Source organism: Bradyrhizobium sp. Gha, from assembly GCF_900113735.1.
In the GTDB taxonomy this organism is placed as follows: Bacteria; Pseudomonadota; Alphaproteobacteria; order Rhizobiales; family Xanthobacteraceae; genus Bradyrhizobium.
Window position 1 is genome coordinate 56,393 of sequence record NZ_FOQM01000021.1, and the last position, 83,672, is coordinate 140,064.

Here is an 83,672-nt window from a genome sequence, read left to right on the forward strand (position 1 = left end):
GCGGCTCGCCAAGACCGACGCCATGCTGCTGTTCTGCGTGACCGCAGCCATGGGCGCCATGGCGCGGGCCTATCTGTCCTGGCAGCGCGCCGAGGACGAGACGCATCCGCCCTGGAGCTGGCCCGCGATCTTCTGGACCGCGCTCGCTGCCGGCATCCTGATCAAGGGCCCGCTGATCCTGATGTTCGCAGGTCTGACCATCATCGCGCTCGCGATCCAGGACCGCGATTCCTCCTGGCTGTGGCGCTTGCGCCCCGTCTGGGGCTTGATGTGGATGCTGGTGCTGGTGCTGCCCTGGTTCATCGCGATCTTCTGGCGCGCCGGCGATGCCTTCTTCGCTGATTCCGTCGGCGGCGACATGCTGAGCAAGCTCAGTGCGCAGGAATCCCATGGCGCGCCGCCCGGGCTTTATCTGGCGCTGTTCTGGATCACCTTCTGGCCGGGTGCGCCGCTCGCGGCGATGGCGGCGCCTGCGGTGTGGCGGGCGCGACGCGAGCCCGGCGCGCAATTTCTGTTGGCCTGGCTGATCCCGTCCTGGATCGTGTTCGAAGCGGTTCTGACCAAGCTGCCGCATTACGTTCTGCCGCTCTATCCCGCGATTGCGATCCTCACGGCCGGCGCGCTGGAGCGGAACGTGCTGTCGCGCTCGTGGCTCGCGCGCGGCTCGGCCTGGTGGTTCGTGATTCCGGCAGGCGGCTCGATCATTGCGGTGGTCGGCGCGGTGATGCTGACGCGGCAGCCGGCGTTCGTCGCCTGGCCGTTCATCGCGGCTTCGCTGATCTTCGGCCTGTTCGCCTGGTGGCTGTTCGACACCAACCGCGCCGAGCGTTCGCTGCTCAACGCGCTGGTCGCGGCGCTGATGCTCGCCGTCGCGGTCTACGGCATCGTGCTGCCATCGCTGACGCCGCTGTTTCCGAGCATCGAGATCGCACGCGCGCTGCGCAACGTCACCTGCGTGGGGCCAAGGGCGGCCTCCGCCGGCTACGCCGAACCGAGCCTCGTGTTCCTGACCGGCACCCAGACGCTGTTGACGGACGGGTCGGGCGCTGCCGATTTCCTCAGACAGGGAAGCTGTCGCTTCGCGCTGATCGAGCAGCGCTCGGAGCGCAGCTTCGTGCAGCGCGCCGAGGCGATCGGGCTGCGTTACAAGGTCGGGGCGCGCATCGAAGGCTACAATTTCTCGCAGGGACGCGCGATCTCGATCGCGATTTTCCGCTCCGAAGGCACCGAATAGGATGGCCGGCTCGACCACCCTCGCGCCGCGCGCGAGCTATCCCGCGCAGCTGGTTGCGGTCGCGGGGCACGCGCTGGCGCAGCTTGCGCGCTCACCCTCGCATTCGCGCCGCGCTGCGGCTGCGCGAACTCTGGCGCGGCATTCGCTGTGGCTCGGCGCAGCGGGCGCAACGCTCGTCATCGTGCTGATGCTCGCTTTCGACCGGACCGAAATCCAGCTGATGCCGGCGCGTGGCACGCCGGCGCTCTGGCCGATCCGGATCCTCACCGATTTCGGCAAGGATGTGAATGTGCTCACGGCGCTGGGCGTCGCACTGGTGATCGTCGCGCTTGTCGCTGCCGGAACGCACGGCACGCGCCGCGCGCTCCTGCTCGGCTTCGGCACCCGGCTGCAATATCTGTTTCTGTCTGTAGCCCTGTCGGTGTTCGTGGCCGAAATCCTGAAATATCTCATCGGCCGCGGACGTCCGTTCGTCGGCGGCAAGGCCGATCCCTTCAACTTCATGCCGCTTGATGGCTCGGGGGCTTATTCCAGCCTGCCGTCGGGACATGCGGTGACCGCGTTTGCGCTGGCATTTGCCGTCGCGGCGCTCTGGCCGCGCCTGCGCGTGGTGATGTTCACTTACGCGATCGTGATCGTGCTGACCCGCCTGGTGCTGCTGGCGCATCACCCGAGCGACGTCACGGCCGGTGCTCTGGTCGGCATGGTCGGCGCCATGGCGGTCCGTTACTGGTTTGCGGCGCGCCGGCTGGCCTTTGCCATCCGCGCCGACGGCACCATCGTGCCGCTTCCGGGACCGCTTCCCGGTCGGCTCAAAAGGGTTGCCCGCGGGGCATCTGCCCCATAAAAGCGGCTGCTTCCCGGGAAGCGGGTTCCCAGGACGCCGGCCAATTCCAACCACGAGCTTTCGATTTGTCGTCCCAGCCCTCGGTTTCCATCGTCGTCCCGGTGCGCAATGAAGCCGACAACATTGTGCCCCTGATCGAGGAGATCACGGCTGTGCTCGATGGCCGCTGGGCCTATGAAATCATCTATGTCAACGACGGCTCAACCGATGCGACCGGCGAGCGGCTCGCAGCGATGATGGCGCAGCGGGACAATCTGCGGCAGTTGCGTCATGCCAGATCGGCCGGCCAATCGGCGGCGGTTCGCAGCGGCGTGCGGGCGGCGCGGGGCGCGATCGTGGCGACGCTCGATGGCGACGGCCAGAACAATCCCGTCTTCCTGCCGGACCTGATCGCGGCCGTCGAGAAGGGGGCCAATATCGGCCTCGCCGCGGGACAACGCGTCGGGCGCAAGGACACCGGCTTCAAGAAACTCCAGTCGCGGGTGGCCAACAAGGTCCGCAACGCGATCCTGCAGGACGGCACGCGCGACACCGGCTGCGGACTGAAGGCGTTCCGGCGCGAGGTCTTCCTGTCGATGCCCTATTTCGACGGGCTGCATCGTTTCCTGCCGGCGCTGGTCCGCCGCGAAGGCTTTGACATTGCCTATGTCGACGTGATCGACCGGCCACGCCATTCCGGCGTGTCCAATTACGGCTTCTTCGACCGGCTGTGGATCGGGATCATGGATCTCGCCGGCGTGTGGTGGCTGATCCGCCGCAAGAAGCCCACTCCAGACGTGACTGAGGTGAAGGCATGATCATTCAATTCGGTCAGGCATTGCACAATTATTTCTACGAGGTCTTCGTCGCCAAGTTCGATTTCTGGCTCGCCTTCGGGCTGGTCGCGCAATTGTTCTTCACCGCGCGTTTCCTGGTGCAGTGGATCGCGAGCGAGCGCGCCGGCAACAGCGTGGTGCCGATGGCGTTCTGGTTCTGCTCGATGGGCGGCGGCCTGATGACACTGGTTTACGGCGTCGTGAAGCGCGAGCCCATCATCATCCTCGGACAGGCGCTCGCGACGATCATCTATGTCCGAAACATCATGCTGATCGTCAAGAACCGCGGCCGGACGTCGAAGACCCTGGATCGCTGAGTCGGAGATCGCACGGACATGCAAATCTCCGGATCGACATGCGCAAGCTTCCGATAGTTCTGTTCTTCTCGCTTTTTTTGGCCGGCCTGACCTTGCTCGGGCTCGGCGTTCTCGATCTGGGCCGCACGATCGCATTTCTCGCCGGAGCCGAGCAGACCGAGGCGCGCTTTGCCGGCGCGATCGCACGAGGTGGTGGAAATCACGGCGGGACGTTTTTCTACCCGACCTTTCAGTTCGCAACACGCGACGGCCGCGCGATGACGTTCACGTCTCCTTCGGGGTCGACCGCGCAGCCTTATGTCGATGGTGAGCGAATCAGGATCGCCTACGATCCGCAGCGCCCCGAAGATGCGCGCCTGTTGTCGTTCCTGACACTGTGGATCGCTCCGACGCTGCTTTGCGCAGCGGGGCTGCTGCTGTCGGGAGGGGCGGTTCTGGTTCGCGCCGCGCTAACGCGGCAGCGCCGTCGCGCCTGAGGCGGGCAGGGCGGCCGTCTCGGCCTCGGTCCGGCGATAGGGCTCGCCTGCCGCATCCAGCACGGGATAGGCGACCGAGCAGATATGCGAGTGGATACGCCTGAGATCGCGCAGCACGTCCAGATGCAGCGAGGTGGTCTCGATCGTCTCCGGGCGGCCTTCGCGCAGGCGGTCGAGATGACGTTCGACGGCAGCGAGCTCGGTGTTCTTCAGCGCGGTCTTTTCCACCAGCAGCTTGCGGGCCTCGTTGGCATCGCCGGACATGAACACGCCGAAGGCGATCCGCAACGAGTCCATCGTGCGCTTGTGGAAAGCGGCCAGTTCCTCGGCGCCCTCGGCCGAGAACTGGAAGCGCCGCTTGATCTTCTTGGTGGCGAGCTCGCTCAAATTCTTGTCGACGATGTCGCCGATATGCTCGAGATTGATGGCGAAGGAGATGATCTCCATCGCACGCCGGCCCTCGCTCTCGTCGAGACTGCCGCGGGTCAGCTTGGTGAGATAGAGCTTGATGGCCTCGTCGAGGCTGTCGACGATGTTGTCGGTCTTCGAGACCTGGTCGACCAGGGAGCGATCGCCGGTCATCATCGCGGCCATCACCTTGCGCAGCATGGTCTCCACGAGGTCACCCATGCGCAGCGTCTCGCGTGCGGCATCGGCCAGCGCGAGCGACGGGGTCTCCAGCGCGCCGTCATCGAGGTAGCGCGGCCGGGCCGGGTCGGTTTCCTCCACGCGATCGGGCAAGAGCCGGGTCAGCAGGCGCGACATGACGTCGAGCAGCCCGACGAAGAGGATGGCGGTGCCGACGTTGAAGGCGACGTGGAAGGCGGCCGTCATCCGGGCGAGATCCGGCTGCCAGGCATGCATGAGCTGCGCGATCGTGCCCAGGAACGGCAAGACCAGCGCAATGCCGACCACGCGGTTGACGAGATTGCCGATCGGCAGGCGATAGCTCGCGGGATCGTCGCGCCTTGCGCCTTCGAATACCGGGTTGATGGCGCTGCCGAGATTGGCCCCGAGCACCAGAGCGAGCGCCGCGGATGGCGTGATGAACTGCGAATAGGCCAGCGACATGATCAGCAGCACGCTGGCGACGCTCGAATGCACCGCCCAGGTCAGGAGTGCGGCGACGAGGATGCACAGAATGGGGTCGCCGGTCATGGCCGACATCACGACGCGTACGCCGGGCGCGTTCTCCGCCGGCGCCAGCGTGTCGAGCAGGATGTGCAGCGACAGCAGCATCAGGCCGAGACCGATGCAGACGCGGCCGATATCCTTGATGCGCGAGCGAGGGCCGGCGCGGAAGGCGACGAGGCCGAGCACGAACAGCACGGGCGCAACGGCTGCGATGTTGAACGACAGCGCCTGCACGATCAGCGTCGTGCCGACATTGGCGCCCAGCATGATGGCGAGCGCAGCGACGAGGCTGAGCAGGCCCTCGGCGGCAAAGGAGGTGGTGAGCAGCGCGGTCGCCGTGCTGCTCTGGAGCAGCGCGGTGAGACCGAGGCCCGCGGCAAACGCGCTGAAGCGGTTGCCGAGTGCTTTGCCAAGCACGCGTCGCAAGTCGGGACCAAAGGCGCGCAGGATGCCGCTTTGGACCATATGCAGGCCCCACAGCAGCAGCGCTACGCCGCCCATCAGATCGAGCAGAACCAACGTTCCCATGCTCCGTGTCCGGACGAGAGTCGATTGGTGAGGCTAACGCCAAATGATCGGGGATCAAACCCTTTGTTGGCACGTCGGCGTTAACGTCTCCGCGGAGTGCTCTTTCCCGCCGCGGCGCGGCTTGGCGCGTCCGCAGGCGCATTGCCTCGTAGCAGGCTCACATTGCCGCTTTGAGGGCAGCAAAGCCGCGATCGAGATCGGCCTTGAGATCGTCGACGCTCTCGAGTCCGATGTGAAGTCGCAGCGTCGGGCCGCCCGGCGCCCACTTGGTCGCGGTGCGATAGGTATCGCAATCGAAGGGAATCGCCAGGCTCTCGAACCCGCCCCATGAGAAGCCCATGCCGAACAGCTTGAGCGTGTTGAGCATTGTGTCGACGGCGCTCTGCGGCGACGGCTTCAGCACGATGCTGAACAGGCCGGAGGCGCCGGTGAAATCGCGCTTCCAGATCGCGTGGCCCGGATCGGTCTCGAGCCCCGGATGCAGGACGCGCGCGACTTCGGGACGCGCCGCAAGCCAGCGCGCCATGTCGAGGCCGGAGCGATGGTGCTGCGCGAGCCGCACCGACAGCGTGCGGAGGCCGCGGAGCGCCAGGAAGACGTCATCGGGGCCGGCGCAGACGCCGAGCAGGCGGATGCCTTCGGCAATTTGCGGCCAGGTCTTGGCGTTGGCCGAGATGGTGCCGAACATGATGTCGGAATGGCCGCCGATATATTTCGTGGCGGCCTGCATGCTGATGTCGACACCCTGCTCGAGCGAGCGGTGATACAGCGGCGTCGCCCAGGTGTTGTCGTCGATGACGAGCGCGTCACGCGCATGCGCCACTTCGGCGATGGCGCGGATATCAGGCATCTCGAACGATTGCGAGCCCGGCGCCTCGACCAGCACGGCACGGGTGTTGGGCTTGAACAATTTTTCGATGCCGGCGCCGATCAGCGGATCAAAGTAAGTGGTCTCGACCCCGTAGCGGGCGAGCATGCCGTTGCAGAAATTGCGCGAGGGCCGATAGATGTTGTCAACGACCAGCAGATGGTCGCCGGCCTTCAGCACCGAGAGCAGAGTGGTGGAGATCGCCGACAGGCCCGACGGTACGATGCCGACGCCGGCGCATTGCGGTCCCTCCAGTGCCATCAGCGTGTCCTGGAACGCACGCGTGGTCGGGGTGCCGTGGCGGCCATAGGTGAACTCGCCCCGATGGGCGTGCAGGTCCTCGGCGGTCGGGTAGAGCACGGTGGAGCCGTGGAACACCGGCGGATTGACGAACCCCTTCTGCGCCTTGGTGTCGCGGCCGGAGGTGACCAGCCGGGTATCGGCATGCTGCTGTGCGGGGTGCGAGGAATCCATGCGTCTGCTTTCAAAACGGCGTTTCCGCCGGGCGCGGATCGCACGGCCGGGGGCGGCTTGGAGGCCGCGGGCGTTAATAACAGAACACAGAAGAGTCCCGTCAACCCCTTGACCCGGCTCGCCAGTCGTTCTGTGATGCGCAGGTGCTATTCAGTCGCCGCATGTTGAGGGGCCTGCCGCGACCTTCGATCCATCGTTTGACCGAACCTTGCGTCACAGCCACAACGGCGGGCGCCTTCGGCGGGGATTAAGGTATGGCCTCCCAGGATCGGCGAGTGTTCGGCAAGGTTTTCCAGCATGACTCTTGCAAGGCAGATCCTAAGCAGGATTGCCCTGGCGGAGACGATCCTGAGACAACGTTCCTGACCTTGAGACGACCTTGAAAGGCCTGAAACCATGAAACGCGTCACCCTGGCTCTCTCTCTTGCTCTCGCCGCCGGCCTCTCTGGCCAGGCCGCCAACGCGCAAACGCTCAAGACCGTCAAGGATCGGGGCATGCTGTCCTGCGGCGTCAGCCAGGGCTTGCCGGGCTTCTCGTCGCCTGATGACAAGGGCAACTGGACCGGGCTCGACGTCGACGTCTGCCGCGCCGTGGCCGCCGCGATCTTCAACGACCCGACGAAAGTGAAGTTCGTGCCGACCTCGGCCAAGGACCGCTTCACCGCACTGCAATCCGGCGAGATCGACCTGCTCTCGCGCAACACCACTTGGACCCTCTCGCGCGACACCTCGCTCGGCGCGAATTTCACCGGGGTGACCTATTATGACGGGCAGGGCTTCATGGTGAAGAAGTCGCTCAAGGTGAATTCCGCGCTGGAGCTCAACAGCGCATCCGTTTGCGTGCAAACCGGCACCACCACCGAGCAGAACCTGGCCGACTACTTCAAGGCCAACAACATGAAGTACGAGGTGATCGCGTTCGGCACCAACGACGAAACCGTCAAGGCCTATGAAGCCGGTCGCTGCGACGTCTTCACCACCGACCAGTCCGGCCTCTACGCCAACCGTCTGAAGCTCGCCAATCCCAACGATCATATGGTTCTCCCGGAAATCATCTCGAAGGAGCCGCTCGGACCGATGGTGCGCCACGGCGACGACCAGTGGTTCGATCTCGTGAAATGGACGCTATTCGCCATGGTGACCGCCGAGGAACTTGGCATCACCTCGAAGAATGTCGACGAGAAAGCCAAGATGGAGAATCCGGAGCTGAAACGTGTCCTCGGCACCGACGGCAATTTCGGCGAGCAGCTCGGCGTGACCAATGATTGGGTGATCCGTATCGTGAAGGCCGTCGGCAATTACGGCGAGATGTTCGATCGCAATGTCGGCTCCGGTTCGCCCCTCGCCATCAACCGGGGTCTGAACAATCTCTGGAACAAGGGTGGTCTTCAGTACGCGCCCCCGATCCGCTGATCCCGCTCGATCAGCCGGCAAACGGCAATGAGCACCGAGGCTCGTAAACCGCCGCTCCAGATCGCCCTGAAGATCAGGCGCCTTCTGGGTGGCAAGGCAGGCTGGAACGGCGTTGCCGTCCAGTTCGCCTTTGCGGCGGTGTTGGGTTGGGTCGCCTACGAGATCATCTCGAATGCGCGAGCCAACCTCGAAAAACAGCACATTGCAGCCGGCTTCGGCTTCCTTGCCAACAATGCCGGTTTCGACGTCAACCAGACCCTGATTTCCTACACCGGCTCCGACACGTTCCTGCGCGTGTTCGTGGTCGGGCTTCTGAATACGCTCGTGGTCTCGGTGGTGGGCATCGTGTTCTCCACCTTGATCGGCTTCGTCGTCGCGCTGTGCCGGCTGTCGCCGAACTGGCTGGTGTCGCGCGTCGGCGAGATCTACGTCGAGATCATCCGCAATTTGCCGCTGCTGTTCCAGATCCTGTTCTGGTACCTGGCGGTGCTCGCGGCGCTGCCCAATCCCAGGCAGAGCATTTCGTTGCTGGGCATCGCCTTCATCAGCAATCGTGGCCTCGTCATTCCTCAGCCGATTGGCCAGGCCGGGCTGGAGCCGTTCGTGGCGGCCCTGGTGTTCGGCATCGTCGCGGCGCTGAGCTTGCGCATCTACGCGCGGCGGGCGCTGTTCCTGCGCGGGCAGTTGATCCGCATCTGGCCTTACGTGCTGGGCCTGTTGATCGGCTTGCCGCTCGTCACGATGGCGGTGTTCGGTCTGCCCTTCACGGTCGAGCTGCCGCAGCTCAAGGGTTTTAATTTCGCCGGCGGCGCGCGCATCATTCCGGAATTCGTCGCGCTGACGCTGGCGCTGTCGACCTACACGGCTGCCTTCGTCGCGGAGATCGTGCGCGCCGGTATCCTGTCCGTCCACACTGGGCAAATGGAGGCGGGAGCCTCGCTCGGCCTTTCCCGCGGCAACACGCTGCGGCTGATCGTGGTGCCGCAGGCCATGCGCGTGATCGTGCCGCCGTTGACCAATCAGTACCTCAATCTGACCAAGAATTCCTCACTCGCGGTCGCGATCGGCTATCCCGACCTGGTATCGGTATGGGCGGGCACGTCACTGAGCCAGACCGGGCAGGCGATCGAGATCATCGCCATGACAATGGGTGTCTATCTCCTGATTTCCCTCTTCACCAGCGCCCTGATGAGCATCTATGGCTGGCGACTTAGCCGGAGTCTCGGCGCATGAGCGACATCACCGCCTCGTCCTTCGTCCGTCAGGACCTGGTCAGCGAGCGCCCCGCGCCGATCAAGACATCAGGGCTTGTCGGCCTGCTGCGCACCCGCCTGTTGAACTCGCCGACCAATATTCTGCTCACCATCGTCGGCCTCCTGCTGCTCTGGTTCACGATCATTCCGTCCGTCAGATTCCTTGTCGTCGATGCGGTCTGGACCGGCAGCGACCGCGGCGCCTGCCTGACCGAGAACGCCGGTTTCGCGGTCGGCGCCTGCTGGCCCTACATCCAGGCCAAGCTGCCGCAGTTGATCTACGGCTTCTATCCCGAGGCCGAGCGCTGGCGGGTCGATCTTGCGCTGATCCTGGCGGCAGCCCTGCTGCTGCCGCTGCTGATTCCGCGGCTGCCGGCCAAAGGCCTCAACGCCGGCCTGTTCTTCCTGGCGTTTCCTGCCGTGGCGTTCTTCCTGCTCCATGGCGGCGGCATCACCGGCTTCGGCCTGAGCTGGACGGCCGGCCTGCTTGAATTGTTCGACGACAGCATCGTCAGCGCCGGGCAGGTCGTGCTCGGCCTGAGTGGGACATCGGCCATCGCGCCGCTCTTGTGGCTCATTGGTCATCTCATCACGCTGCTCGGCGTCGCGATTCATTGGCTGATCTTCCCGCTGACCTGGCTGCGCGACCAGATCCAGCAAACAGGCCAGCCGGTCTGGGTCGACCTCGTCCTCACGGCCGCGTTCGTCTCGCTGACCGGCTTTGTCCTCGGTGGCGGCATGCGCGGCGGCGGGCGCGCGCTCGGGTCCAGCATCGCCACCTTTGTCGCCGTCGCGATCATCATCAAGCTGATGGGCCTCGACCACGGCGGGCTGCCGATCGTCGCCACCAATCTCTGGGGCGGCCTGCTGGTGACGCTGGTGGTCTCGGTCACCGGCATCGTCACCTCGCTGCCGATCGGCATCGCGCTGGCGCTCGGCCGGCGCGCTTCCATCCCCCTGATCCGGATCTTCTCGATTGCCTTCATCGAGTTCTGGCGCGGCGTGCCGCTGATCACCGTGCTGTTCTTCGCGACCTACATGCTGCCGCTATTCCTGCCGGGCAATTTCTCCGTCGACGGTCTGGTGCGCGCGCTGATCGGCATCGCATTGTTCACCGGCGCCTACCAGGCCGAGAACGTTCGCGGCGGGCTCGCCGCGATCCCGCGCGGGCAGAGCGAGGCGGCGGCGGCGCTCGGGCTGTCGTGGTGGAAGACGACCGCGCTGATCGTGCTGCCGCAGGCCCTGCGTCACGTCATTCCGAACCTCGTCAACAGCTTCATCTCGCTGTTCAAGGACACCTCGCTGGTCTCGATCGTGGCGCTGTTTGACCTGTTGGGCTCGCTCCGGGCCTCGTTCTCGGATCCGAAATGGGCGACGCCGTCGACGGCGTTCACCGGCTTTGCCTTCGCCGGCATCATCTATTTCCTGTTCTGCTTCGGAATGTCGCGCTATTCACTTTTCGTCGAGCGCCGTCTCAACGCCCACCGCCGCAACTGATCGAGGCCGTCATGCCTGCTGACCCCATCGTCAACATTTCCGGTCTCAACAAGTGGTACGGCGAATTTCACGTGCTGCGTGACATCGACCTCGAGGTCGTCAAGGGTGAGCGCATCGTGATCTGCGGCCCGTCAGGCTCGGGCAAGTCGACCCTGATCCGCTGCATCAACGCGCTGGAGGAATTTCAGGAGGGCCAGATCGTCGTTGACGGCATCGAGCTCGGCCCGAACTTGAAGCATGTCGATGCCGTGCGGCGCGAGGTCGGCATGGTGTTCCAGAGCTTCAATCTGTTCCCGCACCTGACCGTGCTGGACAATTGCACGCTGGCGCCGATCTGGGTGCGCAACATCCCCAAGAAGGACGCCGAGGAAACCGCGATGAAATTCCTGGAGCGGGTGAAGATCCCGCACCAGGCCAACAAGTTTCCCGGCCAGATGTCCGGGGGCCAACAGCAACGCGTCGCCATCGCGCGCGCCCTGACCATGAATCCGAAGGTGATGCTGTTCGACGAGCCGACCTCGGCGCTCGATCCTGAAATGGTCAAGGAGGTCCTCGACACCATGGTCGATCTTGCCGGGGAGGGCATGACCATGCTGGTCGTCACCCACGAGATGGGCTTTGCCAAGGAAGTCGCCAACCGCGTCGTGTTCATGGACGCCGGCCAGATCATCGAGGCCAACACGCCGAACGAATTCTTCGCCACCCCGCAGCACGCCCGCACGAAGCTGTTCTTGAGCCAGATCCTGCGCTGATCTCGCTGACTAGACGAACGGCAATTTGATGTTGCTGCGCTTCTCCAGCCATTCCGGCACGGGAAGGTTCTTGGCGCGCATGAAATCGGCGTTGAACAGTTTTGACTGATAGCGGCTGCCGGAATCGCAGAGAATGGTGACGATGGTCTTGCCCGGCCCGAGCTGCTTGGCGAGGCGCATCGCGCCCACAATGTTGATGCCAGTCGATCCGCCGAGGCACAGGCCTTCGTGCTGGAGCAGCTCGTAGATCACCGTAACAGCTTCGGCATCGGGAATGAGGAAGGCATCATCGACCTTCGCACTCTCGACGATTGCGGTCGCGCGACCGAGGCCAATGCCTTCCGTGATGGAGTCGCCGGGGCTCGCCTTGGCGGTGCCGGTCCTGAAATATTCGAACATGCCGGCGCCGTGCGGATCGGCGCAGGCAATCCGGACGTCCCTGTTCTTCTCTTTCAGATAGCGGCTGGTGCCGGCGAGCGTGCCGCCGCTGCCGACCGAGCAGACGAAGCCGTCGACCTTGCCGCCGGTCTGTTGCCAGATTTCGGGACCGGTCGACTCATAATGAGCCTTGGCGTTGTCGAGGTTGTTCCACTGGTCGGCGAACAGGACGCCGTTCGGCTCGGTCTTGCGCAGCTCGTCGGCAAGACGGCGGCCGACATGCTGGTAATTGTTCGGGTTGGAGTAGGGCAGCGCTGGCGATTCCAGCAGCTGGGCGCCGCACAGCTTCAGAAAATCCTTCTTCTCCTGGCTCTGCGTCTCCGGGATCACGATCAGCGTGCGATAGCCGCGCGCGCTCGCCACCACCGCAAGGCCGATGCCGGTGTTGCCGGCGGTCGCTTCCACCACCAGGCCGCCCGGCTTCAGCTCGCCGCGCTTCTCGGCTTCCTGAATCATCCATTTGCCGGCGCGATCCTTGACCGATTGGCCGGGATTCATGAACTCGGCCTTGCCGAGGATCGTGCAGCCGGTCAATTCGGAGGCGCGCTTGAGCTTGATGAGCGGAGTGTTGCCGATGGCGTCGACAACGTCGTTTTTGATGGTCATGTCAGGCAACACCGGCTGGTTTCGCGATTGGACGCGACCCTAAAGTAGGGTCGCAGGACACACAAGGCGAGGGCGCACACTCTCATTGCTGAATTGCGAAGGTGGCCTGCCCACGGATCGGCTTTGCCCCGACGGATCGAAGGCGACGATCGAAAGCCAACAATCGCAGGATAGCGAAGCTGGCGCGAACGATGTGGCTGCAATACCACATGAAATCTTCGTAAGCTTGATTGTGTTTCTGAAGTCTGTTGGAAGCTGAAAAAAGACTGCAAGACAGGCACTTCTTACATTTCGAGAGCCCCTGCGCCGGCGCGTTCGGTTGTGCGTTTCGCAGGTGCGGGACTGTCCCGCGGTTCCGCGCCCGGCTAGTATTGCTTCCAGGTCTGCAGAAAGCATCACGCCGTGAACGAGTTGGATCAACGCCTCCCGCCGTCTGCCCGCGAATCGGCCAATCCGGCCGCGCGGGGGCGGCATGATCTGTCCGGCGGGGGGTGGATGTGACACAGCGGGTTCCGGCCGTTGCCACCAGGCGCTTCCTCGATCCTGCGCTCCGCACGCTGCGAGCGGTCGCAGTCGTGTGCCTGGCGTCGAGTTCGGGCGCCTGCGTGCTGACCCAGGACCTTCCCGATCCCGCGCTCGATGTGCCCGCGCAATACAAATATGCCGGCAAGACGGATGCGCCGCCGACTCTGGATTGGTGGCGCGGCTTCCGCTCGGCGGAGCTGACACAGCTGATGGAGGAGGCGCAGACCGTCAACCTCGATATCGCAGCCGCGGTCTCGCGCATCGTCGAGGCCGACGCCCAGGCGCGGCAGGCCGGCGCGGCGCTGCTGCCGAGTTTGTCAGGGAGCGGGCAGGAAACCTATTCGCGCACCTCGGGCTCGAGCTCGTCGGGCCTGACCAACGGCGGCCGCGAGGTCGTCAATTACTCCGCGTCGCTCAGCGCCAGCTACCAGCTCGATTTCTGGGGCCAGAACCGCGACGCGCTCCAAACGGCGGAGGAGACCGCCAAGGCCAACCGCTTCGACCGCGACACCGTCGCGCTGACGACGCTCGCAGCGGTCGCCAATGCCTATTTCCAGGTGCTGTCGTCGCAGGACCGCCTGCGCACCGCCCAGCGCAACATCGCCAGCGCCCAGCGTATCCTCGATGCCATCCGCGAGCGCCGCAAGGCCGGCACGGGTACCGACCTCGACGTCGCCCAGCAGGAGAGCGTGCTGGCCAATCAGAAGGCGCTGGTGCCGCCGCTGCGCCAGACCCTCGACCAGAACACCAATGCACTCGCCGTGCTGGTGTCGCGTCCGCCCGAGAGCGTGCGCCTTGCGGGTGGCTCGCTGGACAGGATCGCCATCCCGCGCGTGACGCCCGGCCTGCCGTCGGAGCTCCTCACGCAGCGGCCGGACATCCGTCGGCAGGAGGCGCAGCTGGCCTCCGCCACCGCCAATATCGGCAACGCGCGCGCGCAGTTCTTCCCGACCATCCAACTCACCGGGAATGGCGGCTACCAGAGCTCGGCACTGGTCTCACTGTTCCAGCCGCACGCAGCGTTCTTCCAGCTTGTCGGCAGCGCGACACAGCCGATCTTCGACGGCGGCAAGATCCTCGGCAATTTCGAATATGCCAAGGCGCGGCAGGAGGAATTGCTGCAAACCTACCGCAAGACCATCGTCCAGGCCTTCACCGACGTCGACAACGCACTATTTTCAATAAGGCAGACCACGATCAAGCTGCAATTGCAGCGCGATGTCGTCAACGCTTCGCGGCGCGCCTTCGATCTTGCCGAGCAACAGCTGCGCGCCGGCACGGCCGACATCGTGACCGTGCTCAACACCCAGCTGACGCTGTTCCAGGCCGAAGACACGCTGTCGCAAGCGCAGCTCGCACGCCTTCTCGCCATCGTCAGCCTGTATCAGGCGCTCGGCGGCGGCTGGGAGCCGCGAATGGAGAAACCGGTCAATGCTCTTTAAGCCGGACATGAAGGACAACGTGAAAGACGGGACGGCGAAGAAGTCGCGCGGCCGCGGCTTCGTCATGACGCTGATCACGCTCGCGATCCTCGGCGGGCTCGGTTATCTCGGCTGGTCCGTGATGCATCAGCAGCCGCAGCAGCAGGCGAACGGACGCGGCCAGCAGCGCCCCGATCTGCCGGTGCCGGTGCTGGCGGCGACGCCCAAGGTCCAGGACGTGCCCGTCTATCTCGACGGCGTCGGCGCGATCCGCGCGCTCAACACCGTCACCGTGCGCTCGCAGGTCGACGGCAAGCTGATCGTGGTGAATTTCACCGAAGGCCAGGACGTCAAGAAGGGCGACGTGCTGGCTGAGATCGACCCCGCGCTCTACCAGGCGACCTACGACCAGGCGGTCGCCAAGAAGGCCCAGGACCAGGCCCAGCTCGCCAACCAGCGCATCGACCTCACGCGCTACGAGCAGCTCGCGGCGTCCAATGCCGGCTCGAAGCAGCAGGCCGATACCCAGCGCGCGGCGGTCGCGCAGACCGAGGCGCTGGTCAAGGCCGATCAGGCCGCGATCGACAATGCGGCCGCGACGCTGAGCTATACCAAGATCGTGGCGCCGCTGTCGGGCCGCGTCGGCCTTCGTCAGGTCGATCAGGGCAACATCATCCACGCTTCCGACACCATCGGCCTCGTCGTCATCACGCAATTGCAGCCGATCGCGGTGTGGTTCAGCCTGCCGCAGCAACAGATCATGCGGGTCAATGCCGCCGCCGCGAAGGGCGCGCTGTCGGTCGACGTGTTCGGCAATGACGGCGTCACCGTGATCGACACCGGCAAGCTCACCGGCATCGACAACCAGGTCGACCAGACCACCGGCACGCTCAAGCTCAAGGCGGAATTCCCCAACGCCAACTACCAACTCTGGCCCGGCCAGTTCGTCAATGTCCGCCTCAAAGTCGAAACGCTGAACCAGGCGCTGGTGGTGCCGACGTCTGCCGTGCAGCGCGGACCGATCGGCACGTTCAGCTATGTCATCGGCGAGGACAACGTGGTGACGGCCAAGCCCGTGACGGTGACGCAGCAGAACGAGCATGATGCGGTCATTGCGAGCGGCCTGACGGCGAACGACAAGGTGGTCACCACGGGCTTTGCCAATCTATCCGATGGCTCCAAGGTCATCATCGGCCGCGACGAGCAGACGCCGTCGGCCGACCTCGCCCCGCGCAAGCGCACGCGCGCTCCGCAAGCCGACGGGAAGGGCGGTCAGGCCAAAGATGGCCAGAAGGACGGACAAGGCAGGGACGGTGAATTCCGCGCCAAGCGGAAGAGCAGCGAGGGCGATCAGAAGGGCCAGACCGGGCCTGCGCCGGGGCCGGGGGCTCAACCATCGGGGGCTCAACCATCCGGATCTGGAGCCAAGCAGCCATGATCCCGGCAACAGCCGCCTGAGCGGCAGGCGCATCACATGGGTGTCTCCGAACCCTTCATCCGCCGTCCGATCGCGACCTCGCTGCTTGGCATTGCGCTGCTGATTGGCGGGCTGCTGGGTTATTTCGCGCTGCCGGTCTCGGCGCTGCCGCAGGTCGACTTTCCGACCGTGCAGGTGTCGACGCAGCTGCCCGGCGCGAGCCCCGACGTGATCGCCTCGCTGATCACGGCGCCGCTGGAGCGGCAGCTCGGCCAGATCCCGTCGCTGACGGCGATGAACTCGACGAGCTCGTTCGGCGTCAGCCAGATCTCGCTCCAGTTCGATCTCAACCGCGACATCGACGGCGCCACCCAGGACGTGCAGGCCGCGATCAACGCCGCAGCCGGCGTCTTGCCCAAGACGCTGCCCTATCCGCCGACTTACGCCAAGGTGAATCCGGCGGATGCGCCGGTCATGACGCTGGCTCTGCGCTCGGACACGATCTCGCTGCGGGCGATGAGCGACATCGCCGACACGCTGCTGGCGCAACGGCTCAGCCAGATCTCCGGGGTGGGGCGCGTCTCGGTGCTTGGCGGGCTGAAGCCGGCCGTGCGCATCCAGGCCGATCTGGCGCGCCTTGCCGCCTACGGCATCGCGATGGAGGACTTACGCGCCGCGATCGCCAACGCCAACGTCTCGGGGCCAAAAGGCTCGCTCGACGGCGCCCAGCAATCCTACATCATCGCGGCCAACGACCAGATCGCCGCCGCCGATGCTTACAGGCCGATCATCATCGCCTACCGCAACGGCTCGCCTGTGACGATCGGCGACGTCGCGCAGATCGTCGACGGGCTCGAGAACGATCGCACCGGCGGCTGGTACCAGGGCACGCCGGCCGTCATCATCGACATCCAGCGCCAGCCCGGCGCCAACGTCATCGACGTCGTCAAACAGATCCGTGCCGAGATCCCGAAGATGCAACGGGCGATTCCGGCCGGCGTGAAGCTCACCATCGTCTCCGATCGCACCGTCACCATCCGTGCCTCCGTCCACGACGTGCAGTTCACGCTGATCCTCAGCGTGGTGTTGGTGACGCTGGTAGTGCTGCTGTTCCTGCGCTCGCTGCGGGCCACGCTGATCGCGGGCGTAGCGCTGCCGCTGTCGCTGATCACGAGCTTCGGGATCATGTATTTTGCCGGCTTCAGCCTCGACAATCTGTCGCTGATGGCGCTGACGATCGGCACCGGTTTCGTCGTCGACGACGCCATCGTGATGATCGAGAACATCGTGCGTCACATGGAGGACGGCGACAATGCGATGACGGCCTCGCTCAAGGGCGCCAGCGAAATCGGCTTCACCGTGATCTCGCTGACGGTGTCGCTGATCGCGGTGTTCATCCCGCTTTTGTTCATGTCGGGCCTGGTCGGCCGCATGTTCCGCGAATTCGCGCTGACGCTGACCATCGCGGTCGTGACCTCGGCGGTGGTGTCGCTGACGCTGACGCCGATGATGTGCTCGCGGCTGCTCAAGCACGCCCATGAGGAACTGGCGGTGCCGGGCCTTGCCGCCATCAGCCGCTTCATCGACCGCACCGTCGAATTCTATCACCGCACGCTGCTCGTGGTGTTGCGGCACCAGCGAACCACGCTGGTCGTGACCTTTGCGACCTTAGCCGCAACCCTCGTCCTCTATGTCGTCGCGCCCAAAGGTTTCCTGCCGCTGCAAGACACGGCCTCGATCACGGCGGTGACGGAGGCGGGGCCCGATGTCTCCTTTGCCGAGATGCAGAAGCGGCAGGCCGATGCCGCCGACGCGATCAAGGCTGATCCCGACGTGACGGGTGTGGTCTCCGTGATCGGCGCGGGGTCGGTCAACCCGACGACCAATGTCGGCCGCCTCGTCATGACTTTGAAGCCGCGCGGCGAGCGCCGCGACGATGTCGGCATTGTCATTGCGAGGTTGAAGGACAAGGTCTCCGGCATTCCCGGCATGACGGTTTATTTCCAGCCGGTGCAGGACGTGCAGATTTCGACCCAGTCGAGCCGCTCGCAGTACCAGTATACGCTGACAGGTACCGACGCGACGCTGGTGTCGGAATGGGCCCGCAAGCTCGTCGGCGAGATGCGGCGCGATCCCCTGTTCCGCGACGTCTCCTCGGAAGCCCAGGAAGGCGGCCTGCGCGCGCAGCTGGAGGTCGACCGCACCCGCGCCGGCCAGCTCGGCGTCAGCCTGCAAGCCATCACCGACACGCTCAATGATGCCTTCGCGCAGCGCCAGATCTCCACGATCTATGGTCAGGCCAACCAGTATCGCGTGGTGCTGGAGGCGTTGCCGATGTACCAGCGCGATCCCTCGATTCTGTCGAAACTGTACTTGCCGGGCGGCGCCAGCTCCGCGGTGGCCGGTGCGCCCAATGCCCAGGTGCCGCTCGACGCGGTGGCGACGTTGAAGCGCACCACGGCGCCGCTGGCGATCTCGCACCAGGCCCAGTTCCCGGCGATCTCGCTCAGCTTCAACCTCGCCCCGGGTGCGGCGCTCGGCGACGCGGTCGATGAGGTGAAGTCGATCGAAACCCGCATCGGCATGCCCAACAGCATCGTCGGCGTCTATGCGGGCGATGCCGCCGAGTTCGCCAAGGCGCTGGCCGGCCAACCCTGGCTGCTGCTCGCCGCCGTGATCACGATCTACATCGTGCTGGGCGTGCTCTATGAGAGTTACATCCACCCGATCACGATCCTCTCGACGCTGCCGTCGGCCGGCGTCGGCGCCATCCTGGCGCTGATCCTGTGCGGGCAGGATCTCTCGGTGATCGGCCTGATCGGCATCATTCTCTTGATGGGCATCGTCAAGAAGAACGCGATCATGATGATCGACTTCGCACTGGAAGCCGAGCGCGGTCAGGGCATGCCGGCCCACGAAGCCATCGTGCAGGCCTGCCTGTTGCGCTTCCGCCCGATCATGATGACGACGCTGGCCGCGCTGTTCGGCGCGCTGCCGCTCGCGATCGAGAGCGGCACGGGCGCCGAGCTGCGATTCCCGCTCGGCATCTCCATCATCGGCGGCCTGCTCCTGAGCCAGCTCCTGACGCTCTACACCACGCCCGTGATCTATCTCGCGCTCGACCGCATCAACCGCCGCCTCGAGCAGGCGCTGCCGCCGCCCGAGCCCGAGGCGCCGACGGCCGGCGCGACTGAGGGGATGCAGTGATGGCATCGATCTCGGAGCCCTTCATCCGCCGCCCCGTTGCGACCACTCTGCTGTCGATCGGACTGTTTCTGCTGGGGGGCGTCGCCTACGAGTTCCTCCCCGTCGCCTCGGTCCCGAATGTCGATTTCCCCGCCATCTTCGTCTCGGCCAGCCGGCCCGGCGCCGACCCGTCTGTGATGGCCGCGACCGTCGCGGCGCCGCTGGAACGGCGGCTCGGCGAAATCGCAGGGATCAACCAGATCACGTCGACGAGTTCGCTCGGCACCGCGAACATCCAGCTCCAGTTCGACATCGGCCGCAACATCGACAAGGCGGCGCGTGACGTGCAGGCCGCCATCAACGCCGCGCTGGTCGATCTCCCCAGCGATCTTCCGACGCTGCCTAAATTCCGGAAAGCGAACACGGCCGGCGCGCCCGTCTTCGTGCTGGCGCTGACCTCCAAGACACTGTCCGCCAGCGCCATCTACGACGTCGCCGACACCGTGCTGGCGCAGCGTATCTCGCAGGTACCTGGTGTTGGCGACGTGACGGTGTCGGGCGCCGACCAGCCGGCCGTGCGGATCCAGCTCAACCCGGTGGCGCTGTCGAATGCGGGAATCGCCACCGACGACGTACGGACCGCGATCATCAACGCCAACCCGCTTGGTCCGGTCGGCATCTTCAACGGCGAGCGCCAGAGCGAGACGCTGTCGCTGAACAGGCAGATGCGCACGGCGCAGGAATTCCGCGACATCGTCATCAAGAGCTCGGGCGGCAATTTCGTCAAGCTCTCCGACGTCGCCGAGATCGAGGACAGCGTGCGCAACGCGCGCTCGATCGCCTGGTTCAACAAGCAGCCGGCGGTGCTGATCCAGATCACCAAGCAGGGCGACGCCAACGTCATCGATACCGTGGACAGGGTCAAAGCGCTGATCCCCGAGCTGAAGCAGTGGATTCCGGCCGGCGTCGACGTTTCCACGCTGGTCGACCGCACCTCGACGATCCGCGCCAGCGTCATGGACATGCAGTGGACGCTGCTGGCGACCGCAGTTCTCGTCATGGTCGTGGTGTTCGTGTTCCTGCGTCGCGTGACGCCGACCATCGCCGCCGGCATTTCGGTGCCGCTGGCGCTGGCCGGAACCTGCGCGGGGATGTGGGTCGCCGGCTTCTCGATCGACAATCTGTCGCTGATGGCGCTGGCGATCTCGGTCGGATTCGTGGTCGACGACGCCATCGTCATGATCGAGAACATGTTCCGCAATCTCGAGCACGGCATGCGGCCGATGCAGGCCGCGCTGGAGGGCGCCAGGCAGATCGGCTTCACGGTGGTCTCGATCAGCCTGTCGCTGATCGCGGCCTTCACGCCGCTGATCTTCATGGACGGCATCGTGGGCCGCCTGTTGCGCGAATTCTCGCTGACGCTGACCTTCGCGATTCTGGTCTCGACCCTGGTGTCGCTGACGGTCACGCCGATGATCTGCGCCCATTATATCAGGCAGACCACGTCGGGCTCCGCCACACTGTTCGACCGCCTGATCGAAGGCTCGCTGTCGCGTGTCGTCGCGTTCTACACCCGGACCTTGCGCGCCGTGCTCGAGTTTCCGCTGCTGACGCTGCTGGTGTTCTTCGCCACCATCGCCCTGACGGTGGTGCTCTACATCAAGGTGCCCAAGGGCTATTTCCCGACGGATGATTCCGGCTTCGTGATCGGCGCGACGCGGGCCTCGGCCGACATCTCGTTCCAGTCGATGCTGACGCTGCAGCAGCGCCTCGCCGACATCGTGATGCAGGATCCGGCCGTGGCCAGTATTGGCTCGAGTGTCGGCAGCGGCGGTGGGCCGGGCGGCGCGACCTCGAACCGCGGCATCATGTACATCACTCTGAAGCCGCCGGAGGAGCGCGATCACATCTCGACGCAGGTCGTGATCGATCGGCTGCGGAAGGCACTGTTTCCCGTGCCCGGCATTCGTCTCTTCATGTTCGCCGCCCAGGACGTGCGCGCCGGCGGCCGGCAGAGCGATTCCAACTATCAATACACGCTCTCGAGCACCGACCTCGACCTGCTGCAGAAATGGGCGCCGATCGTGGCCAAGCGCATGGAGACGGTCGAGGGCATCACCGATATTTCCAGCGACCGCGATCCCGGCGGACTTCAGCTGACATTGAACATCGATCGCCAGAAGGCCGCAGCCCTCGGCGTCAAGGTCCAGGACATCGACAATGCCCTGAACAACGCCTTTTCGCAGCGGCAGATCTCGATCATCTACACCCAACGCAACCAGTACATGACCGTGCTGGAGATCGACCCGAAATTCCAGGTCGATCCCTCCAACCTGGAACGCATTTACGTCGCCGGCGCGGGTGACGTGCAGGTGCCGCTGTCCGCCGTGGTACATGCGAGCCGCGGGCTCGCTGCGCTCGCGGTCTATCATTCGCAGTCGGTGCCCTCGACCACGGTGTCGTTCAACACCTTGCCTGACGTGGAGCTTCAGGCGGCGACCCAGAACATCCAGCGTGCTGTCGACGAATTGCACATGCCCGAAGGCATCCGCGGCAGCTTCGACGGCAATGCCGGCGATTTCGCCAAGACCAGCGGCCGGCAGCCGCTGCTCATCCTCGGCGCGCTGGTGGCGATGTATATCGTGCTCGGGGTGCTCTATGAGAGTCTCGCTCATCCGCTCACGATCATCTCGACGCTGCCCTCGGCCGGTTTGGGGGCGTTGCTCGCGCTGCAGATCACCAATACGCCGCTGACGGTGATCGCGTTCGTCGGCATCATCCTCTTGATCGGCATCGTCAAGAAGAACGGCATCATGATGGTCGACTTCGCGCTCGATGCCGAGCGCCAGCGCGGCCTGTCCTCGGCGGAAGCCATCTTCGAGGCCTGCCAGGCGCGCTTCCGCCCGATCCTGATGACGACCATGGCGGCACTGTTCGCCGGCATTCCGCTCGTGGTGGCGACAGGGCCAGGCACCGAGCTGCGGCGTCCACTGGGCATCACCATCATCGGCGGCCTGTTCGTCTCGCAGGTCCTGACGCTCTACACCACGCCCGTGATCTACCTTCTGATTGACCGCCTACGTCTGCTGATCGACCGCCTGCGCGGACGGTCTGAACCGCGAGGACGGGCGGCACCGGCGGAATAGGCGGGTTGTTGAACCGGCGCACGAAGCGTATAGCGGCGACGATGTCGAACCCAGCTGAAACTGCGGCCATAGTGGCCGAGCCTGTCCCCGAGTGCCCGCACTGCCAGAAGCCGATGCCGCTCTGCATCTGCGACAGTGTCACGCCGATCGAAAGCAAGCTCTCGCTCCTGATCCTGCAGCATCCGCAGGAGCAGGACAGGGCGCTCGGCACCGCGCGGCTGCTGGCGAAGCATTTTGAGGACGCCACCGTGCGGGTCGGCCTGTCCTGGCCGAGCCTGTCCAAGGCGCTCGGGCATCCGATCGAGAACGCCTCGCACTGGGCCGTGCTCTATCTCGGCTCGGCCCGCGCGGCCGACCTTGATGTCGATGGCGAGATCATCGCGCTCAACCGCAAGGGCGAGGTCGCGGACAACCAGCGCGCCATCCTGGGAAAGCTCGAAGGCGTGGTGCTGCTCGACGGCACCTGGAGCCAGGCCAAGGCGCTGTGGTGGCGCAATCCATGGATGCTGAAATGCCAGCGCGTGATCCTCAATCCGGCGCACCCGTCGCGCTACGGTCGCCTGCGTCGCGAGCCACGCAAGGACGGATTGTCGACCATCGAGGCGGCGGCGACGTTGCTGGCCGGGCTCGAGCGACGCCCCGATATCGCCGCGACGCTGAACGCGAGCTTCGAGCGGCTGTTGACACGCTACCGCGAGGTTCAGGCCGAGATGCCGGAACTGGCGCCGAAGCCCGCGCCGAAAGGCCGTCGGCGCGATTTCCGCCGCAGCAAGAAGGCTTGAGCCCCCGCCGGCGCGGGGTAAACCCGGTGGCAGGACCCGCGCGGCAGAGTTCCGCCGGCGCCGCAACGGTTGACTTTATGACGGGATATCAGGGAGTTGTGATGGAGGCCACGACCAGAATTGAACTGGTGTACACGGTTTTGCAGACCGTTGCGTAACCACTCCGCCACGTGGCCTCAACGAGGGCGGAGCAATATAGGGGATCAGCGGTTTAGGCAACCCCGCGGGCCGTCGCGCTTGACGGTAGGCCTCAGCGGGCGGCGTACCAGCCTTCCGGAAAGGGCAGCAAAGGCCAGGCGCCCTCATTGTCGTTCGCGGCTTTGAGAGTTTTCTTGAGCATCGCGTCGAAGCTCCACGAACGGGGCACCAAGTCCTCCTCCGGCGCGGGCGCAAAATCTTCATGAATCATGGCGTCGCGCACTGCATCCAGCATCAAGTTGAATTCGGCTTCGCTCATCACACCCTCCGGAACGCGGATGGCGCACTGTCGCAAAGCCGGCTTGTGTCCCGATTGAGCCGATCGTTCGCATTTTAACGAACAGACCATCAGGCCCGTTTTGGTTAGCGATTTCTGAAAGATCCCCAAGAAACGCGCGAGTCCCACGGGAACTCTAGGGGCCTCCAGGTAGCGGCGAGTGTGAAAGAGATCACATCGCCCGCAATTTGTTCCTACTACCTCTGCCATACCGGCCAACGCGGGCCCGGCGGTCAGGACACACGGGAGACTGGTCATGAAGGCGAGGTTTTTGCGGTCTGCAGGTGTGAGAAGCCGGGCGCGTCGTGCCTCGACCGTTGGGCTGTTCCTGACACTGTTTGCCAGCACCGCCCAGGCACAGCAGGGCACGCCGGAGCAGCGGCGGGCTTGCACCCCCGACGTCTACCGGCTCTGCGCCGGCGAAATCCCGAACGTGCGTGCCATCACGGCCTGTCTGCGGCGCAACCGCTCGAGCTTAAGCGAAGCTTGCCGCGCCGTGTTCGACCAGGCCGGCGGTTGAGCAGTCCCTGTGGATTTGTGCGCAGCAAGTGCTTTGCATCGTCAGCGCAAATTCATCCGAACGCGGCTGTGGATATGCTGCGGACAAGCTGTTGAGCGGCGGGTACCGGGCGCAGATCGGACAAATCAGCTGATCATATCTGCCGGATTCACGGCGTGCATCGTCTTGCGGCGAAACCAGCTTTGTTCGGCAGAGCTGCGGCGTCGTGGTTTCGGCCGACCGTCTAGCGCTTGCCGAACCACTCCTCGTAGATCCGCTGGTAGATGTCGCGCTCGCGCAGCCCCAGAAGTGCTTCGTTGACCTGCTTGCGCAACGGACTGCCGGTCGGAAAGACGATGCCGTAATCTTCCCTGTGAAACACCTCGCCTACGATCCGTGCCGAACTCTGGCCGTCGTGGGTCGTGTAGTAGAGCAGGGCGGGTGCATCGAACACGACCGCGTCGACCTGTTGCTTCAACAGGGCATTATAGAGGTCGTCGACTTTCTCGAACTCGACCATGTGAGCACTGACCTCGTTCAGATAGGCTGTCGCCGTGCTTCCTCGGGTCGTGCCGACGGTCTTGCCGACGAGATCCTGCGGACCGTTGATCGGGCCCCTGATCTGCTGGACCGTGAGTGAAGCGGTCAGCTGCGCCGTATAGAAGGCGACGAAGACCACGCCGGTGAACATCCACAGCACGGCGACTATCCGCGCCATCCAGTGCCGGGGCATCTGGTCGGCCTGAGTGGCCAACGTGCCCGCAGCCCAAAACATCGCATGGAAGATTCCCGGGAAATATTTCCGGGTTGGAATGATTCCGCTGTGATGCGTTCGCTCGACCAGGAACATCAGATGAGCCGGCACGAGGATCAGCAGAAGCGCAATGCCGAGCCACACCAGCAGGGTCCGTGAGACGAACAGTTGCATCAACTCGCGCAACGGATTGGCTTCGACATTGACGGCCGTGCCACGCACCAGAATTTGCAAACCCGAGTTCATGATCGGCAGAGAGAAGTCGAATTTGTCCTCCCGCTCCGACGTGATCGAGATGGCCGCGATGGCGAGATCGGCCCGTCCACTTCCCACGGCGTCAAGCAATTCGCTCACATCGGGCAACACGAGGTATTCGGTCTCGCGGTTCAGTCGTTGGCCGATGCTGTTCCAGAGCTCGATACTGAAGCCGCTCAGCGTGCCGTTCTTCTCGACGACCATGGGCGGCACTATTCGGGTCGCCACCCGGAGCTTGGCAGTCTCGGCTTGAGCCGCGGACCAGGTCAGGCAGAACAGCAGTGCCAACGCCAGCCCTCGGGCGGCCTCGGCCGCGATCGCCCAAGGCGGTCGAGCGGCTCGAGCGCGAGAGCTGGTCGCCGGTTGCGGACGAGTCATCGATGGTTTCCGGTCTCGGACCACCCCGTCGGGGACAGTCCCGTCAGGATTGATGGCCCAGTCCAATATAAAACACCATCCCTTGCGCTGCCTGACGCACGAAACACCCAATCCGCGGATCAATCGTAGCGCGAAAATATACCGATTTACCGAATTTGCGATTTATAGCAGGAGAACTCCCCACCTCGTCCTGAATCTGGAACATTCGCGCCGAGTAGCCCGCCCCCGACGTAGGCCCGAGGAGGGCCCGGTAGGTCCTTCCTCGATGCTTTGCGAGTGATCACGAATTCGTCCTTTGCAAGCGCAACCGGCTTTGTTATACGCAGCCGCGCGCGAACGAACGGTTCGCCTTTTCCTCGGTAGCTCAGCGGTAGAGCATCCGACTGTTAATCGGATGGTCGCTGGTTCGAATCCAGCCCGGGGAGCCAAATTCCGCTTCATATTCAAGAGGTTGCGATCGCCGCTGGTGCTGCGCGGAATGTTGCTCGATCGTTCTCTCAACGTTCTCGCGCGGGAAGCCAGCACAGAATCGTCGAGCGGATGTGTGCGGCGGCAGCACGATCGCCGCGTGGGCAGCACCAAATCGACTTAATTCAAATCAAGCTTGGCATGGCCGGCCTCTTATGGAGCTGATTCCCATGCCCGACATCGAGATCGACCGCGCCCATCAGGCCCCCTCGATTCGACCGGCCGATATCCCCGAGTTGAGCGACGACGAATGCCTGGCGTGTCTCGCCCGGGCGGTCGAGACGCCCGATTCGGCACGGCTGGGCGAAGTGGCGGCCCTGATCGGGCGGCTTGCCGTCGCGATCGAATAGCCTAATCATCTCCGATGAGTGCGTTGCCTGGCCGTTGGCTGGCGGGCCAACGGACGTGTTGCGTTTTCGCGGTGCCTGTTCCAAAGATGCCGCCAATTCATTCCCGCGGCATCGTCCGCCATGCAGGGTTCCGCAAATGTCCGGTTTTTCGACCGCGCGCCAAAAAATGGTCGATGGCCAGGTGCGCACCAATGATGTCACCGATCGCCGCATTCTCGATGCCATGCTCACGGTTCCCCGCGAGGCGTTTGTGCCGGCGAGCCGCCAGGCCCTGGCCTATCTCGACCTCGATCTCGACGTCGGCGAGGGCGCTTCCAAGCGCTATCTGCTCAAGCCGCAGCTGATCGGCAAGTTGCTCCAGGCCGCCGAGATCGGCGAGGGCGACAACGTGCTGGTCGTCGGTTGTGCCACCGGCTACCTCGCCGCGCTGACCGCCAAGCTTGCGCGCCACGTCACTGCAACGGAATGCGATTCGGCGCTGGTGGCAAAAGCCACGGATGCGCTTGCCGCGAGCGGCCTCACCAACGTGACTTGCAAGGCCGCGCCATGCGCCGAGGGCGACCCATCTGCCGCGCCCTATGACGTGATCGTCCTCAACGGCGCCACCGAGGTGACGCCGGATGGGCTGTTCGGCCAGCTCAAGGAGGGGGGACGCCTGGTGGGTGTCTCGGCCGAATCCCGGCCGTCGCGCGCCATGATTGTGACGCGCTCCCACGGCGAATTCGGCTACCGGCCCCTGTTCGACGCCGCAGCCCCGGTGCTTCCCGGGCTGGAACGGGCTGCCGCGTTCGTCTTCTGACGGCCGAAACCCCGTTAAAATCCCGTTCCGAATCAGAAGTGTGGCCGGGATGCTGCACGTGAAGAGTTTCCGCTGAGAACTACCCTGAGGTAGTTCCGTCGCGCTTGACCCCGTCCTATGTTGCGACGGGGGCCACGAGTCCACTCGATACGGTAACCAGGTTCGCGGGCACGGGCCTGGCGTGAGAATGAACGGATTTCAGGGATGCATGGGGTGAAGCTTTTCACCGGAGCAGCGGTTTCGGTCCTCCTGACGGCGTTAGCCGGACCGGTGCCTGCGTTGGCGGATACGATCGAGGCAGCTCTGGTGCGCGCCTATCAGAACAATCCGCAGCTCAACGCGCAGCGCGCGCAGGTGCGATCGACCGACGAGAACGTGCCGCAGGCGCTTTCCGGCTATCGCCCCAAGGTCGCTGTCACGGCGAGCGCTGGCTATCAATACACGGATACGAACACCACGGCCGGTGGATCGCCGACTGCGATCGTGCGGACCGAAATCCACGGCGCCAACGCGCCGCGCAGCGTCGGTGTGACGGCGACGCAGAACCTGTACAACGGCAATCAGACTGCCAACCGGACCCGTGCCGCCGAGAGCCAGGTCTCCGGTGCGCGTGAAGCGTTGCGCGTGCTGGAGCAGACCGTTCTGCTGCAGGCCGCCACGGTCTACATGGACTATCTGCGCGATTCCGCGACCTTGGAAGTCCAGCGCAGCAACGTGCGCGTGCTCGAGCAGACGCTGAAGCAGACGCGCGACCGCTTCAACGTGGGTGAGGTGACCCGTACCGACGTCGCGCAATCCGAGGCGCAGTTGGCAGCCGGCAATACCCAGGCGTTGACCGCCGAATCGAACCTGACCACGACCCGCTCCAACTTCCGGCGCATCATCGGCAACGAGCCGAGCAACCTCGCGCCGGGCGCGCCTGTCGACCGTTATCTGCCGGGCACGCTCGCGTCCGCGGTCAGCCTGAGCCTGGTCGAGAATCCGAACGTCACCGCCGGAATGTACGGCATCGACGTCAACTACCTTCAGGTGAAGATCAACGAGGGTGCGCTGCTGCCGACGATCAACTTCCAGGTCGCGGCGACCCAGTCCTACGAGCAGACCATGACGATCTTCCGCTCGTTCGGCGCCTCGGCGGTCGCCTCGATCAATGCGCCGATCTATCAGGGCGGTGCGGAATATTCGTTGATCCGCCAGTCCAAGGAAAATCTGGCGCAGCAGCGTCTCAACCTCGAAACCACCCGCGACCAGACCCGCGCCAACGTGGTGACGGCGTGGGGTCAGCTGCAGGCGGGCAAGGCGCAGGTGCAGTCGGCGCAGGCCCAGGTCACCGCGTCCGAGATCGCGCTGAACGGCGTGCGCGAAGAAGCAAAGGCCGGTCAGCGCACGACGCTCGACGTGCTCAATGCGCAGCAGGCGCTGGTCAACGCGCGCGTCGCGCTGGTTACTGCACAGCACGACCGGGTCGTTGCATCCTACAACGTGCTTGCCGCCGTCGGCCGCCTTGCACCGCAGGTGCTCGGTCTCAACACCACGGTCTACGACCCGAGCGTGCACTACCAGCAGGTCCGCGACAGCTGGGCCGGCGTGCGCACGCCTGACGGACGCTGATTGCCGAGTTCTCCGGTCGGCCTCGCAAACAGACGAGGCTGACCGGCGCTTTGCTTGCAATCATCAAAATCCCTGACATAGCCTTGCTTTGAAGCTGCGGGTCGATTCGCCTGCATTCGGTGTTGCGTGAGTGATGCTTAAGTGGCGGGGCAGGGGCGCACCGCCTCACGTTGAGCCGTGATCTGGGGACAAGTCTGGCTGTCGCGACGAAAATGTCGTGGCACACGTCCGGAACAGGCCAATCCTGTCGTGCTTGGTGTTAAACAACGCATGCGAAGGCGTTGATGATGTGGAGTCGGAGATGACGCAGCCTGCAAAGGTCACAGAACCCTCCATGGAGGAGATTCTGGCCTCGATCCGGCGCATCATTGCCGATGATGAGGCCAAGCCGCCGCCAGCAGAGGCAGCAAAGCCTTCGGCGGCTGCGCCCGCAGCAAAGCCGCAGGCGATGGCTGACGTTCCACCATCCAAGATCGCACCCGCAAAACCTGCCGCTGAAAAGCCCGCGCCACCGCCGGCCGCAAAACCTGCGCCGGCACCACCACCTCCACCCGCAGCGGAGTCCGGCGCCAACAGCCAGGACGATATCGACGCGCTGCTGGCCGGGCTCGATACGGCCACCGCGGCGCCCGAGATCCGCGCGCCGGAACCCGAGCCCGAACCTGAACCCGACGTGCTCGAATTGACCGACGATATGGCGATGGACCCGGAGCCGACACCAGCGCCGCCGCCGCCGAGCTTCCACAAGGTCGAGCCGCGCGATGATCTCGAATTCGCGGAGGCGCCGCCGCCGCGTCCGACACCTGCGCCATCCTATGCGCCGGTGGATTTCAACCCGCCGCCGCTGCCGCCGCAGCAGCCGATTCTGGCTCAGTCGACTGTCTCGGCCGTCGAATCCGCCTTCAACTCGTTGGCCCACACCGTGCTCAGCAGCAATGCGCGGACGCTGGAGGATCTGGTCAAGGAGATGCTGCGTCCGATGCTGAAATCCTGGCTCGACGACAATCTGCCGGGCCTGGTCGAACGCATCGTGAAGGCCGAAATCGAGCGCGTCTCGCGCGGGGGGCGCTGAGGCAAGCCGCACGGCCCCGATAAAGCCCTGCTCCTGTATCATATTTGACCTGCCGGTCGGGCCGGAAAGCCCTTTTGCCGCTGAGCTTTCCGTTGACTTGAACCCCGCGCGCGGCTTTCTAGCAGCCCCATGATCGAGAAAAACTACCAGCCCGCCGATATCGAAGCCCGCATGTCCGTGGTGTGGGAGGACAGCCTTGCCTTCAAGGCCGGCCGTCCCGACCGCCGCGACGCAGTGCCCTTCACCATCGTGATCCCGCCGCCGAACGTGACGGGCTCGCTGCATATGGGTCACGCCCTCAACAACACGCTCCAGGACATCCTGTGCCGTTTCGAGCGGATGCGGGGCCGCGACGTGCTGTGGCAGCCCGGTACCGACCATGCCGGCATCGCCACCCAGATGGTGGTCGAGCGCCAGCTGATGGAGCGCCAGCAGCCTGGCCGCCGCGAGATGGGCCGCGAGAAGTTTCTGGAGCGAGTCTGGGAGTGGAAGGCCGAGAGCGGCGACACCATCATCAACCAGCTCAAGCGCCTCGGCGCCTCCTGCGACTGGTCCCGTGAGCGCTTCACCATGGACGAGGGCCTGTCGAAGGCCGTGGTCAAGGTGTTCGTCGAGCTGCATCGCGATGGCTTGATCTACAAGGACAAGCGCCTGGTGAACTGGGACACCAAGCTCTTGACCGCGATCTCCGATCTCGAAGTGCAGCAGACCGAGGTGAAGGGTCACCTCTGGTATCTGCGCTATCCGATCGAAGGCAAGACCTTCAACCCCGAGGATCCCACGACCTTTATCGTGGTTGCGACGACGCGTCCCGAGACCATGCTCGGCGATACCGGCGTCGCCGTGCATCCCGAGGACGAACGCTATCGGAAGCTGGTCGGCAAGAACGTTGTGCTGCCGCTGGTCGGCCGCAAGATCAAGATCGTCGCGGACGAATATTCCGATCCCGAGAAGGGCTCGGGCGCAGTGAAGGTGACGCCGGCGCACGACTTCAACGATTTCGAGGTCGGCAATCGCCACGGCCTGCGCCGCATCAGCGTGCTCGACAAGGAAGGTTGCCTCGATCTCCTCGACAACGAGGAGTACCTGCGCGGCCTGCCGGAAGGCGCATTGCAATTCGCCGAGGAGTTCAACAAGGTCGACCGCTTCGTGGCGCGCAAGCGCATCGTCGAGCGGCTGGAATCGTTCGGCTTCGTCGAGCGAATCGAGCCGCACACCCACATGGTGCCGCATGGCGACCGCTCCAACAGCGTGATCGAGCCGTATCTGACCGACCAGTGGTACGTCGACGCCAAGACCCTGGCAAAACCGGCGATCGCGGCGGTACGTTCGGGCGAGACGTCGTTCGTCCCGAAGAACTGGGAAAAGACCTATTTCGAGTGGATGGAGAACATCCAGCCCTGGTGCATCTCGCGCCAGCTGTGGTGGGGGCACCAGATCCCGGCGTGGTACGGTCCTGACGGCAAGGTGTTCGTCGCGGAGACCGAGGAAGAGGCCGTCAGCCACGCGCTCGGCTATTACGTCGAGCAGGACGTCATCACGGTCGAGCAGGGCCGCGAGATGGCGCTCGATCGCAACAAGCGCGAGGGCTTCATCACGCGCGACGAGGACGTGCTCGACACCTGGTTCTCCTCGGCGCTGTGGCCGTTCTCGACCCTCGGCTGGCCCGAAGACGCGCCCGAAGTGCAGCGCTACTACCCGACCAACGCGCTGGTGACCGGCTTCGACATCATCTTCTTCTGGGTCGCCCGGATGATGATGATGGGCCTGCACTTCATGAAGGAGGTGCCGTTCTCGACGATCTACATCCACGCCCTCGTCCGCGACGAGAAGGGCGCCAAGATGTCGAAGTCGAAGGGCAATGTCATCGATCCGCTCCACCTGATCGACGAATATGGCGCGGACGCGCTGCGCTTTACGCTGGCCGCAATGGCGGCGCAGGGACGCGACATCAAGCTCGCCACCAGCCGCGTCGAGGGCTACCGCAATTTCGCGACCAAGCTGTGGAACGCCTCGCGCTTCGCGGAGATGAACCACTGCGCGGTGCCCGAGGGGTTCGAGCCGGCCAAGGCGAAGGAAACGCTGAATCGCTGGATCGCTCATGAGAGCGCCCACACCACGCGCGAGGTGACCGAGGCCATCGAGGCCTATCGCTTCAACGATGCCGCGGGCAGCATCTACCGCTTCGTCTGGAACGTCTATTGCGACTGGTATGTCGAGCTCGCCAAGCCCGTGCTGCTCGGCCCCGACAGTCCGGCCAAGGATGAGACCCGCGCCATGGTCGCCTGGGCACGGGACGAGATTTTGAAGCTGTTGCATCCCTTCATGCCCTTCATCACGGAAGAGCTGTGGGAGGTCACGGCCAAGCGCGACGGCCTGCTCGCACTGGCGCCCTGGCCGCTGAAGCCATCCGGGCCGACGCCGGAGCAGCTCGCGATGCTCGCGGCTGCGGCCGGACCGACTGATCCGTTGATCACGCCTGCGTTCGTGATGCCGATCTTCGATCATGCCGACTTCACCGATCCCAAGGCGGAAGCCGAGATCGGCTGGGTCATCGACCTCGTCACGCAGATCCGCTCGGTGCGCGCGGAGATGAACATTGCGCCGGCGACGCTGACTGCACTGGTGCTCGCGGGGGCCTCGGCCGAGACCAGGGAACGTGCGCCGCGCTGGACCGACGTCATCAAGCGCATGGCGCGGCTGTCGGATATCTCCTTCGCGGATCGTGCGCCTGACGGAGCCGTTCAGTTGCTCGTCCGCGGCGAGGTGGCGGCGCTGCCGCTCAAGGGCGTCATCGACATTGCCGCCGAGCGTACGCGGCTCGACAAGGAAATCGGCAAGGCCGAGGCCGACATCAAGCGTGCCGAATCGAAGCTCGCGAACGAAAAGTTCGTCGCGAACGCGGCCGAGGAGGTCGTCGAGGAGGAGCGCGAAAAGCGCGAGGCGGCGCTGGCCCGCAAGGCCAAGCTGCTCGAAGCGCTGGAGCGGCTGAAGCAGGCGTCGTGATGTCGCGCCATTCCGAGCGGCTCGAAGAGCCGAAACCCGGAAGCTCGAGGTTCCGGGTTCGCTGCTACGAATCGCCCCGGAACGACAACTACTTCGGAAACGGCTTGCTCAAGAATTTCGACCCCCTGACGCCATAGCGCCAGGGCAGCTCGACAGCCTTGGTGATGCCGATGCGGATGCCGGTCGCGACCTCGACGTGCTCGGTTCGTGCATGCAGTGCGATCGGTGGGCGGTCCAGGGGCAGGGTGTTGTGCGCAATCGTGATGCCGAGCGCCTCTGTCAGCTTGCCTGGGCCCGAGCACAATGCGTGCACGTCCTGGAGATGGCGACGGCGGCGCATCGCCGTGATCCCATGCGTCGGCTCCAGCGCGCGGATCAAGACGGCGGCGGCCGACCCGGCCCGCTCGCAGACGAAGTTCACGCACCAGTGGATGCCGTAGGAACGGTAGACATAGGCAAAGCCGGGTGGACCGAACATGATCTGGTTCCGCGGCGTCGGGCCGTTGTAGGAGTGCGCAGCCGGCTCGGTATGATGATAGGCCTCCACCTCCACGATGATGCCGCCGACACCGTCGACCAGCATGGTCGCGCCGATCAGATCGGGCGCGACCTCGCGGACATCGCGGTCGAAAAAGGACCGCTTCAGGAGCTTGCCCAGCCGTGGTGTGGAAGTGTTCGAGACTGGAGCCATTCGAGGTGAGAATCGCCTGAGAACAGAGCAGGATATTGCCCATATCTGCCATGTTCCCTGAAGCGGCGCGAGCCGGGTTGCGGCAGGCAGCCAGACCGACTAGGTAGGACCTGAACAGACCGGACGGATCATGGTCGTTATTGTCGATACCATCACGAACCCGCTGCGCCCGCGACACCCCGAAAAGGTGAATCGACCTGATTCCGCTTCGCCGCCGAAGCCGGACTGGATTCGCGTGCGCGCGCCCAACACCCGCGGCTATGCCGACACTCGCAACATCGTGCGCGCCAACGGCCTGCACACGGTGTGCGAGGAGGCGGGCTGTCCGAACATCGGCGAGTGCTGGGACAAGAAGCACGCGACCTTCATGATCATGGGTGACACCTGCACCCGTGCCTGCGCCTTCTGCAACGTCAAGACCGGACTACCCAATGCGCTGGATGCGGCCGAGCCGCAGAATGTCGCTGAGGCCGTGGCCAAGCTCGGCCTCGCGCACGTCGTCATCACCTCCGTTGATCGCGACGATCTCGCCGATGGCGGCGCCGGGCACTTTGCCCAGACCATCCGCGCGATTCGGGCCGCGTGCCCCTCGACCACGATCGAGATCCTGACGCCGGACTTTTTGCGCAAGGAGGGCGCGCTCGAAATCGTCGTCGCGGCGCGGCCCGACGTCTTCAACCACAATCTCGAGACGGTGCCGTCGCGTTACCTGACGGTGCGGCCGGGCGCGCGCTACTTCCACTCGATCCGGCTGCTGCAGCGGGTCAAGGAGCTCGATCCCGGCATCTTCACCAAGTCAGGCATCATGGTCGGCCTCGGCGAGGAGCGCCACGAGGTGCAGCAGGTGATGGACGATCTGCGCTCGGCCGACGTCGATTTCCTGACCATCGGGCAATATCTCCAGCCGACCCGCAAGCATCACGCCGTGATGCGCTACGTGCCGCCGGACGAGTTCAGCTCTTACGAAAAGGTCGCCTACACCAAGGGCTTCCTGATGGTGTCGGCGAGCCCGCTGACCCGTTCGTCGCACCACGCCGGCGAGGACTTTGCGAGACTGAAGGCTGCGCGGGCAGCTAACGCCCGCTGAACTGCGATGCCAAAATTTTCGAGCAAGCGCCGTGTCAATCACAGCGCATCCAAGATGTTCGATCTGGTCGCCGACGTCGAGCGCTACCCGGAATTCGTACCGCTGTGCAGCGCGCTGAAGATACGCCAGCGCGTGGCCAAGCCTGATGGTTCCGAGGTGCTGGTTGCCGACATGACGGTGTCGTTCAAGCTGGTCAAGGAATCGTTCACCAGCCGCGTGACGCTCGACCGCGCGAATTTGAAAATCCAGGTCGAATATCTCCAGGGTCCGTTCAGCAAGCTCGAAAACCGCTGGACGTTCGAGCCCAGGGGGGACGACGTCTGCGACGTCGGTTTCTTCCTTGCCTACGAATTCAAGAGCCGCATGCTGGCGATGCTCATGGGCTCGATGTTCGACGCAGCCTTCGCGCGGTTTTCCACGGCGTTCGAAAAACGCGCCGACGCGATCTACGGCCGGCCGAAGCTGGCGTCGTCCTAGGGTCCGCGTTGGGCGCGAGCGCAGTACTCACTCGCTTGCGAAGCTTGGAGAGCGCTCACCCCCGCGGCGAGCGCGGCGGTCTGCGCGTCACGGCATGTCGTCGCGGTGAGCGCGTCGCGCGAGGACGCAGCCTCGTCGCTGCAGCGGCGCGGCGCGGCTTGGCCGCGGCTTGCGGGCCTCGGGCAAGCTCCATCAGCATGCGCAGCGCTTCGACCACCGAGCGTTGGCGCACGGCGGTGCGGCCGATCGCGCCAAAACGCTGCTCGCGATGGATGATGCGGCCGTCGCGCGCGGCGGCGGCGAAATGGACGAGGCCGACCGGCTTGCCGGGGGTAGCACCGCCGGGGCCGGCAATGCCGGTGATGGCAACCGCGAGATCGACATCGGCCCGCTCGAGCGCGCCGACTGCCATCGCGGTTGCGGTTTCCTTGCTGACGGCGCCGAAATTGGTGAGCGTTGAGGCCTCGACCCCGAGCATCGCGCGCTTGGCGTCGTTGGAATAAGTGACGAAGCCGCGATCGATCACGTCAGACGAACCGGGGATGTCGGTCAGCGCGCCGGCGACGAGGCCGCCGGTGCAGGACTCGGCGGTCGCGATCGTCAGCTTGCGCATCCGGCACAGATCGAGCAGCGAGCGGGAGAGGGCGCGTGCGTCGCTGCCGCCCATGACCTCACGCGCTCCAAGTCTTGTCGTTAAATGGAAGGCGGATCGTGGCGCTCGCGGTGGCCGCGATGCCTTCCTCGCGACCGGTGAAGCCGAGCCGCTCGCTGGTCGTCGCCTTCACAGCCACGCGGGAGATGTCGACGCCTGATATCTCGGCGATGCGCGCGCGCATGACGTCGCGCAACGGGCCGATCTTCGGCCGCTCGCAGATCATCGTGACTTCGAGATTGGCGATGCGGCCGCCGCGCGCCGTCACGCGCTCGATGGCGTATTTCAGGAACTGGTCGGAGGAGGCGCCCTTCCACTTCGCATCGCTCGGCGGGAAGTGCGAGCCGATGTCGCCGTCGGCAAGCGCGCCCAGGATGGCATCGACCAGCGCATGCAGGCCGACATCGCCGTCGGAATGGGCAAGAAAACCCTTGGTATGCGGCACGCGCACGCCGCAGAGCATGAGGTGGTCGCCTTCGCCGAAGGCGTGCACGTCATAGCCGGTGCCGGTCCTGATATCGCCGAGGAGGGTGGCCAGGCGCGCTTCCTCGCGCACGAAATCTTCGGGAGTGGTGAGCTTCATGTTGGCAACATCGCCTTCAAAGGTCGCAACCGTCAATCCCGCCCATTCGGCGATCGCGGCGTCGTCGGTGAAATCTGAGCGCCCGTCCTTGGCCGCGCGACGATGCGCTTCGAGGATGACATCGAAACGAAAGGATTGCGGCGTCTGCGCGATTCGCAAGCGTGCCCTATCAGGCGTGTCCTCGACATCGCCGTTCGCACTCGTGACTTTGATGGTATCGGTGACGGGGACAACCGGAATGGCAGCGCCGGTGCGGCTTGCCGCCTCGATCGCGCGCGAGATCACGCCAGAAGAGACGAAGGGACGCGCGGCGTCGTGGATCAGGACGATGTCGGGCTCGTGTTTTGCGAGAGCTTCGAGGCCTGACAGCACCGAAGCCTGGCGTGTCGCGCCGCCACTGGCCGGCGCCTCGTGCTTGAGGCCTGCGACCGCCGCCGTGAACATGGCGCTGTCGTCGGGGTTCACCACCGGCTGCACGGCGAAGACGTCAGGGTGGGTGCTGAAGGCTTCCATGGCGCGGTAGATGACGGGCACGCCGCCGATTTCGCGATATTGCTTGGGGCCACCGGCGCCTGCGCGCAGACCACGTCCGGCCGCGACAAGAACGACTGCAGTGCGCTGTGATTTCGCCATGGGACTCGAATATTCGACTGTTGTCGTGCCTGGGGTGATTGAGGCATGCCTCTAGCACGGCAGGCCCGCAAAAAAAGGGGTTTCCCTGGATTGTGGGAAACCGCATTGCTGCACTGCACTTGAAAGATCTAGAGAACTGTCTAAACTGTAGGCATGATGCTTGACTGCACAAGAATTGTGCGCAAGATAAGCCATGGCAGCGCGATGAGGCCCTGCCTACGTAACGGGACCACTGTGACCGGCTCGGCAGGATCAGGCTCTAAGCCGTTGAAAATAGGCGACATCGATGTCGCAACCCCGGTTTTCCTGGCACCGATGTCGGGCGTAACCGATTCACCCGTTCGCAAGCTCGCCGCCGAGCTGGGAGCGGGTCTCGTCGTCTCTGAAATGACTGCCAGCGATGAATTGGCCAAAGGCCACCGCATGTCGCGGTTGCGCTGCGAAGCGACCGGCGTTGGGCCGCATGTGGTCCAGCTCGCTGGCTGCGAGGCGCGTTGGATGGCGGAGGGGGCCCGGATCGCCGAGGCCGAGGGCGCCGACATTATCGACATCAACATGGGCTGTCCCGCCCGCCACGTCACCGGCGGTCAGTCGGGCTCGGCCCTGATGCGCGATCTCGATCATGCCGTGACCTTGATCGAGGCGACGATATCAGCCGTGAAGGTGCCGGTGACGCTGAAGATGCGGCTCGGCTGGGACGACCGCACCCGCAACGCGCCAGAGCTAGCGCGGCGCGCCGAGGCTGCCGGCATCAAGCTCGTCACCGTCCATGGCCGCACCCGCTGCCAGTTCTACAAGGGCGAGGCCGATTGGGAGGCGATCCGCGCGGTGCGCGAGGCGATCTCCATTCCGCTCGTCGTCAACGGCGACATCACCACTTACGAGAAGGCGCGCGCGGCGCTCCAGGCCTCCGGCGCCGACGCCGTGATGATCGGCCGCGGCGCGCAGGGCCAACCGTGGTTGCCCGGCGAGATCGGCCGACGCCTGAACGGCGGGGCCGTTGAGGCCACGCCGTCGCTCGCGACGCAGCTGCATTACGTCCGCACGCTCTATGAGGGCATCTGTGCACTCTACGGCCTGCGCGTCGGCCTGAAGCATGCGCGAAAGCATCTCGGCTGGGCGCTCGATGTCGCGGCGCAAGCGAGCGGCGCCCCGATCGAGACGTTGAAAGGCTGGCGTCAGAAGATCCTGACCTCGGAGGATGCTGGCCTCATCCACCGGTCGCTGCAGGATGCGTTCGACGACTTCGCATGGAGCGCTGCTGCATGACCTCAGCCGCCGACCATCGCCAGCCAGCCGACAGTGACGCAATCCTCGATGCCTTGCCCAATCCCGTTCTGATGATCGGGCCGGACGGCAAGATCGTTGCCGCCAATATCGCGACCGAAGCCTTCTTCGAGATCTCGACGCAGTTCCTGAAGCGGCAGTCGCTCAAAGAGCTGGTGCCGTTCGGCAGTCCGCTGCTGGCGCTGATCGACCAGGTGCGCTCGTCGAACGTGCCGGTCAACGAATACAAGGTCGATTTGGGCACGCCGCGCATGGGCGGCGACCGCCAGGTCGATCTCCATGTGGCTCCGCTCACCGAGCGGCCCGGCCATATCGTGGTGATGCTGCAGGAGCGCTCCATCGCCGACAAGATGGACCGCCAGCTCACCCATCGCAGCGCCGCGCGCTCGGTGATCGCGCTCGCCGCGATGCTCGCGCACGAGATCAAGAACCCGCTTTCGGGCATCCGCGGCGCAGCGCAGCTGCTGGAGCAGCAGGCCTCGACCGAGGACCGCATGCTGACCCGGCTGATCTGCGACGAGGCCGACCGCATCGTGACGCTGGTCGACCGCATGGAGGTGTTCGGCGACGAACGGCCCGTGGTACGCGGCGCCGTCAACATCCATTCCGTGCTCGATCACGTGAAGCGGCTGGCGCAGTCGGGCTTTGCCCGCAACATCCGCTTCATCGAGGATTACGATCCGTCGCTGCCGCCGGTGCTGGCGAACCAGGACCAACTGATCCAGGTGTTCCTCAATCTGGTGAAGAATGCCGCCGAAGCGCTGATCGACGTGCCCGATGCCGAGATCCAGCTCACCACCGCGTTCCGCCCCGGCGTGCGCCTGTCAGTCCCCGGTCAAAAAACCCGGGTATCCCTGCCGCTGGAATTCTGCGTGAGGGACAACGGACCAGGCGTGCCGGACGATCTTCTGCCCAATCTGTTCGACCCCTTCGTGACCACCAAGCAGACCGGCTCCGGCCTCGGTCTTGCGCTGGTCGCCAAGATCGTCGGCGATCACGGGGGCATCATCGAATGCGAGTCTCAGCCGCGCAAGACCACCTTTCGCGTGCTGATGCCGATGTATTCCACATCGGTCAAACACGCTGATCACAGCAGTCGCGACGGCTCTGCCGGGAAGTCGTCGTCTGCATCACAGGGCGCAAGATGAGGATTAACGATGCCCGTAGGTAGCATTCTCGTAGCTGATGACGACACCGCCATCCGCACGGTTCTCAACCAGGCACTTTCCCGGGCCGGGTACGAAGTCAGGCTGACCGGCAACGCCGCGACGCTGTGGCGCTGGGTCAGCCAGGGGGAGGGCGATCTCGTCATCACCGACGTGGTGATGCCGGATGAAAACGCCTTCGACCTGTTGCCGCGGATCAAGAAGATGCGGCCCAATTTGCCCGTCATCGTCATGAGCGCGCAAAACACCTTCATGACGGCGATCCGCGCCTCCGAGCGCGGCGCCTATGAATATCTGCCCAAGCCCTTCGACCTGAAGGAGCTGATCGCGATCGTCGGCCGCGCGCTGGCGGAGCCGAAGGAGCGGGTCGCAACGGCCGACGAGGACGGCGAGATGGAGGCGATCCCGCTGGTCGGCCGCTCGCCCGCGATGCAGGAAATCTACCGCGTGCTCGCACGCCTGATGCAGACCGACCTCACCGTGATGATCACGGGCGAGTCCGGTACCGGCAAGGAACTGGTGGCGCGCGCGCTGCATGATTACGGCAAGCGCCGCAACGGGCCGTTCGTGGCGGTCAACATGGCGGCGATCCCGCGCGATCTGATCGAGTCCGAATTGTTCGGCCATGAGCGCGGCGCCTTCACCGGCGCCAACACGCGCGCGTCCGGCCGGTTCGAGCAGGCCGAGGGCGGCACGCTGTTCCTCGACGAAATCGGCGACATGCCGATGGAGGCGCAGACCCGCCTGCTGCGCGTGCTGCAGCAGGGCGAATACACCACGGTCGGCGGCCGCACCCCGATCAAGACCGACGTGCGCATCGTCGCAGCCTCCAACAAGGACCTGCGCGTTCTGATCCAGCAGGGGCTGTTCCGGGAAGACCTGTTCTTCCGCCTCAACGTCGTGCCGCTGCGACTGCCTCCCTTGCGCGAGCGCATCGAGGACTTGCCGGATCTCGTGCGGCACTTCTTCGCGCTCGCGGAGAAGGACGGCCTGCCGCCGAAGAAGCTCGACGCGCTGGCGCTCGAGCGGATGAAGCAGCACCGCTGGCCCGGCAACGTGCGCGAGCTGGAAAATCTCGCCCGTCGTCTCGCGGCCCTCTATCCGCAGGACGTGATCACCGGCTCAGTCATCGACGGCGAACTGGCGCCGCCCACGGTCAGCCCCGGGGCTGCGGTCCAGCAGGGCGTCGACAATCTCGGCGGCGCGGTGGAAGCCTATCTCTCGTCGCACTTCCAGGGCTTCCCGAACGGCGTGCCGCCGCCGGGCCTCTATCACCGCATCCTCAAGGAGATCGAGGTGCCGCTGCTGACGGCCGCGCTGGCCGCCACCCGCGGCAACCAGATCCGCGCAGCCGACCTGCTCGGCCTCAACCGCAATACGCTGCGAAAGAAGATCCGCGATCTCGATATCCAGGTGTACAGGAGCGGGGGCTAAGGCTCTCGGAACGCACGAATGGCTCAGCTCCCCCTACCAAAGCGGAGCTGAGCCTGTCCGGATCGCGCTGGCCCTTGTGGCTGACGCGGTGGGCAGAAGTCCTGACAGCGCTGAAATGTTCCGCGGGAATATCGAAATTTTGCCGTGGGCCGCCGGGCCTGGCGTCGCACCTACCTGATCGTGCGGGCCATGACCGGCTGAATGTTGGCGAACTCCGCCGTCTGCTCCTGCCTGCTGGGGCCGTTGACCAAGAGGTCAGAGGCCACAATCAGCAGCAGCACGGCCGATGCCATGATGCCCAAAAATATTCGATCCATGCCGGGTCAAGCCCGAGCGGGCCGATTCCGTTCCGGGTGAACTCGCAAGAATGCCATCCTGTGGATGCGCCCGTCCATGGCGGGAAACACGCCGCGGAATTGTCGCAATTCGGCAACAATGTGGTAGGAATACATCAGTATCCGCCACGCGGACCCCGTTTTCAGCACCCATTGCCGGAATGACCAGCGCAGATACCTCAGCCGCATCCTTTGACACGGCCCCAGCGGAAGAGCCCCGGCGCTGGTCGGTGCGGCGCTGGCTGGCGCCGTTTGCGGTCGCGCTCGCGCTGTTGTCGGCGTTCCTGACGTTCATGGTCCTGACCGGCCTGACGAGCATCGAGCCGACGCCGGAAGTGGTGCGCTCATTCTATCTCATCAATGCCGGCACGATCCTGCTGCTGGTCGGGATCATCGTCCGCGAGCTCTGGCAGCTGATCCTGGCCCGGCGGCGGGGACGAGCGGCGGCACGCCTCCATGTCCAGATCGTCAGCCTGTTCTCGATCGTCGCCGTGCTGCCCGCGGTGCTGGTCGCCGTCGTGGCCAACGTCACGATCGAGCGCGGCCTCGACCGGCTGTTCTCGGGTCCCACCAAGGAAGTCATCCAGAACTCGCTGACGATCGCGCGGGCCTACATGCAGGACCACGCCCAGTTGATCCGCGGCGACATTATCGGCATGGCCAACGATATCGCCCATGCCAGGCCCCTCTACGACCAGGATCGCCGCTCGTTCCGTGAATTGCTGACGTCGAGCGCCGCTTCGCGCAATTTGCCGGGCGCGATGATCATCGACAAGGACACCAACATCCTCGAATCCGCCGACACCGGCATGCGGCTGGCCTATTCGCCGCCGGCGCCTGATTTCCTCAGTAACGTCAACGAGAATGAGCCGGAGATCGCGGTCCTCCCGGATGCGAGTTACGTCGCCGCGGTGATCCGCCTGCGCGCTTTCAGCGACACCTTCCTCTACGTCGCGCGTCCGCTCGATCCGAACGTCGTCGCCCAGCTGAAGCAGACCGAGCTCAGCGTCGCCGAATACGCCCAGATCGAATCGCGCCGGCTCGGCATCCAGGTCGCATTCGCGCTGATGTTCGCGGTGATCGCGCTGACCATCCTGATGGCCTCCGTGTTGATCGGCCTGAACTTCGCCAACTCCCTGGTGTCGCCGATCCGGCGGTTGATGAACGCGGCCCACACCGTCTCGACCGGCGATCTCCATGTGAAGGTGCCGGTGCATCAGTCGGAGGGCGATCTCGCCCAACTCGGCGAGACCTTCAACAAGATGACGCAGGAATTGCGCAGCCAGCGCGACGAGCTCGTCAACGCCAGCGATCTCATCGACAGCCGCCGCCGCTTCATCGAGGCCGTGCTGTCCTCAGCAAGCGCCGGCATCATCGGCGTCGACACCTCGGGCAGCGTGGGCATTCTCAACCGCTCCGCCGAGAAGCTGATCGGGGACTCCGAGGCGGAGACACTCGGCCATCCGCTCTCCGACGTGCTGCCCGAGCTCGAGGAGATGATGCAGACGGCGCGGGAAGGGACCCAGCGCCTGGTCCAGGGCCAGATCACGATCACGCGCGACGGACAGGAACGTAATCTGTCGGTTCGTGTCAGCGCCGAGAAGAACCAGCCGCACGACAGCTACATCATCACGCTCGACGACATCACCGAGCTGGTTTCGGCGCAGCGTACCTCGGCCTGGGGCGACGTCGCGCGCCGCATCGCCCACGAGATCAAGAACCCGCTGACGCCGATCCAGCTCTCGGCCGAACGCATCCGCCGCAAGTTCGGCAAGGACATCACCGAAGCGAAGGACAAGCAGATCTTCGATCAGTGCACCGACACCATCGTGCGCCAGGTCGACGACATCAGGCGCATGGTCGACGAGTTCTCGCGCTTTGCGCGGATGCCGAAGCCCGTGATGGAAGGCGAGGACGTCGCCGATACCGTGCGGCAGGCCGTGTTCCTGATGAAGGTCGCCCATCCCGAGCTCGATATCGAGGCCGAGTTCAAAGAAGATCCGCTGCGCGCCCAGTTCGACCGCCGCCTGATCTCGCAGGCGGTCACCAACATCGTCAAGAACGCCACCGAGGCCATCGAGCAGGTCCCGCCGGAGGAGCTCGGCAAAAACGGCGGAAAGGGCCGCATCGACGTCGTGGTGTCGCGCGAAGGCGAGGACGTGCTGATCGACGTCGTCGACAACGGCATCGGCCTGCCCAAGGTCGCGCGCTCGCGGCTGCTGGAGCCGTATGTGACGACGCGCGCCAAGGGCACCGGCCTTGGCCTGGCGATCGTCGGTCGCGTGCTGGAAGACCATGGCGGCCGCATCGAGCTGAAGGATGCCTCCGACTTTCGCGAGGGCCAGCGTGGCGCGTGGATGCGGATGCGCTTTGCGATCTCCGGCGAGGCCAGGAAGGCCCAGGGCGCGGCCGAGCATGCGCCGGCAGCCAAGGATGCGGCCGCGGCGCGTACCCGGCGAGCCGCTGCGGATCCCGTCGCGACGCAGGAAACAAAAGTGCCGGCGGCTGAAACCAAAGAACCGGCTGAAAAGACCAATGATGATTCAACGAAAATCGAAGCCTCGACAGGCAGCTGAAAAGGCAGGCGCGACCCATGGCAAGTGAAATTCTGATTGTCGATGATGAGGCCGATATTCGGGATCTCGTCGCGGGCATTCTCGAAGACGAGGGTTTCGTCACAAGGACCGCGCGCGACAGCGACTCGGCACTCGCCGAGATCGCCAACCGCCGGCCGCACCTGGTGTTCCTCGACATCTGGCTGCAGGGCTCCAAGCTCGACGGCTTGCAGCTGCTGGAGCAGGTCAAGAAGGACAATGCCGACCTTCCGGTCGTCATGATCTCCGGCCACGGCAACATCGAAACCGCGGTCGCCGCGATCAAGCGCGGGGCCTATGATTTCATCGAGAAGCCGTTCAAGGCCGACCGCCTGATCCTGGTCGCCAACCGCGCGCTGGAGAACTCCCGGCTCAAGCGCGAGGTCAAGGAGCTGAAGCAGCTCGCGCCCAGCGCCAGCTCGCTCGTCGGCCGCTCGCCGAGCATGAACCAGCTGCGCCAGACCATCGAGCGCGCGGCGAAGGCCAACAGCCGCATCCTGATCGTCGGCCCCGCCGGCGCCGGCAAGGAATTGACCGCACGCACGCTGCATATGGCTTCGGGCCGCGCCGACGGTCCCTTCGTCGTCATCAACGCAGCGGCGATCACGCCGGAGCGGATGGAGCATGAACTGTTCGGCGTCGAGCAGTCCAACGGCGAACATCCGCGCAAGCCCGGCGCGCTCGAAGAGGCCCATGGCGGCACGCTGTTCATCGACGAGATCGCGGACATGCCGCGCGAGACCCAGAACAAGATTCTGCGCGTGCTGGTCGAGCAGTCCTTCCAGCGCGTCGGCGGCACCGCCAAGGTGCAGGTCGACGTGCGCATCATCTCGTCCACCGCGCGCAATCTCGAAGAGGAGATCGCGGCCGGTCATTTCCGCGAGGACCTCTATCACCGGCTCTCGGTGGTGCCGATTCGCGTGCCTGCACTCTCGGAGCGGCGCGAGGATATCCCCGAACTGATCGACTACTTCATGGAGCAGATCTCGGCCGGCAGCGGTTTGCCCCGGCGGCAGATCGGGCAGGACGCGATGGCGGTGCTGCAATCGCACGTCTGGCCCGGCAATGTGCGTCAGCTCCGCAACAACGTTGAGAGAGTCATGATTCTAGCCGCCGGCGGTCCGGAGGTGATCATCACCGCCGACATGCTGCCGCAGGATGTCGGCTCGATGGTGCCGGCAATGCCGACCAGCAACAATGGCGAGCACATCATGGGCCTGCCGCTGCGCGAGGCGCGCGAAGTCTTCGAGCGCGACTATTTGATTGCACAGATCAGCCGTTTCTCAGGAAATATTTCTCGTACGGCCGAGTTTGTTGGCATGGAACGTTCGGCGCTGCACCGAAAATTGAAGGCACTCGGCGTCGGCTAATGCCCGACGTCGCGCCAGGACCTTAGGGATACCAGAGGAAAAACAACTATTTCCGTAGTTTTTCGGAGAAGACGGACGTCGCCTGCCGCGTGAAGCGGCTTGCCTAATAAGCCGTCCTGTCCTCTAATCAATCGGCTGTTCCTCCGAGGGGGATCTCATGAGGAACGGCAACCGGAAGAAGGCCTAATTTTGAAAACAGGGGCCGCGACCGGCGCAATAAAAAGAAACTCAAAGCGAGAAAAAAACAATGGCGGCAGACCGCGCACAAAACCTTCAGGACACCTTCCTTAATCACGTTCGCAAAACCAAGACGCCACTGACGATCTTCCTGGTCAACGGAGTGAAGCTCCAGGGCATCGTGACCTGGTTCGACAATTTCTGTTTGCTGCTTCGGCGCGACGGTCATTCGCAGCTCGTCTACAAGCACGCGATCTCGACCATCATGCCGGGCGCTCCGATCCAGCTGTTCGAAGGCGGCGAGGACCAGCCGGCTTGAGAGTGATCTAATTGGACCCCCGGAGTTTCGACGGGGATGCCGACCGTTCGCGGCCGGCAGGGGCTAAGCAGACGGGGCGGGTGCTTGTCATCGGCCCCTATTTGCGCGCGCGCGCGGGAAGTGCCGACGCGCAATCGGAAAGTCATGTCCAACGTGACGCCGAGGCGCGGCTCGACGAAGCCGCCGGCCTCGCGCGTGCGATCGACCTCGTCATCGCCGATGCCATCATCGCGCCGATCAGCCAGATCCGGCCCGCGACCTATATCGGCAAGGGTAAGGTCGAGGAGATCGCCGCGCTCGCCAAGAGTCTCGACGTCGAGCTCGTGGTGATGGATTGCGCGCTTGCGCCGATCCAGCAACGCAATCTCGAGAAGGAATTGCATGCCAAGGTGCTCGACCGCACCGGGCTCATCCTGGAAATCTTCGGCCGCCGCGCCAAGACCAAGGAAGGCTCGCTCCAGGTCGAGCTCGCGCATCTGAATTACCAGCGCTCGCGCCTGGTGCGATCATGGACCCATCTGGAACGCCAGCGCGGCGGTTTCGGTTTCATGGGCGGTCCCGGCGAGACGCAGATCGAAGCCGACCGCCGCCTGATCCAGGAGCGCATCACCAAGCTCGAGGGCGAGCTGAAGAAGGTGCAGGCGACGCGCCGTCTGCATCGCGCCGGCCGCCAGCGCGTGCCGTATCGCGTCGTCGCGCTGGTCGGCTACACCAATGCCGGCAAGTCGACGCTGTTCAACCGCCTGACCCGCGCCGACGTGCAGGCCGCCGACATGTTGTTCGCCACGCTCGATCCGACGCTGCGCGCGCTGACACTGCCGCATGGCGGCAAGGCGATGCTGTCTGATACCGTCGGCTTCATCTCCAATTTGCCGACGCAGCTCGTCGCCGCCTTCCGCGCCACGCTGGAGGAGGTGCTGGAAGCCGATGTCATCCTGCATGTCCGCGACATCTCGCACGAGGACGCCGAGGCCCAGCAGGGCGACGTCGACGCCGTGCTGCGCCAGCTCGGCATCAACCCTGACGACTCCGGCCGCATCATCGAGGTCTGGAACAAGATCGACCGCTACGAGCCTGACAAGCGCGAGGAACTTCTGAACATCGCGGCACGCCGGCCCGAGGATCATCCGGCCATGCTGGTCTCTGCCGTGTCAGGCGAGGGGATCGATGCGCTGCTCGCCGCGATCGAGGAACGCCTCGCCGCCAAACGCACCACGCTCGATCTCTCGATCGATGCCGCCGACGGCGCCGGCATCTCCTGGCTGCACCGCAATTCCGAGGTGCTGGTGAAGGAGCTGCACGACGGCCGCTTCGACATGACCGTGCGCGTGGACGAGACCAAACGGGATATCGTGGTGAACAGGTTCGACGCGGTGCCACGCGTGGCTTGATCTATCAGTTTGGTCGTCCCGGCGAAGGCCGGGACCCATAACCTCAAAGCGTAGTTTGGCGAAGACTTGGAGTTATGTGTCGGCCGGTACGAAGAGGACGACCTCTGGACGACAGCTGAGTTTAGACCCGGTCAGCCTCGCGTCCCTCTGACGCCGGCTTCGTCTCGCCCTTCGCCGCATTCCAGAGCGCATCCATCTCCGCCAGCGAGGCCTGCTCGAGCGTGCGCCCCTGCGCTTCCAGCGCCCGCTCGATATAGGCAAAGCGCCGTTCGAATTTCGCATTCGTCGCGCGCAGCGCCGCTTCCGGATCGGCATCGACGTGGCGGGCGAGGTTGACCAGCGCGAACATCAGGTCGCCGGTCTCTTCCGCGATCTCCTGCTTGTCGTTGCGGTCGAGGGCGGCCTCGATCTCGTCGGCTTCCTCGCGGATCTTTTGCAGCACCGCGCGCGGATCGTTCCAGTCGAAGCCGACGGTGGAGGCCTTGCGCTGCAGCTCCATGGCGCGGGTCAGCGCGGGCTGACCGGCTTTCACGCCCGAGAGTAGCGATTTGTGCGGTGGCGTTGACTCCGGCGGCCGGCGTGCGGCGCGCTCGGCCTTCTCTTCGGCCTTGATGCGATCCCAGACTTCCTTGACGTGGGAGGAGGCGAGATTGCCGTCCTTGTCAGCGAAGACGTGCGGATGGCGCCGGATCATTTTTCGGGTGATGGCCTCGACGACGTCGCCGAACGCGAAAGCGTTCTGCTCGGAGGCCATCTGGGCGTGGAACACGACCTGCAAGAGGAGATCGCCGAGCTCCTCGCGGAGATCGTCGAGATCGCCGCGGTCGATGGCATCGACCACCTCATAGGCCTCCTCGATCGTATAGGGCGCGATCGTCGCAAAATCCTGCTCGAGATCCCAGGGGCAGCCGGTCACCGGCGTACGCAGTGCCGCCATGATCTCGATCAGGCGGGAAATGTCGCGGGAAGGGGTCATTGCAGGGCAGTCTCCTGGATCCAAAGCCTTATGCCAAAAGCGGGCCTCCGTTCCCAGCGGGACGGGCGGGAACGGGCCGATTTCCACCGATTGGCTGATATCTTCCGCAGTGCTAAAGCGCGGGCCATGAGCGACGCATTTGCTTCACAAACCGCACTGGTGCTGTTCTCCGGCGGCCAGGATTCCACCACCTGCCTCGCCTGGGCGCTCAGCCGCTTCGCGCGGGTGGAGACGCTGGGGTTCGAGTACGGGCAACGCCACGCGGTCGAGCTCGACTGCCGTGACCGGCTGTTCGAGGGCATCAAGGGTCTCCGCGCCGATTGGGCGGCCAAGCTCGGCGAGAGCCATACGCTGTCGATCCCGACGCTGGCGGCCGTCTCGGAGACGGCGCTGACGCGTGACGTCGCGATCGCGATGGGCGCCGACGGTCTGCCCAACACCTTTGTGCCTGGCCGCAACCTGGTGTTCCTGACCTTCGCCGCGGCACTGGCGTATCGACGCGGCATCACCCACATTGTCGGCGGCATGTGCGAGACCGACTATTCCGGCTATCCCGATTGCCGCGACGACACCATCCGCGCGATGCAATCAGCGCTCTCGCTCGGGATGGCGAGGTCCTTCGAGCTGCATACGCCACTGATGTGGATCGACAAGGCGGCGACGTGGAAGCTCGCGCACGATCTCGGCGGCGAGGGGCTGGTCGATCTGATCCGCGAGCAGTCGCACACCTGCTATCTCGGTGAACGCGGCGCGCAGCATGATTGGGGCTACGGGTGCGGCGAATGCCCGGCCTGCAGCCTGCGGGCGAAGGGCTGGCGGGAGTTTGTCGCGGGGCGGTGAGGCAAACTCCGTGTCGTCACCCGCGAAAGCGGGTGATCCAGTATTCCAGAGGCCGTCCTTGAGCCGAAAGGCCACGGCGTACTGAGTCGCCCGGTCAAGCCGGGCGACGACAGAGGAAAAAATCCGGCCTCTCTCCGCCGTCGTTGCGAGCGAAGCGAAGCGTCGCGAGCCAATGCAGATAATAGGTTTCGCCCGTATCGGGATCGCCGGGCGGCTGGCGGGAGTTTGTCGCGGGGCGGTGAGGCAAACTCAGTGTCGTCACCCGCGAAAGCGGGTGATCCAGTATTCCAGAGGCCGTCCTTGAGCCGAAAGGCCGCGGCGTACTGGGTCGCCCGGTCAAGCCGGGCGACGACAGCGGAAAAATCCGGCCTCTCTCCGCCGTCGTTGCGAGCGAAGCGAAGCGTCGCGAGCCAATGCAGATAATAGGTTTCGCCCGGATCGGGATCGCCGGCGGCTGGCGGGAGTTTGTCGGGGGGCGGTGAGGCAAACTCAGTGTCGTCACCCGCGAAAGCGGGTGATCCAGCATTCCAGAGGCCGTCCTTGAGCCGAAAGGCCGCGGCGTACTGGGTCGCCCGGTCAAGCCGGGCGACGACAGAGGAAAAAATCCGGCCTCTCTCCGCCGTCGTTGCGAGCGAAGCGACGCAATCCAGCGTCCTTCCGCAAGCGCAGTCTGGATTTGCTTCGTCGCAAGAGCTCCTCGCAATGACGGAGGAAACAGCACGCGCTACCCGAAATCCTCCGGCATAAGCTCAATCGGCTTGCCATGCGGGGTGCGATCGGCGGCGTGGTCCCAAGCATTGCGATAGCGATGCAGGGTGTCCATCGACGCGACGCCTTTGCGTGCCACGAGGCCTTCCAGCGTGGCAAGCCAGTGCAGATAGTAGGTCTCACCCGTATCAGGGTCACCGGCGGCTTGCGCGCGCTTGATCTCGTCGGCCAGCGCCGCGGCCCATTCCGGCCAGGTGAAGACGCCGCGGTCGTGCAGGCTCAAGGCCATTGCGAAGGCCTGCGCTTCCCATGGCGCGCGGAACACGGGGCCGTCGTCGTCACGCGGGATGCTCGGGATGGCCGCCGTTGCAGCAGCCGCAGCAATGCTGCGCGTCATACCGGGTCCAGATAGGGCTCGAACGCGTCGACCGAGACCTTCAGGGTCGGATCAGCGCCGGCACCCCAGAGATCGCGGCCCTCGAATACGACCGTGTAGAGCCATTGCGGATTCTCGCCGCGCTCCATCGCGGCCGTATCGGGAAATACATGGCAGCCATGGTTCAGCTCGACCACGCCGACATGCCCGCGCACATAGCGCGGCAGCCGCGTATGCGTGGTCGGATGAATGTTTTTCGCGCGGACACGGTCGCCGATGTCGAACTTGGCGGGGGCAGGGGCAGGGCGGGCGAACTTGCCGCGCACCATGACGCGCTCGACATTGGCGAGATCGAACTTGCCGTGCTTGAGCGCTTTGCCGGGCTGCATCGCACGGCCGGCGGCGACCTCCTCGCGGGTGAGGTAGCCCTTCTCGATCAGCATCTCTTCGAGGCCGAGGAACCACTTCTTGTAGTAGGAGCTCGAGAGATAGACATGCGGCGGCAGCGTCTCGCGATAGAAACGCGAGGTGTCGATGTTGAACGCGCCGGCTGCGCCCATCGCGCGCACCATCGCGAGCACGCGGGACTCCCACGCTTCATGAAACATCGGCTCGTTCGGCTCGGGCTCGACCTTGCCGAACCCGTCCATGCCGCCCATGTCGTGCACGCCGTTCACGATGGCGCTCCGGGCGTCCTGGGAAAGCCGGTCCCGATCATTGAATCGCGGGTGACGAGTTCGGCAAGCTGCTCCTCGCTCCAGCCTTCGGTGCCCGCGGGCCGCATCGGCAGCACCAGGAAGCGCGTCTCCGCGGTAGAATCCCACACCCGGATTTCCGTGTCCTTCGGCAGCGTGACGTCGAATTCGGCGAGCACGCCGCGTGGATCCTTCACCGCGCGCGAACGATAGGGTGACGCCTTGTACCAGACCGGCGGCAGACCCAGCATTTCCCAGGGGTAGCAGGAGCACAGCGTGCACACGACCATGTTGTGACGCTGCGGTGTGTTCTCGACCACGACGAGATGGTCGCCGACGCGGCTGACATGGCCGAGCGTGCCGATCGCCTTGCTGCCGTCCTCCAGCAGGGCCTTCTTGAAATCAGCATCCGTCCAGGCTTTTGCGACGACGCGGGCGCCGTTATGCGGACCGATCTTGGTTTCATAGGCCTGGATGATGGCGTCGAGCGCGGCTGGCTCGACATAGCCTTTTTCGGTCAAGATCGTTTCGAGCGCGCGCACGCGCAGCTCGGTTTCCGACAGTTCCGAATGATCGTGGTCGTGGTGATGATGGTCGTGATCGTGGCTCATGGCGAAAGATTAAGCGCATGGTCCTGTCCTGTCGAGCATTCGTTGCGGCGCGCAACTGGTCCCATGTTCCTGACGCCTGATGTGCGCTACGATGGAGCAAAAATCGGCTTCGGAGGCGCCCGTGAAAGAGTTCGTCAAGATCGAGAAAGGCCTCGGTCCCGAGGGGCGGATTGCCGTGGTGCGGTTCGATCGTCACGACGGCATCAACGCATTGTCGCCGGAGGCGCTGCGCCAGCTCACCGCGGCGGCACGCAGCTTCGAGGATGATGCGGCGACCTCCGTCGTGGTGCTGACCGGAAATTCGGGCGCGTTCAGCGCAGGCTTCGATTTGAAGGACCCCGAAGGGCGCTCACGCAAGGAGATGGATATCGGCACGCTGAGGCGGCATCTCCGGCTGGGCCCGCGCCTGACACACGCCTGGCACGAGATGGAGCAGATCACCATCGCGGCGATCGAAGGCTTTTGCATCGGCGGCGGCGTGGCGTTGGCGGTCGCGCTCGACTTCCGCGTCATGGGCCGCGATGCGCATCTGCGCGTGCCCGAGATCGGGCTCGGCATGAACATGAGCTGGCAGAGCATCCCGCGCATGCTGCATCTGATCGGACCGGCCCGCACCAAGCAGGCCGTGATCCTGGCCGATCAGCGCATCTCCGCCGACGAGGCCTATGAATGGGGCCTGGTCGAGCAGGTGGTCGATCCCGGTCATGCCTTCGATGCCGCCATGGAATTGGCCCGCAAGGTCGCCGCCCAGCCGCCGCTCTCGGTCGCCATGACCAAGCTGACGGTCAACCGGCTCGCGCATGCGCTGGACGATCTCGCCAGCCACATGGATGTCGATCAGTTCGCGCTGGCGAGCCTCAGCGAAGACCACAGAGAGGGCGTCGAAGCGTTCCTGACTCGGCGCAAAGCAAAGTTTAGAGGAAGGTAGCCAACGCATTCTCTGCCGCCTTCGCGCAGGAGAGGCGCTGTCTTCGTCCGGCCATTGGACCGCCAGCGGGCGGCAACGGCCCGAAGACTGCCCGTGGCAGAGGAATTTTCTTCCCAGGAGGCGGATTGGGAAAACTTCGCCCAGCTCCTCGCAAATATCCGAAATTGCAGAGACGGCCGGAAAGAGCGATATGTTGCAATGCAGCGTCGCAGGCGCCTGCCATTATTCCATCCTCTGTCGTTTGGAACGACCTTGACCTCGTGCGCCTGTCGGGCGGGCGAGCTAGATCTAGATATCGTGCATGAAAGCCGCTTCCATGAATGCGCAGCCATCGCTGGTGGTCGGAGACCCGATCGAAATCCTGGACGCCGCGGCTGAGCCGGCTGCGATGGTCCGTTTCGAGAACATTTCAAAAACCTATCCGGCCCACCGCGGCAAGCCCGGTGTCGTCGCGCTGCGAGGCATCGATTTGGCCATCGCGCGAGGCTCCATCACCGGCGTGATCGGCCGCTCCGGTGCCGGCAAGTCGAGCCTGGTCCGTCTCATCAACGGGCTTGAGAAGCCCACCGCCGGCCGCGTCGTCGTCGACGCCAGAGACATCTCCGCGCTCACGGGCCGCGACTTGCGGCTGGCGCAACGCTCGATCGGGATGATCTTCCAGCATTTCAACCTGCTGTCGTCGCGCACTGCCGCCGACAACATCGCGCTGCCGCTGGAGATCGCCGGCTGGTCCAAGGCCGACATCCGCGCCCGCGTGAGCGAGCTGCTTGCGCTGGTCGGCATCGCCGACAAGCACGATCGGTACCCCTCAGAACTCTCCGGCGGCCAGAAGCAGCGCGTCGGCATCGCCCGCGCGCTGGCGACGCGGCCGGATGTGCTGCTCTCGGACGAGGCGACCTCCGCGCTCGATCCGCAGACCACGCGTGCAATCCTTGACCTGCTTGCGAATATCAACCGCGAGCTCGGCGTGACCATCGTGCTGATCACCCACGAAATGTCCGTGGTGCGTCAGCTCGCCAAGGAAGTCGTCGTGCTCGATGCCGGTCACGTCGTCGAGCGCGGCCACGTCGCGGACATCTTCACCCATCCCAAGCATCCGATCACGCAGTCCTTCCTGGCCGAGGTCACGGGTGACAGCCTGCCGGTCTCGCTGGCCGGCCGGATCGTGCAGGAGCCTGGCGGGCAGGCCGTAATCCGCGTCCAGGTGCGCGGAGCAGGGGCCGGCGACACGCTGATCGCGCGGCTTGCCCGCGAACTCGGCCTCGACGTCTCGCTGCTGTCGGCCCGCATCGACGAGATCGGCGGCCGGCATGTCGGCGCGCTGGTGCTCGGCATTCCCGGGGGCGAGGGCGCCGCGGCGCGCACGCTGGCATGGCTCTCTCAATTTCAGATCTCGGCGGAGCGTCTCGGCTATGTCGCCTGAACTCATCAATCTGATCATCCAGGCCACCTTCGAAACCCTGTACATGGTCGGCATCGCGGCGCTGATCGGCACCGCGTTCGGCCTGCCGCTCGGCGTGTTCCTCGCCACCAGCCGGAAGGGCGAGCTGTTCGCGGCGCCCACCGTCAATCGCGTGCTGGGCATCGTCGTCAATGCGACGCGTTCGACGCCCTTCATCATCCTGGTCGTCGCCATCATTCCGTTCACCCGGATGGTCGCCGGCACGTCGATCGGATCGACGGCCGCCATCGTGCCATTGACCATCGCCTCCGCACCTTTCATCGCCCGTCTCGTCGAAGGTGCAATCCGCGAGGTCGACGGCGGCCTGATCGAGACCGCGTCCTCGTTTGGGGCCTCGCCGGTCCAGATCGTGCTCAAGGTGCTGATTCCCGAGGCGCTGCCCGGCCTGCTGCTGGCGCTGACGCTCGCGGTCGTCAGCCTGCTCGGCTATTCCGCCATGGTCGGCGCCGTTGGAGGCGGGGGCTTAGGCGATCTCGGCATCCGTTACGGCTATCAGCGCTTCATGCCTGAGATGATGCTGGCGGTGGTCGTCGTGCTGATCGCACTGGTGCAACTCGTGCAGAGTGCCGGCGATTATCTGGCGCGCCGGGTCAACCGCCGGCTACGTCACCGCTGATCCACCTGAGGCCGCCAGCCAGGCGCGCCGCAGCGTCTCCTGGGGCAGCACGCCCGGAGGGAGACCGATGCGGCGTTCCGGTCGGACCGCTTCTCCTAAATGGCCGATCCAGAAACTCGGCCTTCGCCACATCACCAACATGCATCGACGCGAACGCCGATGAGACCCGCGGAGCGGGGCATTGGGGAGCCACGGATCCCGTGGCTTCAAATCCAAATGGTCACATGCACAATTCGCATAAGGTATATTATGGAATATATTTATATCCAATTCGATCAATCATTTAGCTGGAATTGCTGCCACGGCGCTTTCGCTCAGGCGCGATATCCCGCTCCGGGCTCGCCGAACGCCTCGGCACTTGACGGCTACTGTGCATGGGGTTGTTTTTCAGATTTGGATCGGATCGACGCCTCCGAAAGCCGATATTGCCGCGACCTTGTCCGGCTGCAATAAGCGAGCTTCGCGAGATCGCAGATGACCTTCGAGCCTTCGGTCCGTATAGGTTTGCATCTCACAACAAGAACAAAATTTTTGAGGAAGCAGACCCATGAGTTTCTCCCGCCGCACGCTTCTGAAGGCCTCCGCCGCGACCGCCGTCTTTGGCGGCTTCAGCGCGCCCCATGTGGCCCGTGCCCAGGCTGCCGAGTTCTCGTACAAATACGCCAACAACCTGCCGGACAGCCATCCGCTCAACGTGCGCGCCAAGGAGATGGCCGCAGCCATCAAGAGCGAGACCAACGGCAAGTTCGACCTGCAGATCTTCCCGAACAACCAGCTTGGGTCCGACACCGACATGCTGAGCCAGATCCGCTCCGGCGGCGTCGAGTTCTTCACGCTGTCGGGCCTGATCCTGTCGACCCTGGTGCCGGCGGCCTCCATCAACGGCATCGGCTTCGCGTTTCCGGACTACGACACCGTTTGGAAGGCCATGGACGGCGATCTCGGCGGCCATGTCCGTGGCGAGATCAAGAAGGCTGGCCTCGAGGTGATGGACAGGATCTGGGACAACGGATTCCGGCAAACCACGTCGTCGACCAAGCCGATCACCGGTCCGGACGATTTCAAGGGCTTCAAGATCCGCGTGCCGGTGTCGCCGCTGTGGACCTCGATGTTCAAGGCGTTCGACGCCGCGCCCGCCTCGATCAATTTCGCCGAAGTCTATTCCGCCCTGCAGACCAAGATCGTCGAGGGCCAGGAAAACCCGCTGGCCATCATCTCGACCGCGAAGCTCTACGAGGTCCAGAAGTTCTGCTCACTGACCAATCACATGTGGGACGGCTTCTGGTTCCTGGCCAACCGCCGCGCCTGGGAAAAGCTGCCGGAGGACGTGCGCGCGGTCGTCGCCAAGAACATCAATGCCGCCGCGGTCAAGGAGCGCGAGGATACCGCCAAGCTGAACGCCGGTCTCCAGCAGGAGCTCGCAACCAAGGGCCTGACGTTCAACCAGCCCAGCATCGCGCCGTTCCGCGACAAGCTGCGGGCTGCAGGCTTCTATGCGGAGTGGAAGGGCAAATACGGCGAGCAGGCCTGGGACCTGCTGGAAAAGGCCGTCGGCAAGCTGTCGTAACGCATTGGGGCCGTCATGGCTCATATCGAAGTCGAGGCGAACGGAGTGGCGGGCGAGGCGACTGTTCAGTCCCCTCGCCGACCTTCGCTGCTGGCGTCGCTCGAACGCGTCCTCGGCCTTGCCGTTGAAATCCCCGCGGCGATCCTGGTGGTCGCCGAAATCGGGATCCTGTTTGCGGGCGTGGTCGCGCGTTACGGCTTGCACCGGCCGCTGATCTGGTCGGACGAGCTCGCCTCGATCCTGTTCCTGTGGCTCGCCATGCTGGGCGCAGCGGTGGCGTTCCGCCGTTCCGAGCACATGCGCATGACCGCGCTCGTCGGAAGCGCTGGCCCGGCCATGCGCGCTTATCTCGATCTGTTCGCGATCTGCGCGGCGCTGGCGTTCCTCGCGCTGATCGTGTGGCCGTCCTGGGACTATGCCTACGAGGAAAGCTACATCACCACGCCGGCACTTCAGATCTCGAACATCTGGCGCGCCGCCGCGCTGCCGGCCGGCATCTGCCTGATGGCGGTGTTCGCCTTGCTGCGGCTGCTGCGCGCGGCGGACTACCGGATGGTCGCGGCCGCCACGCTGTCCGTTGCCGTCGTGATCGGCCTGTTCTGGTTGGCGGAGCCGTCGTTGCGGCCCCTGGGCAATCTCAATCTCGTCATCTTCTTCGTCGGCGTTGCCGGCTTCTGCGTCTTTGCCGGCGTTCCCATTGCATTCGGCTTTGGCCTCGCAATCTTCGGCTATCTGGCGCTGACCACCCGCACGCCGGTCATGGTGCTGGTCGGACGGATGGACGAGGGCATGAGCCATCTCATCCTGCTGTCGGTGCCGCTCTTCGTGTTCCTGGGATTGCTGATCGAGATGACCGGCATGGCGCGGGCCATGGTGTCGTTCCTGGCGAGCCTGCTTGGCCATGTCCGTGGCGGCTTGCATTACGTGCTGGTCGGCGCGATGTATCTGGTCTCCGGCATATCAGGCGCCAAGGCTGCCGACATGGCCGCGGTCGCGCCCGTGCTGTTCCCCGAGATGAAGCAGCGCGGCGCCCGGCCCGGAGATCTCGTCGCGCTGCTTGCGGCCACGGGTGCCCAGACCGAGACCATTCCGCCGAGCCTCGTGCTGATCACGATCGGATCGGTCACCGGCGTCTCGATCGCGGCACTTTTCACTGGCGGACTCCTGCCCGGCGTCGTGCTCGCGATCACCCTCTGCACGCTGGTGTGGTGGCGCTATCGCGGCGAGGACATGAGCCACGTCCGACGCGCGACCGCGGCCGAGATCGGCAAGACCTTCGTCATCGCCCTGCCCGCGCTCGCGCTGCCGTTCGTGATCCGCTACGCCGTGGTCGAGGGCATCGCGACCGCTACCGAAGTCTCGACCATCGGCATCGTCTATGGCGCGCTGGTCGGTCTTCTCGTCTACCGCCGCTTCGACTGGCGGCGGCTGTTTCCAATGCTGGTCGAGACCGCGGCGCTGTCGGGTGCGATCCTGCTGATCATCGGCACCGCCACCGGCATGGCCTGGGGCCTGACGCAGTCGGGCTTCTCGCGCTCGCTGGCATCCGCCATGACCGGATTGCCGGGCGGAGCTGCGACCTTCATCGCCGTGTCCATCCTGGCTTTCACTGTGCTCGGCAGTGTGCTGGAAGGCATCCCCGCGATCGTGCTGTTCGGGCCACTGCTGTTTCCGATCGCACGCCTCGTCGGCGTGCACGAGGTGCACTACGCCATGATCATCATTCTGGCGATGGGTATCGGCCTATTCGCCCCGCCATTCGGCGTCGGCTATTATGCCGCCTGCGCCATCGGAAGGGTCGATCCAGCCGAGGGCATCAGACCGATCTGGGGTTATCTGCTGGCGCTGCTGGTGGGATTGATCATCGTCGCGGTCTTCCCCTGGATCTCGATCGGATTCCTGTAACCCGCGCGACGTGAAGGAGGGGTCGATGAGCGACCGGCACAACCAGTACAATATCGGCCTCGACAAAACCCCCGCCAATTACGTGCCGCTGTCGCCGCTCAGCTTCCTCGCGCGCAGTGCTGCCGTCTATCCCGATCACATCAGCACGGTCTATGAGGCGCGCTGCTTCACCTGGGCCCAGACGCATGAGCGCTGCAAGCGCTTTGCCTCCTGGCTCGCCGGCAAAGGCGTCGGCGTCGGCGATACTGTTGCTGTGATGCTGCCGAACATCCCCGCGATGAACGAGGTGCACTTTGCCGTTCCGATGACGGGCGCCGTGCTCAACGCGCTCAATATCCGCCTCGATGCGCCCTCGATCGCATTTCAGCTCGATCATGGCGGCGCAAAAATCATTCTGGTCGATCCGGAATTCTCGGGCGTGATCACCGATGCGCTCGCGCAAATGAGCGGGCCGAAGCCATTCGTGATCGACGTCGACGATGCCGCCTTCACGGGCGGCAAGCGCATCGGCGAGATCGAATACGAAGCCGCCGTCGCGCAAGGCAATCCCAACTTCACGGCGATCCCGCCGCAAGACGAATGGGATGCCATCGCACTGAGCTACACTTCCGGCACAACAGGCAATCCCAAGGGCGTCGTCACCCATCATCGCGGCGCCTACCTCAACGCCATCAGCAACATCCTCGCCGGCAATCTCGGCCAGCATCCGGTCTATCTCTGGACGCTGCCGATGTTCCATTGCAACGGCTGGTGCTTTCCCTGGACCCTCGCGGCCGCCGCGGGCATCAATGTCTGCCTGCGCAAGGTCGAACCGACCAAAATCTTCGAGCTGATCAGGCAGCACGGCGTCACCCACATGTGCGGCGCGCCGATCGTCTACAACACGCTGATCAATGCACCCGACGCGCCCAGGGGTGAGGCTGCACGCCGCGTCGTCGGCCTCATCGCCGGCGCCGCACCGCCGGTCGCGGTGCTGGAAGGCGCGGAGAGCATCGGCATCAAGCTGACCCATGTTTACGGCCTGACCGAGGTCTACGGCCCCGCCTCTGTCTGCGCCGAGCAGCCCGGCTGGGACGATCTCCCCGCCGCGGAGCGCGCGCGCATGAAGCGGCGGCAGGGCGTGCCTTACCCGCTCGAGGAAGCTGTCACCGTCATCAATCCGCAAACCATGCACGAAGTGCCGCGCGACGGCGAAACCATCGGCGAGGTGATGTTCCGCGGGAACATCGTGATGAAGGGGTATCTGAAGAACGAGAAGGCCACGAAGGAAGCGTTCGAGGGCGGCTGGTTTCACACCGGCGACCTCGGCGTGCTTGACGAGCACGGCTACGTCACCATCAAGGATCGCTCCAAGGACATCATCATCTCCGGCGGCGAGAACATTTCCTCCGTCGAGGTCGAGGACATTCTCTACAAGCACCCGGCCGTGCTGTTCGCGGCCGTCGTCGCCAAGCCCGATCCGAAATGGGGCGAAGTGCCCTGCGCTTTCGTCGAGCTCAAGGACGGCGCCAGCGCAACCGAGGCCGACGTCATCGCGTTCTGCCGCGCGCACATGAGCGGCTTCAAGACGCCGAAAGCAGTCGTGTTCGGACCGATCCCGAAGACGTCGACGGGAAAGATCCAGAAATTCCTGCTGCGCAATGAGGTCGGTTCGACCAAGGCGATTACGGCCTAAGTTGAACGCGCGCCTAGTGCGTCTCCAGCCGCATCCCGTCGTAAGCCGGCACCACGCCCGCGGGCAGCGTCTGCCGGATCACCTCGTAGTCGACATCGGCCGTCATGTTGGTGATGACGGCGCGCTTCGGCTTGAAGCGTTCGATCCAGGACAGCGCGTCGTTGATGCTGAAATGGCTGACATGCTGGGTGTAGCGCAGACCGTCGACGATCCAGAGATCGAGGTTTTCCAGGGCACCCCAGCTCTCGCGTGGGATGTCGTTGAGGTCGGGCGTGTAGGCGGCATTGCCGATGCGATAGCCGAGCGCGGGGATCTGGCCGTGCTGGACCAGGAAGGCGGTCATGGTCACGTCCCCGCCCTTGCCGATGACGATTTGGCTCCCGCCCGCCTCGATCGAATGCCGCGTCAGGATCGGCGGATAGTCGCTGCCCTCCGGCGAGATGAAGCAATAGGAGAACCGCGCCATGATGTCCTTCGCGGTTGACTGATTGAAATAGGTCGGAATGCGCTTGCGCATGTGGAGAACGACGGAGCGCAGATCGTCCATGCCATGGGTCTGGTCCGCATGCTCATGGGTCAGGAACACCGCGTCGATGTGGTCGACATTGGTATCGATGAGCTGCTCGCGCAGATCCGGCGAGGTATCGATCACGATGCGCGTGGTGCCGTGGCTAGACGTTTTCTCGACCAGCAACGAGCAGCGGCGGCGGCGGTTCTTGGGATTGTTGGGATCGCAGGCGCCCCAGCCGAGCGCCGGGCGCGGCACGCCGGCGGAGGAGCCGCAGCCCAGGATCGTCAGCGTCAGCGTCATGCGGCTCCCAATCTCAAGCTTTCACCTTGGAGAACAGGCGGAAGAAGTTTTCGGTGGTCTGGCGCGCGATCTCATCAAACGACACACCGCGGGTCTCAGCCAGCACCTTGGCGACCTCGACCACATAGGCCGGCTCATTGCGCTTGCCCCGGAATTTGCCCGGCGCAAGATAGGGCGAGTCGGTTTCAACCAGAATACGGTCGGACGGCAGCTCGGCCGCGAGGGCACGCAAGGTGTCCGACTTCTTGAAGGTCAGGATGCCCGTGAAGCCGATGTAGAGCCCGAGCGACACCGCCTTCAGCGCCAGCTCGCGCCCGCCCGTGTAACAATGCAGCACGGCGCGAAACGATCCCTTGGCGGCCTCCTCTTCGAGGATGCGGGCGCAGTCCTCATCCGCTTCGCGGGTGTGGATCACCAGCGGCAGGCCCGTGGCGCGTGCGGCGGCGATGTGAGCACGAAAGCCCCTCGCCTGCGCTTCCGGCGAGCCGTCGTCGTAGAAATAGTCGAGCCCGGCCTCGCCGAGCGCGACGACCTTGGGATGCTGCGTCAGGGCGATCAGTTCGTCCGCCGAGACGCCGTCTTCCTCATCCGCGTTGTGCGGATGGGTGCCGACCGAGCAATAGACGTCGTCATAACGCCCGGCGATGGCGAGAAGCTGATCGAGCTTTCGCACCCGCGTCGAGATCGTGACCATGCGGCCGATCCCGGCCGCGCGGGCACGCAATACGATCCCGTCGAGATCTTCCGCAAAGTCCGGAAAATCCAGATGACAGTGACTGTCGACCAGCATCGTTGTGTCCGCCTCAGGCCGCGGGCTCGATGTAGCGCGGGAACGCCGGCGTCGGCGCCGGCAACGTCGAGCCGGGCGCGATCCGCTTGTCCCCGCCGAGCATGGCGAAGTTGCGCTCCCCTTCGGGGATGGCGAGGCTGTCGAGCAGGAGGCTGGAAGCACCCGGCATTGCCGGCTGAGCCAGGATCGCGACCTGGCGCACGACTTCGGCGGTGACGTAGAGCACCGTCTTCTGCCTGACAGGATCGGTCTTGGCGAGCGCCCATGGCGCCTCGCCCGCGAAATAGCGGTTCGCTTCCGCAACAACGGCCCATACGGCATTGAGCCATTGATGGATCTGCTGCGTGGCCATCGCCTCGCGCGACGCTCCGACCATTCCGTCGGCCATCGCCAAAATCGCCTTGTCGCCGTCGCTGAACGCCCCCGGCTCGGGCAGCACGCCGCCGAGCTGCTTCGCAATCATCGACAGCGAGCGCTGAGCGAGGTTGCCGAGATCGTTGGCGAGATCGGCGTTGATGCGCGCCACGATGGCTTCGTGGTTGTAGTTGCCGTCCTGGCCGAACGGCACCTCGCGCAGGAAGAAATAGCGCATCTGGTCGACGCCATACTGGTCGGCGAGATTGAAGGGATCGACGACGTTGCCGACCGATTTCGACATCTTCTCGCCCCTGTTGAACAGGAAGCCATGGGCATAGACCCGCTTCGGCAGCGGGAGCCCGGCCGATAGCAAGAAGGCTGGCCAGTACACCGCGTGGAAGCGGATGATGTCCTTGCCGATGATGTGCACATCCGCGGGCCAGTAGCGCCAGTTCCCGTCGGTCTCGTCGGGAAAGCCGACGCCGGTGAGATAGTTGGTCAGCGCGTCGACCCAGACATACATTACGTGATCTTCGTCGCCGGGCACTTTGACGCCCCAGTCGAACGTCGTGCGCGAGATCGAGAGATCGCGCAGGCCACCCTTGACGAAGCTCATCACCTCGTTCTTGCGGGAGTCCGGCCCGACGAAATCGGGCTGATCCGAATAGAGCTTGAGCAGCTTGTCCTGGTAGGCCGAGAGGCGGAAGAAATAGCTCTTCTCCTCGACCCATTCGACCGGCGTGCCCTGCGGCCCGAGCCGCACGCCCTCGTCGTTCAGACGCGTCTCATCCTCGGCGTAATAGGCCTCATCTCGCACCGAGTACCAGCCGGAATAGGTGTCGGCATAGATGTCGCCGTTCGCTTCCATGCGACGCCAGATCTCCTGGCTGGAGCGATGGTGTTGCTCCTCGGTCGTGCGGATGAAGCGGTCGAACGACACGTTCAGCCGCTCGTCCATCTCCTTGAAGCGTCCGGCGTTGCGGGTCGCAAGCGCGGATGGAGTCAGGCCCTCGTTCTGCGCGGTCTGGACCATCTTCAGACCGTGCTCGTCGGTGCCGGTCAGGAAGAACACGTCCTTGCCGTCGAGCCGCGCAAAGCGCGCCAGCACGTCGGCGGAGATTGCCTCATAGGCGTGGCCGATATGCGGGACACCGTTGGGATAGGCGATCGCGGTGGAGATGTAGAAGACGTTGTCGCGCGCGGGAGCGGCAACGGGCTTCGGCGCAGGCGGCGCTTCGGGTTTTGATGCCTTGGTCTTCGAGACTATGGGCTTCGACACCTCGGGCTTCGAGGCAACGGGGGGCACGGCCTTCAACGTCTTGGCAACAGCAGCTGGCGCGGCGATTACGGCAGATGCCGTCACCCTCGCCTTCTTGGCTGCCTTCTTCGATGGAGCTTTGGCCGACGCTTTCGCGACCTTCGTCGTCGCGGCCTTCTTGCCCGCCTTCTTTGCGCTCTTCGCGGCGCTCTTCTTCACGCCTTTCTTGGCAGCCTTGCGCCCGAGTGCCTTTGTCGACTTTTTCGCGGCGTTGTTCGCAGCCTTCTTGCTACCCTGGGCCTTGGCCGTTTTCTTAGCTCGTGCTGCCACGACGAATTCCTCTACCGGATTCTCGAAATTTGGAAACGAAATCGCGTTGTTTTGCGCATGGTCTTTTCGGAAAACCGCTCCGCACTTTCCGGATCATGCTCTAGCGCGTTGCGTCCGACAGCCAACCGAACACCGAAAAAACCAAGGGCTTTCGCTCCAGATTGTAGGTTTCAGTGTCGCGCGCGGCGCGGACGATCTTTTCCCATACCTCGGCTAGGCGCGCAAGGCGCGGCAGGTTCTGGTTGGCATTGGCTTCGTCCGCATGCAGGCTTTGCGCGATCCAGCGATCGATGCCATGGATGAACGCCGCAAGCGCGACCCGGTCGTTGGTGGGAAGCGAATCGCCAAGCGTATGCAGCTCCCGCGGATCGACCTGCGGCAGGCGCGCCAGCAGCGCCGCCGTGCGCTGCTGGAGCTTGAGCGCGTCGCCGCCGAGCAGCGTCAGCGCGCGCGCGACGCTACCTTCGGAGGCCTCGGCGGCCTCGCGTAGCGCAAGATCGGTCGGCGCAAGATCGGCGGCCGCAGCCGCGGCGCCGATCACCTCGTCGGTTGTGAGCGAACGCAGCCGCAGCTTGCGACAGCGCGACTGGATCGTGGCGAGCACACGTGCCGGTGCGTGGCTCACCAGGAGGAACAGCGATTGCTGCGGCGGCTCCTCCAGGATCTTCAGCAACGCGTTCGCCGCATTAGCATTGAGCTCGTCGACGGTGTCGACGATGCAGACGCGCCAGCCTTCAGCCGCCGCCGTCGAGCCGAAGAACGAAATGGTTTCGCGCGTCTCGTCGACGGTGATGACGGTACGCATCACACCGCGGTCATTCGCGGTACGCTCCAATGTCAGCAACCCGCCATGTGAGCTCGCTGCAACCTGCCGTGCCACAGCATCATCAGGATCGATCGCGAGGTCTTCGGCGCCCTGCACGGCGGGAGACTGCGGCTCTCCGTGGGCGAGCACGAAGCGCGCCATCCGGTAGGCCAGCGTCGCCTTGCCGATTCCTTGCGGTCCGCCAATCAGCCAGGCATGCGGAATGCGTCCGCTGCGATAAGCCGTCAGCAGCGCGGTCTCGGCCTCGCGGTGGCCAAACAGCAAACTGGTCTCGCGCGGATGTGGAATCGCGCTCTCGCGCTCGACCTGACGCGGGCTCATGCCGAGATCACCGATGCCGAGGTCGCCAGGAGACGGTCGCGCAGCGCGGTCCAGACCCGCCCTGCAATCGTGTCTGGGTCGGAATTGGCGTCGATCAGCACGCAACGTGAAGGATCGTCCGCGGCGATCTTGCGATAGGCCTCGCGCAGGCCCTGATGGAAGGCCAGCTGCTCGCCCTCAAATCTGTCAGGCGTGCCACTGCCCCGCCGCGCCGCCGCGCGTGCCAGGCCGATTTCGACGGGCAAATCGAGGATGATGGTGAGATCAGGCTTGAGATCACCGATCGTGACCCGCTGCATCGCATTGATCAGCGCGGTGGGCACGCTGCCGAGGCTGCCCTGATAGGCCCGGGTCGAGTCGGCGAAGCGGTCGCACAGGACCCAGATGCCCCGGCTGAGCGCAGGCTGGATCACGGTGCGGACATGGTCGTCGCGCGCGGCCGCAAACAGCAGCGTCTCGGCTTCGGGCCCGAGCAGCTTGCCCATGCCCGACAGCACCAGATGCCGCATGACCTCTGCGCCCGGCGAGCCGCCCGGCTCGCGCGTGACGAGGATGCGCATCCTTGCCGCCTTGAGACGATCGGCGAGCTTCTTGATCTGGGTCGACTTGCCCGTCCCCTCGCCGCCTTCAAAGGTGACGAAGCGCCCGCGTCCAGACGGCCATGTTACCGCGCTTTCGGTCATGATCAGAGCTTCTCGGCGCCTGCGCGGAACATGCCGATGACGAGCTCGCTGGCGCCATCGATCGCGCGCCGCATGGTCGAGCCGGTGCCAACAGCCTCGGCCGCGTAGACCGGCGTCTCGACGGCGATATTGCCGCTGCGCCAGACCCTGGCCACGCCGACCTGCTGGCCCGCCTGGACCGGCGCGCGCACCGGACCGTTATAGACCACGCGCGCGATCAGCTTGTCGCCGCCGCTCTTGTGCACCATCACCTTCACCGGCTCTTTCGCAATCAGCTTCACCGAGCGGCTGTCGCCGCCAAAGACCTTGGCGTAACCGAGGGGCTGGTCAGCTGCGATCAGCGTGCGGGTCTCGAAATTGCGAAAGCCCCATTCCAGCATCTTCTTGGCTTCGGTGGCGCGGTCTTCGGAATCTTCCAGGCCGTTGACGACGACGATCAATCGGGTGCCGTTCTGCACGGCCGAGCCGACCATGCCGTAGCCGCCCTCCTTGGTGTAGCCGGTCTTCAGCCCGTCTGCTCCTTCCATCGCATTGAGCAGCGGATTGCGGTTGGGCTGGCGGATCTTGTTCCAGGTGAACTCCTTTTCGCCGAACAGTTTATAGAATTCGGGAAAGTCCAGGATGATGTGCCGGGCGAGCATGCCGAGCTCTCGCACCGTCATCTTGTTGCCGGGGTCGGGCAAGCCGTTGGAATTGGCGAAGGTCGATTTGGTCAGGCCGAGTTCGCGGGCGCGCTTGGTCATGAAGTCGGCGGCAAAAATCTTCTCGCTGCCGGCAATGCCTTCTGCGAGCGCGATGCAGGCGTCATTGCCGCTCTGGATGATCGCACCGTGCAGGAGGTCATCGACCGAGACCTTGCTGTTGATGGCAGCGAACATGGTCGAGGTGCCGGAAGGGGCACCACCCTTGCGCCAGGCATTCTCGCTGATCCGGTATTCGTCGGTCAGCTTGACGTCGCCCTTCTTGATCGCGTTGAACACGACCTCGGCGGTCATGAGCTTCATCATGCTGGAAGGCGCGCGCAACTCGTCGGGGTTCTTCTCGAACAGAACGCTGCCGCTGGAAGCCTCGATCAGGATCGCGGTGGGGGCATCGCCGTCGAAGCCGGTATCCTCGGTCTTCTTGGCGCCCTGGACGCTCTGGTTCGCGGCATAGAGCACCCCGCCCCAGCTGAGGCTCACCGCAAGCGCCCCCGCAACCAGCCCGCGCGCCAGTGCTCCGGCTGTGAAGCCGGTATGACGAAGCGAGATGAGATGAAATACCATGGCGAAGCCCTGAGAGCGCCGTTCTAACAAATGGAACAGGTGCGAACAACACGAGGGTCGTTGCTTGCCCCCGAGATTGCACGATTCTCATCGCGCCCCTATCGTGTCACCTGATGTTTTTCAACCAAACCCCTGAAACAAGGCGGAAAAGCGATGTCCATTACCCGAGCGATCAAGGCCAACGGGATCGACCTCTTCATCCGCGAGGCCGGTCAGGGACCACTGGTGGTGCTGTGCCATGGCTGGCCGGAACTGTCCTACTCGTGGCGACACCAGATCCCTGCCTTAGCAGCGGCCGGGTTTCATGTCGTAGCCCCGGACATGCGGGGCTACGGCCAGAGCGCGGCGCCGCCGGAGGTGGCAGCCTATTCGATCTTCGATCTGGTCGGCGACGTCGTCGGCCTGGTCCGGGCGCTCGGCGAGACCAAAGCCATCGTGGTCGGCCATGACTGGGGCGCGCCGGTGGCCTGGCACGCGGCACTGTTCCGCCCGGATATCTTCACGGCCGTCGCAGGCCTGAGCGTGCCCCCGCCGTTCCGCGGACGCGGCAAGCCGCTCGAGCTGCTGCGCCAGGGCGGCATCACCAATTTCTACTGGCAGTATTTCCAGACGCCCGGTGTCGCCGAGGCCGAGTTCGAGCGTGACGTCGCTCGCACCATGCGCATTGTGCTCGGCGGCCGCGGACTTGCCGATCCGAACGCCGCGATGTTCGTCCAGGAGGGCAAGGGCTTTCTCGGCCATGCCACAGGCGACGAGCCGCTGCCGGCGTGGCTGAGCGAGGCCGATCTTGCTCATTTCACCGAAAGCTTCCGCTCTTCCGGGTTTCGTGGCGGGCTGAATTGGTATCGCAACCTCGACCGCAATTGGGAGCTGACCGCGCCCTGGCAGGACGCGCAAATCCACCAGCCCTCCCTGTTCATCGCCGGCGCGCAGGACGCCGTCATCACCGGCCTGATCGGCGCCAAGCGGGTCAACGAGCTGGAGCGCGTGCTGCCCAATCTCACGCGAAAGCTGATCATCGACGGTGCCGGTCACTGGGTGCAGCAGGAACGGCCCGACGAGGTCAATGCCGCGCTTTTGCGGTTCTTGCGCGAAGCGGCATCAGGCTAGCCAGACGCGTCCTTCCTCAGTGCCATGTGGGGCGGCGCCCACAGACCTGGTCTCGGCAAAGCTGTTGCGGCTTGCCTAGTACAGGCCGCGGCCGGTCAGGATGCTGCGTGCCTCGGCTGCGCCGTCATCGGAGGTCGCCGGACCGCTATCTCCCGCGTAGCGGCCGCTCTCGTCATAAGACACTTGCCGGGCGTTCTGGAGCATCCGCCCCCGGCTGCGGCTCGAGGCCGACATCTCGGAGGTCGCCTCGATCGAGGCGAGGTCGGCCGACGTGTTGCCAAGGCTGTAGGGCCGCCCTTCCGGCATCGGGACTTCGCCCCTGAAGGCGCCGCGGCTTGATGTCACCTCCGGCACGAACGGCCTGGCCGAAGCGACCCGGACCATCGAGGGTGACGGCGCCGGAACGCCGGTGCGCAAGGTCGCCATCAGCTGGCGGTCGTCGGAACCCTCCAACGGCGCCCGGCCGACATATTCGACGCGCACTCTGGCGACACCATTGCCTTTGAATTCAAGCAGTTCGGCGGCTTTGTTCGAGACGTCGATGAGGCGATTGCCGTGATAGGGCCCGCGGTCGTTGACGCGGACGATCAGCGACTTGCCATTGGAGAGATTGGTCACCCGCGCATAGGACGGCATCGGCAGGGTGGGATGCGCCGCCGTCAGCGAGGCCATGTCGAATACTTCGCCGTTGGCGGTCAGGCGACCATGAAAGTCGTCGCCGTACCAGGAGGCCGTGCCCTCGGCGCGGTAATTGACGTCCTCCTCCGGTACGTAGGTCCGCCCTGCAACGACATAAGGCTTTCCGACGCGATAGGTGCCGCCGCCCTTGGGGACGGGTTCGCCGAAGCCAACGACCCGTGGGCTCGACGACACGCCGTATTTGGGGTCCACCCGGCTGGCGAACTTGTTGGACGAGGCGCAATTGGCAAGCGCAAGGCAACCGGCCACCACCGCAACGCACCGCGCGGCCCGCACCACCGAATCTGACCGTCGGATCCCCATTCGCCCCAAATACCATTTCCCCGGAGACGGACCCACCCCGCTTGCACACGGGAATCGCCTTCCGGTCCTTTAAGCCCGAGGCGGCCCACCACCGTCTCAGAGACGGTAACGATAACGCAACCCGAACACGGCGGAAATGGGGAGCCCACAACGTTCGCGTCGGCATGGTAAACAGGACGTTCGGCATTCTCGTTGATCTACGGAACGAGGGCTTCGCAGCCGCTCTGATGTGCCAGTCCCGCACAAGCTGTTGCGCCAAAACCTCACTCCACCCCCGATATCGTCGGCTTCACTGGAATTCTTTTGACTGTGCAAGGCCGCGCGCGTTTTCTCGCGTGCAGGGGCGGGATTGGAATTTAACGATGATCGAGACGGTTTCGGCACTGATGGGTCTCTTAAGCGCGGGAATCTTCCTGGCCCATGCGTTTGAAGGCTACCGCACGAGGGCCTGACGGCACTCGCGCGGTCGACATTGCATCACCTCTTCTAGGCGGCACGTTCGGACAATTTTAATCAATCCGATCGAGCATCGAAGGCGAGAGCAGCAGGTGTCCCATGCGCAAACATGACTTCGTATCCGACGGCTTTCTGGCACTGACAGCAGGCGGCCTGGTGCTGCTCTGCTCGAGCCTCGTCGCCCTGGCCTTCGGCTAACCCTCGCGCCACCCGTTTCGAATTTTCAGAGCGCCGCGCGTCTGCGGCGCAGCACGCGGAATCACCCCCGCTCCCGTTTAGTTGATTGAATTTCCGCGTTCGGCACCTCGACTAATTTCAAGAGGCCACGCCAACGCAGGTGACGCACATGCTCGCCGAGAAATTTTTCCTGGTCCTGGAGTCGCTGATTCGAAGCGGCCGGACCTACCCCGACGGAAGCCCCCGGTTGGTCAGCAGCTCCCCCCACATTCCCGTGACGCTGCCGAACCCAAAATAGCGGCGCTGGACCACGGGGGCTCAGCGCAAGCCGAACGGCGAACTCCGGTAGAGGCTGTCGCGCGCTTCGGACAGGCAGACGAAGCTGCCATCGAATCCCCGGCCGTAGAGTTTCTGCCCTTTGCGGTAATAGACGCTCTTCCTGAAATCCAGCCACACCACCTTGTCGCCTGGGCAATGGCGCTGCGCTTGCGCCTCATTGCGGAAGGGCGTCAGCGGGGTCGCCAATACCACAGTGGCGCCGCCAGCGCCGACGACCATCGCACTTGCAAGTACGCTATGTCCGAGCCATCGGCCAAAGCCACTGCGCATAACTATCGGCCTCCCGATCTCCGCCCCCCGGGCGGCCGTCCGGCACGTTAGCATGGGACGGCGCGATCCACACCCGATGAACCGGGCGGCGTGTCTTCCACCGGCCAGCTTGGCGCGGTACATGATGCCGAGACGATCTCAACCCGTGGATGCAATCTGAATGTCGGCAGAGCTTGAACCCACCGGACCCCGCCCGCGGCTCGGGCTGTTGCCGATGATCATCTTCGGTTCGCGCTGGCTGCAGCTGCCGCTCTATCTCGGGCTGATCGTGGCGCAATGCGTCTACATCGCGCTGTTCCTGAAGGAGCTCTGGCACCTCTCCTCGCACGCGCTCGATCTCACCGAGCAGGAGATCATGATGAGCGTGCTGGCGCTGATCGACGTCGTGATGATCTCAAATCTCCTGGTGATGGTGATCGTCGGCGGCTACGAGACCTTCGTGTCCCGGCTCGATCTCCAGGGCCACCCCGACGAGCCCGAATGGCTCGGCCACGTCAATGCCAGCGTGCTCAAGATCAAGCTTGCGATGGCCATCATCGGCATCTCCTCGATCGCGCTGCTGCGCACCTTCATCGAGGCCGGCAATCTCGGCTCGAGCCGTGCCAGCTTCACCGAGAGCGGCGTGATGTGGCAGGTGCTGATCCACATCACCTTTATCGTCTCGGCGATCGGAATCGCCCTTGTCGACAGATTCAGCGACATGACCACGCGCAAGCAGACAGAGTGATCAACCGCTCGCTTTGCGCCTCGTCGCGCGCAGGGGCGCTGATGCGCGGGCGTCCACCCGGCCGGCACTGAAGCGGCACGTATTGAGAAGTCAGTCTTTGGCTGCGGCCGCCTCACGGGCCAGCCGCTCTGCCTTGAGCCGTTCGCGATTGGCGTAAAACGCCTTCTGCGCCTCCTCATGGTCGCGCATGGCCTTTTCGGCCTCGACGCGGCGCGCCGCATCGCGCGCCTGGCGCTGTTCGGGGGTCAGGGGTTTGCGTCGGAAGGAAAGGTCTTCAGTCATGCCAGGGTAATGCGGCGGTGAGGAAAAGGTTCCGCCCGGTGGTCCACATGGGAGGACCGGCCAACACAAATGCAGGACCGTTCGGGCTCCTGGGCGCTGGGCCCGATGCCCTCGCCGCCACGCGCCAAATAGCGAAAACAACCCCATGCACAGTAGGCCACGTCGGATGGAGCACGAACCGGCTTGCCCCGCAAAGACCAGTTGACGCGTCGGGCAAAACAAGCGCACAATACGATTATTCCGAAATCAATCATCATCGCCTCAGCGGACGCGGCGCCGCCCCGACCGGCGAGACCGGATCTTGCCAGCGATGCCCACCTCGTAGTGCAGTCGTGACAATGCACTGAATTGGTCACATCGGTCCGGCCCGGAAGACGTCCGGGGCAGTTCGGTAATTCAGAACCTTGAGAACTAAAATCCTTGATTCACATTTGTTGTGGCGGGAACCGAGATCACCGGGAAGATTCGGCATACCGGGGCTGGCTCCATACTTCACTAGCTCCTTTCACCCGGTCGATTTGCAAGTGGCGCGGGCCGCAGCGGCTGAGTTCGCTGCGGCCTTCGTCGTTTCTCAATCCCCTGGCCAAGCCGACCCGGAACAAAGAAAGCTGCTGAAACACTGGCAGCCCCTTACACTCGGGCCATTCACCGATGATCAAGGATTCTTCTCTACGTAGAACGGCTGCTCGGTGGCCAAGGTGGGACGGTCGATGAGTGAGGGAGAACAACCAAAGGACAAGCGCGTCGCGTTCGAACGACCGGTCGAAGCGCGCTTGATGGCGATCGACGGTACCTGGCAGCGCGGCTGCAAGATCCACGACGTCTCTGAAACGGGCGCAAAGCTGGTGATCGATGGTGCGGTGACGGATATCGGCCAGAAGGAATTTTTCCTTGTGTTGTCCCCCATGGGTCTGGCGTACCGACACTGCGAACTCGCCTGGGTCAATGGTGAGTTCGTCGGCGTCCAGTTCATCAACCGGGGCCGCGCTTCGAAGAGAGCGCGACGCGGCGAAACGCTGGTGAGTTGAAGAGCCGGGTTCCTTCGGCTTGCGGGTTTTTCCAAGGTAGATAGCGCAATCAAACTATGCGAAGGCCCCTCCGGTGACGTGTGGTTATCGCCACCAACCTGTCACCGGCCGGCGATCCGGGCGGGACACGGATCGACGGGCGGAAGGGGGTATTCGCCTTATATCATTGATATAATTAGATTTTTTAGTTGCTTCTCAACTTCTCCACGATCTACTCCACGTCAACGCTGGAACGTGTCGGTTTGTAGCTGTCGACCCGTCGAAACTCCCGCTCCGCGCTTAGCCAGAAATCCAGGTCCCTGCCCTCCGGCCGTCCTGCGGTCTGCCACAAATCGTAGGCCCGTCTTCTTATCTCTTCTTCGCGGGCTGCCGCTTGCAGCCTGCGCAACCTATCGCCGATCTCATGCGCGAACGCCTGAAGGCGCTGCACGGTCTCTCTATCGGTAATGCGCTGCATAGCCCGATGTGCCAGGTCGAGCTGATGCTCAAGGCGATGGAGTTCGGGCAGATAATCCATGGCGCTACTGTGCATAGTCTCGCGAGCCGGGTGGCCGTCGCGGAGCAAACATAAGCGCCAGGGAGACGTTCCCCGGTTCCCAAAGAACTACCGCCGTCCCCGGGACAAGCACGCCGCGAGCCTTCGGTGTCGTTAACCTTGGAAGGCTCGTTGATCACATGACCATTTGACCGCCCGCCCTCGCCGCTGGCACATTGCGCCGGGGAGCCAAGCCAATGGACTGGAAAAAAGAACTGGACGCGCTAGCTCGCGAGACTGCGGAGCTTGTCGCGCGCACAGCCTCGGTCAGCGTTCAACCGCAGCCCATCGTTCCGACGCCGGCCGCGTTGACGACACCCGCAGCTGCGACGAACGCCGTACCCGTAAAGCCCACTCCGCCTGCAGTGGATCGAACCACTTCCGAGCGCGAAAGCATTATGGCACGCGTGCAAGGTTTCCGAGCGCACCAAGAGCGCATGCGGCGGGAGCGTGAGGAGTTTTATTCCCGCACGATGCAGCGTGCTCGCAATCTTGCTGAGGGACGCTCGGACTCGCGATCCAGATGAAATGGAAAAGCGTACACTTGAAGACCTCGCCAGCATGATTTGCGGAGGCCCTGGTCATCGCCTGAATGCGAGCCGCACTTCCCGTATCGCAGCAGCAGCCAACTGACTCGATTCTTTGAGGACGCCGAGACCGCGGTTGCTCACCGTGGCGAGAGCCGCGTTTGGTGGGTGTGGAGGTTGTTGAACATGCTGGCCGAACCACACACAGACCTGCAACGCCTCCACTTGCGTTTTGCCGGGTCATCCAGACCCTGATGGATAAATCCGACGCGCTTCGACGGACCCGCAACGGGCTGGGGGTTGGAACGCCTTAGCAGTGCGCTGGGTCGGGAAGGCTTTGAAGGGTTCTATGCGCAGTGAAGGGGCTGACAAACCGACGCCCGTTCACGCTGGCGGGCCTTTTTCCGGGTGGGGACACAAAAGCTATTGTATGGTGTCGGGAAAACTCGGCAATTCCTCAACGCACGTGCTACCATGCAACCTATTTTAGAGATTCGTATTAGGAGCTACCATTGCCAGCAAGTATTGGATCGATTGTTTCTGCCTATGTGCGATTGAAGAACCGGCAAGCTCTGGAAGATATGCGAGAGCTTCGGCGCCAGTTGCTTGAGGGGCTACAGTCCACATCTGGCATCGACGCGTCTCAGTCGCGAGAGTCTATACTCGAGGATCTCCGAGTGATCGAGGAAGGGCTAGAACAGCTCCAGACGCGCTAGCGGCTTCTCGATTGCACTGACTACAGTTGGGAAAAACATGGCACTGGCACGAACTGCACATGCTTCGGGTCTTAACCTGGATTAGATTTCGAAAATGCGCAAAGAGCTGGCTGCTTGGGCATTCGCGATCGGGGCTGGTGTCTTCACCGTGGCCGCCGCCGCGATACTCATCTTCGGGGCTTGATCTACCTCAAATCGCTTGATCCCGCATGGATGCCCTTCTGCCTAAGGCAGGACACCGAGCGGATGCAGCAATGCAGCGTTGGATATTGCACGCATTGGCATGGGGGCTGACCGCGATCGCCCTCGCAACCATCCTGTCGATGGCGCTTGCTGCTTAGCCCGACGGCCATCGTTGGATGATGCCCCGCATGATCCGAGCGAACATTCTCGCCAAGCCGAGCGCTTGGCTGCGAAGCATCTGCTCCGGCCGCAGCCGACGCGATGGAAGATCATCAAAGTAGAAGTAGACGCTCCGGCGCCCGTCAGTGAAGCGTATTTCGAAGCTTCCAGTACCGGGCACGGCTTCGTGCTTGATGAGGCGGACGGTCATGCCGGCATCGAGACGCGATGCGGGCGGGAGTCAAATTATCGATTCCTAGTGGCTCGGAACGCCGTCGATCCACCGCTAATCGATGGTTCCGGAGTCGCCGAAACTGTTGACCTTCGCGACCAGCGCGATCAAGCCGAGGAAAGCGAGCAAACAACCGGCACCGCGATCCAGAGACAAGCATTTGCGGCCTCAAACCGTTGTACGTTGGTTTGTGCGCCCCAGCTTTGCCTTAGTTAAGTACTTGAATCTACTTATGTTTTTCTGAATTACGTCTCGTCGAGATCGTTGATTCGACTGGACTTTTCTCGGGGCCTCGGAACAATAACTATATGGTGCTTGCAACAGTCTTCCCCGGCAATATCCGCCGCGGGCCGTCAACCACTCAGAGGCCGGCTGGAACGGCGAGACTTCGCACGTGCAGCATTGAATATGTTTGAGCTGACCGAATTAGGCGAATATCTTCGCCGTCCCTTGAGTAATGAGTGGGGCGAGCAATGAGTGGTTTCCAAGCCAAGTTGGAGCGTTTTGAAAACCTCGCTGCGGAGTGCGAGCTGATCGCCAGTCGATCGGAAGGAAGCAATCGCGAGCTGTACCAACGAGCAGGTCAACACTATCGCGAGCTCGCCGATGACGTGCGCGCCCTCATCGCATCGTTCGATCTTGCCGCCTAGCCTTTCTGCAACGCCGTTGACCAAGCTAGGGCGCCTGGAGCGTCAAGCCGACTTCCTTGCGACGTTGCCGCTGGCTGCTTCGCACCGCTCTGGCTGGCCTCCTTCCCGGCATCGGCATCAGCATTTCCTTCTGGCCGGCGGGTGACACCAGCTTGGAATTCTACGCTGCAGAGAGAGGGCTAAAGTTTCTTTGGGAACGATTCAATTGCCATGGCGATTACGCTTGCATGCCGCAGTATCGTTTCGATTTGATTGGTGAGCTTGCAGCGCGTGACATCACAGGCCACGAGTGCATGAACGACACGGAAGCCCGGCGTGACGGCGATCTATTGGCGCACAGGCTCGTATCGGAGAAACCGAGCCTGCTCAGCGACCGGAACTTCATTATCGTACGGAATGACAAGGGCGACGAGATCTATCGCGCACCTCTGGCGCTGCATTAGCTTCGGCGATCACAGATCAAACGTCGCATGATGCACCTGCTCGCCAGCCTTACCTCCAGCACCATGTGTCCCGGCGCTCCAGCTTCCTATTCTGCTTCGTAACTTACCCGATGGCAGCGATCCGAGACCGCAAGCTCACTAGCGGCCGTCCTGCCACCGTGCGGAATCGCGTGCACTTTTTTACGCCGTAGAGGCCATAAAAACGCCGCCCGCTTAAATGTTTGCGCGGACGGCGGCTTTCCAGCCCCGGGTGGGAATGGGCAATTCCCCGGTGCCCGTTACTAAGCACAATCCATGCCAAGGTTTTGTGACACGTAGCGGGACACCTTGCGAGGCAAAAAACGACAACCAGAACAAATGAGGAACAAAAACTCGAATGTGTGGTTGGTCGGAAAAGGAGATCAGCATGGCCGACAACACCCAAAAGGACCCTAAGGACTGGGTTTCCGGTGATGACCCAATGACCGGCGCGCAGCAATCTTATCTGAAAACTCTCGCCGAGCAGGCCCACAAACCTCTTCCTAAGGAGGATCTGACGAAGGCGGAGGCCTCTGAGATCATCGACCAGCTTCGGCAAGAAGCCGGTCTGGAGTGATACCGGTCGTGTGCATTCAAACGAGATTAGGAATCACCCAAGTAGCCCAGCGGGCTCCGACCTAAAGGGAATCGATAATTTGACTCGGCGCGAGGCCGGTCATTCTTGGTCGCCCTGCCAGACACATCATACTCCGATGGCCGCCTTGGTCGTGGTCTTTTTGAGCACCGCAACCGTTGCGTGGCTCTATTGGTCTCTTCCGGCCCTCAAGCAGTCTCCTTCCATGCGCATGTCGAAGTAGCGCCAACTCACTTGGGGGCTTCGGTCGTTTTGAATGTCACCTTCTACTCCTTCCTGACCTTCGGCAGGGCAGCGCCTCGGCGATCGTTTCTAACTGCGCCTTCTCGTCAAGCTGGGTCAGCACGAGCGTGTTGCGGCACACCGCCATCTCCCGCAGTAGCAACCAATTCTAATCTCACTTGTTGTCGCCCGCACATCAATGCAGGAGACAAATATGTCACGTCTAACTTTCCTGGCGGCAACCTTGTTGCTGCTCGCGTCTGCGCCCGCGGGCGCTCAGTCACAGCCCGCGCAAAGCGGGCCGGGCAACAACGCGGTCAACAGCTCCGATAAGAACAATTCAAACGCGCCGGTCTCGGGCCGTAACAGCTTCACCGAAGGTCAGGCGAAATCGCGGATCGAGGGCGCGGGATATTCCAACGTGTCCGGGCTGCAGAAGGACAACGAAGGCGTCTGGCGCGGCAAGGCCGACAAAGCAGGCACCAAGACCGACGTAAGCGTCGACTTCCAGGGCAACGTCAATCCCACAAAATAAGGAGCAGGTAACATGACGACCACCATCTCTCGCCTCTACGACAATTATTCCGACGCCGAGCAGGCTGTCACTCGGCTCGAGAGCGCCGGCGTGCCGCACTCCGACATCAGCATCGTCGCCAATAATTCCGACAATTGGTACGGCTCACAGCGCGGCAAAGTCGATCGTGACCGCGACGGCGTCGACGATCGCGCGGAAGGGGCCGGTGCAGGTGCTGGCATCGGCGCCGGCCTCGGCGGTGCGGCAGGCCTTTTGGCCGGCCTCGGCCTATTGGCCATTCCCGGTCTGGGGCCGGTCGTGGCAGCGGGATGGCTCGCCTCCACGGCCGCTGGGGCGGCCGCGGGCGCTGCCACAGGCGGCATCGTCGGCGCACTCACTCAGGCCGGCGTGTCCAGGCAAGATGCATCGCGCTATGCGGAAGGCGTTCGCCGCGGCGGTACACTGGTCTCTGCGAAAGTCCCCGATAACGATCGCGCCCGCCTCGATGCACTTCTTGATGAGAGGTCCGTCAACCTTCAGGAGCGCAGTTCTGCTTGGCAGAGGTCCGGCTGGAGCGACTTCGATGCCGCAAGCCCACCATTGTCTCCGGAGGACATCGGCCGCGAGCGCGAGTTGTACGGCGCGGGTACGCGGCGATAAGCCTCGTCGGAACCGACAAGACAAAAGCTCCGCACTGCGGGGCTTTTTTTCCGCGAACCCATGGACCCGCTCATCGCCCATTAGACGATTGAGCTTGGGCTATGAAGCATCTCGACGACAACGGCGTCAGAGGAACGGGCCTGAGTTGGAGACAAGCAGGTGAGCCGAGTGGAAAATGCACGAGTTTTGGTGCGAAGCCGAGGGCAACTCGAGCAGGAACGATTCAACGAGCTGTGTGCCCCGGTGGCGCGACTGACCCTCGAAAGTAGGATCGGCATAGCGTTGGATGAATTGCCCCCTCAACCGGTAAGGTTCGCAACATCAGATTCCGGCAAGCCCATCTTCCGCGCGACAGCCTGTAGTGCGGCGGCATACTGCGGATTGCCGCTCGTCCGGTTGGGCGGCATCGGCAGATTGAAACATAGAGCGGGCTCGACGCTGCCGTCGCCCAGTTCTACGAGAACTGGCTCGGGCCGATACTCAAGCACGCTCGGCTCGGAATATAGTCGGTCGATTTCAGAGTGGGTGAGACGCATGACCATCCCGTAAACCCTGCCCTCTTTGACCGGGACGAGGCTGGCTCGCTCACCGAGTCTCAGTTCGAAACGCTCGACGTGAGCCTGCCTAACTTGCGATGGACGCAGCCCTTTGGCTTCGAGAGCTTCCGGGTCCATAAAAAGACCATAGAAGAAAACCGTCACTTGCTCTGCCATGTCGGCACCTGATTGCCCTCAGCCAGGTCAAGCACTTTACCTGGTTCGTCGTCGCCCCTGTCCGATAATGAGCCCTCACTTGCCGCCAAGGCCATCGCCTGCCGCGCTCCGAACCTCCCTGCCCTCGATCTCTTCCGGGACTTGCATCCAATGCAGTGCCAGGTCGGGGTCTTGGCAGTGGACGAAATCGAAGCCCGATAAATCCCGCTCCGGCAGCCTCTCATCTCTGCCGGAACGACTGGTTGAATGACATCACCAGCGGCCCGACGAGGTATTCAAACGCAGTGCGTTGCGCGGTCGGAATCATGACCGTTGCGGGCATGCCGGGATAGAGCCGGATCTTGGGCATGGCCGCCAGCTCGTCCTGATCGATGCGGACGAAGGCCGTGTAGTAGGGGCTGTTGGTTTTGGGATCGGTCAGACGATCCGCCGAGACCTGAATGACATCGCCATGAATGATCGGCACGATACGCTGCTTGTAGGCCGTGAGATGGACCTCGGCGCGCGTGCGCGGATGCACGTCGCTGATGTCGTCCACGGCGACCTGGGCCTCGATGGTGAGTGAATCCTCGTCGGGCACGATGTCCAGAATCTTGTCGCCGCGCTGGATCACGCCGCCCACCGAGAACACGTTCAGTCCCACGACCCGTCCGGTATAGGGCGCTCGGATCTCCATGCGGCCCAACACTGCCTTGGCGCTCAACGCCTTCGGAATCACCTCCAGCAGTCTGGCCTGGGTATCACGCAGATCCTTGGTAACTTCAGTCATGCGATCGTTGTCGAGCTGGGCGGTCTGTTGCTCCTGCTCGGCAATCGCCTGGCGAGCCTTGGCGATATTGGCGTCGGTATCAGCGATCTGGCCCTCCAGACCGTAGGCCGTGCGCTCCAGTTGCAGAATTCGCGGTCGCGCGATCAGGCCGCGCTCGACGAGTGGCGCAATGTCCTTGGCCTCACTGCGGACCGAGTTGATCTGATCCGTAAATGATTTGACCTGTGCCTTCGCGCCAATGATTTGCGAGCCGAGCTGATTGATCTTTTCCCGGATCACGCTGCGCTGGCCCTCGAGCGCCGCGCGGCGGCTTTCGAACTGGCTGACCTGGCCATTCCAGACGCTCTTCAGGTACGGATCGTCGGACCGTGCCTTGAGATCGTTCGGCATGACGAGCTGGGACCCGTGATCGAGCTCGGTCAATAGCCGCACCTCGGTTGCGCGAAGCACGGCATATTGCTGGGTCAGCACATCATACTCGGCCCGCGCCTGGGTCTCGTCCAGCACGATCAAGAGATCACCTGCGAGCACCCGCTCGCCCTCCCTGACGTGCAGTTCCTTGATGATGCCGCCGTCCAGGTGCTGGACGCTCTTGCGGTTGCCATCGACCTTGACGACCGCGTTGGCGACGACCGCGCCATTGAGCGGTGCGGTCACCGCCCAGGCGCCGATGCCGCCGAAAAAGATCGCGATGATCAGCCACCCGGCGGCGGCAACATGGCGGATGGAATCGTTCGGCATGCCGTCCCGCCCCGATCGATTTGCGTTGTCGCGCACCGTCATTTGAGGTTTCCTAGCTGGCCGCTCCCTGGACGGCATGAACCGGAACGGGGCGTGTCAGACGAGCGAGGATCTCGCTCCGCGGTCCGAACATTTCGACGGCGCCTTCGCGCATGAGCAATATCTTGTCGACCACACTGATGGTGACGGGCCGATGGGAAATGATGACCACCGTCGTTCCACGCTTTTTCAGTTGCATGATGCAGTCGGCAAGCGCAGCATCGCCGTCCGCATCGAGATTGGAACTGGGCTCATCGAGCACGACCAGGCTCGGATTGCCGTAGACCGCGCGTGCGAGGCCAATGCGCTGGCGATAGCCGCCGGACAGGATCGCGCCACCTTCACCGACCTGGGTGTCGTAACCGTCGGGAAGCCGCAAAATCATCTCGTGCACGCCGGACATGCGCGCCGCCGCAATGATGTCCTGGTCCTGGCCGAGATTGAACCTGCAGATATTGGCCGCAACACTATCGGCAAACAACTCGATGTCCTGGGGCAGATAGCCCAGATGCCGGCCAAGTGACGACCTGATCCAGCTCGACACATCGGATCCGTCGAGACGTACGGTGCCGGCAGCTGGTTCCTGCACGCCCACGATGTGACGGGCCAGCGTGGATTTGCCTGCGCCGGAGGGACCGATGATCCCCAGCACCTCACCCGGTTCGATCTGAAACGTGACGCCGCGCAAGACCGGCCTTGAGATGCCGGGAACGGTAAACGACAGTGCTTCGACTGAAACCCGGCCTGCCGGCCGGGGCAGCGTCAACGCGGCTTCATGCGGCGGATGGGCCGACAGCAGCTCGCGCAAGCGCAGGAATGCGCCACGCGCTGCGACCAGGCCGCGCCAGGATCCAACGACCTGCTCGACCGGCTGCAAGGCGCGACCGAGAAGAATGCTGGCGGCAAACATCGCACCTGCCGTCGTCAACCGCTCGATCACGAGATAAGCGCCAAGTCCGAGGATCAAGGATTGCATGGACAGCCGCAGAAATCGAATCAGGCTCTGGATTGTCGCAGCGCGGTCGCTCGCAGTGACCTGGCGCTCGAGCATGCGATCGCGATCTCCACTCCAGCGCTGCAGCAGGCCAGCGGTCATCCCCATCGCGCGCACCACTTCGGTGTTGCGCAGGCTCATCTCGGTGAAACCGTAACTTCGGCTGGCCGCTTCGCTGGATTCCGCGAGCGGTGGCTTGACAATCCATTCGTTGAGCAAGGCCATCATGATCAGGATGATCGAACACGCCAACGCAAATGCGCCCAGGAGTGGATGCAGCCCGAAGATCACGGCGAGATAGATCGGCACCCACGGCAGATCAAAGACCGCATGAATGCCGGCCCCGGTGACGAACTGGCGGAATGTATCGAAGTCACGCAACAGCCGGCTACGCGCCCCACCGATTTTGGCCGAGCGATCGATGATGGCGGTCATGACCCGCGGAGCGATGTCTTGATCGAGCCGGATGCTGGTGCGCGTCAGCACGCGCGCGCGCACCGCGTCGAGACCTGCGAGCGCCGCGAATGCCGTGAGCAGCGCAATCGTCAGCATCAGTAGCGTGATCTCGCTGGAGCTCGAGATGACGCGGTCATAGACCTGCAGCATGTAAAGCGGGCCGGCCAGATAAAGCAGGTTGATGGCCAAGCTAAAGATGGCGGCAGTGACGAAGTAGCCTCCCGACCGCTTCAGCAACCGGCGGAGTTCATCGGATCTGGTCGACGGACTATTCATACAACGCTCGGCGGCAACCGCCTCCCAACAGTGATCAGTCGTAACCTTTCTTCAGCAGCAGAACCGGACGCACTGCCCGCGCGCTGCAGCTCATGCGATCGAACTCGGATCATGGGACTTGATCAGAGTACCCCCGGACCCGTCAGCCGCAATTTCGAAATCATCCGCTGTGTACTGGCCCAGGATGGCGACATTGGCGGTGTGCACGCCGTCGCTCACGCTGAGCGTTCCACCTGTGCCGGTCTCGTTGGCCGTATAGGTCGCCGTTGTCGCGGATCCCTGAACGATGTCACGCAGATCAAGCTGATCGGTCGTCGAAAGACCTGAAACCGATCCGGTGAACGCCACCGAATGATCCAGCTGCAGGGTGCCGGCCGCGCCAAAGTCGAACTTGACCTCTGACGATGCGGCGTCAGCGAATTCCAGCTTGGCCGAACCTGAGATCAGCGCGCTCCCTCCGCTCACGTCGCCATTGGCAACGACATTTGCTCCATTCGCCCAGATCAGGCCCGAGTTGGTCACGCCACTGTCGATCGTCAGGCCGCCGGTTCCGGTCGCTTCCAAGGTTCCGGAGTTGGTGATCGCATTGGCTCCGGTATCGAGCTGCAGCGATTTCGTGCCGGTTGCGATGATCAGACCTTCATTGACCAGGATCATCGATCCCGCGCCGAGATGGCCGGCGCCGGAAATGGTGTTGTCGACATTCGTGAGCGTGACGTCGGATGCCGCCCCCGTGACGAAATTCTCGTCACTGTCCGACAGGACCACCTGCCCGCCGCCATCGAGCGTGATGCCATGCTCGATCAATTGCAGGTCGGTCTGATCGCCGGTCGAGGCCAGCGAGATCGAGCCGGTATTGTGGATGACGCCGCTGAGCGGCAGCATGGCTCCGTCACCGATGGTCATACTGTCGCTGTTTTCGGTGGTGGGCGTTTGATCGAACACGAAATCGTTCGACGTGAGCGAAGTCGCATCAATTGCGTTCAGGGTGATCGATTGACCGTCGCCCAACGTCATCACCGCATTGCCGGCGCCGTCACCGGCGGTATGAGCCTGAACATCGGCGAAGGACGTGAACCCGTCGTAGCCGATCAGGTCGATCGTGTCGTGCGCCACGTCGAAGCCGTTGACGGTGTCGTGGCCGATCGGCTGCGAGAACACGAGCAGGTCGTTGCCCCTCGAGGCGGTCAGGTTATCGTCGCCCGATATCGCGAAGATCGGCGAATTCGGCGCATAGGCCTCGACGTTGTCCATCAAGACCCTGCCGGCAACAATTCCGTCGGCACTGGTCCAGGTTTCGGCAACGTCAAGCACCAGAGCGCCGCCAAAGTGTGCGCCCGTCGTGACTGTCAGCGCAGAGACATCGTTCGTCGTCACCGTCCAGGAGCCGTCCAAATTATGCGTCCCGCCGCTCAAGGTCCAATCCGATGGGGCGCCGGTGACCGTTAAGGTCACTGGCGTGTCGTTTCCGGTCGGGCTGGTCAGGGCGAGATTGATCGGCTCTCCGGCAACGCCGGCCGGTGCAGTCCCGCCGGTCGTGATGTCAGTCTTGGCGAACGTTGTCGTTCCCGTGAGATGTATCTCGATAAGACCTGGGTTGCCGCCACTCAGCGCGCTGGCTGTGGGGTTGGCGTAGACAATCACCTGATTGTTGGCAGTATCGACAAACCAGGCAGCCGTATTCGCTGCCACAGAACCGTTCGCGGTGGTCAAGGCAGTGTTGGCGACCGAATTGACACCGTCACCTAAGTTAAACTGAACTTTGTCGCTACCCGACGTGAAATCGGTAACTCTGTCGAAAGCGGAATGACTGGAGTCGGTCACCCCGTTGTATTTGAACGTGTCGTTACCTGCACCACCCGTCAGTGTGTCGCCGCCACCGTTTCCCGTGATCGCATCGCTTCCGTTGCCGCCATTGATGGTGTCGGCTCCAGAACCACCCTTGAGCGTATCGTTGTCGTTTCCGCCGATGACAACGAATGCTCCCGTCGTAACGGCGCTTGCATCCATGCTGAGCTTGCCATTGCCTCCGATTCCGGAGCCGTCGACGGTGAGCGTTCCATTGTTCTGGAACGTCGACGTGAAGGTGATGCTGTCGGTGTGATTTCCGTTGTTGGTGTCGGTCAGTACGATCTTTTCAAAATTTGTGAGAAGTGTATTTCCCGAGCCGTTCCCGAAGGTGAACGGCCCCAGGCCGCCGTCGGTGACGTTCAGCGTGTCCGTGCCCGACCCTCCGGTCAGCTTGTCCGTGGAGTTCAGGGTCGCAGTCGTTCCATTCACGGTATTTGTGCCAGACGCAAAGACGACAGTGTCCGTGCCGGTCGTAAGCGTGAACGGGCTCGGACTGGCAACAGAAATTGTCACTGTGTCGATGTCGGTCAGCGCCCCACCCGTTCCGGTGTGACCGTTGTCGTTCGTCGTCATCGTCAGGGTGCTGGTCCCGGAAAAATTCGTCGTCGGAACGTAGTTCACCGTCGCGGCCAGGGTGGAATTGATGGCGCTCACCGTTCCGGTCAGCGTCACAGTCGACGTTCCGCTGCCGCTGATTCCTGCAGTCCCTCCCGAGACGGTCAGGTTGCCGTTGGTGACCGACAAGGTGACGGTCTCGCTGCCGCCTCCTGCATCGACGTCGGAAATGCTGAGTCCTGTGATCGCCTTGGTCGTGTTGACGTTCGTCGTTTGTGCCCCAGGCACCGTGTTGACAGGCGCATCATTGACCGCAGTGATGTCGATGGTCGAGGAGGCGCTCGCCGTCTTGGCGCCGCCGCTGCCGGTGTTGCCGTTGTCGTTGATCGACAGCGTCAGCGTGGTCGAGGCGCTCGGCGTGTCGGTGTTGTCGCTGTAGCT

General features: G+C 63.9%; 72 protein-coding genes and 2 tRNA genes (1 of these 74 cut by a window edge). 45 read left to right on the plus strand and 29 right to left on the minus strand.

Annotation, left to right across the window (positions count from 1 at the left end):
* From BM222_RS23630 to BM222_RS23650, 5 genes are all read left to right on the plus strand, one after another.
* Window positions 1-1,234, plus strand: partial view of an ArnT family glycosyltransferase gene (locus BM222_RS23630; protein WP_092232877.1) — the 3' portion only. The gene continues 509 nt to the left of window position 1, outside the view; the window shows 1,234 of its 1,743 coding nt (coding positions 510-1,743); its start codon lies beyond the left edge, outside the window; the stop codon is at window positions 1,232-1,234.
* Window position 1,235: 1 nt separating this feature from the next.
* Entirely contained in the window at window positions 1,236-2,081 is an 846-nt protein-coding gene (locus tag BM222_RS23635; protein ID WP_092232881.1) for a phosphatase PAP2 family protein, read from the plus strand.
* Between the two features lie 65 nt (window positions 2,082-2,146).
* The gene (locus tag BM222_RS23640; RefSeq protein WP_092232883.1) at window positions 2,147-2,878 is read left to right on the plus strand and encodes a glycosyltransferase family 2 protein; all 732 of its coding nucleotides are present in this window, start codon (window positions 2,147-2,149) and stop codon (window positions 2,876-2,878) included.
* A complete protein-coding gene (locus tag BM222_RS23645) occupies window positions 2,875-3,213 on the plus strand; it encodes a lipid-A-disaccharide synthase N-terminal domain-containing protein (RefSeq protein ID WP_092232886.1) in 339 nt (112 codons plus the stop codon). The genes BM222_RS23640 and BM222_RS23645 overlap by 4 nt, the downstream gene beginning before the upstream one ends.
* Window positions 3,214-3,251: 38 nt before the next feature.
* A complete protein-coding gene (locus BM222_RS23650; protein WP_092232889.1) occupies window positions 3,252-3,689 on the plus strand; it encodes a DUF3592 domain-containing protein in 438 nt (145 codons plus the stop codon).
* Here the strand turns inward: BM222_RS23650 and BM222_RS23655 are convergent.
* Together BM222_RS23655 and metC are read right to left on the minus strand one after the other, a co-directional pair.
* A complete protein-coding gene (locus tag BM222_RS23655; protein WP_092232892.1) occupies window positions 3,663-5,351 on the minus strand; it encodes a Na/Pi cotransporter family protein in 1,689 nt (562 codons plus the stop codon). The two genes, BM222_RS23650 and BM222_RS23655, sit on opposite strands and share 27 nt — an antisense overlap.
* 157 nt (window positions 5,352-5,508) lie before the next feature.
* Window positions 5,509-6,693 carry a cystathionine beta-lyase gene (gene metC / locus BM222_RS23660; protein ID WP_092232895.1) on the minus strand — a complete coding sequence of 395 codons (1,185 nt, stop codon included), beginning with the start codon at window positions 6,691-6,693 and terminating at the stop codon, window positions 5,509-5,511.
* A gap of 396 nt (window positions 6,694-7,089) precedes the next feature.
* On the opposite strand from metC, the gene BM222_RS23665 reads away from it, so the two are divergent.
* Genes BM222_RS23665 through BM222_RS23680 form a run of 4 tightly spaced genes read left to right on the plus strand, consistent with a single transcriptional unit; the run spans window position 7,090 to window position 11,608 of the window.
* Window positions 7,090-8,106 carry an amino acid ABC transporter substrate-binding protein gene (locus BM222_RS23665; RefSeq protein WP_092232898.1) on the plus strand — a complete coding sequence of 339 codons (1,017 nt, stop codon included), beginning with the start codon at window positions 7,090-7,092 and terminating at the stop codon, window positions 8,104-8,106.
* 27 nt (window positions 8,107-8,133) lie between these two features.
* Window positions 8,134-9,339: an amino acid ABC transporter permease gene (locus tag BM222_RS23670; RefSeq protein ID WP_092232901.1), complete on the plus strand. Its 1,206-nt coding sequence runs from the start codon at window positions 8,134-8,136 to the stop codon at window positions 9,337-9,339.
* Window positions 9,336-10,856 carry an amino acid ABC transporter permease gene (locus BM222_RS23675; RefSeq protein ID WP_092232904.1) on the plus strand — a complete coding sequence of 507 codons (1,521 nt, stop codon included), beginning with the start codon at window positions 9,336-9,338 and terminating at the stop codon, window positions 10,854-10,856. Before BM222_RS23670 ends, BM222_RS23675 begins: the two co-directional genes overlap by 4 nt.
* An 11-nt stretch (window positions 10,857-10,867) precedes the next feature.
* Window positions 10,868-11,608 (plus strand): amino acid ABC transporter ATP-binding protein, encoded by a 741-nt coding sequence (locus tag BM222_RS23680; RefSeq protein ID WP_092232907.1) that lies wholly within the window; start codon window positions 10,868-10,870, stop codon window positions 11,606-11,608.
* A 9-nt stretch (window positions 11,609-11,617) separates the two neighbouring features.
* On the opposite strand, the gene BM222_RS23685 is transcribed toward BM222_RS23680, so the two are convergent.
* Complete coding sequence (locus BM222_RS23685; RefSeq protein WP_092232910.1) at window positions 11,618-12,652, minus strand: cysteine synthase A; 1,035 nt, start codon at window positions 12,650-12,652, stop codon at window positions 11,618-11,620.
* A 491-nt stretch (window positions 12,653-13,143) separates the two neighbouring features.
* On the opposite strand from BM222_RS23685, the gene BM222_RS23690 reads away from it, so the two are divergent.
* The 5 genes from BM222_RS23690 to BM222_RS23710 are packed head-to-tail and all read left to right on the plus strand — an operon-like array spanning window position 13,144 to window position 23,129.
* Window positions 13,144-14,619 carry an efflux transporter outer membrane subunit gene (locus BM222_RS23690; RefSeq protein ID WP_092232913.1) on the plus strand — a complete coding sequence of 492 codons (1,476 nt, stop codon included), beginning with the start codon at window positions 13,144-13,146 and terminating at the stop codon, window positions 14,617-14,619.
* Complete coding sequence (locus tag BM222_RS23695) at window positions 14,609-16,036, plus strand: efflux RND transporter periplasmic adaptor subunit (protein ID WP_092232916.1); 1,428 nt, start codon at window positions 14,609-14,611, stop codon at window positions 16,034-16,036. The genes BM222_RS23690 and BM222_RS23695 overlap by 11 nt, the downstream gene beginning before the upstream one ends.
* A gap of 36 nt (window positions 16,037-16,072) precedes the next feature.
* Window positions 16,073-19,222 carry an efflux RND transporter permease subunit gene (locus tag BM222_RS23700; RefSeq protein ID WP_092232919.1) on the plus strand — a complete coding sequence of 1,050 codons (3,150 nt, stop codon included), beginning with the start codon at window positions 16,073-16,075 and terminating at the stop codon, window positions 19,220-19,222.
* Window positions 19,222-22,347, plus strand: coding sequence for an efflux RND transporter permease subunit (locus tag BM222_RS23705; RefSeq protein WP_092232922.1), 3,126 nt, complete (start codon window positions 19,222-19,224; stop codon window positions 22,345-22,347). Before BM222_RS23700 ends, BM222_RS23705 begins: the two co-directional genes overlap by 1 nt.
* Window positions 22,348-22,388: 41 nt before the next feature.
* Window positions 22,389-23,129 (plus strand): tRNA-uridine aminocarboxypropyltransferase, encoded by a 741-nt coding sequence (locus BM222_RS23710; RefSeq protein WP_092232925.1) that lies wholly within the window; start codon window positions 22,389-22,391, stop codon window positions 23,127-23,129.
* 102 nt (window positions 23,130-23,231) lie between these two features.
* Here BM222_RS23710 and BM222_RS23715 read toward each other — a convergent pair.
* Both BM222_RS23715 and BM222_RS23720 read right to left on the minus strand, forming a co-directional pair.
* Window positions 23,232-23,305 (minus strand) — tRNA-Cys (locus BM222_RS23715).
* 74 nt (window positions 23,306-23,379) lie between these two features.
* The gene (locus tag BM222_RS23720) at window positions 23,380-23,586 is read right to left on the minus strand and encodes a hypothetical protein (RefSeq protein WP_092232928.1); all 207 of its coding nucleotides are present in this window, start codon (window positions 23,584-23,586) and stop codon (window positions 23,380-23,382) included.
* Between the two features lie 274 nt (window positions 23,587-23,860).
* Between BM222_RS23720 and BM222_RS23725 the strand changes: the two genes are divergently transcribed.
* A complete protein-coding gene (locus BM222_RS23725) occupies window positions 23,861-24,124 on the plus strand; it encodes a hypothetical protein (protein WP_092232931.1) in 264 nt (87 codons plus the stop codon).
* 223 nt (window positions 24,125-24,347) lie between these two features.
* On the opposite strand, the gene BM222_RS23730 is transcribed toward BM222_RS23725, so the two are convergent.
* Entirely contained in the window at window positions 24,348-25,490 is a 1,143-nt protein-coding gene (locus tag BM222_RS23730) for a transporter substrate-binding domain-containing protein (protein ID WP_092232934.1), read from the minus strand.
* Window positions 25,491-25,843: 353 nt separating this feature from the next.
* Here BM222_RS23730 and BM222_RS23735 point away from each other — a divergent pair.
* The 6 genes from BM222_RS23735 (at window position 25,844) to BM222_RS23760 (ending at window position 32,796) form a co-directional block, all read left to right on the plus strand.
* Window positions 25,844-25,918: transfer RNA gene (locus BM222_RS23735), tRNA-Asn, on the plus strand.
* Window positions 25,919-26,128: 210 nt separating this feature from the next.
* Window positions 26,129-26,308: a hypothetical protein gene (locus tag BM222_RS23740; RefSeq protein WP_092233083.1), complete on the plus strand. Its 180-nt coding sequence runs from the start codon at window positions 26,129-26,131 to the stop codon at window positions 26,306-26,308.
* Window positions 26,309-26,444: 136 nt separating this feature from the next.
* A complete protein-coding gene (locus BM222_RS23745; RefSeq protein WP_092232937.1) occupies window positions 26,445-27,107 on the plus strand; it encodes a protein-L-isoaspartate O-methyltransferase family protein in 663 nt (220 codons plus the stop codon).
* Window positions 27,108-27,311: 204 nt separating this feature from the next.
* Window positions 27,312-28,718 carry a TolC family outer membrane protein gene (locus BM222_RS23750; RefSeq protein WP_092232940.1) on the plus strand — a complete coding sequence of 469 codons (1,407 nt, stop codon included), beginning with the start codon at window positions 27,312-27,314 and terminating at the stop codon, window positions 28,716-28,718.
* A 301-nt stretch (window positions 28,719-29,019) separates the two neighbouring features.
* Window positions 29,020-29,790: a PopZ family protein gene (locus BM222_RS23755; protein ID WP_177243414.1), complete on the plus strand. Its 771-nt coding sequence runs from the start codon at window positions 29,020-29,022 to the stop codon at window positions 29,788-29,790.
* A gap of 129 nt (window positions 29,791-29,919) precedes the next feature.
* The gene (locus BM222_RS23760) at window positions 29,920-32,796 is read left to right on the plus strand and encodes a valine--tRNA ligase (protein ID WP_092232946.1); all 2,877 of its coding nucleotides are present in this window, start codon (window positions 29,920-29,922) and stop codon (window positions 32,794-32,796) included.
* A gap of 88 nt (window positions 32,797-32,884) precedes the next feature.
* Here BM222_RS23760 and BM222_RS23765 read toward each other — a convergent pair whose 3' ends face one another.
* Window positions 32,885-33,487, minus strand: coding sequence for a DNA-3-methyladenine glycosylase (locus BM222_RS23765; RefSeq protein ID WP_092232949.1), 603 nt, complete (start codon window positions 33,485-33,487; stop codon window positions 32,885-32,887).
* Between the two features lie 130 nt (window positions 33,488-33,617).
* On the opposite strand from BM222_RS23765, the gene lipA reads away from it, so the two are divergent.
* Both lipA and BM222_RS23775 read left to right on the plus strand, forming a co-directional pair.
* Window positions 33,618-34,574: a lipoyl synthase gene (lipA, locus tag BM222_RS23770; RefSeq protein ID WP_092232952.1), complete on the plus strand. Its 957-nt coding sequence runs from the start codon at window positions 33,618-33,620 to the stop codon at window positions 34,572-34,574.
* Window positions 34,575-34,580: 6 nt separating this feature from the next.
* Window positions 34,581-35,051, plus strand: coding sequence for a type II toxin-antitoxin system RatA family toxin (locus BM222_RS23775; RefSeq protein ID WP_092232955.1), 471 nt, complete (start codon window positions 34,581-34,583; stop codon window positions 35,049-35,051).
* Window positions 35,052-35,106: 55 nt separating this feature from the next.
* Here BM222_RS23775 and BM222_RS23780 read toward each other — a convergent pair whose 3' ends face one another.
* Window positions 35,107-35,718, minus strand: coding sequence for a CinA family protein (locus BM222_RS23780; RefSeq protein ID WP_092232958.1), 612 nt, complete (start codon window positions 35,716-35,718; stop codon window positions 35,107-35,109).
* Between the two features lie 4 nt (window positions 35,719-35,722).
* Window positions 35,723-36,919 (minus strand): bifunctional 2-C-methyl-D-erythritol 4-phosphate cytidylyltransferase/2-C-methyl-D-erythritol 2,4-cyclodiphosphate synthase, encoded by a 1,197-nt coding sequence (locus tag BM222_RS23785; protein WP_092232961.1) that lies wholly within the window; start codon window positions 36,917-36,919, stop codon window positions 35,723-35,725.
* 267 nt (window positions 36,920-37,186) lie between these two features.
* Between BM222_RS23785 and dusB the strand changes: the two genes are divergently transcribed.
* From dusB to ntrC, 3 genes are read left to right on the plus strand one after another with little or no spacing between them, the layout of a single operon-like run.
* Window positions 37,187-38,188: a tRNA dihydrouridine synthase DusB gene (dusB, locus tag BM222_RS23790; protein WP_244547219.1), complete on the plus strand. Its 1,002-nt coding sequence runs from the start codon at window positions 37,187-37,189 to the stop codon at window positions 38,186-38,188.
* The gene (locus BM222_RS23795) at window positions 38,185-39,354 is read left to right on the plus strand and encodes a two-component system sensor histidine kinase NtrB (protein ID WP_092233086.1); all 1,170 of its coding nucleotides are present in this window, start codon (window positions 38,185-38,187) and stop codon (window positions 39,352-39,354) included. Before dusB ends, BM222_RS23795 begins: the two co-directional genes overlap by 4 nt.
* Window positions 39,355-39,363: 9 nt before the next feature.
* Entirely contained in the window at window positions 39,364-40,806 is a 1,443-nt protein-coding gene (gene ntrC, locus BM222_RS23800; protein ID WP_092232967.1) for a nitrogen regulation protein NR(I), read from the plus strand.
* Between the two features lie 170 nt (window positions 40,807-40,976).
* On the opposite strand, the gene BM222_RS42210 is transcribed toward ntrC, so the two are convergent.
* Window positions 40,977-41,123 carry a hypothetical protein gene (locus BM222_RS42210; RefSeq protein WP_244547220.1) on the minus strand — a complete coding sequence of 49 codons (147 nt, stop codon included), beginning with the start codon at window positions 41,121-41,123 and terminating at the stop codon, window positions 40,977-40,979.
* 179 nt (window positions 41,124-41,302) lie between these two features.
* On the opposite strand from BM222_RS42210, the gene BM222_RS23810 reads away from it, so the two are divergent.
* From BM222_RS23810 to hflX, 4 genes are all read left to right on the plus strand, one after another.
* Window positions 41,303-43,717: a sensor histidine kinase gene (locus tag BM222_RS23810; RefSeq protein ID WP_092232970.1), complete on the plus strand. Its 2,415-nt coding sequence runs from the start codon at window positions 41,303-41,305 to the stop codon at window positions 43,715-43,717.
* 17 nt (window positions 43,718-43,734) lie between these two features.
* Entirely contained in the window at window positions 43,735-45,105 is a 1,371-nt protein-coding gene (ntrX, locus tag BM222_RS23815) for a nitrogen assimilation response regulator NtrX (protein ID WP_092232971.1), read from the plus strand.
* Window positions 45,106-45,352: 247 nt separating this feature from the next.
* Complete coding sequence (gene hfq / locus BM222_RS23820; protein ID WP_007591126.1) at window positions 45,353-45,601, plus strand: RNA chaperone Hfq; 249 nt, start codon at window positions 45,353-45,355, stop codon at window positions 45,599-45,601.
* A gap of 11 nt (window positions 45,602-45,612) precedes the next feature.
* Window positions 45,613-46,992 (plus strand): GTPase HflX, encoded by a 1,380-nt coding sequence (gene hflX / locus BM222_RS23825; protein WP_177243416.1) that lies wholly within the window; start codon window positions 45,613-45,615, stop codon window positions 46,990-46,992.
* Window positions 46,993-47,113: 121 nt separating this feature from the next.
* Here the strand turns inward: hflX and mazG are convergent, their stop codons facing one another.
* Complete coding sequence (gene mazG, locus BM222_RS23830; RefSeq protein ID WP_092232977.1) at window positions 47,114-47,968, minus strand: nucleoside triphosphate pyrophosphohydrolase; 855 nt, start codon at window positions 47,966-47,968, stop codon at window positions 47,114-47,116.
* 126 nt (window positions 47,969-48,094) lie between these two features.
* Between mazG and queC the strand changes: the two genes are divergently transcribed.
* Window positions 48,095-48,808: a 7-cyano-7-deazaguanine synthase QueC gene (gene queC / locus BM222_RS23835; protein ID WP_092232980.1), complete on the plus strand. Its 714-nt coding sequence runs from the start codon at window positions 48,095-48,097 to the stop codon at window positions 48,806-48,808.
* Between the two features lie 724 nt (window positions 48,809-49,532).
* Here queC and BM222_RS23840 read toward each other — a convergent pair.
* The 3 genes from BM222_RS23840 to nthA are packed head-to-tail and all read right to left on the minus strand — an operon-like array spanning window position 49,533 to window position 51,198.
* Complete coding sequence (locus BM222_RS23840) at window positions 49,533-49,913, minus strand: nitrile hydratase accessory protein (RefSeq protein WP_092232983.1); 381 nt, start codon at window positions 49,911-49,913, stop codon at window positions 49,533-49,535.
* Window positions 49,910-50,569 carry a nitrile hydratase subunit beta gene (gene nthB, locus BM222_RS23845; RefSeq protein ID WP_092232986.1) on the minus strand — a complete coding sequence of 220 codons (660 nt, stop codon included), beginning with the start codon at window positions 50,567-50,569 and terminating at the stop codon, window positions 49,910-49,912. Before nthB ends, BM222_RS23840 begins: the two co-directional genes overlap by 4 nt.
* On the minus strand, window positions 50,566-51,198 hold the full coding sequence (nthA, locus tag BM222_RS23850; RefSeq protein ID WP_092232989.1) for a nitrile hydratase subunit alpha: 633 nt from the start codon (window positions 51,196-51,198) through the stop codon (window positions 50,566-50,568). The genes nthB and nthA overlap by 4 nt, the downstream gene beginning before the upstream one ends.
* Before the next feature lie 121 nt (window positions 51,199-51,319).
* Here nthA and BM222_RS23855 point away from each other — a divergent pair, with 121 nt between their 5' ends.
* The 6 genes from BM222_RS23855 to BM222_RS23880 all read left to right on the plus strand — a co-directional run bounded on the left by BM222_RS23855 (window position 51,320) and on the right by BM222_RS23880 (window position 59,351).
* Window positions 51,320-52,126, plus strand: a complete 807-nt coding sequence (locus BM222_RS23855) for an enoyl-CoA hydratase/isomerase family protein (protein ID WP_092233089.1) — start codon at window positions 51,320-51,322, stop codon at window positions 52,124-52,126.
* A gap of 301 nt (window positions 52,127-52,427) precedes the next feature.
* The gene (locus BM222_RS23860; RefSeq protein ID WP_177243417.1) at window positions 52,428-53,549 is read left to right on the plus strand and encodes a methionine ABC transporter ATP-binding protein; all 1,122 of its coding nucleotides are present in this window, start codon (window positions 52,428-52,430) and stop codon (window positions 53,547-53,549) included.
* Window positions 53,539-54,204 carry a methionine ABC transporter permease gene (locus BM222_RS23865; protein ID WP_092232992.1) on the plus strand — a complete coding sequence of 222 codons (666 nt, stop codon included), beginning with the start codon at window positions 53,539-53,541 and terminating at the stop codon, window positions 54,202-54,204. Before BM222_RS23860 ends, BM222_RS23865 begins: the two co-directional genes overlap by 11 nt.
* 547 nt (window positions 54,205-54,751) lie before the next feature.
* A complete protein-coding gene (locus tag BM222_RS23870; protein ID WP_092232996.1) occupies window positions 54,752-55,771 on the plus strand; it encodes a TRAP transporter substrate-binding protein in 1,020 nt (339 codons plus the stop codon).
* 15 nt (window positions 55,772-55,786) lie between these two features.
* Window positions 55,787-57,676 (plus strand): TRAP transporter large permease, encoded by a 1,890-nt coding sequence (locus BM222_RS23875; RefSeq protein ID WP_092232999.1) that lies wholly within the window; start codon window positions 55,787-55,789, stop codon window positions 57,674-57,676.
* Between the two features lie 25 nt (window positions 57,677-57,701).
* A complete protein-coding gene (locus BM222_RS23880; protein WP_092233002.1) occupies window positions 57,702-59,351 on the plus strand; it encodes an acyl-CoA synthetase in 1,650 nt (549 codons plus the stop codon).
* Between the two features lie 13 nt (window positions 59,352-59,364).
* Here the strand turns inward: BM222_RS23880 and BM222_RS23885 are convergent, their stop codons facing one another.
* The 6 genes from BM222_RS23885 to BM222_RS23910 all read right to left on the minus strand — a co-directional run bounded on the left by BM222_RS23885 (window position 59,365) and on the right by BM222_RS23910 (window position 65,992).
* The gene (locus BM222_RS23885) at window positions 59,365-60,162 is read right to left on the minus strand and encodes an MBL fold metallo-hydrolase (RefSeq protein WP_092233005.1); all 798 of its coding nucleotides are present in this window, start codon (window positions 60,160-60,162) and stop codon (window positions 59,365-59,367) included.
* 13 nt (window positions 60,163-60,175) lie between these two features.
* Window positions 60,176-60,952, minus strand: coding sequence for a TatD family hydrolase (locus tag BM222_RS23890; protein WP_092233008.1), 777 nt, complete (start codon window positions 60,950-60,952; stop codon window positions 60,176-60,178).
* A 13-nt stretch (window positions 60,953-60,965) separates the two neighbouring features.
* On the minus strand, window positions 60,966-62,897 hold the full coding sequence (gene metG / locus BM222_RS23895; RefSeq protein WP_092233010.1) for a methionine--tRNA ligase: 1,932 nt from the start codon (window positions 62,895-62,897) through the stop codon (window positions 60,966-60,968).
* A 100-nt stretch (window positions 62,898-62,997) separates the two neighbouring features.
* Window positions 62,998-64,044 carry a DNA polymerase III subunit delta' gene (locus BM222_RS23900; protein WP_092233013.1) on the minus strand — a complete coding sequence of 349 codons (1,047 nt, stop codon included), beginning with the start codon at window positions 64,042-64,044 and terminating at the stop codon, window positions 62,998-63,000.
* Window positions 64,041-64,727 (minus strand): dTMP kinase, encoded by a 687-nt coding sequence (gene tmk, locus BM222_RS23905; protein ID WP_092233016.1) that lies wholly within the window; start codon window positions 64,725-64,727, stop codon window positions 64,041-64,043. The genes BM222_RS23900 and tmk overlap by 4 nt, the downstream gene beginning before the upstream one ends.
* A 2-nt stretch (window positions 64,728-64,729) precedes the next feature.
* Window positions 64,730-65,992: a D-alanyl-D-alanine carboxypeptidase family protein gene (locus tag BM222_RS23910; protein ID WP_092233019.1), complete on the minus strand. Its 1,263-nt coding sequence runs from the start codon at window positions 65,990-65,992 to the stop codon at window positions 64,730-64,732.
* Between the two features lie 153 nt (window positions 65,993-66,145).
* Here BM222_RS23910 and BM222_RS23915 point away from each other — a divergent pair, with 153 nt between their 5' ends.
* On the plus strand, window positions 66,146-67,102 hold the full coding sequence (locus tag BM222_RS23915; protein ID WP_092233023.1) for an alpha/beta fold hydrolase: 957 nt from the start codon (window positions 66,146-66,148) through the stop codon (window positions 67,100-67,102).
* Between the two features lie 75 nt (window positions 67,103-67,177).
* Here BM222_RS23915 and BM222_RS23920 read toward each other — a convergent pair whose 3' ends face one another.
* Window positions 67,178-68,104 carry a septal ring lytic transglycosylase RlpA family protein gene (locus BM222_RS23920; RefSeq protein ID WP_092233026.1) on the minus strand — a complete coding sequence of 309 codons (927 nt, stop codon included), beginning with the start codon at window positions 68,102-68,104 and terminating at the stop codon, window positions 67,178-67,180.
* A 951-nt stretch (window positions 68,105-69,055) separates the two neighbouring features.
* A complete protein-coding gene (locus BM222_RS23925; protein ID WP_092233030.1) occupies window positions 69,056-69,346 on the minus strand; it encodes a hypothetical protein in 291 nt (96 codons plus the stop codon).
* Window positions 69,347-69,506: 160 nt separating this feature from the next.
* Between BM222_RS23925 and BM222_RS23930 the strand changes: the two genes are divergently transcribed.
* Window positions 69,507-70,073 carry a TIGR00645 family protein gene (locus BM222_RS23930; protein WP_092233035.1) on the plus strand — a complete coding sequence of 189 codons (567 nt, stop codon included), beginning with the start codon at window positions 69,507-69,509 and terminating at the stop codon, window positions 70,071-70,073.
* 90 nt (window positions 70,074-70,163) lie between these two features.
* On the opposite strand, the gene BM222_RS23935 is transcribed toward BM222_RS23930, so the two are convergent.
* Window positions 70,164-70,355, minus strand: coding sequence for a hypothetical protein (locus BM222_RS23935; protein ID WP_092233039.1), 192 nt, complete (start codon window positions 70,353-70,355; stop codon window positions 70,164-70,166).
* A 710-nt stretch (window positions 70,356-71,065) separates the two neighbouring features.
* On the opposite strand from BM222_RS23935, the gene BM222_RS23940 reads away from it, so the two are divergent.
* Window positions 71,066-71,383, plus strand: a complete 318-nt coding sequence (locus tag BM222_RS23940) for a PilZ domain-containing protein (protein WP_092233095.1) — start codon at window positions 71,066-71,068, stop codon at window positions 71,381-71,383.
* A gap of 211 nt (window positions 71,384-71,594) precedes the next feature.
* Here BM222_RS23940 and BM222_RS23945 read toward each other — a convergent pair whose 3' ends face one another.
* Window positions 71,595-71,900, minus strand: a complete 306-nt coding sequence (locus BM222_RS23945) for a DUF2934 domain-containing protein (RefSeq protein ID WP_244547221.1) — start codon at window positions 71,898-71,900, stop codon at window positions 71,595-71,597.
* Window positions 71,901-73,498: 1,598 nt separating this feature from the next.
* Entirely contained in the window at window positions 73,499-73,714 is a 216-nt protein-coding gene (locus tag BM222_RS23960; RefSeq protein WP_092233053.1) for a hypothetical protein, read from the minus strand.
* 494 nt (window positions 73,715-74,208) lie between these two features.
* Between BM222_RS23960 and BM222_RS41250 the strand changes: the two genes are divergently transcribed.
* The 5 genes from BM222_RS41250 to BM222_RS23980 all read left to right on the plus strand — a co-directional run bounded on the left by BM222_RS41250 (window position 74,209) and on the right by BM222_RS23980 (window position 76,837).
* Complete coding sequence (locus BM222_RS41250) at window positions 74,209-74,385, plus strand: hypothetical protein (RefSeq protein ID WP_177243418.1); 177 nt, start codon at window positions 74,209-74,211, stop codon at window positions 74,383-74,385.
* A gap of 227 nt (window positions 74,386-74,612) precedes the next feature.
* Window positions 74,613-74,828 (plus strand): DUF6894 family protein, encoded by a 216-nt coding sequence (locus BM222_RS23965; RefSeq protein WP_092233056.1) that lies wholly within the window; start codon window positions 74,613-74,615, stop codon window positions 74,826-74,828.
* 406 nt (window positions 74,829-75,234) lie between these two features.
* A complete protein-coding gene (locus BM222_RS23970) occupies window positions 75,235-75,423 on the plus strand; it encodes a DUF3072 domain-containing protein (protein WP_092233098.1) in 189 nt (62 codons plus the stop codon).
* 454 nt (window positions 75,424-75,877) lie between these two features.
* Window positions 75,878-76,198, plus strand: a complete 321-nt coding sequence (locus tag BM222_RS23975; RefSeq protein ID WP_092233101.1) for a hypothetical protein — start codon at window positions 75,878-75,880, stop codon at window positions 76,196-76,198.
* A gap of 12 nt (window positions 76,199-76,210) precedes the next feature.
* Entirely contained in the window at window positions 76,211-76,837 is a 627-nt protein-coding gene (locus BM222_RS23980) for a hypothetical protein (RefSeq protein ID WP_092233059.1), read from the plus strand.
* A gap of 299 nt (window positions 76,838-77,136) precedes the next feature.
* Here BM222_RS23980 and BM222_RS23985 read toward each other — a convergent pair whose 3' ends face one another.
* From BM222_RS23985 to BM222_RS41255, 4 genes are all read right to left on the minus strand, one after another.
* A complete protein-coding gene (locus tag BM222_RS23985; protein WP_092233062.1) occupies window positions 77,137-77,550 on the minus strand; it encodes a gamma-glutamylcyclotransferase family protein in 414 nt (137 codons plus the stop codon).
* A gap of 220 nt (window positions 77,551-77,770) precedes the next feature.
* Window positions 77,771-79,102 carry an HlyD family type I secretion periplasmic adaptor subunit gene (locus BM222_RS23990; protein ID WP_092233064.1) on the minus strand — a complete coding sequence of 444 codons (1,332 nt, stop codon included), beginning with the start codon at window positions 79,100-79,102 and terminating at the stop codon, window positions 77,771-77,773.
* 10 nt (window positions 79,103-79,112) lie between these two features.
* Entirely contained in the window at window positions 79,113-80,825 is a 1,713-nt protein-coding gene (locus tag BM222_RS23995; RefSeq protein WP_092233067.1) for a type I secretion system permease/ATPase, read from the minus strand.
* A 90-nt stretch (window positions 80,826-80,915) separates the two neighbouring features.
* A partial coding sequence (locus BM222_RS41255) for a beta strand repeat-containing protein (protein WP_177243419.1) occupies window positions 80,916-83,672 on the minus strand: 2,757 nt, incomplete at its 5' end.

Bases quoted from the DNA above. Each gene is read 5' to 3' on its own strand.
- mazG (WP_092232977.1), bottom strand. From the start codon at position 47,968: ATGACCCCTTCCCGCGACATTTCCCGCCTGATCGAGATCATGGCGGCA.
- BM222_RS23915 (WP_092233023.1), top strand. From the start codon at position 66,146: ATGTCCATTACCCGAGCGATCAAGGCCAACGGGATCGACCTCTTCATC.
- BM222_RS23870 (WP_092232996.1), top strand. From the start codon at position 54,752: ATGAGTTTCTCCCGCCGCACGCTTCTGAAGGCCTCCGCCGCGACCGCC.
- BM222_RS23785 (WP_092232961.1), bottom strand. From the start codon at position 36,919: ATGGCGAAATCACAGCGCACTGCAGTCGTTCTTGTCGCGGCCGGACGT.
- BM222_RS23885 (WP_092233005.1), bottom strand. From the start codon at position 60,162: ATGACGCTGACGCTGACGATCCTGGGCTGCGGCTCCTCCGCCGGCGTG.
- BM222_RS23725 (WP_092232931.1), top strand. From the start codon at position 23,861: ATGAAGGCGAGGTTTTTGCGGTCTGCAGGTGTGAGAAGCCGGGCGCGT.
- ntrC (WP_092232967.1), top strand. From the start codon at position 39,364: ATGCCCGTAGGTAGCATTCTCGTAGCTGATGACGACACCGCCATCCGC.
- nthA (WP_092232989.1), bottom strand. From the start codon at position 51,198: ATGAGCCACGATCACGACCATCATCACCACGACCACGATCATTCGGAA.
- BM222_RS23745 (WP_092232937.1), top strand. From the start codon at position 26,445: ATGTCCGGTTTTTCGACCGCGCGCCAAAAAATGGTCGATGGCCAGGTG.
- BM222_RS23920 (WP_092233026.1), bottom strand. From the start codon at position 68,104: ATGGGGATCCGACGGTCAGATTCGGTGGTGCGGGCCGCGCGGTGCGTT.
- BM222_RS23995 (WP_092233067.1), bottom strand. From the start codon at position 80,825: ATGAATAGTCCGTCGACCAGATCCGATGAACTCCGCCGGTTGCTGAAG.
- BM222_RS23705 (WP_092232922.1), top strand. From the start codon at position 19,222: ATGGCATCGATCTCGGAGCCCTTCATCCGCCGCCCCGTTGCGACCACT.
- BM222_RS23985 (WP_092233062.1), bottom strand. From the start codon at position 77,550: ATGGCAGAGCAAGTGACGGTTTTCTTCTATGGTCTTTTTATGGACCCG.
- BM222_RS23930 (WP_092233035.1), top strand. From the start codon at position 69,507: ATGTCGGCAGAGCTTGAACCCACCGGACCCCGCCCGCGGCTCGGGCTG.
- BM222_RS23700 (WP_092232919.1), top strand. From the start codon at position 16,073: ATGGGTGTCTCCGAACCCTTCATCCGCCGTCCGATCGCGACCTCGCTG.
- BM222_RS23960 (WP_092233053.1), bottom strand. From the start codon at position 73,714: ATGACCGTCCGCCTCATCAAGCACGAAGCCGTGCCCGGTACTGGAAGC.
- BM222_RS23695 (WP_092232916.1), top strand. From the start codon at position 14,609: ATGCTCTTTAAGCCGGACATGAAGGACAACGTGAAAGACGGGACGGCG.
- queC (WP_092232980.1), top strand. From the start codon at position 48,095: ATGAGCGACGCATTTGCTTCACAAACCGCACTGGTGCTGTTCTCCGGC.
- BM222_RS23875 (WP_092232999.1), top strand. From the start codon at position 55,787: ATGGCTCATATCGAAGTCGAGGCGAACGGAGTGGCGGGCGAGGCGACT.
- BM222_RS42210 (WP_244547220.1), bottom strand. From the start codon at position 41,123: ATGGATCGAATATTTTTGGGCATCATGGCATCGGCCGTGCTGCTGCTG.
- ntrX (WP_092232971.1), top strand. From the start codon at position 43,735: ATGGCAAGTGAAATTCTGATTGTCGATGATGAGGCCGATATTCGGGAT.
- BM222_RS23925 (WP_092233030.1), bottom strand. From the start codon at position 69,346: ATGCGCAGTGGCTTTGGCCGATGGCTCGGACATAGCGTACTTGCAAGT.
- BM222_RS23635 (WP_092232881.1), top strand. From the start codon at position 1,236: ATGGCCGGCTCGACCACCCTCGCGCCGCGCGCGAGCTATCCCGCGCAG.
- BM222_RS23680 (WP_092232907.1), top strand. From the start codon at position 10,868: ATGCCTGCTGACCCCATCGTCAACATTTCCGGTCTCAACAAGTGGTAC.
- BM222_RS23810 (WP_092232970.1), top strand. From the start codon at position 41,303: ATGACCAGCGCAGATACCTCAGCCGCATCCTTTGACACGGCCCCAGCG.
- BM222_RS23760 (WP_092232946.1), top strand. From the start codon at position 29,920: ATGATCGAGAAAAACTACCAGCCCGCCGATATCGAAGCCCGCATGTCC.
- metC (WP_092232895.1), bottom strand. From the start codon at position 6,693: ATGGATTCCTCGCACCCCGCACAGCAGCATGCCGATACCCGGCTGGTC.
- hfq (WP_007591126.1), top strand. From the start codon at position 45,353: ATGGCGGCAGACCGCGCACAAAACCTTCAGGACACCTTCCTTAATCAC.
- BM222_RS23940 (WP_092233095.1), top strand. From the start codon at position 71,066: ATGAGTGAGGGAGAACAACCAAAGGACAAGCGCGTCGCGTTCGAACGA.
- BM222_RS23890 (WP_092233008.1), bottom strand. From the start codon at position 60,952: ATGCTGGTCGACAGTCACTGTCATCTGGATTTTCCGGACTTTGCGGAA.
- BM222_RS23720 (WP_092232928.1), bottom strand. From the start codon at position 23,586: ATGAGCGAAGCCGAATTCAACTTGATGCTGGATGCAGTGCGCGACGCC.
- BM222_RS23710 (WP_092232925.1), top strand. From the start codon at position 22,389: ATGTCGAACCCAGCTGAAACTGCGGCCATAGTGGCCGAGCCTGTCCCC.
- BM222_RS23990 (WP_092233064.1), bottom strand. From the start codon at position 79,102: ATGACGGTGCGCGACAACGCAAATCGATCGGGGCGGGACGGCATGCCG.
- BM222_RS23860 (WP_177243417.1), top strand. From the start codon at position 52,428: ATGAAAGCCGCTTCCATGAATGCGCAGCCATCGCTGGTGGTCGGAGAC.
- BM222_RS23975 (WP_092233101.1), top strand. From the start codon at position 75,878: ATGTCACGTCTAACTTTCCTGGCGGCAACCTTGTTGCTGCTCGCGTCT.
- BM222_RS23685 (WP_092232910.1), bottom strand. From the start codon at position 12,652: ATGACCATCAAAAACGACGTTGTCGACGCCATCGGCAACACTCCGCTC.
- BM222_RS23780 (WP_092232958.1), bottom strand. From the start codon at position 35,718: ATGGGCGGCAGCGACGCACGCGCCCTCTCCCGCTCGCTGCTCGATCTG.
- BM222_RS23650 (WP_092232889.1), top strand. From the start codon at position 3,252: ATGCGCAAGCTTCCGATAGTTCTGTTCTTCTCGCTTTTTTTGGCCGGC.
- BM222_RS23910 (WP_092233019.1), bottom strand. From the start codon at position 65,992: ATGGTATTTCATCTCATCTCGCTTCGTCATACCGGCTTCACAGCCGGA.
- BM222_RS23740 (WP_092233083.1), top strand. From the start codon at position 26,129: ATGCCCGACATCGAGATCGACCGCGCCCATCAGGCCCCCTCGATTCGA.
- BM222_RS23945 (WP_244547221.1), bottom strand. From the start codon at position 71,900: ATGGATTATCTGCCCGAACTCCATCGCCTTGAGCATCAGCTCGACCTG.
- BM222_RS23775 (WP_092232955.1), top strand. From the start codon at position 34,581: ATGCCAAAATTTTCGAGCAAGCGCCGTGTCAATCACAGCGCATCCAAG.
- BM222_RS23645 (WP_092232886.1), top strand. From the start codon at position 2,875: ATGATCATTCAATTCGGTCAGGCATTGCACAATTATTTCTACGAGGTC.
- BM222_RS23840 (WP_092232983.1), bottom strand. From the start codon at position 49,913: ATGACGCGCAGCATTGCTGCGGCTGCTGCAACGGCGGCCATCCCGAGC.
- BM222_RS23970 (WP_092233098.1), top strand. From the start codon at position 75,235: ATGGCCGACAACACCCAAAAGGACCCTAAGGACTGGGTTTCCGGTGAT.
- BM222_RS41250 (WP_177243418.1), top strand. From the start codon at position 74,209: ATGAGTGGTTTCCAAGCCAAGTTGGAGCGTTTTGAAAACCTCGCTGCG.
- BM222_RS23670 (WP_092232901.1), top strand. From the start codon at position 8,134: ATGAGCACCGAGGCTCGTAAACCGCCGCTCCAGATCGCCCTGAAGATC.
- BM222_RS23750 (WP_092232940.1), top strand. From the start codon at position 27,312: ATGCATGGGGTGAAGCTTTTCACCGGAGCAGCGGTTTCGGTCCTCCTG.
- BM222_RS23730 (WP_092232934.1), bottom strand. From the start codon at position 25,490: ATGACTCGTCCGCAACCGGCGACCAGCTCTCGCGCTCGAGCCGCTCGA.
- BM222_RS23655 (WP_092232892.1), bottom strand. From the start codon at position 5,351: ATGGGAACGTTGGTTCTGCTCGATCTGATGGGCGGCGTAGCGCTGCTG.
- BM222_RS23965 (WP_092233056.1), top strand. From the start codon at position 74,613: ATGCCGCAGTATCGTTTCGATTTGATTGGTGAGCTTGCAGCGCGTGAC.
- BM222_RS23900 (WP_092233013.1), bottom strand. From the start codon at position 64,044: ATGAGCCCGCGTCAGGTCGAGCGCGAGAGCGCGATTCCACATCCGCGC.
- BM222_RS23865 (WP_092232992.1), top strand. From the start codon at position 53,539: ATGTCGCCTGAACTCATCAATCTGATCATCCAGGCCACCTTCGAAACC.
- BM222_RS23765 (WP_092232949.1), bottom strand. From the start codon at position 33,487: ATGGCTCCAGTCTCGAACACTTCCACACCACGGCTGGGCAAGCTCCTG.
- BM222_RS23980 (WP_092233059.1), top strand. From the start codon at position 76,211: ATGACGACCACCATCTCTCGCCTCTACGACAATTATTCCGACGCCGAG.
- BM222_RS23795 (WP_092233086.1), top strand. From the start codon at position 38,185: ATGACCTCAGCCGCCGACCATCGCCAGCCAGCCGACAGTGACGCAATC.
- BM222_RS23675 (WP_092232904.1), top strand. From the start codon at position 9,336: ATGAGCGACATCACCGCCTCGTCCTTCGTCCGTCAGGACCTGGTCAGC.
- BM222_RS23755 (WP_177243414.1), top strand. From the start codon at position 29,020: ATGACGCAGCCTGCAAAGGTCACAGAACCCTCCATGGAGGAGATTCTG.
- BM222_RS23665 (WP_092232898.1), top strand. From the start codon at position 7,090: ATGAAACGCGTCACCCTGGCTCTCTCTCTTGCTCTCGCCGCCGGCCTC.
- BM222_RS23935 (WP_092233039.1), bottom strand. From the start codon at position 70,355: ATGACTGAAGACCTTTCCTTCCGACGCAAACCCCTGACCCCCGAACAG.
- lipA (WP_092232952.1), top strand. From the start codon at position 33,618: ATGGTCGTTATTGTCGATACCATCACGAACCCGCTGCGCCCGCGACAC.
- tmk (WP_092233016.1), bottom strand. From the start codon at position 64,727: ATGACCGAAAGCGCGGTAACATGGCCGTCTGGACGCGGGCGCTTCGTC.
- BM222_RS23880 (WP_092233002.1), top strand. From the start codon at position 57,702: ATGAGCGACCGGCACAACCAGTACAATATCGGCCTCGACAAAACCCCC.